Source organism: Ktedonobacter robiniae, assembly GCF_016587375.1.
Classification (GTDB): domain Bacteria; phylum Chloroflexota; class Ktedonobacteria; order Ktedonobacterales; family Ktedonobacteraceae; genus Ktedonobacter; species Ktedonobacter robiniae.
Window position 1 is genome coordinate 1,268,774 of sequence record NZ_BNJG01000001.1, and the last position, 115,343, is coordinate 1,384,116.

General features: G+C 53.9%; 100 protein-coding genes, 1 pseudogene, 2 riboswitches and 1 other annotated feature (2 of these 104 running past the window's edge). Of the genes and pseudogenes, 54 read left to right on the forward strand and 47 right to left on the reverse strand.

Annotated elements, in window-relative coordinates; genetic code table 11:
- Both leuS and JMJ04_RS05195 read left to right on the forward strand, forming a co-directional pair.
- A protein-coding gene (gene leuS / locus JMJ04_RS05190) for a leucine--tRNA ligase (protein WP_201369478.1) crosses the window boundary here: on the forward strand, positions 1 to 1,440 show its 3' portion. The gene continues 1,047 nt to the left of window position 1, outside the view; the window shows 1,440 of its 2,487 coding nt (coding positions 1,048-2,487); its start codon lies beyond the left edge, outside the window; its stop codon occupies positions 1,438 to 1,440.
- A gap of 667 nt (positions 1,441 to 2,107) precedes the next feature.
- Positions 2,108 to 2,320 carry a hypothetical protein gene (locus tag JMJ04_RS05195; protein ID WP_007911607.1) on the forward strand — a complete coding sequence of 71 codons (213 nt, stop codon included), beginning with the start codon at positions 2,108 to 2,110 and terminating at the stop codon, positions 2,318 to 2,320.
- Between the two features lie 71 nt (positions 2,321 to 2,391).
- Here JMJ04_RS05195 and JMJ04_RS05200 read toward each other — a convergent pair whose 3' ends face one another.
- A complete protein-coding gene (locus JMJ04_RS05200; RefSeq protein WP_201369479.1) occupies positions 2,392 to 3,318 on the reverse strand; it encodes a phytoene/squalene synthase family protein in 927 nt (308 codons plus the stop codon).
- A 401-nt stretch (positions 3,319 to 3,719) separates the two neighbouring features.
- Between JMJ04_RS05200 and JMJ04_RS05205 the strand changes: the two genes are divergently transcribed.
- A complete protein-coding gene (locus JMJ04_RS05205; RefSeq protein WP_201369480.1) occupies positions 3,720 to 4,901 on the forward strand; it encodes an ArsA family ATPase in 1,182 nt (393 codons plus the stop codon).
- Positions 4,902 to 4,978: 77 nt separating this feature from the next.
- Here the strand turns inward: JMJ04_RS05205 and JMJ04_RS05210 are convergent, their stop codons facing one another.
- A complete protein-coding gene (locus JMJ04_RS05210; protein WP_201369481.1) occupies positions 4,979 to 6,253 on the reverse strand; it encodes an MFS transporter in 1,275 nt (424 codons plus the stop codon).
- Positions 6,254 to 6,536: 283 nt separating this feature from the next.
- Here JMJ04_RS05210 and JMJ04_RS05215 point away from each other — a divergent pair, with 283 nt between their 5' ends.
- Complete coding sequence (locus JMJ04_RS05215; protein WP_201369482.1) at positions 6,537 to 7,475, forward strand: NAD-dependent epimerase/dehydratase family protein; 939 nt, start codon at positions 6,537 to 6,539, stop codon at positions 7,473 to 7,475.
- Positions 7,476 to 7,771: 296 nt separating this feature from the next.
- Positions 7,772 to 10,513 (forward strand): ATP-dependent DNA helicase RecG, encoded by a 2,742-nt coding sequence (gene recG / locus JMJ04_RS05220; protein WP_201369483.1) that lies wholly within the window; start codon positions 7,772 to 7,774, stop codon positions 10,511 to 10,513.
- 78 nt (positions 10,514 to 10,591) lie between these two features.
- On the opposite strand, the gene JMJ04_RS05225 is transcribed toward recG, so the two are convergent.
- Both JMJ04_RS05225 and JMJ04_RS05230 read right to left on the reverse strand, forming a co-directional pair.
- Entirely contained in the window at positions 10,592 to 10,798 is a 207-nt protein-coding gene (locus JMJ04_RS05225) for a hypothetical protein (RefSeq protein WP_201369484.1), read from the reverse strand.
- A gap of 268 nt (positions 10,799 to 11,066) precedes the next feature.
- On the reverse strand, positions 11,067 to 11,957 hold the full coding sequence (locus JMJ04_RS05230; RefSeq protein WP_201369485.1) for a GAF domain-containing protein: 891 nt from the start codon (positions 11,955 to 11,957) through the stop codon (positions 11,067 to 11,069).
- Between the two features lie 182 nt (positions 11,958 to 12,139).
- Here JMJ04_RS05230 and JMJ04_RS05235 point away from each other — a divergent pair, with 182 nt between their 5' ends.
- From JMJ04_RS05235 to tatC, 15 genes are all read left to right on the forward strand, one after another.
- A complete protein-coding gene (locus JMJ04_RS05235) occupies positions 12,140 to 12,730 on the forward strand; it encodes a PadR family transcriptional regulator (protein ID WP_201369486.1) in 591 nt (196 codons plus the stop codon).
- A gap of 247 nt (positions 12,731 to 12,977) precedes the next feature.
- On the forward strand, positions 12,978 to 14,231 hold the full coding sequence (locus JMJ04_RS05240; RefSeq protein ID WP_201369487.1) for an MFS transporter: 1,254 nt from the start codon (positions 12,978 to 12,980) through the stop codon (positions 14,229 to 14,231).
- A gap of 65 nt (positions 14,232 to 14,296) precedes the next feature.
- Entirely contained in the window at positions 14,297 to 14,656 is a 360-nt protein-coding gene (locus JMJ04_RS05245) for a hypothetical protein (protein WP_201369488.1), read from the forward strand.
- Positions 14,657 to 14,896: 240 nt separating this feature from the next.
- Positions 14,897 to 15,403 carry a pantetheine-phosphate adenylyltransferase gene (gene coaD / locus JMJ04_RS05250; RefSeq protein ID WP_201369489.1) on the forward strand — a complete coding sequence of 169 codons (507 nt, stop codon included), beginning with the start codon at positions 14,897 to 14,899 and terminating at the stop codon, positions 15,401 to 15,403.
- An 89-nt stretch (positions 15,404 to 15,492) separates the two neighbouring features.
- Entirely contained in the window at positions 15,493 to 16,164 is a 672-nt protein-coding gene (locus JMJ04_RS05255; protein WP_201369490.1) for an SPFH domain-containing protein, read from the forward strand.
- A gap of 326 nt (positions 16,165 to 16,490) precedes the next feature.
- Positions 16,491 to 17,006, forward strand: a complete 516-nt coding sequence (locus JMJ04_RS05260) for a YceD family protein (RefSeq protein ID WP_201369491.1) — start codon at positions 16,491 to 16,493, stop codon at positions 17,004 to 17,006.
- 48 nt (positions 17,007 to 17,054) lie between these two features.
- Complete coding sequence (rpmF, locus tag JMJ04_RS05265) at positions 17,055 to 17,243, forward strand: 50S ribosomal protein L32 (protein ID WP_007911634.1); 189 nt, start codon at positions 17,055 to 17,057, stop codon at positions 17,241 to 17,243.
- Between the two features lie 77 nt (positions 17,244 to 17,320).
- Positions 17,321 to 18,349: an ACP S-malonyltransferase gene (gene fabD / locus JMJ04_RS05270; RefSeq protein WP_201369492.1), complete on the forward strand. Its 1,029-nt coding sequence runs from the start codon at positions 17,321 to 17,323 to the stop codon at positions 18,347 to 18,349.
- 307 nt (positions 18,350 to 18,656) lie between these two features.
- Complete coding sequence (locus tag JMJ04_RS05275) at positions 18,657 to 19,013, forward strand: Asp23/Gls24 family envelope stress response protein (protein ID WP_007911636.1); 357 nt, start codon at positions 18,657 to 18,659, stop codon at positions 19,011 to 19,013.
- A 32-nt stretch (positions 19,014 to 19,045) separates the two neighbouring features.
- A complete protein-coding gene (gene nusB / locus JMJ04_RS05280; protein WP_007911637.1) occupies positions 19,046 to 19,489 on the forward strand; it encodes a transcription antitermination factor NusB in 444 nt (147 codons plus the stop codon).
- Positions 19,489 to 19,725, forward strand: a complete 237-nt coding sequence (gene acpP, locus JMJ04_RS05285) for an acyl carrier protein (protein WP_201369493.1) — start codon at positions 19,489 to 19,491, stop codon at positions 19,723 to 19,725. The genes nusB and acpP overlap by 1 nt, the downstream gene beginning before the upstream one ends.
- Before the next feature lie 309 nt (positions 19,726 to 20,034).
- Complete coding sequence (locus JMJ04_RS05290; protein ID WP_201369494.1) at positions 20,035 to 20,778, forward strand: RNA polymerase sigma factor; 744 nt, start codon at positions 20,035 to 20,037, stop codon at positions 20,776 to 20,778.
- Positions 20,771 to 21,064, forward strand: a complete 294-nt coding sequence (locus tag JMJ04_RS05295; protein WP_201369495.1) for a hypothetical protein — start codon at positions 20,771 to 20,773, stop codon at positions 21,062 to 21,064. The genes JMJ04_RS05290 and JMJ04_RS05295 overlap by 8 nt, the downstream gene beginning before the upstream one ends.
- 163 nt (positions 21,065 to 21,227) lie before the next feature.
- Positions 21,228 to 21,524, forward strand: coding sequence for a twin-arginine translocase TatA/TatE family subunit (locus tag JMJ04_RS48600; RefSeq protein ID WP_201369496.1), 297 nt, complete (start codon positions 21,228 to 21,230; stop codon positions 21,522 to 21,524).
- A 43-nt stretch (positions 21,525 to 21,567) separates the two neighbouring features.
- A complete protein-coding gene (tatC, locus tag JMJ04_RS05305) occupies positions 21,568 to 22,371 on the forward strand; it encodes a twin-arginine translocase subunit TatC (RefSeq protein ID WP_201369497.1) in 804 nt (267 codons plus the stop codon).
- Between the two features lie 41 nt (positions 22,372 to 22,412).
- On the opposite strand, the gene JMJ04_RS05310 is transcribed toward tatC, so the two are convergent.
- From JMJ04_RS05310 to JMJ04_RS05320, 3 genes are read right to left on the reverse strand one after another with little or no spacing between them, the layout of a single operon-like run.
- Positions 22,413 to 23,813 (reverse strand): MFS transporter, encoded by a 1,401-nt coding sequence (locus tag JMJ04_RS05310; protein ID WP_201369498.1) that lies wholly within the window; start codon positions 23,811 to 23,813, stop codon positions 22,413 to 22,415.
- Complete coding sequence (locus tag JMJ04_RS05315; RefSeq protein WP_201369499.1) at positions 23,797 to 24,387, reverse strand: hypothetical protein; 591 nt, start codon at positions 24,385 to 24,387, stop codon at positions 23,797 to 23,799. The genes JMJ04_RS05310 and JMJ04_RS05315 overlap by 17 nt, the downstream gene beginning before the upstream one ends.
- A complete protein-coding gene (locus JMJ04_RS05320) occupies positions 24,387 to 24,869 on the reverse strand; it encodes a hypothetical protein (RefSeq protein WP_201369500.1) in 483 nt (160 codons plus the stop codon). The genes JMJ04_RS05315 and JMJ04_RS05320 overlap by 1 nt, the downstream gene beginning before the upstream one ends.
- A 383-nt stretch (positions 24,870 to 25,252) precedes the next feature.
- Here JMJ04_RS05320 and JMJ04_RS05325 point away from each other — a divergent pair, with 383 nt between their 5' ends.
- The 4 genes from JMJ04_RS05325 (at position 25,253) to JMJ04_RS05340 (ending at position 28,822) form a co-directional block, all read left to right on the forward strand.
- The gene (locus JMJ04_RS05325) at positions 25,253 to 25,627 is read left to right on the forward strand and encodes a GlsB/YeaQ/YmgE family stress response membrane protein (RefSeq protein ID WP_201369501.1); all 375 of its coding nucleotides are present in this window, start codon (positions 25,253 to 25,255) and stop codon (positions 25,625 to 25,627) included.
- A 259-nt stretch (positions 25,628 to 25,886) separates the two neighbouring features.
- The gene (locus JMJ04_RS05330; protein WP_201369502.1) at positions 25,887 to 26,534 is read left to right on the forward strand and encodes a MarC family protein; all 648 of its coding nucleotides are present in this window, start codon (positions 25,887 to 25,889) and stop codon (positions 26,532 to 26,534) included.
- A gap of 140 nt (positions 26,535 to 26,674) precedes the next feature.
- Positions 26,675 to 27,562 (forward strand): rhomboid family intramembrane serine protease, encoded by an 888-nt coding sequence (locus JMJ04_RS05335; RefSeq protein WP_201369503.1) that lies wholly within the window; start codon positions 26,675 to 26,677, stop codon positions 27,560 to 27,562.
- A 132-nt stretch (positions 27,563 to 27,694) separates the two neighbouring features.
- The gene (locus JMJ04_RS05340; protein ID WP_236037921.1) at positions 27,695 to 28,822 is read left to right on the forward strand and encodes a rhomboid family intramembrane serine protease; all 1,128 of its coding nucleotides are present in this window, start codon (positions 27,695 to 27,697) and stop codon (positions 28,820 to 28,822) included.
- Positions 28,823 to 29,074: 252 nt separating this feature from the next.
- Here JMJ04_RS05340 and JMJ04_RS05345 read toward each other — a convergent pair whose 3' ends face one another.
- The 3 genes from JMJ04_RS05345 to JMJ04_RS05355 form a co-directional block, all read right to left on the reverse strand.
- Positions 29,075 to 30,664, reverse strand: coding sequence for a phytoene desaturase family protein (locus tag JMJ04_RS05345; protein ID WP_201369505.1), 1,590 nt, complete (start codon positions 30,662 to 30,664; stop codon positions 29,075 to 29,077).
- Between the two features lie 123 nt (positions 30,665 to 30,787).
- On the reverse strand, positions 30,788 to 33,052 hold the full coding sequence (locus tag JMJ04_RS05350; RefSeq protein WP_201369506.1) for a carotenoid biosynthesis protein: 2,265 nt from the start codon (positions 33,050 to 33,052) through the stop codon (positions 30,788 to 30,790).
- 183 nt (positions 33,053 to 33,235) lie between these two features.
- Complete coding sequence (locus JMJ04_RS05355) at positions 33,236 to 34,051, reverse strand: alpha/beta hydrolase (RefSeq protein WP_201369507.1); 816 nt, start codon at positions 34,049 to 34,051, stop codon at positions 33,236 to 33,238.
- A gap of 396 nt (positions 34,052 to 34,447) precedes the next feature.
- Here JMJ04_RS05355 and JMJ04_RS05360 point away from each other — a divergent pair, with 396 nt between their 5' ends.
- The 11 genes from JMJ04_RS05360 (at position 34,448) to JMJ04_RS05410 (ending at position 46,532) form a co-directional block, all read left to right on the forward strand.
- Complete coding sequence (locus JMJ04_RS05360; RefSeq protein WP_201369508.1) at positions 34,448 to 35,584, forward strand: cystathionine gamma-synthase; 1,137 nt, start codon at positions 34,448 to 34,450, stop codon at positions 35,582 to 35,584.
- Positions 35,559 to 35,789, forward strand: a complete 231-nt coding sequence (locus tag JMJ04_RS05365; RefSeq protein WP_201369509.1) for a hypothetical protein — start codon at positions 35,559 to 35,561, stop codon at positions 35,787 to 35,789. The genes JMJ04_RS05360 and JMJ04_RS05365 overlap by 26 nt, the downstream gene beginning before the upstream one ends.
- Before the next feature lie 272 nt (positions 35,790 to 36,061).
- Positions 36,062 to 36,343, forward strand: coding sequence for a 30S ribosomal protein S20 (gene rpsT, locus JMJ04_RS05370; protein WP_201369510.1), 282 nt, complete (start codon positions 36,062 to 36,064; stop codon positions 36,341 to 36,343).
- A gap of 72 nt (positions 36,344 to 36,415) precedes the next feature.
- Positions 36,416 to 36,868 carry a 50S ribosomal protein L19 gene (rplS, locus tag JMJ04_RS05375; protein ID WP_201369511.1) on the forward strand — a complete coding sequence of 151 codons (453 nt, stop codon included), beginning with the start codon at positions 36,416 to 36,418 and terminating at the stop codon, positions 36,866 to 36,868.
- Positions 36,855 to 37,526: a ribonuclease HII gene (locus JMJ04_RS05380; RefSeq protein WP_201369512.1), complete on the forward strand. Its 672-nt coding sequence runs from the start codon at positions 36,855 to 36,857 to the stop codon at positions 37,524 to 37,526. Before rplS ends, JMJ04_RS05380 begins: the two co-directional genes overlap by 14 nt.
- 226 nt (positions 37,527 to 37,752) lie before the next feature.
- Positions 37,753 to 39,030, forward strand: a complete 1,278-nt coding sequence (locus tag JMJ04_RS05385) for a C39 family peptidase (protein ID WP_201369513.1) — start codon at positions 37,753 to 37,755, stop codon at positions 39,028 to 39,030.
- A 216-nt stretch (positions 39,031 to 39,246) separates the two neighbouring features.
- The gene (locus tag JMJ04_RS05390; protein ID WP_201369514.1) at positions 39,247 to 40,617 is read left to right on the forward strand and encodes a C39 family peptidase; all 1,371 of its coding nucleotides are present in this window, start codon (positions 39,247 to 39,249) and stop codon (positions 40,615 to 40,617) included.
- Between the two features lie 454 nt (positions 40,618 to 41,071).
- Positions 41,072 to 42,832 (forward strand): ABC transporter ATP-binding protein, encoded by a 1,761-nt coding sequence (locus JMJ04_RS05395; protein WP_201369515.1) that lies wholly within the window; start codon positions 41,072 to 41,074, stop codon positions 42,830 to 42,832.
- Positions 42,829 to 44,637, forward strand: a complete 1,809-nt coding sequence (locus tag JMJ04_RS05400; RefSeq protein ID WP_201369516.1) for an ABC transporter ATP-binding protein — start codon at positions 42,829 to 42,831, stop codon at positions 44,635 to 44,637. Before JMJ04_RS05395 ends, JMJ04_RS05400 begins: the two co-directional genes overlap by 4 nt.
- Before the next feature lie 131 nt (positions 44,638 to 44,768).
- Positions 44,769 to 45,518: a 23S rRNA (guanosine(2251)-2'-O)-methyltransferase RlmB gene (rlmB, locus tag JMJ04_RS05405; protein ID WP_201369517.1), complete on the forward strand. Its 750-nt coding sequence runs from the start codon at positions 44,769 to 44,771 to the stop codon at positions 45,516 to 45,518.
- A gap of 96 nt (positions 45,519 to 45,614) precedes the next feature.
- A complete protein-coding gene (locus tag JMJ04_RS05410) occupies positions 45,615 to 46,532 on the forward strand; it encodes a COG1361 family protein (RefSeq protein ID WP_201369518.1) in 918 nt (305 codons plus the stop codon).
- Between the two features lie 100 nt (positions 46,533 to 46,632).
- Here JMJ04_RS05410 and JMJ04_RS05415 read toward each other — a convergent pair whose 3' ends face one another.
- On the reverse strand, positions 46,633 to 47,283 hold the full coding sequence (locus JMJ04_RS05415) for a thiamine diphosphokinase (RefSeq protein WP_201369519.1): 651 nt from the start codon (positions 47,281 to 47,283) through the stop codon (positions 46,633 to 46,635).
- Positions 47,284 to 47,399: 116 nt separating this feature from the next.
- Between JMJ04_RS05415 and JMJ04_RS05420 the strand changes: the two genes are divergently transcribed.
- From JMJ04_RS05420 to JMJ04_RS05430, 3 genes are all read left to right on the forward strand, one after another.
- The gene (locus JMJ04_RS05420; RefSeq protein WP_201369520.1) at positions 47,400 to 48,734 is read left to right on the forward strand and encodes an FAD-binding oxidoreductase; all 1,335 of its coding nucleotides are present in this window, start codon (positions 47,400 to 47,402) and stop codon (positions 48,732 to 48,734) included.
- Positions 48,735 to 48,777: 43 nt separating this feature from the next.
- Positions 48,778 to 49,518: an SDR family oxidoreductase gene (locus JMJ04_RS05425; RefSeq protein ID WP_201369521.1), complete on the forward strand. Its 741-nt coding sequence runs from the start codon at positions 48,778 to 48,780 to the stop codon at positions 49,516 to 49,518.
- A gap of 83 nt (positions 49,519 to 49,601) precedes the next feature.
- Positions 49,602 to 50,531, forward strand: coding sequence for an alpha/beta hydrolase (locus JMJ04_RS05430; RefSeq protein ID WP_201369522.1), 930 nt, complete (start codon positions 49,602 to 49,604; stop codon positions 50,529 to 50,531).
- 94 nt (positions 50,532 to 50,625) lie between these two features.
- On the opposite strand, the gene JMJ04_RS05435 is transcribed toward JMJ04_RS05430, so the two are convergent.
- From JMJ04_RS05435 to JMJ04_RS05470, 9 genes are all read right to left on the reverse strand, one after another.
- On the reverse strand, positions 50,626 to 51,675 hold the full coding sequence (locus tag JMJ04_RS05435; protein ID WP_201369523.1) for an ABC transporter substrate-binding protein: 1,050 nt from the start codon (positions 51,673 to 51,675) through the stop codon (positions 50,626 to 50,628).
- Positions 51,676 to 51,791: 116 nt separating this feature from the next.
- Complete coding sequence (locus JMJ04_RS05440) at positions 51,792 to 52,610, reverse strand: ABC transporter permease (protein ID WP_201369524.1); 819 nt, start codon at positions 52,608 to 52,610, stop codon at positions 51,792 to 51,794.
- Positions 52,607 to 53,401 (reverse strand): ABC transporter ATP-binding protein, encoded by a 795-nt coding sequence (locus JMJ04_RS05445; protein WP_201369525.1) that lies wholly within the window; start codon positions 53,399 to 53,401, stop codon positions 52,607 to 52,609. The genes JMJ04_RS05440 and JMJ04_RS05445 overlap by 4 nt, the downstream gene beginning before the upstream one ends.
- 365 nt (positions 53,402 to 53,766) lie before the next feature.
- Positions 53,767 to 53,875, reverse strand: a riboswitch (TPP riboswitch).
- Positions 53,876 to 53,914: 39 nt separating this feature from the next.
- Positions 53,915 to 54,046, reverse strand: coding sequence for a hypothetical protein (locus tag JMJ04_RS47955; RefSeq protein ID WP_268887325.1), 132 nt, complete (start codon positions 54,044 to 54,046; stop codon positions 53,915 to 53,917).
- A 35-nt stretch (positions 54,047 to 54,081) separates the two neighbouring features.
- On the reverse strand, positions 54,082 to 55,548 hold the full coding sequence (locus tag JMJ04_RS05450) for an NADH-quinone oxidoreductase subunit N (protein WP_201369526.1): 1,467 nt from the start codon (positions 55,546 to 55,548) through the stop codon (positions 54,082 to 54,084).
- 59 nt (positions 55,549 to 55,607) lie between these two features.
- Complete coding sequence (locus tag JMJ04_RS05455; protein ID WP_201369527.1) at positions 55,608 to 57,221, reverse strand: complex I subunit 4 family protein; 1,614 nt, start codon at positions 57,219 to 57,221, stop codon at positions 55,608 to 55,610.
- Positions 57,222 to 57,230: 9 nt separating this feature from the next.
- A complete protein-coding gene (nuoL, locus tag JMJ04_RS05460; RefSeq protein WP_201369528.1) occupies positions 57,231 to 59,357 on the reverse strand; it encodes an NADH-quinone oxidoreductase subunit L in 2,127 nt (708 codons plus the stop codon).
- An 86-nt stretch (positions 59,358 to 59,443) separates the two neighbouring features.
- On the reverse strand, positions 59,444 to 59,767 hold the full coding sequence (gene nuoK, locus JMJ04_RS05465; protein ID WP_236037923.1) for an NADH-quinone oxidoreductase subunit NuoK: 324 nt from the start codon (positions 59,765 to 59,767) through the stop codon (positions 59,444 to 59,446).
- A gap of 6 nt (positions 59,768 to 59,773) precedes the next feature.
- The gene (locus JMJ04_RS05470; protein ID WP_201369529.1) at positions 59,774 to 60,301 is read right to left on the reverse strand and encodes an NADH-quinone oxidoreductase subunit J; all 528 of its coding nucleotides are present in this window, start codon (positions 60,299 to 60,301) and stop codon (positions 59,774 to 59,776) included.
- 873 nt (positions 60,302 to 61,174) lie between these two features.
- Here JMJ04_RS05470 and JMJ04_RS05475 point away from each other — a divergent pair.
- On the forward strand, positions 61,175 to 63,421 hold the full coding sequence (locus JMJ04_RS05475; protein ID WP_201369530.1) for a protein kinase domain-containing protein: 2,247 nt from the start codon (positions 61,175 to 61,177) through the stop codon (positions 63,419 to 63,421).
- Between the two features lie 58 nt (positions 63,422 to 63,479).
- Here JMJ04_RS05475 and JMJ04_RS05480 read toward each other — a convergent pair whose 3' ends face one another.
- The gene (locus JMJ04_RS05480; RefSeq protein ID WP_201369531.1) at positions 63,480 to 64,823 is read right to left on the reverse strand and encodes a calcium:cation antiporter; all 1,344 of its coding nucleotides are present in this window, start codon (positions 64,821 to 64,823) and stop codon (positions 63,480 to 63,482) included.
- Positions 64,824 to 64,958: 135 nt separating this feature from the next.
- A complete protein-coding gene (locus tag JMJ04_RS05485) occupies positions 64,959 to 66,947 on the reverse strand; it encodes a glycoside hydrolase family 15 protein (protein WP_201369532.1) in 1,989 nt (662 codons plus the stop codon).
- Between the two features lie 100 nt (positions 66,948 to 67,047).
- Here JMJ04_RS05485 and JMJ04_RS05490 point away from each other — a divergent pair, with 100 nt between their 5' ends.
- The gene (locus tag JMJ04_RS05490) at positions 67,048 to 67,932 is read left to right on the forward strand and encodes a hypothetical protein (protein WP_201369533.1); all 885 of its coding nucleotides are present in this window, start codon (positions 67,048 to 67,050) and stop codon (positions 67,930 to 67,932) included.
- A 77-nt stretch (positions 67,933 to 68,009) separates the two neighbouring features.
- Here JMJ04_RS05490 and JMJ04_RS05495 read toward each other — a convergent pair whose 3' ends face one another.
- Entirely contained in the window at positions 68,010 to 69,128 is a 1,119-nt protein-coding gene (locus tag JMJ04_RS05495) for a tetratricopeptide repeat protein (protein ID WP_201369534.1), read from the reverse strand.
- A 458-nt stretch (positions 69,129 to 69,586) separates the two neighbouring features.
- Between JMJ04_RS05495 and JMJ04_RS05500 the strand changes: the two genes are divergently transcribed.
- A complete protein-coding gene (locus JMJ04_RS05500) occupies positions 69,587 to 70,624 on the forward strand; it encodes a gluconeogenesis factor YvcK family protein (RefSeq protein WP_201369535.1) in 1,038 nt (345 codons plus the stop codon).
- A 126-nt stretch (positions 70,625 to 70,750) separates the two neighbouring features.
- Here JMJ04_RS05500 and JMJ04_RS05505 read toward each other — a convergent pair whose 3' ends face one another.
- The 3 genes from JMJ04_RS05505 to JMJ04_RS05515 all read right to left on the reverse strand — a co-directional run bounded on the left by JMJ04_RS05505 (position 70,751) and on the right by JMJ04_RS05515 (position 73,765).
- Entirely contained in the window at positions 70,751 to 71,044 is a 294-nt protein-coding gene (locus JMJ04_RS05505; protein ID WP_201369536.1) for a GYD domain-containing protein, read from the reverse strand.
- A 181-nt stretch (positions 71,045 to 71,225) separates the two neighbouring features.
- Complete coding sequence (locus tag JMJ04_RS05510; protein WP_201369537.1) at positions 71,226 to 72,677, reverse strand: gamma-glutamylcyclotransferase family protein; 1,452 nt, start codon at positions 72,675 to 72,677, stop codon at positions 71,226 to 71,228.
- 167 nt (positions 72,678 to 72,844) lie between these two features.
- Positions 72,845 to 73,765 (reverse strand): eIF2B alpha/beta/delta subunit family protein, encoded by a 921-nt coding sequence (locus tag JMJ04_RS05515; protein WP_201369538.1) that lies wholly within the window; start codon positions 73,763 to 73,765, stop codon positions 72,845 to 72,847.
- Between the two features lie 269 nt (positions 73,766 to 74,034).
- On the opposite strand from JMJ04_RS05515, the gene JMJ04_RS05520 reads away from it, so the two are divergent.
- Together JMJ04_RS05520 and JMJ04_RS05525 are read left to right on the forward strand one after the other, a co-directional pair.
- Complete coding sequence (locus JMJ04_RS05520) at positions 74,035 to 75,213, forward strand: thiolase family protein (RefSeq protein ID WP_201369539.1); 1,179 nt, start codon at positions 74,035 to 74,037, stop codon at positions 75,211 to 75,213.
- Between the two features lie 256 nt (positions 75,214 to 75,469).
- Positions 75,470 to 75,799 (forward strand): DUF5522 domain-containing protein, encoded by a 330-nt coding sequence (locus JMJ04_RS05525; protein ID WP_201369540.1) that lies wholly within the window; start codon positions 75,470 to 75,472, stop codon positions 75,797 to 75,799.
- A gap of 118 nt (positions 75,800 to 75,917) precedes the next feature.
- On the opposite strand, the gene JMJ04_RS05530 is transcribed toward JMJ04_RS05525, so the two are convergent.
- Positions 75,918 to 76,934 carry a CHAP domain-containing protein gene (locus tag JMJ04_RS05530; RefSeq protein ID WP_201369541.1) on the reverse strand — a complete coding sequence of 339 codons (1,017 nt, stop codon included), beginning with the start codon at positions 76,932 to 76,934 and terminating at the stop codon, positions 75,918 to 75,920.
- Positions 76,935 to 77,289: 355 nt separating this feature from the next.
- Between JMJ04_RS05530 and JMJ04_RS05535 the strand changes: the two genes are divergently transcribed.
- The 3 genes from JMJ04_RS05535 (at position 77,290) to JMJ04_RS05545 (ending at position 81,166) form a co-directional block, all read left to right on the forward strand.
- Positions 77,290 to 78,618 carry a S53 family peptidase gene (locus tag JMJ04_RS05535; protein ID WP_201369542.1) on the forward strand — a complete coding sequence of 443 codons (1,329 nt, stop codon included), beginning with the start codon at positions 77,290 to 77,292 and terminating at the stop codon, positions 78,616 to 78,618.
- Between the two features lie 8 nt (positions 78,619 to 78,626).
- Positions 78,627 to 79,955, forward strand: a complete 1,329-nt coding sequence (locus JMJ04_RS05540) for a S53 family peptidase (protein ID WP_201369543.1) — start codon at positions 78,627 to 78,629, stop codon at positions 79,953 to 79,955.
- Between the two features lie 182 nt (positions 79,956 to 80,137).
- Positions 80,138 to 81,166 carry a DUF2207 family protein gene (locus JMJ04_RS05545; RefSeq protein ID WP_201369544.1) on the forward strand — a complete coding sequence of 343 codons (1,029 nt, stop codon included), beginning with the start codon at positions 80,138 to 80,140 and terminating at the stop codon, positions 81,164 to 81,166.
- 115 nt (positions 81,167 to 81,281) lie between these two features.
- On the opposite strand, the gene asd is transcribed toward JMJ04_RS05545, so the two are convergent.
- From asd to metX, 4 genes are all read right to left on the reverse strand, one after another.
- Positions 81,282 to 82,364, reverse strand: a complete 1,083-nt coding sequence (gene asd, locus JMJ04_RS05550; RefSeq protein WP_201369545.1) for an aspartate-semialdehyde dehydrogenase — start codon at positions 82,362 to 82,364, stop codon at positions 81,282 to 81,284.
- Positions 82,365 to 82,391: 27 nt separating this feature from the next.
- On the reverse strand, positions 82,392 to 83,909 hold the full coding sequence (locus tag JMJ04_RS05555) for an aspartate kinase (protein ID WP_236037926.1): 1,518 nt from the start codon (positions 83,907 to 83,909) through the stop codon (positions 82,392 to 82,394).
- 102 nt (positions 83,910 to 84,011) lie between these two features.
- Positions 84,012 to 85,337 (reverse strand): homocysteine synthase, encoded by a 1,326-nt coding sequence (locus JMJ04_RS05560; protein WP_201369546.1) that lies wholly within the window; start codon positions 85,335 to 85,337, stop codon positions 84,012 to 84,014.
- A 36-nt stretch (positions 85,338 to 85,373) separates the two neighbouring features.
- Entirely contained in the window at positions 85,374 to 86,519 is a 1,146-nt protein-coding gene (gene metX / locus JMJ04_RS05565) for a homoserine O-acetyltransferase MetX (RefSeq protein WP_201369547.1), read from the reverse strand.
- Positions 86,520 to 86,690: 171 nt separating this feature from the next.
- Positions 86,691 to 86,976, reverse strand: a binding site (T-box leader).
- 179 nt (positions 86,977 to 87,155) lie between these two features.
- Positions 87,156 to 87,264: riboswitch (SAM riboswitch) on the reverse strand.
- 472 nt (positions 87,265 to 87,736) lie between these two features.
- On the opposite strand from metX, the gene JMJ04_RS05570 reads away from it, so the two are divergent.
- Both JMJ04_RS05570 and JMJ04_RS05575 read left to right on the forward strand, forming a co-directional pair.
- On the forward strand, positions 87,737 to 88,939 hold the full coding sequence (locus JMJ04_RS05570; protein ID WP_201369548.1) for a phosphotransferase: 1,203 nt from the start codon (positions 87,737 to 87,739) through the stop codon (positions 88,937 to 88,939).
- Positions 88,940 to 89,400: 461 nt separating this feature from the next.
- Positions 89,401 to 90,645 (forward strand): aminoglycoside phosphotransferase family protein, encoded by a 1,245-nt coding sequence (locus JMJ04_RS05575; protein WP_201369549.1) that lies wholly within the window; start codon positions 89,401 to 89,403, stop codon positions 90,643 to 90,645.
- A gap of 8 nt (positions 90,646 to 90,653) precedes the next feature.
- Here JMJ04_RS05575 and JMJ04_RS05580 read toward each other — a convergent pair whose 3' ends face one another.
- Positions 90,654 to 92,240, reverse strand: a complete 1,587-nt coding sequence (locus JMJ04_RS05580) for a helix-turn-helix domain-containing protein (RefSeq protein ID WP_201369550.1) — start codon at positions 92,238 to 92,240, stop codon at positions 90,654 to 90,656.
- A gap of 22 nt (positions 92,241 to 92,262) precedes the next feature.
- Positions 92,263 to 95,772, reverse strand: coding sequence for a TGS domain-containing protein (locus tag JMJ04_RS05585; protein ID WP_201369551.1), 3,510 nt, complete (start codon positions 95,770 to 95,772; stop codon positions 92,263 to 92,265).
- 245 nt (positions 95,773 to 96,017) lie between these two features.
- On the opposite strand from JMJ04_RS05585, the gene JMJ04_RS05590 reads away from it, so the two are divergent.
- Entirely contained in the window at positions 96,018 to 96,680 is a 663-nt protein-coding gene (locus tag JMJ04_RS05590; RefSeq protein WP_201369552.1) for a sigma factor, read from the forward strand.
- Positions 96,681 to 96,696: 16 nt separating this feature from the next.
- Here JMJ04_RS05590 and pdxR read toward each other — a convergent pair whose 3' ends face one another.
- The gene (gene pdxR, locus JMJ04_RS05595; RefSeq protein ID WP_201369553.1) at positions 96,697 to 98,298 is read right to left on the reverse strand and encodes a MocR-like pyridoxine biosynthesis transcription factor PdxR; all 1,602 of its coding nucleotides are present in this window, start codon (positions 98,296 to 98,298) and stop codon (positions 96,697 to 96,699) included.
- Between the two features lie 674 nt (positions 98,299 to 98,972).
- Between pdxR and JMJ04_RS05600 the strand changes: the two genes are divergently transcribed.
- On the forward strand, positions 98,973 to 99,143 hold the full coding sequence (locus JMJ04_RS05600) for a PLDc N-terminal domain-containing protein (protein WP_201369554.1): 171 nt from the start codon (positions 98,973 to 98,975) through the stop codon (positions 99,141 to 99,143).
- Positions 99,144 to 99,573: 430 nt separating this feature from the next.
- On the opposite strand, the gene sigZ is transcribed toward JMJ04_RS05600, so the two are convergent.
- The gene (gene sigZ, locus JMJ04_RS05605; protein ID WP_201369555.1) at positions 99,574 to 100,254 is read right to left on the reverse strand and encodes an RNA polymerase sigma factor SigZ; all 681 of its coding nucleotides are present in this window, start codon (positions 100,252 to 100,254) and stop codon (positions 99,574 to 99,576) included.
- A gap of 640 nt (positions 100,255 to 100,894) precedes the next feature.
- Between sigZ and JMJ04_RS05610 the strand changes: the two genes are divergently transcribed.
- Together JMJ04_RS05610 and JMJ04_RS05615 are read left to right on the forward strand one after the other, a co-directional pair.
- Positions 100,895 to 101,104, forward strand: a complete 210-nt coding sequence (locus tag JMJ04_RS05610) for a hypothetical protein (RefSeq protein WP_201369556.1) — start codon at positions 100,895 to 100,897, stop codon at positions 101,102 to 101,104.
- 68 nt (positions 101,105 to 101,172) lie between these two features.
- Complete coding sequence (locus tag JMJ04_RS05615) at positions 101,173 to 102,420, forward strand: M28 family metallopeptidase (RefSeq protein ID WP_201369557.1); 1,248 nt, start codon at positions 101,173 to 101,175, stop codon at positions 102,418 to 102,420.
- Positions 102,421 to 102,487: 67 nt separating this feature from the next.
- On the opposite strand, the gene JMJ04_RS05620 is transcribed toward JMJ04_RS05615, so the two are convergent.
- The 11 genes and pseudogenes from JMJ04_RS05620 to JMJ04_RS05665 form a co-directional block, all read right to left on the reverse strand.
- Entirely contained in the window at positions 102,488 to 103,792 is a 1,305-nt protein-coding gene (locus JMJ04_RS05620) for an MFS transporter (RefSeq protein ID WP_201369558.1), read from the reverse strand.
- Positions 103,785 to 105,161, reverse strand: coding sequence for an NAD(P)-binding domain-containing protein (locus JMJ04_RS05625; RefSeq protein WP_201369559.1), 1,377 nt, complete (start codon positions 105,159 to 105,161; stop codon positions 103,785 to 103,787). The genes JMJ04_RS05620 and JMJ04_RS05625 overlap by 8 nt, the downstream gene beginning before the upstream one ends.
- 45 nt (positions 105,162 to 105,206) lie before the next feature.
- The gene (locus JMJ04_RS05630) at positions 105,207 to 105,734 is read right to left on the reverse strand and encodes an arsinothricin resistance N-acetyltransferase ArsN1 family A (RefSeq protein ID WP_201369560.1); all 528 of its coding nucleotides are present in this window, start codon (positions 105,732 to 105,734) and stop codon (positions 105,207 to 105,209) included.
- A complete protein-coding gene (locus JMJ04_RS05635; RefSeq protein ID WP_201369561.1) occupies positions 105,719 to 106,207 on the reverse strand; it encodes a MarR family winged helix-turn-helix transcriptional regulator in 489 nt (162 codons plus the stop codon). The genes JMJ04_RS05630 and JMJ04_RS05635 overlap by 16 nt, the downstream gene beginning before the upstream one ends.
- A 287-nt stretch (positions 106,208 to 106,494) precedes the next feature.
- Entirely contained in the window at positions 106,495 to 107,208 is a 714-nt protein-coding gene (locus JMJ04_RS05640; RefSeq protein ID WP_236037927.1) for an MIP family channel protein, read from the reverse strand.
- A gap of 84 nt (positions 107,209 to 107,292) precedes the next feature.
- Complete coding sequence (locus JMJ04_RS05645; RefSeq protein ID WP_201369563.1) at positions 107,293 to 107,709, reverse strand: arsenate reductase ArsC; 417 nt, start codon at positions 107,707 to 107,709, stop codon at positions 107,293 to 107,295.
- The gene (locus JMJ04_RS05650) at positions 107,706 to 108,515 is read right to left on the reverse strand and encodes a metalloregulator ArsR/SmtB family transcription factor (protein ID WP_201369564.1); all 810 of its coding nucleotides are present in this window, start codon (positions 108,513 to 108,515) and stop codon (positions 107,706 to 107,708) included. Before JMJ04_RS05650 ends, JMJ04_RS05645 begins: the two co-directional genes overlap by 4 nt.
- Positions 108,516 to 108,671: 156 nt before the next feature.
- Positions 108,672 to 110,885, reverse strand: coding sequence for a PAS domain-containing sensor histidine kinase (locus JMJ04_RS05655; RefSeq protein ID WP_201369565.1), 2,214 nt, complete (start codon positions 110,883 to 110,885; stop codon positions 108,672 to 108,674).
- 168 nt (positions 110,886 to 111,053) lie between these two features.
- A complete protein-coding gene (locus tag JMJ04_RS05660; protein ID WP_201369566.1) occupies positions 111,054 to 111,623 on the reverse strand; it encodes a hypothetical protein in 570 nt (189 codons plus the stop codon).
- Positions 111,624 to 111,664: 41 nt separating this feature from the next.
- Positions 111,665 to 111,784, reverse strand: coding sequence for a hypothetical protein (locus JMJ04_RS48605; RefSeq protein ID WP_420799458.1), 120 nt, complete (start codon positions 111,782 to 111,784; stop codon positions 111,665 to 111,667).
- A gap of 47 nt (positions 111,785 to 111,831) precedes the next feature.
- Positions 111,832 to 112,710, reverse strand: a pseudogene (locus JMJ04_RS05665) (lipid II:glycine glycyltransferase FemX); the annotation flags it as partial.
- 179 nt (positions 112,711 to 112,889) lie between these two features.
- Between JMJ04_RS05665 and JMJ04_RS05670 the strand changes: the two are divergent.
- Together JMJ04_RS05670 and JMJ04_RS05675 are read left to right on the forward strand one after the other, a co-directional pair.
- Positions 112,890 to 113,294: a potassium channel family protein gene (locus JMJ04_RS05670; RefSeq protein WP_201369568.1), complete on the forward strand. Its 405-nt coding sequence runs from the start codon at positions 112,890 to 112,892 to the stop codon at positions 113,292 to 113,294.
- Positions 113,295 to 113,376: 82 nt separating this feature from the next.
- Entirely contained in the window at positions 113,377 to 114,036 is a 660-nt protein-coding gene (locus JMJ04_RS05675; protein ID WP_201369569.1) for a potassium channel family protein, read from the forward strand.
- A gap of 156 nt (positions 114,037 to 114,192) precedes the next feature.
- On the opposite strand, the gene JMJ04_RS05680 is transcribed toward JMJ04_RS05675, so the two are convergent.
- Positions 114,193 to 115,343 carry the 3' portion of an AI-2E family transporter gene (locus tag JMJ04_RS05680; protein WP_201369570.1) on the reverse strand. Its footprint extends 163 nt past the window's final position, so only the last 1,151 of its 1,314 coding nucleotides appear in the window; its start codon lies beyond the right edge, outside the window — the gene reads right to left on this strand; its stop codon occupies positions 114,193 to 114,195.

Consider the following 115,343-nt stretch of genomic DNA (forward strand, 5'->3'; position numbering starts at 1 on the left):
CATGATCAGCGCGACTTCGAGTTTGCGCGTAAGTTCAATCTGCCCATTCGCCAGGTCATTCTGGCCGAAGATGAGGAGCCAACCGATCCCGCCACCTGGGAAAGCGCGAAAGAAGCCCTGGGACGCATGATCAATTCAGGCCCCTTTGATGGGACCTCCGGCGACGAGTCGAAGACCAAAGTGACACGCTCTATCGAGGAGCAGGGTGTCGGCAAGGCCACGGTGAACTACCGCCTGCGTGACTGGTTAATCAGCCGCCAGCGCTACTGGGGTTGCCCCATTCCCGTCGTGTATTGTGAGAAGGATGGCCTGGTCCCCGTGCCCGAGGATCAACTCCCGGTACGCCTACCTGAGAATGTCCAGTTTAAGTCTACAGGCGAGTCGCCGCTGCGCTATGAAGAGTCCTTCCTGAATACGACCTGCCCCACCTGTGGCGGTCCAGCCACCCGCGAGGCAGACACGATGGATACCTTCATCTGCTCCTCCTGGTACTACCTGCGCTACTCCGATCCCCATAACGATCAAGAGGCCTGGAGCCAGGAGCAGATGCGCAAGTGGTTGCCCGTCGACCAGTATGTGGGCGGCGTTGAGCACGCGATTCTGCACTTGCTGTACTCGCGTTTTTTCACCAAGGCCCTGCGCGATATGGGACACCTGAGCTTCGGCGAGCCATTCAAACGCCTCTATCACCAGGGCATGGTGCTTGGCCCCGATGGACAGAAGATGTCAAAGTCACGCGGCAACGTCGAGGCCCCCGATAAATACATTGAGACCTACGGCGCGGATACCGTACGCTGCTATATGATGTTCATCGGCCCCTTCGAGGCGGGTGGCTCCTTTAAGGCGGAGAATCTGGAAGGCGTCTGGCGCTTCCTGAACCGCTTCTGGAGCCTGGTCACCGAGTCCTGGACCGACAATCCCAGCACAGAGGAGACCACTGAGAGCAAGGCGATTGAGCGCCTGCGTCACAAGACCATCAAGCGGATCACCGAAGACCTGAGCAACTTCCGCTTCAACACCGCGCTGGCCGCGTTGATGGAGTGTAACAATGCCCTGATTAAACAGCAGCATGAGTCAGTCGCGCGCACGGCGGCCTTCCAGCGCGCGCTCGAGACCATGATGCAGCTGCTGGCACCCCTGGCTCCCCATATTACCGAGGAGCTCTGGCATCAGACAGGGCATGAGGGCTCGATACACCTGAGCACCTGGCCAGCCTTCGACGAGGCCATGACACACGACGAGAGCTTTACCCTGGTTGTGCAAGTCAATGGTAAAGTGCGCGAGCGCCTTGAGGCGCCCGCTGGTATTAGCGAGGATGATGTCCGCAGGCTGGTGCTTTCTAACGAGCGCGTTCTCTCCTTCATTGGAGACGCCACCGTTCAGAAAGTCATCTATATTCCTGGGCGACTGGCCAACATCGTTATTCGCAACGTTCGCTAATATCCCAGTTTGTTAGCAGCAATCAGGCAGGCACCTACCCAATAGGTACCTGCCTGAATTTATATGCCCTATTTTGTAACCCTGACACGTCTATAGTAGTAGAAGGTGATGAAAAAATTGAAGATTTGTCATCACCTGTCGATTACACACCGAGAAGGCTATATAATTTGATAGGATGGAAAATTTTCGCGTTCTCTGTGGAAAAAGACAACGAAGTCTTGACTTTAGGTCATAGAGATGGAACTTTTCTACCTCTTCAAACGTATATACCGCAGATAGCCTTTTAAGATCGCTCTCCATGCGTGCTCACACGGCACCTGGAGACGAGCAGCGGTGGTAGTGAGTTTGGGGGACACGTGAAGCGGATCACACTTTTTATGTCACCTGGAACACAGTAACTACGCCGGTTTCCTGCTATGCTTCGTACATACGGAAATAGGTAGTGAGGGTGGAGTAACCTGACGAGGATGGGATAGTGTGATGGGGTACATTCAAAATCTGGTATTTGAAAAACTGTAGGGTGGCGCGTCTATTCAATGAAGCACTCTTTTCTTCGAGCTTTTCTTCGAATAAGAAATGGGCCAGAATAGTCGTTCCATAACAGGTATGCACAGTAGAGAGCAGTGGCGGCTTGCCGGTCATCGGCGTAGGTGGAAGGATATAGAACATGAATACACAGCCTTTGGAATTAATTACTAGCGTTGACAACGCTCTTGACGAGACGGACTTTCTTCGCCAGCGCGGTTTTGCTCAAGATGAGATTATTTCTCTGCTCTGGCTTCGTCAATGGTATCAGAATGGCGGGAGTGATCGTGTGGAGGTGGTGCGACAGCTAGAATATTTGCACTACCTCTACACACAGGGGAAAGTGACCTCCTAGTAGTCTATCTTTATAAATAAGTGGCGTAGGGTGTACTGGCAGCCGGCGGCTGCCAGTACACCCTACGCCACTTATTTATAATACATGACCATATGTCTGCTCCCAATATGTTGCAGAATCCAGCAGGTCGAGGCCGCGACTAACTTTGTCTGCAAAGGAACGCTGGCTCGCTTGGTAAACACATTGTAGTCATTCGAGCGAATGCGCTCCAGAATACGCCGGTACAAAACCCCACTTAGTTTCACCGACAACTGACAATCGGGATGCAGCAGGTCAATGCCCTGCTGACCCCTGATGTAGTACTCTTCGGCACGCGCCATTTGAAAGTGGATCAACTCGCGGAAAGCGTCGTTGATCACGCCCTGCTGTAAATTCTCTTCGCTATAGCGAAAACGCTCCATCTCCTCCAGCGGTAGATAGATACGGTTGCGCCGCAGGTCCTCGCCCACATCACGCAAGATATTTGTCAATTGAAGCGCGATACCTAGCTCCACCGCGTATGTCAATGCGCGCTCATCGTTATAGCCAAAGATCGGGCTGGTTAACAGACCAACAGTACCAGCCACACGATAACAGTAAAGCTCAAGTTCCGCGAAACTCTGATAGCGCCTTTTGCTCAGGTCCATGGCCACGCCATCTAATAGCACCAAAGCGGGCCTTATGGGCACTGCATAGGTCTGTAGCATATCTTCCCAGGCCTGCATAATCGGGTTATCACCGCTCCCTTCTCCATCATAAACATGCTGGAGCGACTGGTGCCAGTAATCCAGTTCGCAATGGGGATCCTTCACTCCATAGAGATGACCAGTACGCGGCTCCCGCGTGCCCTCCGCTTCATCCACGATATCATCGATCATGCGACAGAAGGCATAGACAGCCCAGATGGCCTTGCGCTTGGGTTGAGGAAGAAAGTTAGAACCCCAGTAAAAGGTTTTTGATGCTCGTTGGGTAATCTTCCGACAATACTCGTAAGGATCCGTCACGCTACTTTGTCGCATCGCACATCTCCTATTCTACTTTTGATACAGACGGGCTTCTTGCTCACTTCAAAGGTCACATCTCTCGCTCTATAGCTACAGCTGTTCGCTCGTGTTTCTCCGCACATCATCTTTTATTAGTTTAGGAGACATCACTAACCACGCCTATTTATCAGATGATAATTTGCTCCTACGCCAGTATAGATGCCTGCTCGCACTAGAAATGGGTAATTTCCCTGGCGTAATATGCGAATTCGTCTTATTGTTCTCTTCGCGGGAACCTGTTTGAGGCGCTTCGCCACTTCGTGGCTATTGATCAAACCTAAAAGAGGAGCTATACGTACATATGGGTAAGGCGATGTTGTTCAGTTCAAAGAATATTCTATAGCTTGTTCAGCTCAAAATATATAATAAGGAAGCTTATGCGTATTATACTTTATCTTGGAAAAGGCGGGGTGGGCAAAACAACCATCTCCGCTGCGACCGCCGCGCGTTCCGCAGCACTTGGCAAGCGCACGCTGGTTGTCAGTACAGACCTGGCTCATAGCCTGGCCGACTGTTTAGGGGTTCCTTTGACTTCTGAGCCAGGCGAGATCGCGCCCAACCTGTGGGCGCAGGAGGTCAATGTCCTTGATGAGATGCGCCGTGGGTGGGGCAAACTCCAGGAGACTATGACACGCACGCTGCGCAAGCAAGGAGTCGACGATGTCATGGCAGAGGAACTGGCCCTGATTCCAGGCATGGACGAGATCGTAAGCCTCGTCAATATCTACCGCAATGCCGAGCGGGGAAACTTTGATGTGGTAGTGATTGATGCCGCGCCCACCGGTGAGACTGTGCGCCTCCTCAGCATGCCCGATACCTTTCAGTGGTATGTTGGACGCCTCTCTGGTATGCGTGGAACTCTTAACCTGGCCCGTCCTTTCCTGAAATCGCTCCTCCCAACGACCGAGTTGCTTGATGCCGTACAAAAATTGAGTGAGCGCGTCAAGACGTTGCGTGAAGTGCTTAGCGACCCCACAATCACCTCGTACCGCCCCGTGGTGAATCCCGAGCGCATGGTGATCAAAGAGGCTCTACGCGCCGAGACCTACCTCTCCCTCTTCGGCTACCCTATCGATAGCGTGGTCTGCAACCGCGTCATCCAGCCCGGCGACTACCAGGATGCCTTTCTACGCGAGATGTATAACACACAGGAGAAGCTCCGCCAGCAGATCCATACGACCTTCGCGCCACTTCCCGTCTGGGAGGCACCCTATTACGCCCAAGAGATTCTAGGCGTGGATGAGCTTGAGAAGCTAGCCCAGGTGGTCTTTGGCGAGCAGGACCCCACCACAGTCTACCACCAGGGAGCAGTACAGGAGATCGTGCGCAAAGAGCAAGGCTATATCCTGCGCCTCCCACTGCCTCATGTGGAAATGAGCAAGGTCATCATGACCAAGAAAGGCGATGAGATGATTATCGAGATCGGAAACTTCAAGCGCGATCTCACCCTCCCCGCCATCCTCACACACCACGAGGCGACCTCGGCCCGCTTCGCAAATAAGGCCTTAGAAATCCATTTTACCGCCCCCGCCGAGGCCGAGAGCGACAAAACGGCATAATCTACATTCAGGAAGAGAGTGGCGGGCTGTTGTCCTGGACGACAGCCCGCCACTCTCTTCCTGAATGTTCCTATTAGTCAGGAGACTACCTCTATCGCTGACTTGCTTGGGCTCGGCTCTTCCTGAGCATCATCCTTCAGGCGCGCATTGCGCAGCGTCAGGAGGGCGACAACGCCCGCCAGGAGTGTAAGAATGCCTGAGATGTCTAATAGAGTAACTGTACTCAAGCGGTCGCCCGCACCAGTGGCGAGAATCAGGCCTGCAAACATAGCGATGGAGAGAAGTGTCTCGAATGCGCCAAAGACACGACCGCGATAACTATCCTCAACCCTGATTTGCAGCAACGTCTGTGTCGTTACCATTAAGCCAACGATAAAGACACCCACTATACCAATCAGGAGCAGAGAGATCAGTAGATGAGGATAGTGGGTGATGATCAAGATGGCGCTTCCCGTGGCTACCAGCGCCAACACTGCCAGCACAACCGGGCGAACTATCTTACTCACCTGGCCCACCAGCAATGCGCCCAACAAAGAACCCACGCCCTGAGCGGTAATAATCCAGCCCAGCGTGACTGAGCCGCCATGCAGTACTTTTTCTGTCAGCGGCACCAGCATGACGTTCAGTACGCCCTGCCCTATCATAAGGACGCTTATCGTCAAGAAAACGCCCAGGATGACATCATCGCGTTTAACTATCCCCAGGCCACTCCTCCACTCGCGCAAGACGTTCTTTGTCGCCTCTCCAACCGAGACCACTGCATCAGACTGTGGTGCCGTAGCACGAGCAGGGACAGCAATCAAGGCTATCATCAGAGCTGAAAAGAGATAGGTCGCGCTATCCGCCACGACCACCCCTGTTGTACTCAGCCAGGCATACAGTATACCTCCCAAAGGCGGCCCAATCAGGCGCGTCAGGGCTTCACTAAAAGACGAAAGCGAGTTGGCCCCTATCAAGTCTTTCTCACCCACAAGCGTAGGAATGAGCGCCATCGAGGCGGGTGTAAAAAATTGGGAGATGATCGCCTGGCACGCGACCGCAACATAGATGACCCATATCAGGTTCTGTGTATGAACCAACAAGATCAGTAGAAGCACCGCTGCACGCGAAAGGTCAGCAATAATCATCGTCCAACGTCGATCCCAGCGATCAACAAAAACACCAGCCAATGATCCCAGGAGAATACGCGGCAACATCTCAATCATATACATTATGCCCGTCTGTAATACCGAGCCTGTTAACTGATAGATGTAGAATGGTAGCGCCAGGAGCAACAGCCAGTCACCCGATAACGAGACAATTTGTCCCAGCCATAATAACGCAAAATTACGCTTCCTTAGTGCGGTAAACATTCTCAAGCTCCTTCAATTTTTTAAGTCTCTGTATTCTGCCCCACAACATTCGCTCACCATTAGACAAAAAGCTTCAATCGTTTGCAATAAAACACCAATCTCACGGCAATATTAACACCTGCCATCAACAAAAGTCAATATTTATTTGCTTATTTTTGGCAATTTAAAGTGAATTTTTAACAAATTGATCTGTATTTCACCAGTCTCTATTGCTTCCCTCTATGGTACATTGAAAGTATTGGAGGTATGACGTCTCACTCATCCACATACGAAGGAGTTTTCCATGAAGATCTTCGTCGTCGGGACCACCGGGGTCCTTGGACGCGCGCTCCTCCCTCAATTGTTGCAGCGGGGACATACCGTGCGTACCCTGGCGCGCACGCTTGATAAGGCTCGTGCACTGGAAGCTGCTGGCGTCGAGGCCGTTATAGGCGACCTCCTGGCTCCCGCCACTATTGAACACCTGCCTTCGCATATCTCTGGCTGTCATGCGGTTGTACACACAGCAACCGCTATTCCACGAGATCCTAATCATCCTGATCCCGATGCCTGGAGAGCCACAACGCGCCTGCGAACAGAAGGGACACAATCCCTGTTAAGCGCTGCGCTCGCGGCTAAGGCCAGGCGTTATATCCAGTTGAGTACTGTGATGGCCTATCCCGATGGGGGCGACTTCTGGCTGCATGAGAACGTTCCCCTGGATAGCTCTCCCGCGCGTGCGACTATCTGCGCCCCTGTAATCAAAATGGAGGAAATGGTCAGTTCGTTCCATCCCAGCCAGCTCCACTGGTGCATTCTGCGTGCAGGACAATTCGTGGGCCCAGGGACCGATCAGGAGAACCAGCTTGAAGGGCTGCGAGCCAGTCGTCTGACGGTTCCCGGCAGGGGACAGAGTTACCTATCACTTGTGCATGTCAATGACATGGCCTCTGCGATCGTGACAGCCCTGGAATCAGCTCCGGCTGGCTCTACCTTCAATATCGTCGATGAACCCATTCAATATGGAGATTACCTCGACAGGCTGGCAAACCTGCTGCACGTGCCCCATCCGGTACGCCAGCCAGAACTGCCTGAACCGCACTCCTGCCGTTGCAGCAACGAGGCCGCACGCACCCGTCTCGGGTGGTCACCCCAGAGGGGCATCTGGCCCGATGAAGAGCAACTAGGGATCACCCCGGCAACCGTTTCGAGCACAACCCAGGCTCGACGTGCCGCCAGATAAAGTAGGAAAGATGGACATGGCGCAGGGGTATTTGCCCCTGCGCCATGTCCATCTTTTCTGCCTCCGGCGAGCTTGTGAGCAGGAAGAGAATGAATGGCGTTTGAGAAGCATTGTCGTGCTCTCATGAAAACTTGACATCTGTTCCATAAAACCTCTATCATGGGGGTGAGATCGACAACGACATGACACCGCCTATCAGTCTATCAATCTAGCTAAATAGCGCTTACCGCTAAAAAATCTATTGTCTGGTCGCCAGCATGGCGCGCCTACAGCACACTATCTTATACTTTTTCCTTATGTCACAAACACAAACAAATGCTCTCGCGCCCTACATTGAGCGTGCGCGTAAAATCTTACAACATGAACAACGCACTCAGTACCAGGATAAAGCCATCCTTGGCGGAGGGCTGGAAACCTTTGTTGCCCGCTGGGTAGACGAAACGCGCCCACTGCTACAGAATATCGGTCTTGATCCCGCTATCGTGCTACGCCTGCGAACGCACCTGGAAGGGTATCGCCAGCTTACACCAGAACAGCGTGCCAGTCGCCTGCGCCTGGTCCTGGCTGATCTAAACGAGCTTGATGGAGCACCCGCCCCTGCTACACCCCAAAGCACCGCACCAGTCATTCTCCAGGGAAAGCAGGCAACGACTCTCCCTCAGAATGCTAACACAACACAGGCCGCGCCAGCGCCACGCCAGCAGAAACAGTCTACTGCGCCATCATCCACACCTGGTACACACCGCTCCCCTGCTCTACCCGCGGCGGAGCCTGATGTGCCTCGCGTAAAGCGCCCGGTCGAGCCGCCACCACCGCCACCGCCAAACACCATCCGCCTCGAAGCTGGAATGAGCCAGGGGCATACCTCGCTGACGCTCCTCAGCGCGGATGTCAACGCAGTACCTGGTGTAGGTCCCACGACCTTGAAACACCTGCATCACCTGGGAATTCGCACCGTGCGCGACCTGCTCTTCTATTTTCCGCGCGAGCACCGCGATTATAGCAAGATCACACCCATCGTCGATGTCCCCTTCAATGAGGTCTCGACCACTATGGGCCTGATCTGGGAGGTTACAGTCAAGCGCACCAGGGGCAATCAGTCCCGCACCATCGCCACTATCTCGGACGACAGCGGCAAACTCTACGCCACCTGGTTTAACCAACCCTATCTACAGAAACAGTTGGAGCGCGCACAGGGCTGCTATATCGTGATAACGGGCAAGAAACAGCGCTTTGGTAACAAGGTCGAGTTTAATGTACAGAGCCATGAGCTACCCGAACAGAATGATCTGCTCAACACAGGCCGCCTCGTGCCGACTTACGCCTTGACCGCAGGCCTCTCAGCCAAGGTGCTGCGCCGCTTTACCAAGTGGGTAGTTGATCGCTATGCCCAGATGGTTCCCGATCACCTTCCCACACCGATCCGCGATATGGCCCAGCTTATACCCCTGCCCGAGGCCGTGGCAAAAATTCACTATCCCGATAACGAAGAAGAGCGCCAGCGCGCCTATCGCCGCCTCGCCTTTGACGAACTCTTTATGATCCAACTCGGCATGCAGGAGCGCCGCGAGCGCTGGCAGTTCGAGGCCCCCCAGGGCAACGCCTTAACCATCTATCCCAATAAAATCTTTATCGCCCCCCCGACTGACGAGGGCCAGGACACGTCTCCTGCCAGTGGTACCACTATAAGCAATATCGGCATTGGCTCGACGCTCTGGTCGGTGACGGCAACCGATGCACCCCTGGAGGCAACGCTTCCCTTTCACTACACTGACGCCCAGCGCCGCGTGATCAGCGAGATTTTCGTCGATATGGCGAAGAGCAAACCGATGTGCCGCCTGCTGCAAGGTGATGTCGGTGCCGGTAAGACCGCTGTCGCCGCCGCGGGCCTCTTTATGGCGGTCCTCAATGGCAGCCAGGGCGCGATCATGGCTCCGACCGAGCTGTTGGCGGAGCAGCATGCGCGCAGTATCAGCAAAATGCTTGAGCCTTTTGGTATTCGCACCGTCCTCCTCACTGGCAGCCAGCGGGCCAGCGAGCGCGCCCGTGGACGCGCCATGCTGGAGAGCGGCGAGGCCGCCGTGGCTATCGGCACCCACGCCCTGATCCAGGATGATGTCAAGTTTTATAAACTGGGACTAGTCATTGTGGACGAGCAACACCGCTTTGGCGTTGAGCAACGCGATGCTCTGCGCAAGAAGGGGTATCATCCGCACATGCTCGTCATGACAGCCACGCCCATTCCGCGAACTCTCTCCCTGACACTCTACGGAGACCTGGATGTCTCTGTTATCGATCAATTGCCTCCAGGGCGCCAGAAGATTATCTCACGTTGGCGCACAGGCGCACGCCGAGCTGAGTCTTATGATACTATTCGCCAGCAGGTGGAGGAGGGTCACCAGGCCTTTATCATCTGCCCCTTGATCGAGGAGTCCGAGTCGCTCCAGGTCAAGGCCGCGACAACTGAGTATGAGCGCCTGCAACGCGAGGTCTTTCCAACTCTGCGCCTCGGCCTCCTGCATGGCGCGATGAAGCCCGCTGAGAAAGACCAGGTCATGCACCGCTTCCGCGACCATGAGCTTGATATCCTGGTAGCGACCTCGGTCATTGAAGTGGGTATCGATGTTCCCAATGCCACAGTCATGGTCATTGAAGATGCCGACCGCTTTGGCCTCTCACAGCTCCACCAGTTCCGTGGCCGCGTTGGGCGCGGCAAACACCAGTCTTACTGCTATGTGCTGAGCGAAGACGCGGGCGCGCAATCACAGGAGCGCCTGGGAGTCTTTGAGGAGATTGATGATGGCTTCAAACTCGCCGAGGAGGATCTACGCCTGCGCGGTCCCGGCGACTTCATTGGTGTGCGCCAGAGCGGGATGCCAGAGATGCGCATCGCCGATCTCAGCGATACCCGCATGATCGAACTCACGCGCAAGATCGCCGCGAGCGTCTGGGCAGGAGACCCCTACCTGAGCAAGCCAGAGCACACGGCGCTCCGTGAGCGGATGCACCTCTTCTGGCAAGACTTCATGGCCCACTAGCATCCAAAAAACAAACGGGTCAGAGTGTCTCGTCGCTATGCTTTCGAGACACTCTGACCCTCTTACGTTAAGAGTAGGTTATGCAGACCTGGAGTCGCCCCAGAGTCCAAAAAGTCTGCGTTTTAAAGAGCCGCGCACACGCTGCCATGAGAGCGAGAGCATCGCCTCACGTAATTTTTCGGCTTGCATGTGCTCAACCGCTTCGAATTCATCTATATCTATGTCACCATTGATATAGCGTTGTGACGCTACCCAGAGCGCCTGTTCCCGTTCCTCAGCCGTCATAAACGCTTCGCCCCCTCAATGTTTTGTGCCCCTGCTGACTCTTCTTCTTCAGTAATTCTGTCAAGTAGATACTTCACGCGATATGCAGGGTCACCAGGTAAACAAACGATAACTTTGCCACAATCTCAAAAATATGCTTTCATAGTACGAATTTATCTAATTGTAACGTCAAAAAGCCCTATTTTCAAGCTCATATTAACAAAAGCATGTCTTATAATGCAGAGAAATACCCCCTGAGTCAGTGACCAAAAAGCATTTATCGACTCATCTATGGTATCAATTTCTCGCTGATTAAGATGACCGCAGCCACGCGGCTTGCCAGCATGAGCAACACCTCTTTTACGTCCTGTGAGTCAAAGGCATCCTCCTTATAGCTATCAAAACAGAGAACTCCCAGGCAACGGGTGCTATTAGGCTTCTCGGGATCGCTCCCCATTATGGGAACACTCACAAGAGAGCGATAGGGAGGAAATGGCCGCCGCCCTCGCGGCTTCTTATACGCCTCCAGGTCACAGACCCAGAAATTATCGATGCGCTTCATATGCCCGACCAGGAGCCGACCGCTGGTAAAGACCTCGCCCGCAACTCCGCCATCACGCTCGCGCTTAGATTCATTTTTGCCAATATAAAATTCCATGTCCTCCAGGCTCTCCTGCGGCATATCGAAGCCCACCCAGTAGCGCAGGAACTCGCCTTTTACATCAGGCACAAGGATCGCAGCCCTGCTCACTGTTCCATCAAACTCGTTTGTGGCATCCAGCAGGACATCTTTGAGCAGGCGCTCAATCTGGCGTGTTCCAGGCTGTGACGGCTGCCAGCTCGCGAGTAGGCGCAGCAGCGACCCATCAAGGGCAATCATCTTATTGGTCCGCTTCAATGTGACCTGTAAAACAGAGATCTGCAACCAGCAGAAACCAATACCCAGCACAGCCAGCACTACGACACCCACCACAATGGTCCATGGCAAAGCATCATGCTGGAAAGCTCCACTCAAGCCATTGAGCATGAGCTGAAAGATTTCATCCGCCCGGTTGCCAATAATTCCATTAATGGCCGCGGTAGCGATTAGAGCCACCACTGTACCTAAAGCAACCAGCACCCCCTTCTGCTTGAACCATTCGCGCATCTCCTGGGCCTCCTGTCCCTCTTCTTCTGCCATACAATCTCTATTATCTCATACTATCCTTCTTCCCTCCACAGTAGAGAAAGGTATGTTATGACAGGTGTCGGGTAGATGCCCGACACCTGTCATAACATACACCCCATCCTTGACAGAATTGTCGGAATTTATTTATAATAAGTCAGAACTGACTTAACGATATCTGATAAATGGGATTGGCTATGTATAAACAACTGATGCTGCTCGGACTCTTGCTGGAGCGGCCAATGTATGGGCAGCAGATTCGCGAGGTGATCGAGAACCATCACGATCTCCTCGCCGACCTGATCAAAAAGCCAACCATTTATTACCAGCTTGAACGCCTGGCACACGATGGGTACCTGGAGATACGCCGCGAAACGGTGGAGGCTCCTGGTCCAGGCGCCGCGCATGAAGATGTCGCTTTGCGTGAACGTGATGTCTACTATATTACTGAGGCTGGTCGCCGCTATTTTCATTCGCTTCTACGCCGGACGCTGAGTAACTATACCCCCGGTCTGAACAATGCCGATGTCGATGCCTGCCTCTTTTTCCTTCATCACCTGGCGCCAAGTGAAGCGCTTGAGCTGCTCACAGAGCGATATGCCCGCATGACCGCTGCTCGCCAGGCCAGTGTCGCGCAAATGCAAACGCTGAGCCATCCTGATGACGCGCACTTATTTGTGCAGGACCACAAATTGACATTGCTTGACGCTGAAATCAGCTGGCTTGAACGCACAATAGCCTATCTACGCACATCTCCCCAGGTAGCTTCCACGTCTGTCCCCTCATAGGCGAGAGAGATGGCTGGAAGCAACTGGGGCATATTTTTAGCCCATCAGGTCAATTTTGACTTAACGTAGGTTTCACGTCATAATTGACGGCCTTTGCTGGTAGAAAGTAGCTCACGACGCGAGGGTACAGCAACTATCGCTTCTGCTGCATCGTCTGAGGCAGGTCAGGTACTTCTACCTACTTAGACGCAGCCAGTGAGGTCTGCTAAAAATACGGAACAGGACACACACTTTGAGGAGCACAGTTATGGATAAACAGCAACGCACGGCACTCCTGCTGATGACGCTGACTGTCCTGATCGATATTACAGGGTTTGGCCTGGTAATTCCCCTCCTGCCCTTCTGGGCAGAGCATTTTGGGGCCGACGCCTTTATGGTTGGCATGCTCACCAGTCTCTATGCCCTGGCCCAGTTCCTCTTTACGCCCATTCTAGGCACCCTTTCAGATCGCTATGGGCGCAAGCCGATCATTGTTGTCTCCCTCGTCATTGAGGCACTCTCCCTGGTGCTCACGGCCCTGGCGGGTTCGCTACCTATGTTGCTGGTGGCACGCTTCGTTGGCGGCCTGGGGGCCTCAAATATCGGCTCGGCTCAGGCCTTCGTTGCCGATGTCACGCCGCCGGAGAAACGCGCGCAAGGCATGGGCATGATCGGTGCAGCGATTGGGCTGGGCTTTGTCATCGGTCCCGCCCTGGGTGGCCTGCTCGCTGGTGCATATCCTGGACTATCGTTCTGGATTGCCGCCATGGTCGCGCTCCTCAATGCCGTGCTCGTGATTGTGCTTCTGCCTGAGAGCCGCAAACGCCTGGCGGGCCAGGAGCAGGGGCAGAGCAAAAAGGCCAGTAAGAGCGGGATTGGCGCCTTCTTCTCCGGGTGGGGCAACCTGGCTCATAAACCGGCGGTGCTCTCGCTGATCCTGGTTAACCTGCTCTACACCGTCGCCTTTACGGGGATGGAGAATATCTTTCCGCTCTTCACCCAGCATTACTTCCACTGGGGAGCAACACAGAACGCCTATGTCTTTACCTACATCGGCGTCATCATCGTCATCATGCAGGGAGGGCTGGTTAGCCAGCTCGTCAAGCGCTGGCGGGAGCGAGGTGTTATGCTGGCCGGGCTGGTACTTATGGCGCTTGGGCTTATCGCCCTGGCCTTTAGCACTCATCTCTCCTGGCTCATGGTCACGCTGAGTGTTCTCAGCATCGGCGATGGCGCGGTGAGTCCCACCGTCTCGACGCTGCTCTCCTTCGCCAGTCCCGGCGAAACCCAGGGTGAACTGCTCGGAATGTCTCAGGGCTTCGCGGGCCTGGCTCGCATCATTGGCCCCTTGATCGCCGGTGCTATTTATAAGATAGGTAGCGCGGGCACGCCCTTTATCGTGGGTGGTATACTTGTGGTGCTGGCGACGCTTGTAGCCTTCCCCACGATTGCACGAGTTACACAGCCTGCACAGCCAGCTCGGGCCGATGCCGTCGAGGTTCCTTCCTCGTCCCACGACTAGGCTCATCCAGGCCTACATTTACCTTTTTCAATTACAACTACAACACTGTAAGGAGTTTTCGTAACATGGCAGCACGTATCTCTATCATGGTCCTGCGCCTCGCCGTTCTGGTCGCGCTTATTCTGGGCATCTTCTACTGGGCAGGCAACTATATCGTGCGCACCGATGTACACCAGGGCGTTGGTATTATCGCCGTCATCTGTCTCTGGATCATCGCCGGTACCCTGGCCACTACCAAACCTGGCAATGCAGGAATCGCGATCGGCGCGGCCATTTATGGCCTGATCGTCATCGCCTTAGGTCTTACTCAGGACAACATTCTCATTGGCTCCGCCCATGACATCATCCGCACCATACACCTGCTGCTGGGTCTGGGCGCCATCGGCTTTGGCGAGATGCTCTACGCTCGCTACAAACGCATCTAAAAATCTGGTATCTCAAGGACATGGGCAATGGGTGGTGTGGCCCGGACAAATGCCCGGGCCACACCACCCATTGCTCATGTCCTTGAGAGCGCCGCAGGCGCAAAGCTTAGCCTGGAAAATTGACCAGCATAAGCTCTATTGCTGAAATGCCTCCACTATGGTTTAATGGACAGAAGACCCTGCTTTCCAGAGGGTCGCATACTCTGAGTTTTCATATACTATTTAAGGGGGGCCTCAGACGTGAGCAATGAAGCACAACGTCCACGCATAGCAGTCTATCCGGGAAGTTTTGATCCAGTTACCAATGGACATCTCGATATCGCGCGCCGAGCGGCGCGCCTCTTCGATGAACTGGTCATCGCGATCTACGCCTTTCCCGACAAAAATGTGCTCTTCACCGTTGACGAACGCCTCTCACTCTGGCAGGAAGTCATTGCCGCCGAAGGCCTGACCAATGTGCGCGTCGAAACCTTCTCGATACTCGTAGTAGAATATGTACGCTCTCTTGGTGGCTGTGCGATCATTAAAGGCTTACGCTCTCCCAACGACTTTGGCACTGAGTTCGAACAAAGTCTGATGAACCGCAAGCTGGCACCTGAAATCGAGACCATCTGCCTGCTCACCAGCCTGGATCACCTGTTTATCAGTTCATCCCGGCTCAAGGAAGTTGCTCGCCTGGGAGGCAATGTCGATGATATGCTTCCCGCCGCGGTAGTACGCGCGCTACGCCATAGGTTCGGCCAATAGCGCTCGCTCAGAGACTACCCCCTGACATCTATACACGTACCACTTATGACTTCTCGGCGTACGCACCAGGAGAGGGAAGGAGGAAGTTCTTGGATATTCTGTACCTCGTTGATCGCCTGGATAATCTCATCGCATCATGCAAGCGTGTACCCCTGACTAACCAGGTCGTCATAAAAGAAACCGACATCTTCAATATTATTGAGCAGATGCGTACCTCGATCCCTGAAGAGGTCAAACAGGCGCGTCGCGTTATTCAGGATAAAGAACGTATCCTCGCTCAGGCCCAGGCCGACGCCAATGCTTTGCTCAACCGCGCGCGTGAGGAGACCGAGCGCGTCATTAACCGCGAGGGGCTGCTGAAGGTCGCGGAGCAGCGCTCGCAGGAGATGCTGAACCAGGCCGAACAAAAGGCCCAGCAGTTGAAGGGCGACGCCGACGCCTATGTCATCGAGACGCTACGTACCCTGCATGAACAGCTCGTGCAAGTGGAGACCAGGGTCAGCCGCACCGTCTTAAGCGTTGAGCGTGGCATCGAGAGCCTGGAGGAACATGGGCAAATCGCCACCGCAGGAGACAATAGCCTGGAAGAGCACGACGCCACAGCATACGTCAACGAGGAAGAAGCATTTCTCGAAGAGGAGGAGGCAGGAGAACTAGTGGAAGACTCCCCCGGTGGATCACTGCCAGCCAATATACCACCACAGCCACGTCCACGGCGCTCCTCTCTGGCGGCCGATACCATTGGCATTAACCAGCCTTAGCATGTCACCTGTCGCGCTGGAGGGCAGACGTCAAACGGGTCCTATTCGTACGCCAACCTCTTTTTCGCTCTACGGCACGCGTAAGGTAAACGCACTATCCATGCGGCATCCTCGCGGTGCCTCCCTTACCCGTGGCCGCTTACGGGTCTTGACACCCTTTCAAGGCTTGTCTATAATGAGCAAGCGCCAGCAAAGAGCAAGAACTTTTCACTTTGCGCCATATCGCTATTTTCAGTATGCATTTTTACTGAGAGGAGATATCCTGATGATGTCTCACACAAGGGTTCAACTTTCTAGTGGAAAGGGAACAAGGAATGATCTTTAATGTGGCGCAACTTTTGAAATCGCTCGTCGGTACCAGCCTTGAGTCCGACTTTAGCGAAGATGATATTCAGCTTGACGAAGATCTCAAGGTCATCGGTCCTATCGCAGGTCACGCTCGTATGCGTCACATCAACCAGGGAATTCTGGTGGACGGCTGGGTAGACCTTACCGTTGAACTAGAGTGCACACGCTGCCTCAAGCATTTCGAGCAGCCTCAGCATGTAGACTTTGAAGAGCGGTTTTATCCAACCGTCGATGTGGTAACTGGTATTCCTGTCGAGCCTGTAGACGCGGAAGATGCCTTCCCTATCGACGATCACCACCTGGTTGACCTTACCGAGGCAATTCGCCAGCAGGTCCTGCTCGCGATACCCATTGTGACACTCTGCCGCGAAGATTGCGCCGGGCTGTGTGCGCAATGCGGGAAGGATCTCAATGAGGGTCCTTGTGAATGCCAACCAGAGCCAGACGCACGTTTCAGCGTCCTCAAGACACTTTTGCAGCAGGACAATTCATAAGCACATGTCACCCAGATTTTCAACGGGTGGAAGAGGAGAACAATTACCATGGGAGCACTTCCAAAGCAGCGTACCTCACGCGCTCGTCAGGGTGAGCGCCGGGCACATCATCACCTGAAATTACCACAACTGGTGGCCTGCCCTCAGTGCAAAACACCACGTCTTTCGCACCATGCCTGCCCCAATTGTGGCACCTATCGTGGCCGCCAGGTGTTTCTTCCTAAGGCCAGCAAGTAATGACAAGCAAGCGGCAATGTAACGCTTCTTCGTGAAGTCTCTTACATACGCCGCTTCTTTTTTTGAGAGTGATAAGCATGACGACCAGAGTCGCCTTTCTTTTTCCAGGGCAGGGAAGTCAGGCTGTTGGCATGGGAGCCGATATCTTCGCGTCCTCTCCCGCGGCCCAGAGAGTCTTTGCCGCCGCCGATGACGCCCTCGGGTTCTCACTAAGCGATCTCTGCTTCAACGGCCCAGAAACCACCCTGCGTGATACCATTAACGCTCAGCCCGCTATTGTGACCGTCAGCCTCGCGTACCTTGCCGCACTCCAAGAAGCCCTCTCCCCTGGCGAGCCTTCTTCCTGGTCTACGCCCCTCACACCCGCCTTTGTCGCGGGCCATAGTGTGGGCGAATGGAGCGCGCTGCCTGTCGCGGGCGCACTCGATCTCAAAGAGACCATCCTGGCCGTGCGCGAACGGGGCCGCCTGATGGAGCATGAAGGCACGGTCTGCCCCGGGGGCATGTCCGCCGTCATCGCCATGGACGAAGAGCCACTGCGCCAGGTCTGCCAGGAAGCAACTGAGCAGGCACTCGCGGAGCTAGCGGGGGCTACGACCCATCCCGGTCAGGGACGCGTCATTATCGCCAATTATAACGCTCCCGGCCAGATCGTAATCTCTGGTGAGAAGCGGGCGCTTGAGCTGGCGGGAGAACTGGCGAAGGCGCGTGGCGCCAAGCGCGTGATTCCTCTCGCGGTCAGCGGTGCCTTCCACTCACCCGTGATGGAGCCAGCCGCACAAGGCCTGGCGAAAACACTGGCAGAGCTTGAGCTTCGTGAGGCTGTGCTTCCCATCATCGCCAATATCGATGGCGCGCCGCTCACCGACCCCTCGCGTTTGCGCCAGGAGCTTGCCCAACAGGTGGCATCCTCCGTACAGTGGGTCAAGACCATCCAGTACCTGGTAGAGGCTGGCGTCAACATCTTTATCGAGATTGGTCCTGGCCAGGCCCTTGCGGGCATGGTCAAGCGCATCGCGAAGGGCGTCACGATTATGAACGTTGGCAACGCCAGCGAGGTCGCAAAGGCCGCAGCCCAGCTACGCGAACAGGATGTTTTGGCGTAGCTGCTTGCTTGTGTGAGCATATAGACAGGCTCTCCGTCTGAAGAGTCGGAGACCTGTCCAAAACCAGTATTGAAGTCCTCCTACTATGGACGGGCACACCATTTGGGATATATACTTGACATAGCTCGCAAAAGGGCCTATCTTTGGATTTAGATAATTTGCAATAGCGCCTGAATGCTCAACTACGATAGCGACAGATATACCGTAGTCATTTGTCAAATAAGTCGCTCGCTCCTTAACACTGGAAGGTTGCGATCTTACTTACCCATTTCATCTGGTGTGGCACTCACAGAGAAGAGAGGTTAAGATGGCAAGCGCCTATCAAAGTATTGGCTCCGTTCGCGTGGCCAAACAGGTACTTTCGACTATCGTAACGCATAGCGCGTTGCAGATTCCAGGTGTAATCGGTATGGCCAATACATCACCCACAGTGGCGATGCGTAACCAGTGGTCTCGCCTCCTCAAACACGACATTCCTCCTCAGGGGGTCGGGTTAACAGTGAGGGAGAACACCGTCTCGGCCGATTTATACTTGATCGTTGATGCAGATGTCGATATCGTCTCAATCGGCTCTGCCGTACAGGATGAGGTTGCCTCTGCGCTCGAAGATATGGTCGGGATGCAGGTGCAAGAAGTCAACATCTACATTTATGACATTGCATAACACGTCATTAGTTTGACATTTTTGAGGATACTATGCCAGGGATACGCAGGCAAGCGCGCATGGTCGCACTGCAAACACTCTATGAATACGACATGGTCCATCATGATCCCCTTGAGATCTTGCAGCGGCACGCTGAAGAGCGTAATCTCCATGCCAAAGTGGTAGAATACGCGCAAGAGCTGGCCGAGGGTGTCTGCAAGCACCTGGCTGATATCGACGCGCATATCCAGAGTGCCGCTCGCGAATGGCCACTGCAACAGATGGCTCGTGTCGATAAAAATATCCTGAGACTTGCAATCTACGAGATTCTGTTTAATAATACTGTACCAGCCAAGGCTGCTATCAATGAGGCTGTGGAACTTGCCAAGCTCTTCGGCAGTGACACCTCGAGCCGCTTCATTAATGGCGTCCTGGGTACTATATTTAATCGGGCTCAACAACAGCCCACCCCAAAAGCGGAAAGCGAGGTGAAATAATGCCAACTATTCATGATAGGCTGAAAAAAATTATCGTCGACCAGCTTGGTGTCGACGAGAGCGAGGTCGTTTCTAGCGCGTCTTTCGTTGAAGATCTCAACGCCGATTCGCTGGACCTCGTCGAACTCATCATGTCCCTTGAGGAAGAGTTCAAAGTTCAGATCTCCGATGAGGACGCCGAGAAAATCACGACCGTGCAAGAGGCCGAGGATTATATCGAAGAGCACCTGCGGTAATTTTTTTCTTCCTACGGACTCATGACAGGGTGGCCTAGGCCACCCTGTAACTTCCCTCACTCCCCTTCAGACAAACTGTATACTTTCCACACACTCCCCCTTTGCGAGATCCCATATATTTGCTACTATTTCTTTGTAAGACTAAGACATAATAATATTTTTTTCAAAAAAGAAATTCGTTGTCACACTTTCACATGCTCGTGCATCTGAGTAATAGAGAGACGTGTAAACCTGGCAATAGTTCAGATACACGGCTCCCGGTAAGAAACGTTTCTTTGCTATCGTCCATTTGTTGAGAGAGTTATCTGTGTGGATACGACGCCTACCGCCAAGGCTATAGAAGCGCTTATTCATGAGTACAGCGCCCTGGTCTTTCATACCATCTATGGCATGACCAATGATTGGGAGGAGAGCCAGGACCTGACCCAGGACACCTTTCACCAGGCTCTGCGTGGGATAGATGCCGCTCGCCGCGCGAGTGGAGACCACTTCCAACCTAAAGCCTGGCTCCTGCGTATTGCGCTGAATACGGTTCGCATGCACTATCGCCGCCGCAAGATATTAAGCTTTGTCCCCTTTTCGCGTATGCTCGAAGGGCGCCAGGCAGAGACGGCAAGTAGCGAAACGATCAGCGAGCAGGCCGCGCCTCTTCAGCCTTCAGGACTGGGAACGCACGCATCTGATGATCCGGCTGACATCATCGCCGAGCGCGACGCCGTACAGCGCGTCCTGGCCCGCCTGGCAGAGCCTCTACGAGTCTGCCTGCTGCTCTCTATCGTTGGCGGCCTGACCACCGCCCAGATCGCCGATCTGCTTGAACTAAAAGAGCCAGCCGTACGCCAGCGCCTCGCCCGCGCACGCAAGCAGTTTCAACAGCTCTACACCTATGAAAGCGATGAGAAACTTGTGGAGGCGCCTGGTGCTTCAGAGCCAATCACAACCAGCGCCGTCTCCACTGACAGAGAGAACATAGGACCGTCTACGCAAGCACATAAGCCCTACCATCTCTCGCTCAACGCCCAACCTGCGACACATCGGAGTAGCTATGCATAACGATACCGCAGAAACACTGCTGCTACGCCACTATGGTCCAACAGCGCCCAGGCCCTCAGACCTTGAGCAACGCCTGGTACATGCACTGCACCAGGAGAAGGTACAAGAACCGGCGCTCTTACCAACACGCCAGGCGCGCCTGATGACGCGTCGCCAGATCCTGCGTGCCGTAACCTTTAGCTCCGCCAGCGCGGGCCTCATAGGCCTGGCACTGGAAGGCGTTCAGCAACTTGACACGAGGTTCTTCGGTCACGATGCGACGACGCAACCACGGACGGCCTACTAGCCTCCACAGGCTGGTCTCGCTCCTAGCGCGTCATTACAGATAAGACCTTACGCTTGTTACTGTACGCTCAAATCTTGTATGAGATTTGAGCCTGAGCATACAATCAGTTGCATTCAGTTGTATTTTTCGCGTTACCATCTTAGTCCAGAAAGGATCTACCATCATGCCATTTGGAGTACATCCACTTACACTAGTTATCGTCGTCGTCATCGCCCTCCTGGTCTTCGGCCCTAAGCGCCTTCCCGAGATGGGTTCCGCTATCGGTAAGAGCATTCAGGAGTTCAAGAAGGGCATGAGCGAAATTGGCGCTCCCAAAGAAGAGAAGGAAGAGGTCAAACCCGTCGAGTCGAAGGGCGTTGATGCCATGGACATCGAGGCGCTTGAGCGTGAGATTGCCGCACGTAAAGCTGCTTTGAACGCCCAGGAGGCCGCAAGCCACTCAGTCGATGCCGAGGTTTAAATCAACGAATGTCGTCCGCTAAAAAACCTGCCTGGGAGTGTACATGGCAACTAGCAATCTAGACCAGCAGGAACGTAAACTATCCACATACGTGAGCGAAGCCACGGAAGATGTGGAGGATGAGCTGGCGGAATCGGCCATGACCCTGATCGAGCACCTGGAGGAGCTGCGTAAGCGCATCTTCAAGTGCCTGATCTTCGTCGTGATCTTTACAATCGTCGCCTTCGTCTTCCGTGTGCAGATTATGAGCTTTCTCTCTGCGCCGCTGCCAAAGTCATCTGATGCGCTTACCAGTGGCAAGATCGTCGTGACTGGTATCGCCGAAGGCTTTACCATCACGCTGCTCATTTCGCTCGCAGTAGGAATCCTGCTCTCAATCCCGGTTATTCTCTACCAAACCTGGGCCTTTATCGCGCCTGGACTCTATAAGCATGAGAAGAAGCACGCGGTACCTTTCATCGTCATCGGAATTGTGCTCTTCGCCATTGGCATTACGTTGGGGTACATCACCATCCGTTATCCCCTGGAGTTCCTGGTTCAGTTCTCGTCGGGCATGTTTACCGAACTGGTTACAGCAAATAGTTACTTTACCTTTATCACGTACTTTATGCTGGCCTTTGGTATCGTTTTCGAGATCCCGCTCGTGCTGACCTTTATGGCCCTGGTAGGTATCGTAGACTCGAACATGTTGAAGAAGCGACGCTCTACCGCTCATGTAGGGATGTGGATCGCTGCCTGTTTTATTACACCCGGCGCCGATGTCTATAGCCCGATCATTCTAGGTGTGGCGATGTCCTTCCTCTATGAATTGTCTATCATCTTCATTCGCGTCTTCGCTAAAAAATAAGAGGGTAAACAACAAGGGCGCCTGATCAGCGCCCTTGTTGTTTACTTGACCAGAACTTCTTCTCGCCGATCCTGCTCGCTCACATCAATCAGCAGGCGCTCACCAACCCCGCGCCCAAAGCGTCCCCAGAGTATGAGAACAGAGACAGTATAGAGTACTATTGCTATAAGAAATACCGGGCGGTAGCCACTGCGTGCGATTAAGAAGCCTCCAACAGGCGTCGCCAGGGCATTCGCGATATAGAAGGCCGCCTGGTAGATGCTGTTGGCAACTCCACGCCGCCTATGGGGAACGGCCTCCATTGAGAAGGCCTGGAAGACACCATTGCCCATATCCATCAAACCCTGGCGCAACAAGTAGAGCGGGGCAATCAAGGGGAGAAAGATCACAAGGCTGATCACGAGTAAAACGGGGAGGCTAGCGAGGCGTGTAGCAACCACAGTATTGACACGGCCGATCCGCAGCACCAGGAGAGGCGCGACCAGGGTAAGCACGGCATTGAGTGCGTTCGCTCCACCATCGATGGTGCCAAAGAGCGCAGGCGAGGCACCTAGGAAATGGACAAAATAGAGATTGAAATAGGGGATAAAAAGGCCTGCTCCAAAACCAATCAGCGTCTGCACCAGCACCAGTACAATCAGAGGGCTATGTAACAAGCCTCGTATATCGCTCTCACGCCAGCGCTGGAGCGTTTGCTTCACCTGGCTGACCATCAATAGCTTATGCCTCTTTTCAGGGGGGTTCAGACGCGTTATAGCGTCTTTTCGCTCAGACACACGAGTTGGGCGATCATTGCTCAGCAGGAAAAGGGGGATAAAGCTTGGGACGGCAATGAGACCAGCAAAGAGGAGTGAGAGTTGATAGGCGCGTGCCTCTGGTTGGTGTGCCAGGATGGCCGCTAGCCACGCGGGCCAGGTTCCCATCAGCCAGGTACTGGTGCGCAGCCAGACCGGGAGTACGCCTCCCAGCAGCTCACCCAGCACGGTCATAATCAGGGTCACAACAATCGTAAAGCTGAAGAGCAGGGAGCGCTCGGAGCTTGAACTATTCTGTGTCAGGAAAGGCGCGTTGACAACCAGGATAAAGGCGCCCGCTACACCCGCGATAAAGCCACTACACAGCAAGAATGGCGGTTGGCGCAACAGAAACTGTCCCGTCCCCGCCACGCCCACCGCAACACTGGCCCAGATCAGGATGGCCTTACTTCCAAATCGATCAATACAGAGGCCGGCGGGGAAGATAGCCAGGCCTGCTCCCACCGTCGTCATAAACAATACCAGTCCCACAAAATCAGTTTTATAGCCGAGTGAGACCAGGTAGAGATTATAGAGAACCTGGATAATGCCGAGCGTCATACCACTCAAGGCGTTGCTAATCAGGTACAGGCGCGCGTTGCGCTGAAAGCGACCAAACTGCCGCAGGTACTCAACGAGTAGTGACATTACGCAGTTGTTGTGCCTCCATACGTTGACGCGCTCCCTCGCCATTGCTTGCCTCGATTGGAACTTCAGGTGCCTGCTCTTCCATCAATATACGATAGCCGGGACTCTTAAACTCCAGGCCAGCCGCATCGAGACGAGCCTCCTCCTTGGCAAGCGTCTCGCGTCGCATCAGGCCGGGAAGGAAGAAGGCCTTCAAGATGGTCTGTGCCTGCACGGTACGCGCACGTGCCTCGATGAGGCCCTTCGCTGCTTTATCGGCAAGCTGTACCGTCTTTGTGTCGATCTTCTGCACACCCACGGGAACCTTCGCTACCGTACGCGCAAGCGCGCTCTCGTTCTCGTCAGGCGGCAAGCCCTGCCTGGCGCGCATGGTCGCCTGGTTGACACTCTCTACTTCCGGGCGCACCTTCTGTACCACGTTCACCTTCTCGCGCAGCAAGCTTAGTCCCCAAGCCATAGCAAAGTTCAAAGCCACTGAGACGATAATGAATACAAAGGCAAACAGGCAGATGATGATGGCCGCGATGCGTCCCCCCATCTCCAGGATAGGATTGACTCCAAGGACTAGAAACATTAGTCACCTCCAGCGCTCGCCTGCATAGCCTCCCGCTGCTGGTTCAGGCGCTCTTCGTATTTACTTCGCTTGCTCCCTTTACCAAAGAACACTTTGACCATCTCACCCGCGGCAACTGCGCCCGCGGCCGCGCGCACACTAGGTGCGACAACCAGATCGCTGGCCAGATTCGAGACAGTCCCAACGACCGAGGCCGTATGTCCGGCAGTTTTGGCTGTGTCCTGTACAATGCTAACGGTCTCTTGTAGAGAAGAGACGAGCGGTTTAGCCTCGTCACGTATTGTTTTGATCGTTCCAATGAGTGAGAAGACCGAGTAGATCTGCATGAACGTCGCGAACACCAGGAACGCGGCCAGAATCATCAGGATAATGTAAAGCGCCTCTAACAGCCACCCAAAATAGGCCGCCGCAATAATAAACAAGATGATTGCCACAAGTATTACGACGCCCACGATGAGCACAGTCTTTATTGCACCCCGCATAGTGGCCTCCCATAAAAATCTTCAGTAGTTCTTTTTCATTATAACGCACGAACTGAACGTGTTTAAACGCGAGTTATCGATCACAATCGGGGCAATAGCTTTTACTACCTATCAGGATTGCCCCTGGACAAAAATACTCCTACCCTTATATACGCACAGGATGCCATTCGCGTCTACAATTTCGCCATCTTCTTCATGCACCCACCATTAATCTCTACCTTTTGGCGTATCTTTTTACCATACTCATCCGTACTAGAGACGAGAGGGTTTAACTCCTCAATTTCATCACATTCTCGGCGCGTCCGGCGCTAATATATCATTCTTGACAAACTCTTTAGGCGCAAGGCGCGCCCTTGCAAAACCTGGAGGAGGTTCTATAAAACATGGGAATTTTGCTGCTGCCCCTTGCGGATTCCGTCATTATGACGGGTGATGTGCTAGGATATCATATCGAGATCACGATTGGGACGTTGATTGTCTGGGGCGTGGCTCTGCTCATTGGCCTGATCGCGGAATTTATCGTTGGCTGGCGTCTCCCCTATGGCATTTTTGGCGCTTTCGTTGCGGGCCTGGTCGGGACATGGCTGGCAACTGAGGTGTTTCACTTTAGCCTGCCCATAGACTATGTCTTCCACGATATTCCCCTCTTAAAAGCCCTGCTGGGTGCGCTCTCGCTGATTGTGCTCTGGCACCTGGTCACCTATCCGCTCTGGCGTAAACGCAGCCACCGTTCCCGCCGCTATGCAGCAGCCAGGTAGTGTACCTGATGTGCAAGATTTTTGTATAGTGGATGTGGTGCATGCTCACAGCCCTAGGGCTGTGAGCATGCACCACATCCACTATCCGAGCGAGCGCCACAGGCGCAAGAGACCACGCTCCTCAGTGTAGTGTTTACATAATTTATATATATGATATAATTCAAGCGCAGAAATAAGCTCGACGAAGGTAGTCTTCCACTCTATTTTATGCACTCTTTTTCCAATCTTAACTCGCAATACGAAGGTCTAGAGGTTTTCTGTGCCCACGCTCATTACTTTTACGATTAGTGCTTTCGTGACTTTTTTGACTATTATCGATCCCGTTGGTCTGGCTCCCGTCTTTGTTGGTCTCACCTCCCACCTCTCACAGGCCCAGCGCAAGGTAGTTATCGCCCGTGCCACCTTAATCAGTGCCGCAATTATTGCCTTCTTTGCTATTGTTGGTCGCTTTCTGCTGGACCGCCTGGGAATCTCGCTCTATGCGTTTAATATCGCGGGTGGCGTCCTGCTCTTTATGGTCGCTATCGACATGCTCTTTGGTCGTCCCTCAGGGGCACGCGAGACCAAGGAAGAAGAGGAAGAGGCCATGACCCGCGAGGATATCAGCGTCTTTCCTCTTGCTATTCCCCTGATCGCTGGCCCTGGAACCATTGCCACGACGATTCTCTATGTAGGACAGGCCTCGACACAGCCAATGTTGCTCCTATCGGTCTTTCTGGCAATTGCCAGTGCCCTGGCCCTGGCCTGGGTTGCCATGCGCAGCAGTTCCTGGATCATTCAGCGCGTTGGGCGTACCGGCATTATGGTCTTCTCCCGCATTCTGGGTATCCTGCTAGCAGCCCTGGCCATCCAATTTGTGCTGAATGGTGTAACCACCTTTGCCCACACCAGCGGCTTTATCAAGTAAGAGGTCTGGGTAAAGAGGTCCTGCCATCTTTGCTCCCTTCAGCCAGGTTGCGACTATTGAGGCGCCCGTTCGTATCTAATAATAAGCCCAAACGTTACGATATATAGAAGTAGAGACGCAGCCATAGACACGAGGAATGCTTGAAGATCAGTCCGCAACAGCAGCAGCAGCCAGCCACCACGCCTACAGCGCGTGATCGCCTGAGCTACCAGGTAGCCCTTTCCAGCTACCAGTCTCGCCATGGCCTCGATAAGGTGGCCTGGGTGACCTGGCTGCTTGTTCTGGGCATGAGCCTCCTCTGGATGCTCACCGCGTACAAGGCGGCACTTGCTGCTGGCGCTCATAGCTGGCAGACGATCCTTACACATGTCTGGACCAACGCGATCTCGATTCAACCGGCAGATGATGCCTCGCTCACGCAAGTTCTGATCGATTATGGGGCCAAATATAATCCAGCCATCGTGCAGCAACATGAGTACTGGCGCTTCTTGACACCCATGTTTCTCCATGCGAACCTCCTGCACCTGGGGCTTAACATGTTGAACCTACTGATGTTAGGTATCTTCCTGGAACGTTTGCTTGGTCATACGCGCTACCTGTTTCTCTACATTATCACTGGTATCATTAGTGTTCTCGCGAGCTTCTATTTCGCGCCAGAGGAGGTTAGTCTGGGGGCCTCGGGAGCTATCTTTGGCCTGGTGGGCGTCTTTAGTATCTTTGTGATTACCCATCGACGCGCCTTTCCCTTTGGTGGTCTCTTCTCGATTCTTTATCTCATCGTTATCATTGGGATCAATCTCGGTGTGGGCTTTATGATCACAAATGTCGATAACTATGCTCACTTTGGCGGCTTAATAAGTGGCTGCCTTCTGGGATTGTGGTTTAGCCCGCTCTATCGCAGTTCATCACCCTATACCGTCGTCGACCGCCACAGCCTGGCAAAGCGCTGGCCCTTGGCCCTGTTGACAATCTTAGGTACACTGATACTTACAGTCATTTCCCTATATCTAATAGGGACAAAAGTGTAACGAGAAGTGCCTTTCGAAAACCTGAGCGCGCTAGCGCTAGCCGCGAAAGCGGCGTTGTTTTTCGTATAAGGAGGAAATGCCTTCTCGCCTACCCTTGCTGGTTCTTTTTGGAGGATTCTTGTGGAAGCACAAATGGATATACAGACATACCTGGAACAGGGTAAGCAAGCCCTGGCTCAAGGTCACCCACGTGAGGCCGCCATCGCCTATGCACATGGCGCTCAGCTCGAGTCTGATAACCCGATGATTCATCTGGGCCTGGCGGAAGCCAACCTGGGGCTGGGGAGTTATGGCGTGGTACAGATGGCCTGCCGCCGCGTGCAGGAGCTACAGCCCGCCGGTGGACAGGAATCCCGCCTGGCACAGGCCCTGCTCGACCTCCTTGATCGACGCTTCGAGCGCGCACTTCAGAGTGTCGATGCCGTCATCAGCGAGGACCCGGGCATCGCCTATGCGCATGCGCTACGCTCACACCTGCTACGCGCCATGGGACAGACCTATGACGCCAACCTGGCACGCGCACGCGCGGCACGCCTCTCCTATGGTGGACGCTTCGAACACTGCTTCCCCAATGTTGAGCCACTCACGCCGCCCGAGCCAGCTCAGCCAACTGTACTTCCTACAAATGCGGCCAATGGAGCCAGCAGGGAGTCCATACCCACATGGTCGCGTCCGAATGGGATGCAGCGCCGTATGATTCGCACACGCTTCTTGATAAACCAGATGCCCGGCCTGGTGACAAATATCATTGTCGCACTCAGCATCATTGCCTTTCTCCTTGTTGTTACAGGCGTTGTCACCCTTAGCGGGGCAAATCCTCTCACGTATGTGGCCGCCATTTTCCTCACGGTCAGTCCTATACAGCTCATCATCAACCTCATCTCGCTCTTCTTTGTCGGGCGGGCCGTCGAGGTGCTCTTTGGCAAGTGGCGCTACATTGTCATCTACCTGGCATCCGGCCTTATCGGTATCCTGGTAAACCAATACTTCCTGGGAGGCTTAACCGCAGGCATGACCTATGCCGTCTTCGGCATCTTTGGGGCCCTGGGTGGCTTCTACTTTATCAACCGCAAATCCCTTGGTGGCTTTGGTCAGGGCGCGTTCCAGCAATGGCTGCTCTTCGCGGGTCTCAACATAGTGCTGAACGTTGCCTTTGCCCAGGGAAACTTGACCCTGGTCTATGGGCTGATCGCCAGCATCGTTGGTGGTCTGATCATCGCGGTCCTGCTGGCCCCGCGCCAGCGCCGCAACCTCTTCTAGCAGCTACCACCCACAAGATACAAGGGGAAGCATCTCTCGAGATGCTTCCCCTCTTTTTTCACCCTTTGCTTGTTGCTACTCACGTTAAACTTAATAGTAGGAAGTCGAGCTTGCAATCTCGCTGTGACCCGGCTGAGTCACAAAAATCCTGCCCACGTTCCAGAGTTGTCGCCGTTGAGCGTGGCCGGGATGATCTATCCATGCCCTTTACCCCCCTGCTCGGCTTCCACATTCTTCTCCCTTCCGAAAATACTACCCATTCACACGTTCATCTACTAGTTCAGCGACGATGCGGCCGGAGAGCATGACCAGGGGTATGCTACCGCCAGGATGGGCGCTCCCGCCCACAAAGTAGAGGCGCTCAACCTCGGGAGAGCAGTTGCCAGGGCGCGTAAAGGGGGCCATACGGCCGTTGGAGGAGAGACCGTAGATTGAGCCAGCGTTTGAGCCGTATTTCTGCCAGAAGTCCTCGGGCGTGAGCATCTCTTCACAGACAATGTGTTCGCGCAGGTCGCTCAGGTCAACCTGTTCGTAGCTGGCAAGCAGGTCCAGAATACGCTCGCGATAGGCTGGTGCCTCGCGCTGCCAATCTATGGCCTCAGTCAGGTAGGGCGCGTTCACGAGAATAAACAGGTTCTCGCCTCCCGCGGGGGCCTGCGTTGGATCGGTGCGCGTAGTGGCGCAGATATAGATGGTGGGATTCTGAATGGGCACACGCTTCTCGAAGAGATCTGCGAACTCTGCCTGGTAGTCATCGGAGAAGAAAATGTTGTGGTGCTCCAGGTCAGGATAGGTCTTGTCTGTTCCCAGTAGCAAGACGAAACCGGAGCAGGATGGCTCAAGCTTTGTAAGCTTACGCAGAGTTGCCTGATTTCGCACAGCGGGCGAAAGCAGTTGAGAGTGTGTGGTCACGACATCGCTATTGGCGACTACGGCATCGCAGTGAAGCACCCGGCCATCAACCAGCACGACGCCCCGCGCCTCTGGACGCAAGCGCGTGAGTTTGCGGCGCTCTGAGACCTGGATACGCTCTACTTCACAATTGGTCTCAAGTGTGACACCCAGTTCGCGGGCCAGTTGTTCCAGTGCCCGCGAGATGCTGTACATTCCCCCACGCGGATACCAACCTCCATCCGCCAGCTCGACATAGGGAATCAGGCTGTAGACCGCAGCCACCTGGTAGGGCGAGGAACCATTATAGGTCGCATAGCGCGCAAAGAGCTGGCGCGCATGCTCGTCCTGGAAGAAGCGTCGCACCTCCTGGTCCAGCGTACGCGACGAGAGAGCCGCCATGACGGCCCGCCAGCGCCTGCTCAGCGGCTCATCAGCGCCCGCGCCCGATTTATGACCCTTTAAGACATAGTGCCAGAAGGTTCGTACGATATTCAGTGGACTCCCCAGGCTATGGTAGAGAAAGGGGTCAGCCGCGGCCTCGTAGATCGAGCGCGTATGCTCAAAGAAGCGGCGAAAGGCCTCCCCATCCTCGGGATTGAGCCGGGCAAACTCCTGGGCCAGGCACTCGCGGTCGCGCCAGGCATTGAAGACAACGCCATCGCGATAGAAATAGCGACAGGTAACCTCCAGAGGGATCAGTTCCAGGTAGTCTTCTAAACGTCTGCCAGCAACCACAAAGAGTTCGCGCAGGACGTGGGGCATGGTTACGAGCGAGGGGCCAGTATCAAAGGCAAAGCCCTCCTTCTCAATCAGGTTGAGTTTGCCGCCAACCTGGGCCTGGCGCTCCAACACATGGACGCAATGCCCCTTTATGGCCAGGTGGATGGCAGCAGAGAGACCGCCAATGCCTGCGCCGATGACAATAATTTCTCTTCCCTGTTCAGACATATCTATCTATTCTGGCAGGCATTTTCTCGCCCTGGCGATTGTTTAGGGCCTGCTCGCTCCTCATAATTATGGTAGTCCATCTACCAGGACGCCTACCAGGCGCCTAAATGGGTAATCGGGCCGTTAGCGCCGTCGCGCGTAGGCCAGGAGAATGAGTCCCGACAACAGGGCGCAGACACAGCCGCCATAGTAGCCATGTGTCAGGTCGACCAGGCCAAACATCAGGAGGCTTAAAGCAAAAAGGAGGCGTGGAAGGCGCAGAGCCAGGCGGGGAGGCCCAACCCGCAAGACCTGGACGGGCGCGAACTGGCGATCCGTGAGCCAGACCAGCAGGCAGGCAAGCACAAACCAGCTCATAAAGTTCACCAGGGGAATACCATAATAGATGCTGCCAACGGGCGCCCAGCGCCAGTAATCAACGATATGAGCAGCTACAGGCTCTATCGCGCCATCCAGCAGCACAGCAGCCATGCCCGCCGCCAGAATGTCGAAGAGGCTGAGGCGAAAGCCAGGGCGCAGTGGGCGTACCCATCCATAGACACCAAAGATCACCAGCCCCCAGGCAAATATGACGGGCAGAGGGACGCCTCCAGGCAGAGAGGGCAACAAGACGGCTGTATACACATAGTGGCCAAAGGGGAAACCGGTATTAACGCCCAGAGTCTCGGCCAGGTAGGAGAGAATAATCACAAGCAGTCCAGCCTGGATAGCCCTCCGCCTGCCATAGAGGAAGGCAGTCGCTAGTAGAAGGAGCACGCCTTCAAGATAGAGGAGGAAGCTCGCCGCCCAATCCATAGGGAAGGATGGGTTCACATCGAATGCCACCCCAATTACCGCCAGAACATAGAGCAGGCAAAACATAGCGAAGAGAATACGCAGCGCAAGCCGCCCCGGCGCGCTTCGTGTATGACGCCCAATCGCTAATATACGCATGTTACTTACGCTTCTTTTGCTGCTACTCGGGCCGCGTTGCACAATCGAGAGAATGCGCATATAGCCGCTCCCCTTGATCACAGTTTTCATAGCACCAGTCGTAACATCCATCGCGTAGATGGCATTATCAGCATAACTTGTCAGGATATGATTGTTCACCCAGGGCCCTAACTCGACAAAGCGTGCGGACGTAATCGCCAGAACGCCCGGCTTGGCGACCTGAACCTGCTTCCCATTGCCATTAATCTGCGTCATATACAAGGCGCTATGACGCGCAAAGGGAGCCTGCTCATCGCTAGAAAAGATAACGTAGACCAGCGTAAGCCCATCCGGAGAAACCTGTGGCGAGAGGACCCAGTGATAGTCGGCATTATTGTTTAAGCCATGTTGTTCAGGCAAGAATATCTGAGCATTTCCCAGCGTGGCTTTAGATGTGTTCAGGTTAGCAATCGCCAGGCTATTGGCATTGTTCTGACCAGCAATATCATCTGGCACGCTATTATCTGTCGGCGCAGTCACCACACCACTATAGGTTGAGTAGAGCAAGGCATTGCTTGCAGGCGTCAACAAAAGGGGCATCTGTGAGACATCGTCGGTCAGCAAGCTCTTTGGATCTTGGTCTTGCACCAGCGAGTCATCCTGCGTATTGGGTAGATCTAGCAGCCAGAGGCCATACTGCGTAGAGCGACGATCACCGCGATCATCAGTCAAGAGCAGTTGCTGGGGTATCTGGTTCTTTCCATTTGGCAGAAATGAGAACACGCGAAAACAGGGGCAATTCGTATTTGCCTGTTGATAGACCAGTTTGGTATGGTCTAACGCTCCCGTATAGAGGCTCACATTCCCATTACCGCTTTTAGGAGCCGTACTCCAGGCGATTGAGAGGCCATCGCTGCTGAGCACCAGCGATGTGACAACCTGATTGCTGTCCACAGCCGCGATTTGTCTGGAGGTTCCGCCAAAGATATCGCTGAGCCAGATACCATTCCCAACATAGATAACCTGCCCAAGGGAATTCACTCGTGGCGGAATCGAGCGGCTATAGGTATACCCCGGAGTATCAAGCTTCTGCGGCGTACCTCCACCCAGTTGCACGGCGTATAGGCCACTCTGGGCCTCATAGACAACGTACTGGCCCCCAGGCACTTGCAAGGTATCAGTCGGATTCTTGCCCGAGAACTGGAAGAGGCCGTTGTCATCGCTTTGAGGCGTAGGACTGGGTGTTAACAACTGGTTGGCCCTGGCCGTTGCCGTTGCCAAGGACTCCTGGACCGCCATTTGCGCGTGCTGGTTGAGCGCGATAAAAAGCTGGGCGGTTAGAATAATCAAGAGCAGGCTCACCAGTGCCAGTAGCGTTACGATGCTGATACGTGTCGAGCGTATCGCTTGTGGTGGGGTCGGCTGCGTCTTGTGGTCTTGTGGCTTTTCAGGCGGACTATCTATATGCTGCGTCAATGTTTTTTCTGCTCCACATCTCATCTCTTAGCGTCTATCAGTATACATGAAAGCGCCTTGTACTGGGAAGTCACTAGCACAGCTTACCTGTTAGCGCGTTCTGCAAAGCGCGGCGCTCCCCACACGGTCAACATACGCTCGCTACGACCGATATTCTCCTCTATGACAACTGCTAGCGACTATTCAGGCCCTATAAGCGCGTCTATCTTCTGTTTTAGTTTCTTTGTGAGTGTACTTTTGTATAAAGGCCAGCGAGCGCTCCTCTACCTCTTGCCGGTCATGGTCTTTCATCACGAGATGGTATGAGCGTTTGAGGACCACGAGTTGCTTCTCAGGTGAACCCAGAAGGCGATAAATTTCGTGTCCATCGCGGACTGGCACTACATGGTCACGTTGGGCCGCGATAACCAGGGCTGGCATGGTAATACACGACAGTTCTTCGCGCAACCGGGGCAGATAGAGCAGCATGCTCTCAACCGGGGCCATCGGGGTCCAGCGATAGACATTACGAGTATAGCGCTTACGGGCTTGTGCATCACGAAGATCCTCTCTCAACGTGGGTAAGAAAGGAGTCAACTGCCTGACCATGCGAATCGCGGGCAGCATCCAGGGACGCATATAGAGCGGAGCGCACATCGCGATCACGCCGGATACCTCTTCATGAACGGCGATATGCAGGCATAGCGCGCCACCCAGCGAGTGGCCAACCAGGAAGACCTGGTCGCAGTGGAGTTTAAAGGCTCGTACCGCCTGTTGCAAGGCTGAGGCCCAGTCATGCCAGCCAATCGTCAACATATCCTGTACCTGTGTGCCATGACCCGGCAAGAGAATATTCTCGACGCGCATCCCCTGAGCCAGAAAGAGCTGTTCAAGCTCTTCCATATCGCTGCGATTCCCATTCAGCCCATGGACCAGTACTACGCCGACGCGCGCACGCTCCGGCCCTTTGATCGTCACTTCACCCGCACCCTGCTGATCTCGAAACTCCGCATGCTCCATGACCTTGCCTCGCGTTTCCTCGCTAGTTCACCACACTCTCTTCTTAATACGTTCTACGATGCTCCCTGGACACTTTTCCTATCCTAAACTCCGTACTTTTAGCTGAACGGGAATAATTTGTGAGTTATGCACCTTCTCAATAATAGAGATACTACTTATCTGAAAACCCTGAGCGCGAAGCGCTAGACACGCCAGTGGCGTTGGGTTTCGGAATAAGATCTAGAGAAGAAAAAAGAGGGGCGATAGTGTACGCTTTACTCCTATTTTCTCCTGCTTTTAACGCTGTACCCATTTACGTGGATAGTACTCATTGTCTTCACAAGAGGATAGTGCTATAGTCTTGTCCATATTACCTATATCTTAATTCATGAAGAAAGAGTCGAAAGGGACTTGACGATGGAGTTCGCTACCAAGGCCATTCACGCCGGACAGGAGCCAGATCCAACTACCGGCGCGATCATGACGCCAATTTATCAGACTTCAACCTATGCCCAGAGTGGCATGGGTGAACATAAAGGTTATGAATACGCTCGTACCGGAAATCCAACGCGCACCGCGCTTGAGGCCTGCCTTGCCGCGCTCGAAAATGGGCGCTATGGCCTGGCCTTCGCCTCTGGACTCGCCGCCGAAAGCGCCGCCTTGAGCTTGCTGAGCGCGGGCGATCATATTGTCTCGTGCGACGATCTCTATGGCGGCACCTACCGTATATTTGATCGCATCATGAGCCGCTATAACGTTGAGACCTCGTATGTCACGGCCAATCGTGTCGAGGCGTATGAGCAGGCAATTCGCCCCAACACCAAAATCATCTGGCTAGAGACGCCTACCAATCCGCTGCTCAGCCTGGTTGACATCCGCGCAGTCGCCGAGGTCGCGCACCGCCATAATGTGTTGCTCGTCGTCGACAATACCTTCTCCAGCCCCTACTTCCAGCGCCCACTCGACCTGGGAGCCGATATCGTCCTGCACAGCACAACCAAGTATATCAATGGCCATAGCGACGTCATCGGCGGGGCCTTGATCATGAATGACCAGAGCGTCTACGAGGCCATTAAATTCCATCAGAACGCCGCTGGAGCGGTTCCTGGCCCCTTCGACGTCTGGCTGACCCTGCGCGGCATCAAGACACTCGCGGTACGTATGCGCCAGCATGAAGAGAACGCGCGCGTCGTCGCCAACTTCCTGTCTGAGCATAAGCGTGTTGAGAAGGTCTACTATCCCGGCCTCGCCTCGCATCCAGATCACGAACTGGCCCGGCGGCAGATGAGTGGCTTTGGCGGCATGGTCTCCTTCCAGTTCAAGGGAACCCTGAGCGATGTCGATACCGTTGTACGCCGCTTGCGCGTCTTTACCTTCGCCGAGAGTCTCGGGGGCATCGAGTCACTGGTCTGCCATCCCACTAGCATGACGCATGGCTCAATCCCTAGGGAGATCCGCGAGGCCCGCGGCCTGAACGATACCCTCCTGCGCCTCTCGGTAGGCATTGAGGACATCTCGGATATCCTGCGTGATCTCGAACAGGCGCTCGCCTAACCGCCTGACCCGCATCTTCAAGCTGGCATGGACTGAAGGCCTCCGCGTCATCGGTGGCTGGCAGCAGACTGATATTCCCGCGCGGAAAGGTCGCTGCGCTCGCAGTCCATGCCAGCATGGACCCTACACGTTGACTTCCATTGGCTGGAAAAGGCCGAGCTTGCTCGGCCTCTACACATTAGAATCGCTGCGGCTGACCTTTTAAGAATTTTTTCAGGGCGGGGAGAGCTTGTTTGACAGACCTTCGGCACTTCTGCTATAATCTACGCGCACTTACCCAATCCGACACAGGTGTCGGATCTTTTTTGTGCAAGTCTCTTTTTCGTACCCTTGGGGTACTCTTCTAAGTGCCTATGAGGAAAACTGAGCGCGTAAGCGCTAGCCACGAGAGTGGCGCTACGCCCCCAAATGGGGTTTGTTTTCCGCATATGAAGTAAGTTCGAAGAGGCAATCTTTCGGGGAGGAAGTTTACTTAACATGCCAAATAATGCATCTGCGGAAAAGCGCATGCGCCAGGAACAGAAGCGCCGCGCACACAACCGCAGCGTCAAATCCAAGGTGAGATCCACCATCACAAAGGCACGCACATCCATCGCCACCGATAGCGTCGCCTTTGATGCCAGCGAGGCTGCCGTTCGCGCCGCTATCAGCGAGCTAGACCGCGCCGCCAAGAAAGGCGTCATTCACAAAAACAATGCTTCTCGCCGCAAATCGCGCTTGATGAAGCAGCTCAACACAACTAAAGTCTCTGAGAAGTAATTTTTGCGCCCATTGCTCTGCCATCTTGCTGTTCACAATCGATGAGCACTGAGCGCACCAGGAGGTATTAGGATGGCCGACAATAAAGTCGTAACGAAGCCAGCAGGGCGGGCGCTACTGGCCGCTGTCGAAAGTGCTCAGTTACGCAAAGATGTTCCTGAAATAAAGTCTGGCGATACCGTCCGTCTGCAAGTCAAAGTTGTTGAAGGTAACCGCGAACGCCTTCAGCCGTTCGAAGGCGTCGTCATGCGCCTGCGCGGCAACAGCGTCAACCGTAACTTCACCGTCCGCCGTATTACCAATGGCGTCGGTGTTGAGCGCACCTTCCTTCTCCATTCTCCCCGTGTAGAGAAGATTGAGGTTCTGCGCCACGCTCGCGTTCGCCGCAAGCAGCTCTACTTCCTGCGTGGTCTAACCGGCAAGGCTGCTCGTCTGAAGGAGATCCGTCCTATGACCAGCAAGCAGGCCGCTGAGAAGGCCGCGAAGGCTGAGGCTCGCGCAGCAGCCGCTCATGCAGAAGACTAAAAAATCTTCGCCAACACTCACAGAAGAAATGGCCCTGTTTGAACAGGGCTATTGCTTTATTGCCGGGCTTGATGAGGCAGGACGGGGCTGCCTGGCAGGCCCAGTGGTGGCCGCAGCCGTCATTCTGCCTCTTGAGTCCGATCCAACGCCTGTCCTGGCTCGTTTCGCCGGTGTCAATGACTCCAAACAGCTAAATGAGGCTGCACGCGAGCGCCTCTATGATGTGATTATGGAGCACGCCCTAGCCGTTGGCGTTGGTATTGGCTCGGTTGAGCTGATCGATCAGCGCAATATCCTCCAGGCAACGCTCCAGTCTATGCGCATGGCACTCACACAACTGACGCCCTCTGCCCAGGCCCTGCTCCTGGATGCCGTCAAACTCCGTGACATCCCACTTCCACAACTCTCGCTCACCAAGGGCGATTCACGCTGCCTCTCCATTGCCGCCGCCTCGATCATCGCCAAGGTGACACGAGATCGCTTGATGCACCAACTCCACGAGGAATTTCCCCACTATGGCTTTAAACAACACAAAGGCTATGGCACGCCGGAACACCTCGACGCGCTCAAACAATTTGGCGTGACCCCCCACCACCGCCGCAGCTTCTCCCCTATTCGCGAGATGCTCTTTGGCCTCTTCCCAGATACAGCCTTCTAAACATGTTTATCATATGCTTATCCAATATATACAACTTTTTTGATAGCAAGCGCTTTTACTTGACTTTCAAGCGCCGTGCACTTTACACTTATTTATGAAAGGAAACGATCATTTCTATTGTTTCCCTCCCCCTTCTTGCTAGCAGGATCGAAAAGCAGACGTACCGATTTTCAATGCCCTGTCATCAGCCTACTGTTGTCTTCTACATTTAGAAGGAGAGGCGACGATGGAGACCTCGGCTCAGACAAACTACCAAGCAAGTACAGGTCAGTTTCATGAACTATGGCAACTGAGTGGCGCACATGACTTTTCCTCCTGGATCTTTAATAGCACCGCTCTGGCAAACGATGGAACAGTTCTACTAACGCCCGGAGGAGGGAACCAGCATTGTTACTCCGCCTATATCGATGGCGGCAGTGTGAGCTATGATAGCAATACGCAGCTCTGCGTTGGGCGCGATCCCTTTGGCCTGGGACAATATAACCAGCAGAACTACTACAATGGTGGGCAGTTCTACTATGGCGCGCTGGTCTCACCCATTCATCAGACCTCACGATCCATCAATAGCCTGGTCGCTTCCTGGAACGCAACCACGCCCGCGGGCACCTGGATACAGACGCATGTCCGTGTGCAGATTAACGGGGCCTGGACGCGCTGGTTTAAGCTTCCTATCTGGGCCAGCGATTTGAGCACGGTCCAGCGTCACAGCATTGATGGGCAGGATGATCCCTTTGGCACTGTCGATACCGACACCTTCAGGACGAAAGGACAGCTTGCCACCGCGTATCAGCTCGCGGTCACGCTTTTTAGTACCACACCCAACACTACCCCTATCCTGTACCGCGTAGCAGCCATCGCCTCGTATGAGACGGATCCACAGCATACACCTCAGATCTCACCCGATAAGAGTGTGTGGGGGCGCAACCTGGGCGTCCCACAGCGCTCACAGATGCTCGCAGAGTACCAGGGACAGGGCTATGGTGGCGGCGGCGAGGTCTGGTGTAGTCCTACCTCGACCAGCATGGTTATGGCCTACTGGTCCAGTATTCTCAACCGGCCAGAACTGACGCTTACCGTTCCTGCTACGGCACAGGCGACCTATGACTTTACCTACCAGGGCACGGGCAACTGGCCCTTTAATACAGCCCACGCAGGAGCTCATGGCCTGCACGCCTTTATCACACGCATGTACTCCATGAGCCAGGTCGAGCAGTGGATTAAAGTCGGCGTGCCCGTCATCATTAGCATAGGTTTTCAGAATGGGCAGCTCCCTAATGCGCCGATTCCCAGCACCGATGGACATATCATCGTCGTGCGTGGTTTCGCTGCCAATGGCGACGTGATCACCAACGATCCCGCGGGCGCGTCCAACGATAGAGTACAGATTACCTATAACCGGCAGGCCTTACAGAACGCCTGGCTCCGTTCCTCCCATGGCACAGCCTATATCGTCATGCCAGAGAACTGGCAGATGCCCACGGCCAATCGTCTAACCAACTGGTAAGAAAATAGTAGAGAGAGTGGTATGGTGTGCGGTCTTCACTTGCACATCATGCCACTCTCTTATCCATGCATAAATTCTTGCACTTGACTTTATCGACCTTTCTTCCTACACTTTAGGGTAAGTGAAGTTAATATGGCAACCTTCCCTTTCTTCTAGACATACATCTTTCACTTACCCCTTTACATATTGTTACTATTTTTTGAAGAAAGGTTCTCAATGAAGCTATTTCACACTCAGGGGAAGCGCGGCAGTATCTTGCGCTTCTCCCTTAGCGCGCTCCTGGCCCTACTCTGCCTCTCACTGCTCGCGGGACAATCGGTCCAGGCAGCCACGCGAGCTGATACGCCCGCGCAGTATGATGAGTTCTGGCAGCAGGATTCGCATCACGACTTTGCGGCCTGGTCTCTCAATGGTGTCCAGGTAACGCCGTTTGGACACCTCAAGCTTGATTCAGAGAAAAAGCTGACCTGCTCATCTGACGCTATTGATAGTGGGACAGCATCCTTCGCGGCCTCGGTTGGCCTATGCGCGGGACAAGACCCCTACGCGCCTGGGGTCTATAGCCCCGATTACAACTACTACAATGCCGGCTCCTTCTATTTCGGGACGATTCTCTCGCCCGTGCATACGACCAAACAACCCTTCACCACATCCGTCGCCTCCTGGAATGCTGAGACGCCCGCTGGCACCTGGATTGAGACCCATATTCGCGTGCTAGAGAATGGCACCTGGACACACTGGTATGATCTCCCGATCTGGGCCAATGATTTCAGCACCATCAAGCGCCACAGCATCGATGGGCAGTATGATGATGGTGGTAGTATCGCGACCGATACCTTCTTTACGGGAGACACGCCCGCGACCGCCTATCAACTCAGCCTGACCCTGTTTACAACCTCACCCACAGTGACACCTGATATTCGACGCGTCACGGCCTTCGCCTCCTACGATTCAGATCCAGCGCATACACCGCAGGTCGCGCCCGATCAGCATATTTGGGGCAGGAGCCTGAATGTGCCTCAGCGCTCGCAGATGCTGCCTGAGTACAACGGCCTCGGCTATGGTGGCGGCGGCGAGGTCTGGTGCAGCCCTACTTCGACCAGCATGGTCATGGCCTACTGGTCCAACCTGCTCCATTACCCAAAATTGACACAGACCGTTCCCGACGCGGCCCGCGATACCTATGACTTCACATACGAAGGCACGGGCAACTGGCCCTTTAATACGGGTTACTCTGGTAGCTATGGCCTGCGCTCCTTTGTTACTCGTATGTACTCGCTTAGTCAGATCGAGCAGTGGATTAAGTTTGGCGTACCCATCGTCGTCAGTCTCGCTTATAAGAAAGGCGAGCTACCTGGTACGCCTATCCCCTCCTCTGGTGGGCACCTGCTCGTCGTCAAGGGCTTTACGGCCAGTGGTGATGTCATTACCAATGATCCAGCCGCCGCCAGCGACGACGCCGTCCAGATTGTCTATCCACGCCAGGCCTTCCAGAATGTCTGGCTGAAGTACTCAAATGGTACAACCTATGTAATCTATCCAGAGCTCTGGCCCACTCCCCAGAAAGACCGCCTCTCAAGCTGGTAGAGAGAAGAATAAAAGAAGAAGCTGCTGGTGGCCGAGAGCCGCCAGCAGCTTCTTCTTTTATTCTTGCTATGAGCACGTAGTCTATGGTATGCTTATAGAAGAAATCCAATAGAAAGAGGCCAGCGCTGATGACAACAACAAAGCATGTTCAGCATGATACCCCCAAGGGGCATGGCTCTCCAAAGAGCGATCTTCCTGGCGCACCTCGGGCCTCGCATTACATCTTCTAGAAATCAAAGCGACGCTGCTCATTTCTCTTCTAAGTAAGTCACGAGGCCGCAAGAACGCGCCACCGGGCCACTCGCTCTCGTGAGAGGTCCTATCGCCACTTTGTGCCTCTGATGCCCTTCTATGTGCTGTCTTCCTCTGTCTTATGACGTTGCAGACATCTACCCCAGGGAATATGAGGCCAACCTACAACATCCAACGCGTCTATAGGAAAGGATGTAGCTTCGTGCCGGACTCACAACGCACCGCGACGCTCACGTATACTCAGCTCTTGCGTACCTATCTCGGACCACAATGGCGACGCATGAGTCTTATTACCTTGCTTCTGCTCTCTATTCTTGTATTCCAACTCGTTAATCCCTATATTCTACGCTACTTTATCGATACCACGCTGGGCGGCGGCGACCAGTCCACTCTCCTGCTGGCTGGCCTGCTCTTTGTCGGCCTGGCCCTGCTTAACCAGGGCGCAACGATCCTGGAGACATATGTCAGCGAGAATGTGGCCTGGACGGCAACCAACCGCCTACGCGGCGACCTGGTCGCGCACTGCCTGCGCCTGGATCTTGCTTTTCACAAGTCACATACCTCGGGTGAACTTATCGAACGCATCGATGGAGATGTAGATGCGCTCTCCACTTTCTTCTCGCGCTCGTTTGTACTGGTCACCAGCAACATCTTGCTGATCCTGGGCTTGATCCTGATCCTGTTCCAGCAACACTGGCTGGTCGGCTTAGTGATGGGCACATTCGCGCTCCTGGCAACCTATATCCTGCTGCGGATCCGCAATTTCGCGATTCGCTCTGAGACCGCGGATCGCCAGAAAAGCGCCGAGTTTTATGGCTTCATGGGCGAACAGCTCGTTGGCACCAGCGATATACGTGCCAATGGCGCGACTGGCTATGTCTTGTGGCGCTTCTATACCCTGCTACGCTCCTGGTACCCGGTCAACCGGCGCGCCGCCTTTATGGGGTTTTCAACCTTTGTGACAACCATCGCGATCTTCGGCATTGGCAATGCCATGGCCTTCGCGCTTGGCGCCTACCTCTGGAGCCAGAAGTTGATCTCGCCGGGCGCGGTTTACTTTATCTTCTACTGCACCAACCTGTTGAACCAACCCATCGACCAGATCCGGCGTGAGCTCCAAAATCTACAGAAGGCTGGCGCGGGTATCGAGCGCATCCGCCTGCTTCTGCGCACTCAGCCCACGATCACGGACGCGCCTGCGCCCCTCTCGCTCCCTTCAGGCCCGCTCGCCGTCTCCTTTACGCGCGTTAGCTTTAGCTACAACGAGCAGGATACGGTGCTACATGACCTCTCTTTTGACCTGGCTCCTGGTAAGGTGCTCGGCCTGCTGGGACGCACGGGAAGCGGAAAAACGACGACAGCTCGCCTGCTGCTACGCCTCTACGAGGCTCAGAGCGGCGAGATTCGTCTGGGAAATGTTCCGATACGCGCGACACGCCTCGCGGACCTGCGCCAGCGTGTCGGAATGGTGACGCAAGATGTGCAGCTCTTCCATACCAGCGTGCGCGATAACCTGACCTTCTTTAACGCCAGTATTCCCGATAGCCGTATCCTGGAGACGCTAGAGAGCCTGGGCCTGGGTCCATGGTTACGCTCGCTTCCAGAAGGTCTGAATACCGAGTTGGGTTCCGATGGCGAGGGTCTCTCCGCGGGCGAGGCCCAGCTCCTGGCCTTTACACGTATCTTTCTCGCCGATCCTGGCCTGGTGATCCTGGATGAGGCATCATCCCGTCTGGATCCGGCCACCGAGCAGTTGATTGAGCAGGCCACAAGCAAGCTGCTTGCAGGGCGTACGGCAATCATTATCGCGCATCGCCTGGGGACAATCCAGCGGGCCGACAAGATTATGGTGCTTGAGGATGGACACATCCTTGAGCAGGGAGCACGCATAGACCTGGCCAATGATCCCGACTCTCGTTTCTCCTATCTGCTCAAGACCGGGCTAGAAGAGGTGCTGGCATGAGATCTGATATAAAATATAACACGCCTGATATACCACCGTTGAAGACCTATCAGTATCTCTGGGGCCTGATGCGCTACCGCCCCTGGCTCTATCTGGGCAACGCGCTCATCTGGATTATCCTGCACATGGCACCCCTCCTCCCAGGGCTAATCGCGCAACAATTTTTCAATACATTGGCACGCTCGGGACACCTCAATCGCGAACTCTGGCTGCTGATCGCGACCCTGGTGGCTATCGCCCTTGGGCAGGCTGCGCTCTTTCTCTTTGGCGGACTCGTCGATAACTTGCATCGCTTCTCGATGTCCAATATTCTGCGACGCAACCTGCTAGCACGCATCTTAGAGCGGCCAGGAGCACGGGCGGTCCCCGGCTCTCCCGGCGAGGCCATCAGTCGCTTCCGTGATGATGCCAATCAGGCCGAGAACGCCATTAGCTGGACCCTGGACAGTATCGGCGAAATCCTCTTCGCGCTTGTGGCCGTGTTCATCCTGCTGCGCATCAACGCAACAATTACGCTGCTGGTCTTCTTCCCCCTGGCGGGCGTGCTGGCCATTACCCAACTTATGCGCAATCGCCTGAGTAAGTATCGCGTCGCCAGCCGCCAGGCAACTGGAAAAGTGACCAGCGCCATCGGTGAGATCTTCTCCTCGGTGCAGGCCATCCAGATCGCGGCAGCCGAGCCACACGTTCTGCGCAACTTCGACATGCTCAACGAGCGCAGGCGCGTTGCCATGCTCAAGGATAGCGTGCTGACGCAGATTCTTAGCTCGACCTTTAGTAACATCGTAGGCATTGGTACGGGCCTCATCTTGCTTCTGGCGGCCCAGTCCATGCATACGCGTGACCTGGGGGTGGGCGACCTGGCGCTCTTCATCTACTACCTCTCCTTTGTGACGGAGTTTGTGCAGTTCTTTGGCATCTTTCTAGCCTACTACACCCAGACCGGGGTCTCGTTCTCTCGCATGCATACACTCTTACAGGGGGCACCAGCCGAAAGCCTGGTAGCGCACCACCCCCTGTATCTCACCGGAACCATTCCCCAGCCTACAACGCTGTCTGCAAGCGAGCGTAATCTGGAGTTACTTGAAGTACACAACCTGAGCTACTGCTATCCCGAAACGGGGCGTGGGATAACTCACATTGACCTGAGCCTGCGCCGTGGCTCACTCACTGTCATCACCGGGCGCATCGGCTCGGGCAAGACAACGCTTGTACAGACATTGCTCGGTCTCCTGCCACCTCAGGGCGGGGAAATCTTCTGGAATGGGAAGCCGGTTAGCGACCCCGCGACCTTCTTTGTACCACCCAGAAGTGCCTACACACCCCAGGTTCCACGCCTCTTTAGCGCGACCCTACGCGAAAATATCCTGCTGGGACTCGAACCAGAGCCAGCGCGTCTCCAGCAAGCCATTGAGCAGGCCGTGATGGAGCGCGACCTGGACGCGCTTGAGCAGGGCATTGAAACCCTGGTGGGAACACGTGGCGTCAAGCTCTCGGGTGGACAGATCCAGCGCTCCTCGGCGGCACGTATGTTTATACGTGAACCCGCGCTACTAATCTTTGATGATCTCTCCAGCGCCCTGGATGTTGTAACGGAACAAACGATGTGGGCACGACTGACAGATCTGCTACAACAGGGTCAGACCACGTGCCTGGTCGTCTCGCACCGGCGGACCGTGCTCCAGCGCGCCGACCATATCATTGTGCTCAAAGAGGGCGAGATTGCGGCGCAAGGCCCACTCTCCACTCTGCTAGAGAACGCTGAAGAGATGCGCCAGCTCTGGTATGGTGGTCTCGTGGAATAGCAGCATCGGGCGACTCTCCACATACCACGGGCTGATTGCTGTACCAATTCAGCCCACCATACTCCTATAGTTCTTGCCCCACTCCATACAGACTGTTATAGTGGGAGGAAAACGGTGGAGAAGAGGGAGTTATGTCAGAGTATATCTGGGGTCGCAATCCTATTATGGAGACCTTGCACTCGGTGCGCAAAGTGAAGCGCATCCTGCTCGCAGAGGGAAGTAAACGCGAGGGAGGCACCCTGAACACGATTATTCAGGAGGCCCAAAAACGCCAGATTCCAGTCGAGATGGTGCCACGCACGCGCCTGGACCAGATGAGCAAGGGCGCGGTACACCAGGGCTGCGTGGCTATTGTCGCCGAGCGCGAATATGCCAGCACCGACGACATTCTGGCCCTCGCAGCCCAACGTAATGAGCCACCGTTTCTGCTCTTACTGGACTCGATTCAGGATGTCAACAACCTGGGCTCACTCTTACGTACCGCCGAAGCGGCGGGGGTGCACGGGGTCATTATTCCCGAGCATCGCGCCGCCGAGGTTAACGCGACCGTGGTTAAAACCTCTGCCGGAGCAACCGAGCATATTATGATTGCGCGTGAAACTAATCTCACACGCACCATTGACTATCTCAAGCAGCAAAATATCTGGGTCGTGGGCCTAGCGGGCGAAGGAGACACACTCTATACGCAGGCCAATCTTACGGGTCCGCTCGCTGTGGTTGTGGGAAACGAGGGCAAAGGCATGGGGCGCCTGGTGCGCGAACACTGCGATGTACTGATTAAACTACCGATGCATGGCTATATTAATTCGCTTAACGCAGCCGTAGCGGGCAGCATCACGCTCTACGAGGCGCTCCGCCAGCGCTCGCTTGCTTCTCGCTAAAGGGCCCATCCTATCTATGCTTGCATTTGTTACATGCCTTATATCCATTACGTTCTATCATGTATATCGATGCAATAATTTCAGGAGAGCTTCATCGTGTTTAAGATATTTCTGCAACGCCTCAGCCTGCTAGCGATCTGCGGCCTGTTCGCCCTTAGCCTGGCGGCCTCGCTCCAGCCCGCGCTGGCACATGCCGCAGGTCCTACAGTTACCATAGCGCAACCAGGAGCGACGAGTTCAATTCTTATTGGGCACCCCGGCACGAAGGTGACGCTCACGGGAACAGGCTTTAAACCCAATGGCACCGCCAAACTCTTCGCCACTCCGGTAGGCGATCCCAACCAGTGTAAGCCCAACCAGGTTACTGAAAACATGAAGGCCTTTGTCCCAGATAGCGCAACGATTGACGCCAGCGGCAATTTCAATGTTGTCACCACATGGCCAGATGCCGCCAATATTCCCTCGGCCCCCTACTTCCTCTGTGTGACCACTCAGGATGAGCAGGCCCTCTCTGGCAACAACTTTACTGTTGCGGAGCCGGTTGCGATCAAGGTCACCCCTAAGAATGCGGCCCCTGGCGACAAGATTACGGTCCAGGGCACTGGCTGGCTGCCAGTACAAAATATTAACGTCTCTATTGTTAGCAATGGCTCAGCTATCACCAGCCAGAGCGTGCAGTCCGCGGGTCCAGACGGCACCTTTACCACGACGCTGACCATTCCGGAGAGCGCTCAGGATGGAAGCTATCAGGTAAGCGTCACTGCACCGAATGAAGATTCAAGCTATATGAAGGCCAGCCAGGCCCTTACCATAGCCGCGGAGCCGACGGCAGCGCCTTCTACCCCCACGCCAACGCCCGGTACCACACCTACAGTCACCGCGACGGCAACCACCAATTCCAGCGGCTCTGGTGGCCCGAATGGTCTGATGATCTTTACCTTCCTGCTGGGAGGCGTAGGCATCGTCCTGGTCGTCGTCGGCGCCATCATGTACTTCTCCTATTCTCGCCAGTAGCAAAGCACAATTACAGCTGTGGAGCGACGCTGCTAAAGTACGCGTCTACATATCATGGATCATATGTAGACGCGTACTTTAGCAGCGTCGCTCCCCCTATTTACTCCTGAAGCTCGCTCCTACGCGTATGCACGAGGAGCAAGACCCCACTACCAACCTCCACCTCGGCCAGGTCATGCGTCAAGACATTGCTAATGCCCCTGGGCGAACCAAAGCGCAGGCAACCATCGCGCAGGGCGTACTGTAAGTTGGTCGTGGTCAGACCCGTCACATCGCCCACCAGGGGGAAGAGCGAGAGCAGGTCGTTACTCGTGCCATGCACCTGGGTCCGTGCTGGGCCGTGCACCACCCAGCACACAGAAGGGCCATCGACCAGGCGCACAGGTACGCTTGTAATACTGGCCAGGAGCATAATATTTCCGAGGGCGTGCTCCATCCGTTCGCCTCCCCAGCCGCCAAGCAGGGTAATACGCGTCGCGCCATGCTCGAGCGCGAGTTGCAAGGCCAGTTCTGTATCGGTCTCGTCCTTCTCTTCAGCAACGCGCACAAGCTCACACCCACGCGCGCGTAGTTCTGGCTCAGGAAGAGTGAGCGAGTCGAAATCTCCTATAATGACACACGGTGTCAGACCATAGTCGAGCGCGGTCTGTGCCCCTTTATCGGCGGCTATAACCAGGTCGGCACTTGCCAGGGCCTCCTGTACACCGCTTCCAGATCGCAAGCTTCCCGCAGCAAATACAATGATATGCATACTATTTGCTATACCTTTCGGCTAACTAGTAGCCACATTTTCGCACAATTCGTTATGATAGTTGAACAAGTTCTAGATCCAGATCTATATCTATCCATATAGAGGGTACTCATAACATGTCGATACAGCGCACACCTCAATCCTGGGGCCGCTTCCCACGTGTGAAGCCCAATGCCGTGCTGCCAGTCTACTGGCGTCACGAGGTTCCACAACTCGATACACTTGAGAAGTCTATTCTGCCTTATGCCTACGGGCGCAGCTATGGTGATAGCTGCCTTAACGAGGGCGGTATCTCGCTTGATGTCAGCAATCTGCGTCACTTCATCTCATTTGATGAGGAACAGGGCCTCTTACGTTGTGAGGCGGGCGTCTCCCTGGCCGAGGTACTGGAACTGGCAGTACCTCGTGGCTGGTTCTTGCCTGTGACCCCTGGCACCAAGTTCGTCTCAGTTGGTGGCGCAATCGCGAATGATGTGCATGGCAAAAATCACCACAAAGGTGGCACCTTCGGCTGCCATGTCACCCAGTTTGAGTTACTGCGCTCCGATGGCACGCGCCTCATTTGCTCACCCGACCAGAACAGTGAACTCTTCCAGGCCACTATCGGCGGTCTGGGCCTGACGGGCGTCATTCTCTGGGCCGAGTTCCGCCTGAAACCCATCCAGAACCCATACATTCAGATGGATAGTATTCTCTTCTCCTCTCTGGATGAATATCGCCAGGTAGCTGAGGAGTCCGATAAAGACTTTGAGTACACGGTCTCCTGGGTGGTCTGCCTGGGCAATGAGAAGGAGTTGGGGCGAGGGTTCTTCTCACGCGGCAATCATGATACGACGCAGCCCATGCCCAACAATACTCAGGGAAAACACCTACCCCTGGCCGTTCCTTTCGATTTCCCTTCTATTACGCTCAATCGCCTGACGATTCGTGCCTTCAACCTGGCAATCTATAATAAGCAGCGCAAGAAGTATGTCCATAAGCTCACGCATTATGATCCATTCTTCTATCCCCTCGACGCCATCCATGCCTGGAACCGCATGTATGGCAAGCGTGGCTTCTTCCAGTACCAGTTTGTCATTCCCTTCGAGGGCGGTTATGAGGCCATGAAGGAGATCATGCAAGAGATCAACCGCTCCGGCGAGGGATCCTTCCTGACCGTTCTCAAATCCTTTGGAGATATTCGCTCGCCTGGCATGCTCTCCTTCCCGCGCCCTGGCCTGACCCTGGCCCTGGACTTCGCCAATCACGGCACACAGACCCTGCGCCTCCTCGACCGCCTGGACGCCATGGTTAATGCCGCCGGGGGCCTGATTTATCCTGCTAAGGACGCGCGTATGCATCCCGAAGATTTCCAGCGCTACTTCCCACGCTGGAAAGAGTTCGAGCAGTATATGGACCCACAATTTTCTTCCAGCTTCTGGCGTCGCGTCACACAGCCCGCTGCGCAATAGATAAAGCATACACACTACCAATCTGGAGTTATAAAAAAAAGTTATGGCAAAAATCCTTATTGTAGGCGCGACCTCAGCAATTGCCCAGGAGACAGCAAAATGTTTCGCCAAAGATGGTGCGGAACTCTTCCTGGTCGCACGTAGCCCTGAGAAAATGGCTGTTATCGCGGATGACCTCAAAGTACGTGGCGCCAAAAGTGTCGAGGCCTTCGAGTTTGATGCCTCTGACCTTCATCGTCACCAGGAGATGTTCGATGCGGCACTCGCAACCATGGGCGAGCTAGATATGTTCCTCATCGCCCACGGGACGCTCGGCAGCCAGAAGGGCTGCGAAGAGAGCGTGGCAGAGACCCTCAAGGAGCTTAACACCAACTTTACCAGCGTCGTCTCACTGCTTACAATTAGCGCCAATTACTTCGAGCGGCGTCACCGGGGTGTGATCGCGGTTATCTCATCTGTCGCAGGGGACCGCGGACGCAAGAGCAACTACGTCTATGGCACCGCCAAGGGCGCGGTCAACCTCTTCTTACAGGGCCTGCGCAACCGCCTGGCCAAATCTGGTGTGACGGTGGTCACGATTAAACCTGGCTTTGTCGATACCCCTATGACCGCGCACCTGCGCAAAGGCTTGCTCTTTGCCAAGGCCAGCGCTGTGGGCGAGGGCGTCTACCAGGCTATGCAGCAGAAGAAGGATATTGTCTATCTCCCCTGGTTCTGGGGCAGCATCATGTTTATAATCAAGGCTATTCCAGAGCGTATCTATAAAAATCTCTCATTAGGTTAAGCACGACGCTACTAAAGTACGCGTCTACATATAACGGGTATATGTAGACGCGTACTTTAGTAGCGTCGGACAAGGATGAAAGTATGACGCTTGATCCCCAGGTGGCCGCCTATTTGGCGTCCCTGCCAGTTGCAGAACCTGTTACATCTCTTGATGAGATGCGCCGTCAGAACACGTTCTCGGGCATTGTGAGTGGAGGCGAAGCGATTCCCCTGGCCCAGGTACATAACCGCACCATTCCCGGGCCAGCGGGTGAGATACCGGTTCGCATCTATCGCCCCACGCCCGATAATGTTCTGCTGCCAGTCGTGCTCTATTTTCATGGTGGCGGCTGGGTGCTTGGCAATCTCGATACCCATGATAACATTTGCCGCTCACTGGCGAAGCATACCTCCTGCGTAGTGATCGCGGTCGACTATCGCCTGGCACCCGAGCACAAGTATCCCGCAGCGCTTGAGGATGCCGAGGCCGCTCTCTTATGGGTAACCGCAAACGCCCAGGAGCTAGCTATAGACGCCTCACGTATCGCGGTGGCAGGAGATAGCGCTGGAGGGAATATTGCAGCAGCACTCACGCTCCTGGCGCGCGACAAAGGCTATCCACCACTCGCGGCTCAGGCCCTGATCTATCCCGTGGCCGACTATTATACTGGCGATCACGACTCCTACACAACCATTAAAGAGGGATACGGTCTCACCGCGGAGGATATGCGCTGGTACTGGGACCAGTACCTGTCTACGCCTGATGAGGGCGAACACCCCTACGCGGCACCTTTGCGCGCTCAAGATCTAAGTCACCTGCCGCCCGCGCTGATTCTCGTCGCGGAATATGATCCCCTGCGCGACGAGGGACAGAAGTACGCGCAACGCCTGCAAGAGGCCGGAGTGCCAACCCAGTTTATCTACCTGAAGGGTTTGATCCATTCCTTCTTTCGTATGAATGGTGTCTTCCCTCACGCCCTCGAACACCAGCGAAACGTCGCAGCCTGGCTACACTCCCGCTTCGAGGAATAGTTTTTCACATAAGAATGATATGGTTGTGCTTGTGGGCCTACGGTCCACAAGCACAACCATATCATTCTTATGTGAGCGCCGAAGGCGCGAGAAGTCAACTCTTCCCAGGCAGGAACTCGTTGGTATAAAGCTGCTTAAAGTCCATGCTCTTAATGGGCTTACCAGAGGCATCCTGAATGGCGCCTGCATTGAGCATAAAGTTGGGGTAGCCCTGCCAGGCCGCGTCATCCTGTACACCCCACTGGCGCCCCGTATCGGCATAGTGAGCGCTATTAAACGTCTGACTATCCATGACAAACGAGGTATCGGGAAAATTCTCCTTGCCCGCGCCATCAATAAGCATCTGCGCCGTCTCTTTGGGATGCTGGCGCGCATATTCATAGCCTTTGGCGGTCGCGGTCATAAACTTACGCAGCAGGTCTGGCTCGCCCTTCATCTGCTTTGAACCCGTAATAAAATTTGGCGTGTAGTAGTCGGGAATGCCAAAGTCAGTAATGTAGAAGTAATTGAGCTTCAGTCCCTCGTGCTTCGCCTGGATGCCCTCAACCCCCTCAAAGATCCAGACAAAATCGATCTTATGCGATTTCAGCGCCTCCATGGCATCCACATCAAGTGTGACATTGCGGAACTTGCCCTGCCCACCATCCTTCTGGATCATGGCACTGACAACCGCGCTCTCATAGGGTGCACCAAAGCCTCCGTAGGTCTTGCCATCCAGGTCACGCGGACGCTTGATACCCGAATCTGCTAGAGTCACCAGCGCGGAGGTATTATGCTGCAAGATAGCTGCAATCGACACCACAGGCTGACCCGTGGCGGCATCGGCGACAATCGACTCAGTCGAGCTAATACCGACATCAGCCTTGCTCTGGCTCACCAGCGTATCGGGCGAGACGCTGGACGAGTAAGGCAATACCTTGAGGTCAATCCCCTGCTCTTTGTACCAGCCCTGCTGGAGTGCGGCATAGATGCCGCTGTGGTTCGTATTAGGGGTCCAATCCAGGGCCAGGGTCATCTTCTTGAGGGGCTGCGACCCCGCTGGCGCGCCACTGGCATGTTGCTGCCAGAGGAAGGCGCCCACCACCACCAGAATGACGAGCACAGGGATGCCAAGGCCCGCCACTAAACGCGTTCGTGTGTTCATTGCTCCACTCCTTGAGAACTTTTAGAAAATACAACTAACTCCATCTACCCAGGGCTACTGTGGGCCTGCTACTTGCGTACGTGGCTACTGCTTCGCCCTACCTATCGAGACATTTCCTACATATATTTTGGGCCTGTGGGCATGCCCACTGCACCGAAGGCACGTCTTTGGGTCGACTCCTGCCAGGGTAAGACGATACGCTCAACCAGGCCCACCAGAGCGAAGAGCGCCAGGCTTAGCACGGTTGTGATGACGATAGCCGCGAAGACCAGGACGATGGCGTGGGCATTGGCCGAGGTTTGCATAAAGATTCCCAGCCCCTGCTCGGCACCTACGTACTCGCCAATGATGGCCCCGGTCACGCTATAGGTCGCGGCGATGCGCAGGCCTGAGAAGAATGAAGGCATCGCTCCCGGCAAACGCACCAGCCAGAGGATTTGCCAGCGCGAGGCGCGCATGCTGCGCATCAGCCGAACCAGGTCAGGATCAACGCTCAACAGGCCATCGGCACAGGCCACCGTGATCGGGAAGAAGCAGTACAACACCACCAGGATCACCTTGGGCAAGATATCGAAGCCAAACCAGACCAGCAGCAGTGGGGCTAGCGCCACCATAGGAATGGTCTGTGAGGCCACCAGCAAGGGATACAAGGCGCGCCTGAGCCAGGAAGAGAGGTCGATAGCCACCGCGATAGCCACGCCCAGGACCGTAGCGAGTGCCAGGCCCAGCACCGTCTCTAGCATGGTCTGAATAGAATGAGTCAGCAGTACATCGCGCTTATTTCCCAGGACCTCAAGGATGGCGCTGGGCGCGGGGACAAGCGTCGCGTCTATCCGGCCCGCACGCACGCCTACTTCCCACAGGAGCAGGAGCGCCACCACCAGCACAAAGGCCGGGCCATAGGCCGCGAAGCGCCTCCAACGTCTCTCATTCATCCTTGTTGCTCCTTGAGTAATAATCCCACCAACTCACGCTCCAGTTGCAATGCCTCTGGCTCGGTCAATTGCTCCTGCCGACGTGGGTGTGACAGGTTGACGTCCACCACGCGCAAAATACCAGCCGGACGCGTGCTCAGCACATAGATACGATCAGAGAGGAGGATAGCCTCACGCACATCATGCGTGATAAACAGGACGCTCGCATGCACCTCCTGCCAGAGATCGAGCAGCCACATCTGCAAGGAGAGGCGTGTCAGGGCATCCAATGCGCCCAGCGGCTCATCCAGCAGAAGAAAATCGCGATTGAACAGGACTGTGCGTAACAGAGCTACGCGCTGCTTCATGCCTCCCGAGAGCGTTGCCGGATAGTGTTGGGCAAACTCGCTCAAACTAAAGTGAGCCAACAAGGCTCGCGCCTCCTCCTGAGCCTGCTTACGCGGCACGCGTCGCACGTCCAGCCCCAGCATGACGTTCTCCTCGACCGTGCGCCAGGGCAGGAGCAGCGGCTGCTGGAGCATATAGCCACATTTCCCCGCACGCTTACCCTCGACACCATCTATCATCACCAGGCCCTGGTCTGGCTCCTCCAACCCGGCAATAATATTGAAGAGGGTACTCTTACCGCAGCCACTCGGTCCTATCAGCGTCACAAACTCGCCCTTTTTGACCTGCAGGTCCAGAGGTCGCAACACCTCTAGCCGCTGCTTCCCCGCGCTATACCTCTTGCTCACACCTTTCACCAGGAGCTTCAGCGGCTCCTCCACTTGTGTACCTGCTTCATCTTCCATAGGCTATATCCACTCTCTTCTATCTTCAAAGCATCCAGTAACAGAAACGCACCAAACCTGGTAGGGACCCGCTTTAGCGCGTCCAAAGGCGATTAATCGCCTGTAGGCGCAGCCCAAAACGCTACCGTTTCGCCATCATGGGGTAGATGCATTCTCCAGGCACAACCAGGCTTGCGCCGCACTGCCATGAATGGCGTTCGGACGCGCTAAAGCGGGTCCCTACCAGCCTGGGAAGCATTCTTGCGTGTATGTATGCGCGCGTCAGAGCGTCACACACACAAAAAAACCGTGCTCCCTTGGAGGGAACACGGCTAGCGCCTTGCGATATGGCGGCCATATTGAAATGCTGAAATGCTCTGGCCTCGGCATACCGGTTGCTGCTTCCCTCCGCTGGTATTATCCAGATCAGGTTCTTGTAAGGGTCGACGGCGTCTCAGCCGTCTCTCAGCCACAAAGGCTCCCCTAGCAGTTTGCCAATTTCTCTTGTTATTTTTGCTGAATGTACAATTCTTCTTACTGCATAGTATAACACAAATGGCGGTTATGCTGTAGCTCTTCAGGGTGCTCAAGACGCTTCGCGCCTGCGTCGCTCAGGAAGAGAGAATATGGAAGGGCTGGTAGGCGGATGCCTACCAGCCCTTCCATATTCTCTCTTTAAAGGCAAGCTTACAGAATCGCGCTTAGCGAGCGAGCAGGATGCTCGCAGCCGGGCTGGCGACATTGAGGAAGACTTGCGCCACAAAGGTGATAACGATCAGCGCCACCGTGGTTAAGAGCAGGGCTGTGCTCAGGCCCATGGTTGGCACCAGGCGGTCTTCCTTGACTGGCTTGTCAAAGAACATGACCTTGATGATGCGGCCATAGTAGACCAGCGAGACAACGCTGTTGAGCAGCGCCACAATCACCAGCCAGGACTGACCCAGGCTCCAGGCGGCGGAGAAGAGGAAGACCTTACTCCAGAAACCAGCCATGGGCGGGATACCTGCCAGCGAGAGCAGACAGAGAGCCGTCCCCAGGCTCAACGCAGGCGAACGCTGCCAGAGGCCACGGAAGTCCTCGATGCGCTCACCACCCGTCAGGTTTGCCAGGGCAATGATGCCCGCGAAGGCGCCCAGGTTAGTGATCACATAGACCAGGATGAAGAAGAGGACCGAGCTATTGCCCTCGGGGCGATTGGTTGCGAAGCTACCGATAAAGCCCACCAGGATATAGCCCGCCTGCGCGATGCTCGAATAAGCCATCATGCGCTTGACGTTGCTCTGCACCGCCGCGACGAGGTTACCCAGCGTCATCGTCAGGACGGCAACGATAGAGAACGCGATGACCGTCGTTGAGACATCAACCGCATTGAGGCCACCAAACATGAAGACGCGAATCAGGGCCGCGAAGCCAGCCGCCTTCGAGCCAACCGAGAAGAAGGCCGTAGCGGGCGTTGGCGCACCCTCGTAGATATCTGGCGCCCACATGTGGAACGGCACCGCGGAGATCTTGAAACCAAAGCCAGCCAGAATCAGGATATTGGCGACGATGACGACCATATTGCCCTGAGCAATCTTGGAGAAGGAGGCCGCGATACCAGCCAGGTCGGTTGTACCCGTCAGGCCATACAGCAGCGCGAAACCATAGAGCAAGATAGCTGAAGACATCGCACCGAGCAGCACATATTTCACTGCCGCCTCGGCAGAGCGCTCGTCATGGCGCAGCATACCTGCCATGACATACAGCGGAATACTGGTCAACTCAAGCGCGATATAGATCGTAATCAGCTCAGTCGTGCTCGCCATGAACATCATGCCGACGGTAGAGAAAAGCAAGAGCGCGTAGAACTCGCCGGTCGCCTTTATATACTTGCCGACATATTCATAGGAGGTGAGCGCCATAACCGCGGCGATTACCAGGAAGATAAGCTTAAAAAAGAGCGCATACGTATCTACGATCAGCATATTGCTGAACGCCTTCTGCGTTCCCGTGTGCGTCAGGGCCAGAGAGATCGTGAACCCCGCTGAGATCAGCAAGCCCACCAGTGAGACCCCGGCGATGACTCTGCGGCTTTTGACAAAAAGGTCGACCGCCATCACCACCAGCGCCATCACCACCAAGCTAAGCTCAGGTGAGAGCAGGTAGAGATCAAAAGGTTGAATTTGCATAAGAACTCCTCGTTTGATCATGGCGGACCCCGCAGAGTCCAGCCACGATCAAGGCGACCTTACTTTATCGTTGCCACAGCCAGCTGCATGATATGGGACAGGCTGGGTGTAATCACATCAATGAGCAGCTTGGGATAGACACCAATGATCACAATCAAGCCAGCGAGCGCAAAGAGCGGAATCATCTCGCGGGGGCTTGCATCGGGCAGCCAATCCCATTTCTTGTTAAATGGACCAAAGAAGACGCGCTTCATCATCCACAGCAGGTAGCCCGCGGTGAAGATCATGGTAAAGACGCTGATAATCGTCACAACGGTCCAAATCTTGAAGCTACTGGTGAAGACCATGTATTCCGCGACAAAGCCAGCCAGGCCAGGCAGGCCCGCCGAAGCCATCGCAGCAAAGACAAAGATCGTGCCCAGAATCGGCATACGCTTCGCCACACCACCAAAGGCCGAGATCTCACGTGTATGCGCCACATCGTAGATGACGCCGACACAAAAGAAGAGCAGACCAGAGATGATACCATGGCTAAAGAGCTGAACAGTCGCGCCCGTCAGCGCCGCCTGGCGGAAGGCGATATCGCCCGTGCCAGCCGCTGCGGCCACGCCCAGCAGCACAATACCCATGTGGCTGACGCTTGAATACGCGATCAGCTTCTTCATATCTCTCTGCACCAGGCAGATCAGCGCGCCATAGATGATGTTGATGATCGCGATCACCGCCAGCCAGCCCGCGAAGTCATGCACTCCCTGGGGGAAGAGCGTGAGGCAGATACGAATCAGACCATAGGCACCCATCTTCAGCAGGATACCAGCCAGGATCACACTGACCTCGGTCGGCGCATCGGTGTGCGCGTCTGGAAGCCAGGTATGGAAGGGGAACATCGGGATCTTCACGGCGAAGGCTACGAAGATCAGCAGGAAGACCACCAGTTGCAGACTCGCGGTCACGCCCAGGAACGGCAGGGCAATCGTGCCCCTCACCATGTGCGTGGGGTCAGCGAAGTATGCCATATTGGCGGTCGCCGTCGCGCCAGGAAGGCCTACATTATTGAAGTAGAGTAGCAGGATACCCACCAGCATGAAGATACTGCCGAAGAAGGTATACAGCAGGAACTTCCAGGCCGAATAGACGCGACCAGGGACCCCGTGCTTCAGCTGCTCGTTGCCCCAGACACCGATCAAAAGGAACATCGGCGCCAGCTCAATCTCCCAGAAGAGGAAGAACAGGAAGAGGTCCAGGGCCATAAAGACGCCCATGACGCCACCTTCCAGGAAGAGGATCAGCGCCAGGTAATCTTTGACGCGTGTCTTCTTCCAGCCGCCGATAATCGCCAGCACGGTCAAGAAAGCATTTAAAATTACCAGGGGGAGGCTCAGGCCATCGATCCCCAAGAAGTAATCCACATTGAACTGAATCTTACCTGCCTGGAAACGAATCCAGGGCACATTGACTGAATCCCGCAGGTGGGTTAAATCGCCAAATCCCTGACCACTCGCTTGAATCCTATACCAAGTAGACAGTGTCAGAGCAAAAACAGCCACTGCAACCACCAGGGCAGCCCAGCGAGCAACCTTTGATGGCATAAGGTATACCACAATCGAACCAAGGATTGGTAGCAGGATAATCCAGGTAAGATCACTGCCGAAAATTTGTTGTAAAGCCGTCATGATCCTCTATTATCCTCTCGCAAACGTGATCAGGACAAAGGCGAGCACTGCGAGCACTGCCACGCCGCCGAAGAAGCCAACCATGTACGCCTGAACACGACCCGTCTCGACACGACGAGCGCCGCGACCGAAGAGCGTCACCACGCTAGCCGCTCCGTTCACAATGCCATCGATCACGTAGGTATCGAAGGCCTGCGCCAGGTAGGAGATACCCAGGACGGCATAGCGCACAAACCAGTTGTACAGGTCGTCAATGTAGTAGCGGTTAAAGAGCACGAGATGCACGGTACGCAGGAAGGCACTTCTCTGCACAAAGGCGTCTATCTTCGCCGGCTCGGTACGGCCATACATTACCAGGGCCGTCACCAGGCCAGCCAGGGAGACCACCACACCAACCCAGGTATCAACTGATGTCAGCATGTGTGAGATATCCAGGCTTGGGGCATCGGGATTCAGGTACTTGAAGAACCCAGTCCAGTAGCCAGCTGCGATAGAAGGAATCGCCAGCAGCATCAGCGGAATGGTCATCGTCAGCGGAGACTCGTGGACGTGGCCCTCGCCGCGATAGGTACCGCCCCACAAGCCAAAGAACTTGCCATCCGGGCCACCGAAGGCCAGGATGAAGGCGCGCAGCATGTAGAAGGCGGTCAGGCCAGCAGTCGCCAGCGTGAGGATATAGGAGAACCAGTCGTGTTGCTCAAAAGCCAGGCCAATGATGGTCTCTTTACTAAAGAAGCCTGAGAAGAAGGGGAAACCCGAAATGGCCAGGGTCGCGATCAACCACGTGGCCGCGGTAATCGGCATACGAGTCGCCAGGCCACCCATCAGGCGCGTATCCTGAACCTCGCGGTGCATCGCGTGGTGCAGACCATGCAGCACACTACCAGCACCCAGGAAGAGCAAGGCCTTGAAGAAGGCGTGCGTGAAGAGGTGGAACATACCAGGGCCGGCACCATACTCGGGACCAGCCACACCCAGGCCAACGAACATATAGCCCAGCTGGCTAATAGTCGAGAAGGCCAGCACGCGCTTGAAGTCCGACTGGACCAGGGCAATGGTCGCCGCGAAGAAGGCCGTGAAGGCACCAACCCATGCCACAACATGGAAGGCAATAGGATCAGCGGCCGCGAAGAGCGGGAAGGTACGCGCGACCATGTAGACACCAGCGGCGACCATGGTTGCCGCGTGGATCAGCGCGCTAACAGGGGTAGGACCTTCCATCGCCGAGGGGAGCCAGACATGCAGCGGGAACTGCGCCGACTTACCAATCGCACCACAGAAAACCAGGATCATCGCCACAGCCAGCAGGCCCTTATCCATGCTTGCGGTTGAAGCCTGGATCTGAGAGAACTCGAAGGAGCCGGCATGCGCGAAGAGAATCATGATACCGATGATGAAACCCACGTCGCCGACGCGGTTGGTAACAAAGGCTTGCAGCGAAGCACTCGCGGGCGAGGGACGCTGCTCCTCGGGCTTGGCACGTTTATTGATCCAGAAGCCGATGAGCAGATATGAGCTCAGACCTACCAGTTCCCACCCAGTAAAGATGACCAGGAAGTTGCGGGAGAAGACGATCACCAGCATTGAAAAGGCAAATAGTGACAGGTAGGAGTAGAAGCGAGCATAACCCGCCGAGTTCTCCATATAGCCCTGAGAATAGAACTGCACCAACAGGGTAACAGTCGTCACTACGACCAGCATCGTCACCGCCAGATTATCAATCTGGAAGGCCACCTGGTATTTCAAATTGCCGAAGGCCACCCAGTCATACTGGAAGACCGTCAGACTATTACGAAGCGCTTCAGGATGGATGGCCGTGTTAAACAGCAGCACCCAGGAATAAGCACAGGCCAGGGCCATAATCAGGATCGCGGCATAGGCGCTTGCCTTGGCCCAGACTGAAAGATGAGGAATTTTGGGGTCTTCATCGTCATCTTCGCCATGTGCATCATGGCCACCATGACTCTCCCCGCCGTGGGCTGCGTCTGCATGCCCATGTTCTCCATGCCCACCTGCGGGCACCTCAGCACGTGGTCGACCCAGGAGATCCAGGACGCGCGTACCGAAGATGATGACCACAAAGGCCAGGAGCGGAGCAAACAGGATCAGCCAGGAATAGGTATACAACGAATCCATACTAATTAACACCGTGCGCGAACAGTCACAACCCTACAGGACAGGGGAGGCGCACTACTCCTTTCTCTTTTGCGACCCGGACGGCACTAAAACTTCAGCATGTTGATTTCGCCAACATCCACTGTGTCACGTTTGCGGTAGATGGCAATGACCATCGCCAGCGCGACAGCGGCCTCAGCGGCGGCTACGGTAATAATGAAGATAGCGAAGATTTGACCGGTCAGATAATTCGCGTAGGGTTGCACCTGGTTGAAGTAGGAAAAACCAACCATTGTGACATTAACGGCGTTGAGCATCACCTCGATGCCCATCAATACTGCGATAGCATTGCGCTTGGCAATTGCGCCATACAGCCCAATACAAAAAAGGATGGCACCCAGTACCAGAAAATGGTTTAGCGTCAGATGCATAGCCTCTTAATCCTCCCTACCGATAACAATCGCACCCACAATCGCTACCAGCAGCACCACAGAGGCAATTTCGAAGGGCAGGACGTAGCTATAGGACGTGGGGCTGTAAAGCAGTTGCCCAATCGCAACAACATTATTAATGTGGGCAGGTAGTTGATGGCCTCCACCAGTGCTGGTATTTGAAATCGCAAGCGCACTATTGAATAAGCCGTACAAAATGCTCCCACCAACAAAGGCGCTGATGATGGCTGCAATCCACCAGAGCCTGTTCGCTGGATTTGTGCGCTGTAGCCCCCCAATGCGCGTCAACATCAGCGCAAAGAGGATCAAAATGGTTACCGCGCCCGCATAGATCAGAATTTGTACAATAGCGATGAATTCGGCGTTGAGCAGGATATAAATACCACCAGCCATCACAAACACAAAAAACAACGCAATCGCGCTGTGTACAATGTTACGAAGGCTGACTACCAGCAACGCCGCCACCACCAGGATCGTTGCCAGGATCCAGAACATAAGGGCGGCAAAGTCCATAAAAAAACCTCCGGGTAATATCGGATCGTAATTTCAGTTCTTGGACAAGAGGAGAAGATTACATTCCATTTGGTACTCTATAAGTTGTATTGTATCACCCATGACGAGCGGTAGAATACCAGTAGGTATTCTACTTAGCCAGGCAAGTGCAAACCCCTAAACGGCCTACACCTGGGGTCATCATTGTACGAGGTCACGTCCGCGTGAGCCTCTTACCTCTCATTACACGAAAGGCTCCTGGTAGATGGTGTCACCATTACCCGGATCTGCTACCCCTTTGAGACTATACCTGGTGCAAGGGTTTGCACTGACAGTGCTTGCGTCATTCCTGGTAACGGTTCTCGTCACATGGGAGGAAGAGTGCCTGTTATCCCATTTGGGATTCTAGCAAAACATAGGAGTCATGACAAGGGGAGAAACGGGTCACCAACCGCCTTCTCACTCAATTGCATGTCACTTCCACCAGAAGATCCACCTTTTTAGGGAGAAACATTTCGCTTCCCCATACGTCTATGCTTAATAATAGTGGGAGAAAGCTTAACCACTTTACGGCCTCATACGTATACTTACTATGGGGTCTGCCCTTCAGCTTGTGCAGCAAATTCGGGAGAGCGGGTACTTCCCTGTTTATCCTATATCACTCTGTGTAGTCCCCGTTCTATCCAGATTTGCTACACACTAGTTTGTAGACTCTCGTTGTGTCACAATAGTTATGCATATTTGCCAACTTCTGAGCCAAGCAGGCGATTATAGCGCGCCTTCTTCGCGAAATATCATCTGACATGCTGTTGATAACGCTTCTGGTACATACCTGGTATGCTATAATTTTCTTAGACACGATAACTCTAGAGTAAAAAGGCGTAGTAGAGGAACATGAGCGTAACACAAACTCCATCTGACCAGAAACAGCCCACGACTGTGCGCTGCAATAACTGCAACGCGGTCCTGCCCCCACACGCAACTTTTTGTGGCTCCTGCGGCCAGCGCATAGATAAAACCGTCAGAACCATGACTCCTATAGATCAGAGTGATATCGCTGAGCGCTATCGTATCACCTCCCTCATTCATCGCAATAGTCAGGTGCAACTCCTCTTCGCCCAGGATAATCAGTCGCATCACCAGGTTATCATCCGCGATATCGATCTCTCGGCACTTGATGAAGCCGCACAACAACAAGCTCTTGAAGCCGCTCAGCAAGAGTATGAGTTGTTACGCCAGAAACGCATCCCCGATTTAACCTCTGCTATAGATCTGCGCTACTTTCAGGAGCACCTCCACCTGGTAGCAGAATGGCCTTTCGCGGGCGCAGAGAAGAAACAGGAGGCCCGACATCGCCAGACGCTGCATGATCTCCTGGAAAGCGAAGCGGGGCTTCCAGATGAAGATACGGCCATTAGCTGGGGTTATCGCCTGAGCAAGGTGGTTGAACGCCTGCATAAACAAAATATTGTTCTCGGCGACCTCGATCCGCACGCGATCCTGGTGGATGGTAACGCCTATGATGGCCTGCCAGCCCTGATGGTCTCCTGGCTTCCGGCCGCCATTCGGAACTTACTGGATGACTCGACTCAGGTTACAACACGCAATCCCTTCAGCGCTCCCGAGACACAGCAGGGCATATATGATCGCAGCACAGACATCTATAGCCTGGGTGCGATCCTCTACCTCCTACTGACCGGGACAGCACCAGACGAGACCACACAGCGCAAAAAACGCGCCTCAACCTCGCCACGTGAGATCAATCCCCAGATTGGCAGTAAGATCGACGAGGTCGTGAGCAAGGCCCTAAGCACAGATCCAGCCAAACGCTTTCGCAGCGTCAAAGAATTGGCGGAGATCCTGCTCGACCTCTCTTCGAGCACCAAGCCCGTGCGCCCGGTGAAAAACGCCAACCGTATGACACGTAAGCGCGCCCAGATTGCTCAGGAGAATCAGGCGCTCTCGCAGACGACGCAGAGGCAAGCTATCACAACACCCGATACTAACTCTGAGGCAGCCCCTGCTGCCACTAGCGAGGGCGAGAAGACACTCATCATTCCGAGAGATGGCGAAGCTACCATCATTGTTCGGCCTCAAGCGAAAGCACAATCACAATCACCAGAGAAGACTGTGCCAGGGGCCGCTGTCCCGCCAAAGCCGGAGACCAACGCCAGCGAACACACGGCGACCTCAACGACCGAGGCGGCAACAGCCTCCGCAAGCGCCATTGAGGATATCAAGACCCAGCAGATCGCAACCATCAGTAGTGAGAAAACCATCAGTATGCCAGCGCTCTCGCGGCAACCCAAGGCGACCGCCGATATTGATACGCAGGCCATCGATGCCCAACCTACAATGGCATTGAGCCTGCCGCCCACACCCAAGGCTGCACCTGCGACACAACCACATCGAGAAGAAGCCTCGACCTCCCAGCCCGAGCCCGAGAAACCAGCCGGAGGGGAGAACGACAACGGCCTGGTCACCAACCTGCAATCATTCCTGCCAGCGCCCAACGCGCTGCCAGCGAAAATCAAGGAGCATCAGCTGGTACAGCGTGTGCGTGAGCGCGTCAATGATCGCTTCCTGCCCGCAATCTCGCACATCGTTCGTTCGCTGAGCACACAGGCCAGGGAGACCAGTGCTAAGCACCCGGTGCTCCAGCAATTGCAACACTTTATCCTGGGTGTTCAGCGTCGTGATATCGCAGCCGCGGCCCTCATCGAGACTCCGCTACGTGTCCAACCAGATCAGAGCTATACGTTGCGCATCAGCGTCATGGGACGCGATGAGCCACATATTCCTGACGAGGCGACCGCCGATACGCCCCTCAGTGGACTGAGTGCTCTTGCAGCGGGTGACCTGGTACATATCGAGATCCGCACCACCCTCATCCAGCGCCTGGCCTATGTCGTACAGAAGGCCGATATCCAGGTGCCACGCAAGGGCTACGCCGCTGAGGTCACGATTCCAATGCAGCCCTTTGAAAGCTCCGTCGCCGGACGCCGTGAACGCCTCTATGTTCATTTCACCGACGAATTTCGCAATCCACTGTATGAGCAGCCTTTCGCTGTCGAACTCTTCGTCTCACCACTCGTGCAAGCTGGCCGTGAGGGCCACGACGTCCTCACCATCCCTTTCTAGAACAGAGAAAAAGGGCAGGGGAGGGGTCGCGACCCCTCCCCTGCCCTTTTTTCATACTCTAAACACCGAAGACAAAGACGGTCCCCGCCATCATGCCAAAGAGCAAAATCAAGAGCAAGCCTTCAAGCCAGACAAGCTCACCATCCCTGGTAATCTCGCTGAACAAGAAGGTCGTCAGGCCCAGTACTGAGAGTTCAACCACGCTAAACACCAGGTCCAAGCGCTGTGGCATAAAGAGACTGATCAGCACCAGGATCGGAGCCACCAGCAGGGCGATCTGGATCGAAGAGCCAGCCGAGGCCGCCAGGACCATTCCAATGCGCTTATCCAGCGACATAGAAATGGTATTAAAGTACTCGGGCAAGGCACCAATCAGAGGCAAGAAGACCAGCCCCACAAAGGCATCATTCCAGCCCAGCGTCTTCGTTACAGGCTCAATTGAACCCACAAGAATTTCAGAAACGAGGGCCACCCCAATTGTGGCCGCAGCTAACAAGAGCAAGGAACGCCACAGGGGCGGCTTATGCTCCTGTGTCTCCACTTTTTTCGCCTCGGGATGAGCCAGGTTGGCGGCAACTGGATCAAGGGTGGTAGCAGGCTGCCCATTCTTCTGTCCAGCCTGTTCTGACTCCCCCTGCGCCTTAACTGTCACGGCGCTACGCGCCTTCTCGTGCTCCATAATAGCGTCAACGGCGCTATCGATCTTCTTAAGTGTCCCTGTCTTCCCCTGGATTCCACTCTGAATCACGTGGTGCCGATACGTGAGCAAGCGCGAGATGGCAGCCATGGAACGCGCGCCTACAGTCACGTTCAATTCCTCCTCGCCCTCCTCCGCTTTGTCACCTACGTGGAAGACACTGAAGAGCACCGACGCCAGGTAGCCCACGAGCAGCACCACGGCCACATAATCCGAGAGATTATGCTCCATCGCAGGGTCATAATGGATGGCTTTAGCCTGAAAACTGGCCAGGGTAGGCAGAATCAAGCCTCCCATACAGAGTGCGAAAAGTGAGGCGTACTGACTCGCGGGGCGCGTCTCAAACTTCAGGCGCCCATGCTTAAAGCCTCCTACACAAACGGAAATCCCCAGGACCAGAAGCGCATTGCCCAGGATGGCCCCAATAATAGAGGCGCTGACAACGTTGACCAGGCCCTGGCGCAAGGCCAGAATACTAATAATGAGCTCAGTGGCGTTGCCAAAGGTCGCGAATAGCAGTCCGCCAATGCGCTCACCCGTGTGCTCAGCGACCTCCTCAACGGCCTGTCCAATAAGCGCAGCCAGAGGCACAATACCCAGGGCAGCAATCAGAAACAGCAGGAGTGGTGGAAGTTCAATATGCAAAAGATCAAGCCCTATCGCGATCACAGCGAAGAGCAATAGGAAATATAGCCAGCGCGGCATCTGGTTTCCCTCCCTAAACACGATAAACATTGTCTCCACATATGTCTCATCAATGAAGTGGCGCGGCTTGCCACCTCATTCTTACACGCATATGTGGGCAGAACCGTTGTAGCACGGTCTGCTCATCAGTATATCTTATTTCCCCTGTAAACGCGCATATTTTCCCAGGTACCAGCGAATGGTCATGACAAATTCGGCCTGGCTCCAGGTCAATGGGGAGACGCTCAACGGCTCACCCTGAAATGGGTGAACCTGCTCGGCCATGATGCCGCTGGCTAATGCATGCTTATGCACCCAATCCAGGAGTGGAAGCGCCTGGTGCAAGGCATCGAGCGATTGCGCGCAGGCAATGCGATACTGCGCCAACCAGAGGGTGCAGATAAACCACGGGTTTCCTTGCGCTTGAGCCATATCGTGTGTAACTTGATAATAGTAATCGTTCTCGTAGCGGGCCATACCACCCACCTCGGTCTTCACCCAGAGAACCTGCTCCAGGGCCTGCATCGTCGCACGCAACTGGGGATCATCCAACGACAGCATCCCAAAGAGGAAGAGGCCACACAGGCTGCTGTCCAGCGTGGCATCCTTGCGGATGATACCATCCTGCTCAACAACAAGCATACGCACAAAATGCCCTCGCTGCTCATCCCAGAAATGCTGGATGGTCGCTGCTTTGATCTCTTCGGCTGCCGCCTGGTACTTTGCCGCCAGGTCCTTCTCGCCAAAGAAGCTGGAGAAATTAGCCGCCGCCTGCAAGCCAGCATAGACCGCGGCATTGGTAAAGGCTAAGATGCCGCGCCGCTCCTCCCATAGGTCAAAGGAGGCACCAGGTAGGCCCGTCGTCTGCTCGCGGTAGGAGACGAGAAAATCGGCTGCGGGAACGATCAGGGAACGAAAGTGCGGAGCTACAAACTCGACATCGCGAAAACAAAGGTAGTGCTGCCAGAGGCTATAGATCACCAGGGCCGTTTCATCCTCCTGAATGGGGAGTTGGGGCTTTCCCTCGTCATCGACCCAGGCCTGCCAACTACTGCCCCAGGAACGATCTGGATTATATTTGTGCAACAGGTAACCGTCCTCCGTCAGCACGCCGGCACAGAAGTCAAAGAAGCTACGTGTAATCTCGCCATAGCCCGCATGACTCAGGGCATTGGCGACGAGGGCACCATCTCGTGGCCACATGTAGGAGTAGCTATCGTTATTGTAATGCTGGACATCCGCGTCATTGGCTGCCATGATCGCGCCACCAGCGTCAATCTGCGTGCGCAGCACCAGCAAACTACGTTTATAGAGGTCAACCAGTTCCGGTGACAGGTCCGCGAAGGCCTGCTCCTCCTTGTTCACCCAGCACAACCAGTAATTACGTGTACGCTCAAGCAGGCCTTCAGCACCCCGCTCACGCACGAGTTGATCGAGCCGTACAACTGCAGGTAAATCTGAGCCGACCGCGAGCCAGTGATAGGCAAGCTCACTCTTTCCTGCCTGGATGGTTGGCAGGTAGAGGGCAATGGTGCCATCCACAGAACCTTGTGCGATAGCGTGACGCCCAAGCTCTCCATCTTCGGCATCGCGCCAGGTCCCCTCCGCGCCATTCACCTCTTTGACACCCGTAGCCCAGCTACTCACGCCCGTCACGCATTGCTCCCCCTGGCCCACCTGCCCGCTCTGCAAAAAATAGCCCTGCTGCTTGTAGGCAATCAACGCCTGCTGTTGAGGGTAGTAAAAGACCGTATTGGCATCCCGGTCGTTCCAGATATGCCAATCGTAGTGGAAGAAGAGACGGACGTTCCGCGCCTGCTCGGCCAGGTTTGTAACCTCAATCCGTCGAATCAAAATGGGGCGATCAAAATCTACCACGTCCGTGCATACCAGGCGCACTTGCAATCGTGGATGCTCCAGCGTGACGTGGGTTACCAGCGTCTCTTTCTCATAGAGAAGCTCTCGCTGCCACTCTGGCGCGTCAAGCCAGGCAAACTGCCCATCCACCCAGATACCTGTATGCGAAATATCGCCCGCTGTATGCAACTCCTGACCGACATGTGGCCAGTAGATATCACGCAGGTTATAGCTTTTATCAAAGTTGACAAGCAAGTGGCCATTACCCAATGGAAGATCACGCGGCATAAAAGACTCCTTGTTTCGGATCAGAAGTAACTCTTGTGAAGATTGCTTTTTTCTGCGATACTCTATGATGCGACATAAGAAAAAAGAAGGTTAGGCACTCATGAGAAAGCGCAGCTTATTAGCACGACTACGCACTAATGGATTCTACTACCTGGTGAGTTCGCTCCTCCTGCTGGTAGCCATTCCGCTCTACCAGGTGCTGGTGCTGAACCCTACTGGCTTTAGCGATACCCGTACCACAGGCCATCTCAACGATTATCTCTTCTGGTTAGGCAACCACACCTCTCTCTTTGTTATTTATCGCGGCTTGCTCGCTATTGCCTTCGCCATTCTCTTCACCATGCCTTATACGCTCTATCGCATTATTGTAGCGCAAGAAATCCTGGGCCGCTCGCCCGATGAGGAGAGTATTGCCGAAGCCGAGATAGAGCTAGAAGAAAATGAAGAGCTAGAGGAGCTCGCTGAAGAAGAGGCCGAAGCCAACGAAATTGAGCCTGAAGAAGAGGCAACAGAAGAGAACACGATGCCTGAATTTGCCTGGCGAGGCAAGGGCTTCGCGATCATTGCGGTCTGGACGGGAACAGCTGGAATCGCTTTATTTGTGCTTGGAACCTTCCTGGGAACCATTTATCTCCTGAACGCCAGCCATGGTTTTATGCAAACGGGAGAAGCTCCCGCCAACATAGGGACGCTTGATGCCATCTTTACCATCACGACCAATACCGTTAGCATTGGCCTGATTGCCATCAGTTCTATGTTCTTTGGTGCTATGATTGCCCGCGCAGGTAAGCGCCTCTGGCCTGGCAACTGGCTCTGGTTTAGCTATATGGCCCTGGCGGTCGCAGCACTGCTGAGCGGAAGCGCGGTTGGCGTCGCCAGCGCGCCTTCGACGGGGCAGGCCACGCTGACCACCTTCGCCATTTTGCTCTTTGGCATATGGAACCTCTGGCATAGCATCATGCTGCTACGCCTGAAGGCAGAATAGGCAACCGATGCTGCTAAAGCACGCGTCTACAATATCACAGCCATATGTAGACGCGTGCTTTAGCAGCGTCAGCCATGCTACTCCTGCAAGACCTTAAAGCCCGAGCGCCAGCACAATAACGCCTCTTCTTCACGCCCCAACATCTCTAACGTTTGCGCCAGTAAGCTGTAGAGATTTGCCATCTCCTGATGCGCCTGGATGCGCTTCAACCCCTCAAGTGCCTGCTTAAAATAAGTGACTGTGGTCTCCAGCAGGCTCTTCTGTGCCTCACTCTCCATATACATCGCTTCCTCGCAGCTCACCCTTCCCATTGCCACGTAGACCTTACTCTGCATGGCAGGATTGCTCAGTTGCTCGACATGCGCCATAGCGAGCTGGCTATAGTGCCTGGCCTCCTCTAATCTGCGCTCAGCCAGGCATAATTCAGCCAGCAAGGCATGATTAGTGGTTAGCAATAGGAGATCTTGCATCTCCTGCGCCACCTGTAACGCCTGAGTATAGTGCTCGCGCGCTTCACAATACTTTTCGAGATGGAAGCAGATCTGTCCAAGTGCTTGATGCAATGAGGCGCTCTGCTGATGATCGGAGTGTTGCTGATAGAGGAGTAGGGAGGCTTGCCCGGCTTCATAGGCTTGCTCATACGCGCTAATAGCCTGGTAGGCTTCACAAAGACCATGATATACACGAGCGGGCATTTCCGTTTCCTGGTAATGCTGGCAGAGCTTGAGCGTCTCAGTAAAGCTCTGGAGAGCGGCCTGGGGTTGCCCCTTTAAAAGATTGGCCACTCCCAGCGAATAACGCGCTTGCATCCGCACCTTGGGCAGGTGGATCCTCCGGACATGCAGTACTTTTAAACACGTGGAGAAGTGCAGCGAGGCATCCTCATAGAACGCCAAGTAATTGGCTACCAGTCCCAGAACAAGCAAGAAAAACGCGATACGTTCTCGCTCTAACTGAATAGTACGACCGAACTCTTGCGTTTGTACATCTAGCATTGGCGAGAGCATACGCTCAGCCTCGCCCCATTGCTTGCCCAACACATAGGCCCAACCTGAGAGATAGATAACTTCCTGTTGCTGTTTGTCATCCTGGGAAACACAGTTCTGCAAGATCTCAAACACACTCTTGTGTTGCCCTTGTTCTAATTGTAGATGAGCGCGATACAATATTAACTGCATATCCAGGTTATTCGTCATGAGCGCCTCTCCTCTACACAAAAATATGTGGAATTATAACACACTTCTATGCGAAGGAGTAAGTATTTTCTAACAAAAGACTACAATAAAAGGGGGTAATAAAATACAAACGGGAGATCTTACATCTCTAACACCGCGCCCACAAAGTGATAGAGAGATTCCCGTTACACACAGTATAACCTAATATTTACTTTTACACAAGAACGTAGGACTTACAGTATCTACGTCGATTCTGCATTTAGTTGGCTGCTGCTTCCTTGCAGGACGTCAGGGGTCGTGATAGACTGAGGAGCAAGTATACAGACTGACATATGGAGACCCACATAGACAGAAGCACGCAACTCACTTCCTCCGCAAGCGAGGAATCAGTATAGAAACCGGATATTATAACCATGTATACAGACGATACACAGCAACCAGAAGAGAATGCTGCAAGAACCAGCCCCAGGAGACGAGCGATGCAAGGCTATTATCAATTGGGAGATCGTTTTGAAGGGCGGCGGGTTGTAACGATTGGAGGAGGATCAGGCACCTTCTCCATGTTATCCCACCTAAAAAAATACCCCTTCAATATCACCGCGATTGTGACCATGTCCGACAGTGGTGGTAGTTCGCGTATGCTTATGGACGAGTTTCACCGGCAACTTCCTCTGGGAGATCTCCGCCAGTCCCTGGTAGCGCTGGCGCGTCATGGTGCCCTCTGGCGTGAAGTCTTCATGCATCGTTTTGAGCGAGATGACGAGGGAACGCAGGAACAGGCCAAGGGAGGGGTCAGTGGTCATAGCCTGGGAAACCTGATTATCAAAGGCTTGCAAGATATCAACGGTGGCAACCTGTTACTCGCAATTGAAGACACCCAAGAGTTATTGGGGACAGCGGGCAATGTCGTACCAGTTACCCTCGAACCGACCACGCTCTGCGCCGACCTGGAAGATGGAAGCACTATCTGTAGTGAGACGGTCATCGACACACGAGGCAAGAAGAATCTCACCGACCTCTCTCCTATTCATCGCTTGCGCCTCATGCCTGAGAACGTAGCGGGCTGCCCCCAGGCCATTCGCGCCATTCGCCGGGCAGACACCATCATTATTGGCCCAGGCGACCTCTATACCAGCCTCCTCCCCAATTTACTGGTGCCTGATATTGCCAAAGCCATTCGTGAGTCGGAAGCCGAGAAGGTCTATGTTTGCAACCTGATGACCAAGCATGGCGAAACAGATGGCTATAAGGCCTCAGATTTTGTCAATGAAATTCATCGCTACCTGGGAGCGCGCGTCGACCGGGTTATCGTCAATACCGGAACCTTTTCTCCAGACCTGCGCGCCAAATATTTGGAGGAGCGAAGCGAGCCAGTGAGCGTCGATCACAATCGCCTTAGCAAACTGGTGCCCAATATAACCACTGAGCAGCTCAACTTCGAGGGTGACACCCTGGCACGCCATGATCCTGAACGCCTGGTACGCGCCATATTCCAGGGTCCAGACCTTCACGAGTAGAGCAAGTGCATAAGATTTATAGGGTCCATGCTGGCATAGACTCCCTCGCCCCGCAGGCCAGTAACCATCTGCTGGGAGACGCAGTCCATGCCAGCATGGACCCTACAAGCCTGGTGAAAAGTCTAACTAATAGAGGCCACGCACAATCTGTTCAAACTCCTCACGAGGGAAAGCCCGCATGGTTTGGGTGTGCATACTGCCCTGGGCAATGGTACCTAAGATAAGGCGCGTAGCGGTCTGATCATCTGGGACCTCGGTGATGACGATATAATCATACTGTCCCATCACGAGATAAAAACCAACAAGCCTCCCTCCGACCTCCCGCACAGCTGTCTCGAAGGCTTGGAGGCGCTCAGGGGCACTTCTGGCCTCCTGAAAACCTTGCTCAGTCAAATTCACCAGGCTAATATACGTGGGCATGCCGCTCCCTCCATGTGCATTGTTTACATACTAAAGCCCAAATAGAGTGAGAGCCATATTCGCCAAAACTATCTTCTACATGTTTCATTGTACTCCCCAATAGGCCATACAAACACAGGTACAACAAGACCAGTATTCCACGACCCAGCGGGAGCTATACGCGAACTCACCTTGGATCGCGCTACCGCAGACGCCTGGTGTGGAATAGCTTATACTCACACAAACCGGCCAGGGCCGCGCACAAAAACGCGATATCGGGATGCGTCGTCAACACTCCCTCAAACTGGAAGAGACCGCTATCCAGAAACAGATATACAAGGAGGCCCAACACAGCCCCAATAAATGGACGCGCAAACCAGGTAATAATTACGACCATAGAATCCTGGCGCATAGTGAGCAATGCCATCGAGCGCTGAGACAATCGGCCAAGCGAAATAAGGCAGCTTATACAGCCCCCCAACAGGCCATATACAAACACCAGCCAGGGAACCCCTAACAGGGTCGCATTATCGACAAGAAACGCGCTTCCCGGGCTAAAACCACGACAGAAGGCACAGAAAAGCACACCCAGAAAGAGCGCCGAGAGATACCAGGCAAAACCCACAAACCAGGATGCCATCTGCGGAGGCCGGGGCATTCTGACTTGCGAGGAGGGGGGTACCGAGGAATAGAGACTCGGCGATGTCACAGGGGAGGGGACGGTCTGTGAGTTGAGTTTTGTCACTGGGAGAGGCACACCCAGAAACGAGCGCTCAGATGGACGCTCTGGCATGCTCACTGGCGCCGCGAGTGGTAAGAGATAGGTATTGAGATAGGCTTCGGGTAGCTTCTGACGCTGTGCAATGGCGGCGACGCGCTGCACAAACGCCGCACCGACTGGGTGTGACGAGGGCGAAAATACACGCAGTTGCTGGCGCACCCGCTCGGTTGCAATATAGACAATGCAGGATACATCACGGCCACGATACGTCTCATGGACTGTCGCTTTGACTGGATGAAAGAGTTGATGAGGCGGAACGGCTCCATGGACCGCGTCCAAGAGCGAAGGCGCGCTGCTGCTACGCAGGGTCAGGCTCCGTGGAACACGATAGAGGACGCCCCAGACCTCGCTTTCTCTGCCAGAACCCGGAACGACTGTCGCGATGGTCCGGCTATTGCCTTCCCCATTATTCCCATCGCCAGGAGTCATACCAAAGAGAATATGATAGCCCTTGAGCACCGCGGGTCCATAGAGCAAGGCCTGCCCATTCAGTCCCTCTGGACTATTGAGCATCGTTGCATCCATTTCCAACGCATACTCAAAGAGCCAGACAAACTCCTGATTATCTTCCATAACCGATGCTGTTTGCTCATGTGCTCCAGGCACGGGTTGTGGGCTAAGAGGAGTTTGCTCATCCAGAGGAGCCATCTCTTCGGGAAGCGGAGGCGCTCCTGGCGCACTGGCGGGAAATAGTGACGAGAGAGGAAGCCCTGCAGGCAGTCTCTGCTCTGAAATAATAAAGCCAGGTCCGACCTTGAGCGGTCGTGGTGTATTACTACGAATAATCGAGATTGTCTCCGCATTCACTGGTTTGAGTTGATGTTCTTCCTGGGTAGCCTCGGCTTTCTCCGGCTGCTTTTGTGGGTTCTCCACAGCACTCTCCTTCATCCACATCCCCATCTCTACAAAGTGCATACTATAATTGCGCGATAAATACTTGCCAAAATAAGTGGCGCTCTGTATATCAGAATACAGCTATCTCCTTATTTTACCAAATAAATAGGACTACAGGAGTATCTGGAAAAGGTGCGTCATAAGCTCTATCTCTGCTCAAGCATATGGATGGCGTGCTGCGTCTCGTGAGCAATGCTGGCGATCTCTGGCACAGTTAAGCTACCACGCTCCGTCAGCCAGGCACGAACCAGCTTTGCAGGCGTCGCATCGAAGTAATAATTACGCACCGTCACCCCGATTGGAGGCTGATCCCAAACCTCGCTGGCCTCTTTCTCCTCCAACAAATGCGCGCTCTCCGCAAATTGCGCCAGGTCATCGCTCCAACGCCGGGACGAAATCTTCAGGGTTTCACATAACACATACAAAGGCACCTGGTACCCCTGAGCAGCCCAGGCCAGCAAAGCGGTTCCAGCCTTATTCAACACGGTGCCATCCGCCAGGAGGCTATCCGCACCAACCACCACACACTGGCATTGGGGGAGAAAAATCGCGGCCTGGGCGTCTGTTAGCAAGGTCACCTGAATGTTCGCCAGGGCCAGTTGCTGCGCCATCGTTCGGCCTTCATAGCGTGGACGCCCCTCCAGCACATAGACCTGCTCGACGCGCTCACGACATGCCTCCAACGCCTCAACCAGCGTATGCGAGAGGCTACACGTCAGGACATTTCCATGGAGAACTGGTCGTGCATGCTCTACAATCTGCTTGATAGCCGCGTCATATGCTTCCAGAAAGTCTGTCGCCTTCTGCGCGATAACCGCAACATCAGTCTCTGGCCCATGGGTAGAGCATAGGACACGGCTGACCGCGCTGGGCAAGGCCGACATCGCGGGCCGCGCACATGCCAGCCTGCGCCCCACCGCAAAGAGCGTCTCCACCTGTTGTTGCGGGTTTGCAGACTGCTCCATAGCCAGACTGCGCAGCAGGAGCACCGCTTCACGCACCAACCAGCGTGAGCCATGGTCCCGGTCTCTTACAATCTGTTCGGCTCGCTCAAAAAACTGTTGCATTGCTTCCTCCCGCTATGCTCACGGCAAATACACATAAATCCCTGTCTATCGGTCACCTCAGTATAGCAAACCAAACCTCATCTCCAGCAAAGTAGATCGCATTTGTGTTATTGTATATTTGAAGTCCAAGAAGCATTGCTCTCTCTTCTATGCATCTTATTTTTGCCCGTAGAGCGTACCATCATCCAGTCTCGCCCTTGCCATACACAAAAGCGTCGAAGGCTGGTTCGTTTTGTTCTGTGCAATGTAGCACACAGGAGGATGCGTTCATGACCATTCAGGCGTCGCGAGATGCAGTTATTGTTGAAGCCATCCGCACTCCCATTGGAAGACGCAATGGACAGCTCAAGGATTGGCACCCCGTTGATTTGCTGGGACATGTGCTTGCCTCACTCATCGAGCGCACCCGGCTCGATAGTTCACTTATTGAGGATGTCATTGTTGGCTGCGTTAGCCAGGTCGGAGAGCAAAGCTTGAATGTCGCACGTAACGCGGCGCTAGCGGCAGGCTTTCCCGAGAGTGTTCCTGGTACTACGGTCGATAGACAATGTGGCTCCAGCCAGCAGGCCATTCACTTCGCGGCCCAGGGCGTCATAAGCGGTGCCTATGATATCGTCATCGCGGGTGGTGTCGAATCCATGACCAGGGTACCTATGGGGTCCTCCAGCCAGGGACCAGGAGCGCCCTTTGGGCCCCAGATGAAAGCGCGCTATGATAATAAGCTCGTTCACCAGGGCATTAGCGCCGACCTGATTGCGCAAAAATGGGAGCTTTCGCGCGCAGAGCTAGATGCGTATAGTCTTGAAAGCCATCGGAGAGCGGCACGAGCCACAGCCGAAGGCTACTTCACTTCACAGATCGTCCCGGTACCCATGCACCAGGCCGATGACACAGCCGCTCTTTTTAGCAAGGATGAAGGCATTCGCGCCGATACCAGCCTGGAGAAACTGGCGAGCTTACAGCCAGCCTTCCAGACCGATGGACGTATCACCGCGGGAAACTCCTCCCAGATTAGCGATGGCGCCTCCGCCGTCCTCATCATGGAACGTAGTGTGGCCGAGCGCCTGGGTTATACGCCACGCGCGCGCTTCGTTGCCTTCTCCCTCGCGGGCGACAACCCCATCTACATGCTTACCGCGCCCATTCCCGCCACGCGTAAAGTGCTGGCGAAAGCCAACCTGACCCTGGATGAGATGGACCTGGTAGAAATTAATGAGGCCTTTGCCAGCGTTGTCCTGGCATGGCAACGCGAGACCGGGGCTAGCCTGGATCAGGTCAATGTCAATGGAGGTGCGATTGCCGTAGGCCATCCCCTGGGAGCCTCAGGTGCGCGCCTGACCACCGTCTTGCTGCACGAGTTAGAGCGCCGCCAGGGTCGTTATGGTCTCCAGACGATCTGCGAGGGTGGCGGGATGGCCAACGCCATGATCATTGAACGCCTCTCCTGATCCCCTTCCCAATAAGGAAATAAGATGTGTGGTGGTCTGCTGGCCGGATCCAGCAGACCACCACACATCTTATTTCCTGCGTGTTGCAGGCGCGAAGACGCGCCAAAAAAAGAGGCATTCATACCTCCTAGAATTAATAGACTCTGGCGCATCCTGGTTGTAGATCGGTGTTACAATACGAAGCAACGACGCATGGTGCCACGCATATGAAGCGATTGACACTTGAGCAGACTGATAGACAAGGATAGACGCGCCCATGGCCACATATAATACCGATGACTGGATCGTTACAGAGGAAGGTTTATATATTGCGACACGCGATTTTTTGATCCGTCGCGGCTATTGCTGCGCGAGTCGTTGTCGCAACTGCCCGTATATCAACTGGCGCGAAGATCCTACCTGGAAACCCATCCCAGCAGAACACGTTCGCCGTATGCGCGTCGCCCCACGATCCCTGGCCGCTGCTCGCTTCCTTCTCAAACAACATGAGGCTGCCCTGGCACGAGACCCGGAAACCAACATCAAATACCATCAACGCATGGTCGCCCACTATCGCGGCCTACTAGAGCACTGGCAGGAACGATGAGAATTGGGGAGAAGGTGTGCAGTGTGCTGGCAGCCACAGGCTGCCAGCACACTGCACACCTTCTCCCCAGGCGAGCACCACAGGTGCGAGAGGTCAGGGCAAAAACATATATATGAGATTACTTTAAGGTGATGAAAGAGACACCTGAGCCAGGATAGGAGAAATCCCAGTAGGAGAGAATGCCAAAGCCACCACCGTTAGCGTACCAGTTATAGTTACTGGTATGCACCGTTCCATTGGCATTTATCGACTCAACGATTGCGACGTGGCCATAACCGCCCGCCCCTTGTACGTTGGGTTGTAGGACGATAATGGCGCCAACAGTTGGCATAGAAGAGACCTTCCAACCATAGGCGCTAGCCTGGCCAGCCCACTCCCAGGCATTACCATACCAGGGCACCCAGACATTATGCAACTGGTGAAAGCGGTAGGCTGCCCAATAGGTACACTGACCCTGGAAGAAGTGATTACTTGTGCTATCTCCAAGCGTTGGACCCGTGTTGGTCACGCCAGCATATGTTGTGTTTCCCGGATCAAAGCCATCCTGAGTTACCGCTGTAGCTGTAGCCGCCTGCGCAGGCAACGAGGCACTATTGTCGCCTTTATTATCAAAGAGATTACTCAAGGATTTGGCAATGCCATTCGGACCTATCTGTGCGGGAGCCTGAGTCGCACTGACCGCCAATAGGGTACCTGCCATAATACAAATTAACAGCGCGGTGACTGCGATATGCACCACCATGCGCCTCCCCTTAGGGGGTCGCATACCAGTTGAAGGCTTGCCAGAACCCGCGATGACGACCGGGACGCGCAGGGCCGTAGTATTGCTCTTGGTGACCGGAAACTGGCCAGTCCTGCTCTGCACATCAAGAGAGAGCTGACGCGTCGCGCGAGGATTGGCACCTGTATCAAATAAGGCACCGCTAGCTTGTGGAGTAGGCATAGACCCAGTCTGAAAATAGGGAGCCTCACCGGGTGCAAAGAAGTCTCTGGAATACGCATCTGTTGAAGCGGGACGCTCGGGGAAAGCGGCTTGCTCTACATACGGTTCATTCCTTGCGCTGTTTGACAAGAATGAGCTGTTATCGTTGCGCTGCTGCGTAAACTTCTCTGATTTCTGATCCGTAGACGACATACAATATTTCCTTCACTCTTCAAAACGCGCTGTTTTTCCATTACCCAACATCCCAGCACTTCAGCATCTTTTTTGACTTTACCCGAGTATCTCCATAAGGGTCAAGTTGACTTCGTATATGTAGGCATATAGTCCTAATATTTGTTAGCTCCTCAACCATAAGCCAAAACTCAGCAAATACATGAAAATCCTCTAAAAAAACGCTTATAGAAATACAGATAGAGCCACAAGAGAGGGAAGCGCGCTGAGGGCGGGTCAAGCTAAAGATTGTAGGATATAATAAGAGGGGTGGTCAATTTTTTTATACGTGGCAAGGTTTTCAGGAAGTGAGTACTCAAAAACAATGATTTCCCGCGTGCGTCGCTACATACTGTTCTTGTTTCTCGTCTTCTTATTAGCAGCATGTACAACTGCTGGTTTCTCAAAAAGTATGGATGGAGGGACCGCGACAGCCAGTTCTCAGCCATCAGCGGTACCAGGCTTTGTAGACCAGGTCATCACTACCTGTCCGGCAGAGCTTGCAAACTATCAGGGATGCCATACCCCCTATACCCTTCGCCAGGCATATGATATAGAATCTCTTACCAAACAGGGATTCACCGGAAAAGGTCAGACAGTTGTGGTTATTGTCTCCTTTGGCAGTCCCACGCTACAAAAAGACCTGGATGCGTTCAGCCGGCAATTTGGGCTCCCCCAATCCCGTGTGCAAATCCTCTCACCACTAGGAACCGTGCCGTTCAACACACAGGACTCTGATATGGTGGGTTGGGCAACTGAAACAACCCTGGATGTGCAGCTCATCCATGCTATGGCCCCCGAGGCCAATATCGTCGTGATGACAAGTCCGGTGAGTGAGACGCAGGGCGTGCAAGGACTGCCCGAGTTTAAGCAGCTCGAAGAGTACGCGGTCAATCATCACCTGGGGCAGATATTTTCTCAGAGCTGGGCCGCATCTGAGGCTACTCTTGCCGACCAGGCTGGGCAGCAGCTCATCAAAAGCTACGCAGACTTTTATAAACAAACAACCCTGCAAGATCACTGGACGATCTTTGTGGGGACGGGCGATCAGGGCGCGACCGATTTCGCGGACCTGAACTCAACAAAGCTCGTTAATGCACGCAATGTGACCTTTCCCGCCGACGTTCCCTGGGTAACGGCTGTGGGGGGAACAACCCTTGCCAGCAGTCAAGGGGCAACTATAGAGCACGCCTGGTCTGGAAGCGGGGGCGGCTTTAGCAAGTTTTTCGCGCAACCAGACTATCAGAAAGCCCTGCCTTCATCCGTACAGGCGCAATCCGGTGGACAGCGCGGGCTGCCTGATGTCTCTGCGAATGCCGATCCCTCCACAGGCATGAGCTTCTATTATAACGGGAACTGGTCGCTAACGGGTGGAACCAGCGCGAGCACACCAACGTGGGCAGGACTGATGGCCATCGCTAATCAGCTCGCGGGCCATCCCCTCGGCTTCATCAACCCAACGCTTTATAGCCTGGCTCAGGGGGCGGGAGAGCAACAAAACTTTCATGATGTGACAATTGGATACAATAACAACCAGAGTACCAAAGGTGGAGAGACGGTAAACGTCAAGGGCTTTCAAGCGGTCCCCGGCTGGGACGCGGTCACAGGACTGGGTACTCCAAAGGGTTCTTCTCTGCTTCGCAATCTGGCCGCGGCCACAAAATAGGAGGAGTCATGCGACTATCTAAACTACGAGGCGCCTGCATATTACTGCTTTTAAGCTTCATGCTACTCTCCTGTGAGTATCCCGTAAGCACCACAGGTACATCGAATTCAGGGCAGGGCGATACCTCCGCCACGGGGAAAAATCGCTTCACCGACGTGAGTACAACCTGTCCCAAACCACTTGAGCGCATCTCAAGCTGCCTGACGCCCTATAGCATGCGCCAGGTCTACGGCATCCAATCCCTGATCGATCAGGGCTTCACGGGAAAAGGGCAGACGGTTATTGATATCGTCTCCTTCGGCAGCCCTACTTTGAAGGCAGACATGGATGTTTTCGACAAAACGTTTGGCCTCCCACCCGTCAATCTCGAGGTCATTGCGCCTCTTAATGTACCCGAGAAGGATCCCCACGGTGATAAAGATGGCTGGGGCGATGAGACCACCCTGGATGTACAGATTATCCATGCCATGGCTCCCGAAGCCAAAATCGTCGTTTTGGTGAGTCCGGTAGCCGAGACCGAGGGCACCTTTGGCCTACCCGAGTTCCGGGCACTTGAGCAATATGTGATGGACCATAACCTTGGTTCTATTGTCTCCCAGAGCTGGGGCGCCTCCGAATTAACGCTCAAGGACAGTGCAAGCCAGCAAGAACTTCAACAATGGGATACCCTCTTACAAAAGGGAACCACTAAGATGGGCATCACTTACTTTAACTCCTCTGGCGACCAGGGCGCGACCGACTACGCGGACGATAACAAGAAGATGGGCAACGTGCCCGCGACCAGTTTTGCTGCCTCCTCTCCCTGGGTAACCGCCGTGGGAGGAACAACCGTCAACCGCAAAGCTGGCAATACATCCGGAGCAAACGAGCAAGCCTGGAGTGGGAGTGGAGGCGGCTTCAGCCTCTTCTTTAAAACCCCCGATTTTCAGCAGGGCTTGTCAGCCAGTATTCAGCAGCAGCTACAAGGACGTCGTGGTGTTCCCGATGTCTCAGGCGATGCTGATCCCTATAGTGGCCTGGCCTTCTACCGCAAGGGCAACTGGAATATGGCTGGAGGCACCAGCGCCAGTGCGCCTCTCTGGGCCGCAATCATGGCGCTCGCCAACCAGGCTGCGGGTCACCCGCTGGGCTTTATCAACCCGACGCTGTATAAGCTGGCGGCAACCGATCAGTATGACCACCTCTTCAATGATGTCATCCTGGGCGACAATACCAATCAGGGCGCCCGTGTCCGAGGCTATCCTGCCATCAAGGGCTGGGATCCCGTCACCGGCCTGGGCACACCCAAAGCCGATAAACTGGTTCCCGCACTCGTTAAGGCCATGAAAACTTCATAGTGACAAACCATTCACATCCTTGCCGATGTCAGTAAAGAAGAGTGTGCTGAGGTGGCTGGGCAGATGCCCAGCCACCTCAGCACACTCTTCTTTCGCACCTTAAAGCACGCTTGCACTTTAGAACTATGCACGCTATGCTACTCAAAAAAGCACGTATTCACTACCACTATTAGGGAAAAAGAATGACAACAAACGCTCTCTGGACACCCATGCTTCTACTGGGCGGCCTGGTCGCCCTGCTTGGCTCGGTGCTGGTTGGTTTCCTGGGCTGGAAATATCGCCGTCGCACCTCGTTGAGTAGCTCTACTCTTACCGAGCCACCCAGGGACCTCTCGCCCGCGCTCAGTGGGATGCTGCTGGCAGTCAATCCCAATCCAGGCTGGAAGCAGGTGCTTGCCACGCTTTTTGACCTGGCGCAGAAAGGGGCGCTCCGTTTTGCCGAAGTTCCTCCACCCAAATCTACACAGTATAAAATGTTTGCGCTCAGGAAACAGCCCTACGCAGGCGCACTCTCCGCCTCGGAACGGGGACTCCTTAACGTGCTCTTCGGCATAGAACAAACCGAGCTACCACTCAGCGAACTCTCGAAAGTGTATAAACGCCAGGCTGACGCATTCACCACGCCGCTACGAGCTGAGCTACAGGCGCACGGCTTCCTCGACCCCGTACGCCAGCAGATACGCCAGCGCTTCGGGCGCGGGAGCCTGGTGCTCTTCTTGCTCTCCCTGGTAGGTATTATCGCCAGTTTGCTTGTAGGTTCAACTTCTGTCATCTGGCCAATTGTTTTTCCCGCCCTGAGCCTGCTTGCCGTCAGCACGCTATCATTCTTCATTATGTTGTATTATTCTCCCCTGAGCGATCGAGGGGCCGAGGCCGCGCAGGCCAGCCGCAGTTTTAGCGATTACTTGCTTGCCATAAGCACGAAGGCACATATGAACGTAGAGCCTGGCCTCTTTGACCGCTACCTGCCCTATGCTACCAGCTATGGCTTACTGCGCCAGTGGGTACGCTGCTCCCAACGGCAGGAGCCAGCATCCATCCCAGCCTGGTTTATGCACTTTGAAACAGAGCGGGCAGAGAGCTTCAACGCCTTTACCACCGTTATGGTCGCGGCACACACAACAGGGAGCACCGGGGGCGGGACGAGCGGCTATACTGGGGCAACAACCAATAGAAGAATAACAGATAGAGGTACCAGTAAAGCCAGCTAGGTTGCTAGCTGGCTTTATAAACGGCACGATAAGTAAATTGTAGGGTCCAAGCTGGCTTGGACTTTCTCGTGGCGGATAGCAAAGACCATGCAAGCATGGCCCCTACAGCTGAGCGTTAGAGATCGGCCAGAAGTCCCTGTGCATAGCAGAGTTCCGCGTTTAACACGGAGCCTCCAGCCGCGCCACGAATGGTGTTGTGTCCCAGCACCACGAATTTATAGCTAAAAATCGGGCAGGGACGGAGTCGACCCAGAACCGCGCTCATCCCCTTACCAGCGTCGCGATCACGCACTGTCTGGGGACGGTCAACCTCGCGCCGATAGATCAGCGCCTGCTCAGGAGCACTTGGGAGACCCAGCTGCTGTGGCAGGGGGCGATAGCCTTCCCAGACCGCGATAATCTCTTCAGGGCTTGCCTCGCGCTCCAGTTCGACGCTCGCGCACTCCAGGTGGCCCTCGCGTGTAGAGACACGCGTACAATGCGCACTCACGGCCAGAGGAGCATCGACAAAGCCCTGGCCTTCCTGCCAGGAGCCAAGCATCTTCCGAGTCTCGCTCTCCAATTTCTCCTCCTCGCCACCAATATAGGGGATGACGTTATCGAGGATGTCATAGGAGGGCAGGCCAGGATAGCCTGCACCTGAGATGGCCTGCAAGGTTGTCAGGAGCACCTTACGCACACCAAAGGCCTCCTGCAATGGCTTTAGAGCCATGACCAAGGGGGTCGCTGAGCAGTTGGCATTGGTAATAATAAAGCCAGGCCAACCACGCTCCTTGCGCTGGAAGGCGATAGCCGCGATATGATCCGCATTTACCTCAGGGATGAGCAGAGGTACATCGGGAGCCATGCGATGGTTCTTAGCATTACTAAAGACCGCCACGCCTGCGCGGGCAAAGGCCTCCTCAATATCACCTGCGACCTCGCCGGGCAGGGCTGAGAACACAACCTTGACGCCTGGTAACGCCTCAGGACGACAGGCCACCACTGGTAGGGACGCGACCTCAACTGGCATCTCGCTATTGGGCAGACGCCAGCGCGTGGCTTCACTATAGGCACGTCCACCATGCTGCTCAGAGGCCGCCAGGGCCACCAGTTCAAACCAGGGATGCCCCTGAAGCAGATCAATAAAACGCTGTCCAACCATTCCAGTCGCTCCCAAAACCGCGACCGGGATACGCTTGTAAGTCTGTGTAACCATAATTGATTTCCTAAACCAGAGCGCGCTTTAAGCGCGAGACGCCGAGGTAGTAAGCGATGACGCTTTCGTGGTAGGCTGCTCATGGCGCACCAGGGGAATAACGGGCGCAATCAGCTCGCGATGCAAGCTGCGCAACGCGCGCACACTGGCACTGTTCTCCACAATAAGCGTGATCCCCTGCTCAGAAGAACCTTGAGCAATGACCAGGATGCGCTCATGTGCAAGCGCGGCAACGGCATGAGCGGGACTCATTGGATCCGAGACAAAGCCTGACCCGATACAGGCACAGGCAGCCAGGGCACGCCGACAACGCACCAGCCAATCACCCATATCATGCTGTAGAGCCGCGATAATAGAATCCGCTGCCTGCTCCTCCACGACAAACGAGAGGTGGTGACCCGAGGATGAACAAATAGCGATAGGCGCTGCCCCCACGCGTGCGGCAAGCTCAAAGACCTGGCCTGCATTCTCTGGCGCGCCAAACAGATTCGTGCTCTCCATCGTAATTAATGCCAGGTTGCGGCGGACGGTAATCGCTCGCGCCCCACTTAAGCCATTGACGCCATTCACCACTGGCCCAACCACCGTACCACGCAGATGCGGGCGAAACGTGTTGCGTACCCGCACCGGAATGTTACGCGGGGCCACCGGAATCAAGGTGCGAGGGTGTAGCACCTTGGCACCAAACCAGGAGAGGCGAGCCGCCTCAGCATAGCTCAAGTGCGGCAGTAAACGCGCGTTCGCGATCAAACGGGGATCCGTTGTCAGTACACCATCCACATCGGTATAGATCGTGACCTCCTGGCAATCAAGGGCCGCCCCGATAACCGTCGCCGAGTAATCCGAGCCATTGCGCCCAAGCGTTGTAACATAGCCTGTGAGGGTCCGGCCAAGGAAACCGCAGGCAATGGGGGTCACCCCCTCCGCAAGCAAGGGATCAATCAGGGCATGCGCATTTTCAGCGGTCTCTCTCGGCAAGGGTTCGGCACCCACAACGACTCCAAAGGGCTGAGTGCCATCATTAAGTTGAGGAGGGGTGGTAATAATAATCTCTTTCTGGATAGCCTGCACAGCTGTTCCCAGGTCGCGCACAGCCGCGGCAACCAGCAAAACGGAGAGACGTTCGCCATAGGACGCAACAGCCGCGGTACGTAGCGTGACATCTTGCCCCTGCTGGGCAACGAGTTGGAGCGCCTTCACATCTCGCTCCAGAGCTTCAAGAGTCGAAAGCAGGTTACCCAGGAGTTGAGCCTGGTGCTCGCGCTGCTCCACCACTTCGGCGGCAGCGTCAAAATGCTTCTGCTTTAACTGCTTTAGCTCACGCGCGCACTCCTCATTCGTGCCAGTACAGGCATAGCGGGCCAGGCGGAGCAACTGATCGGTCACACCTGACATCGCCGAGACCACCACAACAGGCGTGGGGCTATCCTTGCCACTGCGCGCTTCGACGACATGATCCGCCACAATCTTCGCTACCTGCCGAATACGCTCACCATTGCCAACAGAGGTTCCACCAAACTTGAGAACACAAACCGCGTGTTGCATTTTCTTTACCGTCCCTCAAACAAGGCATCCTGCCGCCCTTCATGAGCGGGAGGCTAACCCCTTAACCGTGGAGTAGTCTTCCCGCTCACGAAGCCTCATCTGCTATACATTTGACAATTCTTCAACGCCGCTCACAGCCGCTTTTAGCGCCTGGTCCAGATCGCCAATCAGATCCTCAACCGTCTCAATACCAATCGAGAGGCGAATGAAATCTGGCGTGACACCCGCTGAAATCTGCTCATCAGGCGTCAACTGTGCATGCGTGGTGCTGGCGGGATGAATAATCAGTGACTTGGAATCGCCCACATTCGCCAGGTGCGAGAAGAGTTCGATATGCTGAATCAGGCGCTTGCCTGCTTCAACACCGCCTTTAATGCCAAAGCCAAGGATCGCTCCATACCCATGAGTGAAGTATTTCTTCGCCAGTTCATGCTGTGGATGATCTGGCAAGCCCGGATAGCTCACCCAGCTTACAGCAGGATGCGACTGCAGGAACTCCGCGATGCGCAGCGCGTTCTGGCTATGGCGCTCCATGCGCAGGGCCAGCGTCTCCAGGCCTTGCAGGAAGAGCCAGGAGTTAAACGGCGTTGTTGCCGCACCCAGGTCACGAAGTAGCTGTACACGTGCCTTGAGGATATAAGCCAGGGGTCCAAACGCCTCCGCATAGCGCAGGCCATGATAAGAGGGATCAGGCTCAACCAGTCCAGGGAAGCGTCCGCTCCCCGCCCAGTCAAATTTACCGCTATCGACAATAATGCCGCCGATGGAGGTACCATGTCCATTGATAAACTTGGTCGCTGAATGGATCACAATATCCGCCCCATGCTTGATCGGCTGGACCAGGTAGGGCGTTGCCAGCGTATTGTCGACAATCAGCGGCAGGCCATGCTCATGGGCAATCGCGGCCACGGCGCTAATATCCAATGTATCCAGGCGGGGATTTCCCACGGTCTCCGCGAAAATAGCCTTAGTACGCGCGTTAATGGCCGCGCGGAAGTTCTCAGGATTACGACTATCGACAAAATGCGTAGTAATACCCAGCTTGGGTAGGGTGTAGTGCAGCAGGTTGTATGTCCCACCATACAGACTTGCGGACGATACAATTTCATCACCAGCGCCCGCGATATTGAGAATCGCCAATGTTTCGGCCGCCTGGCCCGAAGAGGTTGCAAGCGCGCCCACGCCGCCTTCCAGCGCCGCCACACGGCGCTCAAAGGCATCCTGAGTGGGGTTCATAATACGGGTATAGATATTGCCAAACTGTTTGAGGGCAAAGAGATTGGCGGCATGTTCAGGGCTGTCAAAGACATACGAGCTTGTCTGATAGATTGGGACCGCGCGGGCATTCGTTGCTTTGTCCGCGGTCTCCTGACCTGCATGAAGCGACAGTGTCTCAAAACCATACTCACGATCACTGTTCAAAGCCATGATAGTCGTACTCCTTAGAAGCTGTTAGCCAAACGTTTAAAGCTGCTGTAATGCCACAGTCATTTGTGCCCACTCTTTCAAGAAGGCATCGTGTCCATGAGGTGAATTTAATTCAATATATGTTGCATTCCCACCAAGCTGGCGCACTCTCTCAGCAAGCGTCCGCACATGCCTGGCCGGGAAGAGAAAATCAGAATTAATACCAATAAATAACGCCTTGCTACGAATGCGCGCCAGGGCTGCATCCAGTGAGGAGAAGCCCTCACTGATATCAAAGAGATCCATCGCCCGGCTCAGGTAGAGATAGCTATTAGCATCAAAGCGCTGCACCAGGGACTCACCCTGATGGTAGAGGTAGTTCTCGACATCGAAGCGTCCACCCAGGTCGGGATGGGCTGTCGGTGATGTTACCTCTTCTCTGCGAGCTGCATGCCGCCCAAAGCGCTGCTCCATCGATTCCTCGCTCTGGTAGGTAATCATCGCCAGCATACGGGCGATGCTCAAGCCGGTAGCGGGACCGCGACCAGGAGCATAGTCGCCGCAGTTCCATTGTGGGTCCGCCATAATGGCCTGGCGCGCCACCTCGTTAAAGGCGATTCCCTGGGCAGTAAGGCTGCCAGAGGCCGCAATGACGGCCACACGCTGCACCATTTCTGGATACAACACAGCCCAGGCCAGGGCTTGCTGCCCACCAATCGAACCGCCATACACGGCAGCCAGTTGACGCACCCCCAGGTGCTCCACCAGGGCATGCTGCGCGCGCACCATGTCATGAATAGTAATAATCGGGAAACGCATACCATAAGGATGTTCAGTACGAGGATCAACCGAGGCTGGTCCAGTACTTCCACTACAACCGCCCAGTACGTTGGAACAGATCACAAAATAGCGATTGGTATCAATGGGGCGTCCCGGACCGATCAAGGGGTTCCACCATGCGGTCTTGGTATCATCAGGATGCTCGCTATCATGGGCATGAGTGTCCCCTGTCAGGGCGTGGGTCACGAGAATAGCGTTGGTTCCCAGAGCGTTTAACGTCCCCCAGGTCTCATATGCCACGGTGATTGGTCCCAGGAGTCCCCCACGCTGCAAGGACAAACGATCCAGGGTATAGGTGCCGGTGCTCTGTTCTTCACGAATTGGAGTCAAAACCCTTTTGGTATAGTTTATCTGTGCTACCATTCATGCGCTCCTTCTTCTGGTTGCCAGCTGTCACTTGCGTCCTTGCTTGCTATCACTTAAGCGAGAACGCCCATGCCACAACACTACACTTATTCTGACTTTATGCAGCAGAAACACTGTATTCATATGCTATACCCGAAGGGTGAAGGATAAAAAAACACCCTCACCCACTCCAGGGGCGAGGGTAAACGTCTTCGCGGTACCACCCTGATTTGTCAACGCTTCACAGCGTCAACCTCGACGAGTGCCATAGAATCCACGATAACATTTGTGGGGCACTCTGGCTGATAACGTAGCCACACGGCTCGATCTACTCGGTACTGCGCAGTTTGTGCGCAACCTTTTCAATCTGCGACTCCGAGGTCATATTCAATGCTGGAATGGCGCTGACCTTCTCATCATCGTCAACTCGCTGTAGCCACCCATAACATTTACTCGTCCTCTTCTTCGTCTTTCCTACCAGTTTTCACACGGTGTTGAGAGAGCTTCATAAGCTGCTTTTTCTATGTTCTTATTCCGAAACCCAACGTCGCTCTCGCGACTAGCGCTTCCGCGCTCAGGGTTTCGGAGAAGCAGTACGCCCTATTTTTGGGTAACAAAAAACCCCTCTTCAGGGGCTTCGCTACCTCGCTACTCCCCTCATCTTGCAAAGCAAAGCTTTGCCGGAATTGGCACCCTTCGTGCGACATTGCAGCGGGTTGCCGGGCTTCACAGGGCCGTATCCCTCCACCTCTCTGGATGAGTGCAGTTCTTCATATAACTGCGTGTATAGATTGTACAAATGTGCGATTGTGTTTCTAAACTTGTTACCCATAAGTATAGACAACCTGGAAATCATTTGTCAAGGCCAAAACACAGCGATTTTCCCTTTCGTCAAACAATATTGTTGAGTAAACAATCCAGCCTCTCCTTAAAAGCAACTGAATAGGCGTATATAGCGCAATAAAGTCTCTTCTCTATCCGCTTATTTGTTTATCTTTACAAGTTTTTTGCAGAAACATTATCAGCTTTATTATCTCTTATACGTTAAAAACATAAAAAACTATCCTGACATTTCAGGCATCTATTGCATTAACAATAAATATCTGGTACATTAGATACTGAAAAGCTATCTGCTAAGCGCTCGTTGTAGTTGCTGATACGCCAGCGATCAACAAAGTGTTCCTTAGCCAGGTTTAAAAGCCTATATTTGTTGGACACGAAAGGGCTCAGTATCTATGCGTTCAACCTCCATAAGCGAAGAGTTCGCTATCCCTCCAAACGCAGAATCTTTCTTTGGATCAGCCAATATCCACCCTCACATTACAGCCAATCACCTGTTGCCTCAAGATATTCAGGGGCATGTCCGGGGACGACATACCATTACGCACACCTTGCGTTCACAAGCCACCCTCATTCTCTTTGTCGAGTCGCAAGACATGACAGTTCCCCTCTGCCTTAAACTCTGGCACGCCTTCGAAAACGATATCTATGTAACCAGTGATATCGACACTTGCAACGCTTATACGCTTAATGGATTCGCCTTCAACCGGCGCCATGCCCCTGGCGTCTACCTCGGGATTGCCCCCATCTACCATTTTCAGGATCAGCAGTCAATTGAACTAGGGGAACTACTTACGCATCCTCAGCCAGAGCAGTTGGAGAAAGGGATACTCTATGCCCTGGTCATGAAGCGTCTCCCCCAGAACTGGCGCCTCGACAATCAGATTCACAGGGGCAACTTTGGTAGCAGGGAGGATATGCACTTTCTGGCCACCACCATCGCCCACATGCACCAGCATCTTGAGCCCACCCCTCCTCATTTAAGCAAGTTTGATATTCTGCAAGAGAAGTGGGAATTAAATAAAAGTTTCTTTAATGAAGCCATTGCCCACCTCCACCATCTCTTTCCTGCACACGACTTTACAACGCCTCAACGCATGATCCTCGATACGATGGAGACCTATCTCCACAAACATAGTGCACATTTTCAGCAACGCCTGATCTTTACCAGGCGCTGTCATGGAGATCTTAAAGTCAATAATCTCTGGCTTACCCATACCCCGCCACGCCAGGCACAGCACCTCTTAGCCCTCGATTGCATCGACTTCAAAGACGAATTTGCCCACATCGACCCAATGAGCGATGTCGCCATGCTCGCCATGGATCTTGAAGCCCATCTTACAGCCCGCTGGCAGCATGGACAGACGCTCAAGGATACGCCAGAACAACTAGTTGACCTGTTCTTAACATGTTATCTCAACCGCATCACAAGCAATTATAGTTATCATCACTGGCAATGGTACATTATAGAAAAAGCAATTATATGCACATATGTAAATATTTTTGCTGACAAACGTATACAGGAGGGGCTTGGTTATTTAGCAATTGCTGCTATATATGCAGATAGGCTTCAAAAAATTTTTGCTGAAACACGATAAGCGCTTTTTAAGCATCACAGATAGCAAGAATAAGTTTAGCCTTACATTTACACAACAAAGCGCATAAAGAACGAGCAAATTACTAGAACACACGATCTTTTTAGATCTTGCTATCAAAAGAGCAGATTTGAAATATGCGGTGCAACCACACATATGTACCAGTTGGCTTATTTATATTCTTTACATTCGCTATACTATACTCAGGAATTGCGGAAACAATCTTATGTCTTTGTATTACAATGTCAAATTTCAGCTGTACGTCAGTTTGAAATATCTTCTCACTCACGGCCAAGGTGTTAAGTAAGATCAACACTGTCTTAACACTCATGTCGTGGGTTCAACTCTTTAGCCAAACAAATGACGCTAGATTGATCCGTGAGTCCTATCAACATAAATTGGAAGGGAATGCACATTCATCACCTCAAATTAATCATTGAGTTTTAATGTGCCATAATATACAGATGGCTGGCCCACATACTATTACTAAACATAATCTAGCAAGGAAAAATACTTCAGTACGTCTGCAACGTAGGCGTAATCCCCAAGTTGAAATACAGAATAAAGAGCCTTATGTAGAGGGAAAATACTTCATTTACAAAAGATATGAATCTTCAGCCACGTCAGTCTTATTTCTTCAATCAGAGCAGGGAAAGAAATGCTTTTTCTGCGCAAAAACCTGGCTCCCTTGCACCAATGAGGTATATCTCACAAACACCCTAGACAAACGCCGTCAATATACTATCGAGGGCTTGGCATATAATCGCCAGTTTGCCCACAACATTTATTTGGGAATTGCACCAATTACCCAACAAGATAATAAGACAATTACGCTAGGTAAACTCATAAAACATCCAGATTCTACAAACATTGATTTATCAGCAGAATATGTCACTATAATGAAAGAACTAAAGCAATCCAGTCGCTTAGATTTACAACTTCAACGAAGGAACTCTGAAACAAACATAGGACTCCAGCGCCTTGCCATCCAGATAGCTCGAATGCATAAAGGCTTAACTACGCCATTACAAAATCAAAATATCTTAGAAACAACTAAAAAAAAATGGCATTTAAATCAACAATGCTTGCATAGAGCTATAAAAAAATCATTCCCTCCTTTCCTGGCCATTCTTCTTTATTACATTTTTTATATACTAATGTCTTTTATGCATAAAACATGCAGCAAGGATATTCAACAACGCCAAGGCAAAGTAAAACGCTGTCATGGTGACCTGAAGACCAATAATATTTGGATTGTGGGGAAGCAGTTTAATGCTCTTGACTGTGTTGACTTTCAACCTGATTTTTGCAATATTGATACGCTGAGCGATGTTGCAATGCTAACTATGGATTTAGAAGTTCAGCTGTCTCAGCAATCCAACTTATCAAAAAGAGAGGTTCGGTCTCTCCTTAACACTTTTATAGAAGTATATCTCAACGCAATGGGAGAAAATAATGCACCTTCTCGCCTTTTATTAGAGTATTACCTTACAGAAAAGGCCATAGTCTGCGCATATATGTGCATCCTCTTTGATAGCGAATACGATGCCAACTTACTGGAACAAGGAAAAAAATATCTTAAGACAGCCCTATCCCATGCAGGTTTGCTTTTCATATGCATAGCCAAAAAACCGTTAAAGCAGCTTGCATCTATAACATGGTTCAACATTTTGAACAAATCATTGGCACATTCTGCTCATATGTCATAAGCCCTATATCATTCTAAGTGCAACCAATCTGCATGGTTCAGTGAATACAGTCCTCCATAGTGATTGCTGATGAGCTCAACGTTATCGCTGTGATCCTTGAGCTTCTTGCGCAAATGATGCATGCGCTGGGTAAAGGTTGAGCGCTCGATGAGTTTCCCCCAGGCCCCCTGCATCAACTCTTCCTCGCTACAGCGCACAGGGTGCTGCCTGAGCGTTTTAATCAGGTGATACTCTAGTTCGGAGAGCGAGAGGCGCTCGGGAGCCTTAGAGGGGCGCGTAATAGTAAGCCAGAAGCCGCGACTGCTGGGAGGAGTCTGCATCCGTGCTTTCTCCAACAGATACTGGCACAAGATCGCTCCTGGATAATACACAGGCTGAAAAGGTTCATAGCGAATTACCCCCTCGTTGGAAAGAATATAGCGGAGTTCCGCCCCCAGGTTGTTCCAGAGTTCAGGTGCTATCTCTTCATCCGCGTTATGCGCCTCAAACACGCGCACAAATTCAAAGAAATGAGCCTTCGTCTCACTATTTCCCTTTTCAATAGCCTCTAGCAAACGCTTCCAATGCAGGGTGAGGAAGGTTGTCACCGCGCTATTTACCTGCTCGCTCAGTTGCTGCCGACCTTCAATGGGCAACTCCAGCCACTGTTGAGACTGCGTGGCATACAATTGCTTGAAATGAAAGGTATGGTAACAGTATTGCAACAGTATATAGGGATGACTTCCCGCCTGCTCATATAACCATTGCTGCTCACCAGGTGTAAATATTTCCTGTCCCCCCAGCCGGTAAAAGGCCTGCGCCCACGCCTCGCCAAAATCTTCCGGGCTCTGCCCCAAAAAGGCCTGGGCGTCGGTATGCGTCAGGCACTGAAGGACAATTGTCGTAAAGCGTGCCAGATCGGCAGATACATGCACAAACTGGTCCACAAGCTTCGGGCGAGCCAGGCTCTGGATAGAGAAGATCACGCCAAAATTCGTAAACTCATCAATTAAATCGACCAGGACACGAATAGCCCCACAATGGTTGAGCAAGGCAATTCCGCGCTCCTGCGGGGTCTGAGCCAGGCTCCCCTCTAACTCAGGGATAGCCATATCAAGGCGTGCCAGACGCTCCACTGCATCAAGCATCACAAAGTAACGCGCCTCTGGAAACTCGCGTGTGTAGTAGCGCAACAAAGACCTTAAGCCCTTGATATCATGGGAGAGAGATGGCAATTTCGCTGCAGCATAGGGAGTATCAAGACTTCTCTTACATTCAGTCACGAAGGCAGAGAGGAGTTCTTGAGCAGTTTGCGCATTCTCCAGGGTCGTCAGATCTATCTGAGTAAAATATAACTGGTCAAGTGCAAACTGCTCACGCAAATCGTGCAGGCTTACTTCATCACGCCAGGACCAGGCCACAGAAGACACGCCCTTAAGATAACGTACGAAGGCCGTTTTGCCCACGCGAGGAGATCCAGACAAGATAATGGCGCTTTGTTGATTGGCAATCAAATTTCTAATATCGGTGCTACGGCCAGAAACGCGACCGGTTCCGGGCATATCGCCCGAACTGAAGGGATTAAACAATGTGCGCCAGGAGTGTACATCCGACATAAGCATACTCCTTCCTCCTTGCTTAAGACTGTAGCAACCAGCGATTACGCATGAGCCAGAGCTTGACCAGTTCAATCTTAAAAGTATATTCGGGATTACTCGCGTTGCGTCTCCCTGCGTATTCATCTAGTATCAGACCATTACGCAACCGCTCTAAGGCTGGGCGAATCTCTCTTTCAGCCATCCCCAAGTTTTTTGTCAGTTGCCGCAACGAAATCATGGCGTGTTTCGAATTCGCCATAATTTCAAGCATCTCATCTAAAATACGCGGCTCCAGTTCACCATGTAGCTCTTGGCGATAATACGAAAAGCTTTGCTCACCACCAGCCTCGATAATATGATCTATCGCCAGTTGCAGATCTTCATCCGTTACCTGCTGCTTCTGCGCGTGTGCATTCAATAGGCGCACAAACTGCATTCCAATTAGGGCCATATAGTAGGGATTTCCCCCTGTTAATTGCACCGCTTGATGTACTGTACGAGAGGAGATAAGTACCCGCAATTCGCGTAGTGGCTCCGTCAGTAATCGTTCCGCACTTGCCTGGTCCAGAAAAGGCATGGGCAAATTTTGCGCAAAACTGAAGGCATTGACAAACTCTTCAGAAGCCAGCAAGGCGTGGGAACTGGTAGGAAGGGCAAGAAGCAAACTCACCTGCGAGATAATACTCAATAATTCTCGCCAGTAGGTAAAGAAGCGCAACTCCAATATACCATCCGCGTATGCTTGTAAAGCTCCTCCAAACTCATCTAACACCAGCACCAGGCGTGAACCAGGCGCGCTCTCTAAGCAGCGTTGAATAAAACGGCGAAAGCAAATCTGCACATCGCCTTGGTCCAGAGCGTCCCACTCTGGAGCAGAGCGATTAAAATGCTCTTGAAAACTGGCGCCAATCTCATCCGCCATATTGCGTAAGATACGCTCCTCGTTAAAGCGGGTTACCCCCTGTAGGGAGTAGAAGACGCCCCAGGCGGGAGGAGTAATATGGCGGGCGAGAAAATTTTTGCACAATGACGATTTGCCGGAACGACGAGGGGCATATAATACAACCGCTTTCCCCTCGCTCCCATCACAAAGCTCCCGCGCCAGATAACGCAGTTCGCTCTCGCGACCAAAGAACATCTTCGAGGAGGCTGGACGCGAGATATCATAGGCATTTTTCAGGATTGCGGACCGGGGTCCAAGCGAGAAGAGTCTATCGTGCCAGTGCTCTTTCTGGGGTTGCATAGGCTTCTCTTGCTGGTGCTCACGTATACGTTGGTAGATATAGGGAACGGTGCGAGCTGCGTCTACCTCAACTGAAGTCACGCCGCTAATTGATTTCAGATCACTGATAATCTCAGCCACCTCGCGATACTCGTAGAGTTCCGTCACGAAATGCACTTCCGCCTTTTTGAACTTCAAGATGGCTTCTGCGTGAATAGAAAGCAAGGAGCAGTGGCGTCTGCGCAACTTTTTCGTGATATCCAATACCAGGCCACGTCGGTCTCCCGTCAACATGAAGAATGCGACTTTAAAGGCTGCTGGACGATATTGCCACTGTACAGGAATCAGCCGTGCTCGTTGCGCCTCATTAAGGCGTGTGATATGCAAACAATTCAGTGTATGCGCGACCAGTTCGCGGCTATTTTTCCCCTTGTAAGCAACGGTTGTTTGCTTCGAGGGCATAGGCTGGCAAGAGCCACATAAACGTGGCGGATGCGAGTAAGAATCGCCAAGGAGAACCTGCGGAACGAGATCGGTTGTCTCTTTTGCAATCTCCAGCGTATGAGTTTCGTTGTGTTCAGCGCGACGCTGGATAATCTGCTGCGCTGCCCACTCAGGTGTGTATGGATCTTTACCATCACTGTTAAGCTGCTCCAGGTAAGATTGGCGTGTGCCGAGTTTCTGACGTGTTACCAGCAAGCGCAACTCTTCATCTAATTCCTCAAGCGTCAGTGGGTAGTGATAAAACTCAAGTGCTTCACGGATGAGTTCATAACTACGAAAGTTATGTGACTCTTGTTTGAGAACCGATTGGATGTGGGCCTGCGCCTGGTCAGAGGTAGCATACTTATCATCCTGCCAGTAGGCCTTTACTTGCGTTTCTTTCGCGGTCCTGATCTCTACAATGTCGCCAGCATTCAACTCATGGAATAATGTGGCTTTTCTGCTATTTATGAAGCCTTCCACCGCACGTGATCCTATCTCAGGGTCGAGCTTATATGCGAAATCTAAAACCGTTGCTCCTTTGGGAAGATGTATGGGACGATGACTATGGCTTTTATCATAGACGATAATAGGATTGGATTCTATATCATCTTCATCTAGCTTATCAGCCTTTTCCATGCCATCTTTAATGGCGGCATACATCTTGCCTTCTTCACCAAACCAGGTAGAACGAGAATCTATGTCATGCATATTTGGCACATTACTACGGGCAGTTTGTGATTCATCGTATAGGGCATAGATTTTCTCATTCAGGCAACCATAATAGATGCCAGCTTGAGTTACTTTCGTACCTATCTGAAAAAAGCAATTATAAGTAAACTCTCCATCTGGTGCCAACCATGGCAACTTCCGTAAAGGGTGAGCGAAGGGATCAAGTGTCAAACCAAAGGCAAGGTGACAATAACCATTAGGTTTAGGATGAGCAATCTGGTCACTCACACGATCTTGCACCGTACCTAGTTGAAAGAGAGCGCCCATTGCTAAGTAACAATCATAAATTACGGGCACAATGACATCAAAGTTGACAAGATCAAAACCGTAGAGTCGCTCTTTCTGAGAAGTCGCGGTCGTATGCGTATCCTGGCTGCGCCGCTTCAAACCGTCAATACCGCATGGTATGCACACCACATGCACCGGCCTATCAGTAACTACCTGACAATATTGTTCAAAGATTGACCTTAAACTCTCTATTTTGTCAGAGTCGCGGGCGAGTATTTTTTCGTAGCGCTGCTTATCCTCTAAAAATGTCTTTGGATGAATTAGCTCCTCAGCAATGTCTTCAATTTGGCGCTTAAAATCCCACAGGCCCAGGCGCTTGGTAATATGAATGAGCGTTCGCTTAGCATTCTGGACATCATCCAGCAATTTACCAGCCAAAGTTTGATGTGTTGTATGCTCTTTTAATTCACAGAACGCCTGGTAATGCACAGCCAGGGCAATTAATAATGCGCCCAGATCAGGATAGGGTGGAATCAGCAGATTGGCAAGCTGCTCTTCCTCGATGTAGCGAGTGTAGAGGAGGGAGGACTTAAAATGAGCGCGTACCTTCTCCGCGCCAGGAAGCGTCACGTGGCTCAGCAAGGTCTCGTCAGAGGAACGCAGATAGCCAGCGATGACTACGGGCTCGGGCAGACCCCAATCACGCAACTGATCGCCAACACTCCATGCATCATAGCGCACGTTAAATACATAGGCATAGGGTGGCTTTGGCTGCCCCTCTGCTTCGCGAACTACCATCGTGATGAAATCTCGCCACTCAGGCGAGATAGTGGTAGGCGTAGGACGCCAGGGGGAGAGATCCAGGCTTGCGTATGTCTCGGTCATGTGCAGTACTCTCTTCCTTGCCGTATGCACGTAACACTTCTTTTCTACGAAGCCTTCCTAAAAATATTACAATATGTACTATACCATAAATACTCTGCCTAAGGAAGCTTATAGTTCCCTTCATTTCACCTGGCCACAAAAATATTATAGCATATTACATTGATTTTTACGAATATATTGATCATAATATTAATAGCGATGATAAAAAGACAGTAAGCGTTTCCCAACTTCTTATGAGGTGATGCATGCAAAACGAGCAACCTCTCTTCTTATGTGATTCAAACGCTCCTGTAGATGTCATCCTCGTACAATTAGAACCGCGTATTCGTAGGCTGGTACATCGCCTCGCCAATCCTGGCATGGCCGAATGTGAGTGTGATGAGATAGTCCAGGGCGTTCTCATTAAACTGGCTCGCCTGCTTCCACGTACGACTATTGAGCATCCCCAGGCATACCTCCAACGCGCGGTAAAGAGCGAAATTATCGATCACTGTCGGCGACGCCAGCAGACATATCCTCTGCTGACGAACGACGAGGGAGAACCTCAAGGAGTACCACTGCTAGCCCTTAGCCAGGGCATGGGTGATCCATTGTATGAGATACTCCAACGCATCGCCTTCGAAGAACTCCTTGATAAGCTCGTTGCGGCAATTCTTACGCTCCCTCCTGTACAGAAGAAGGCCGCCATCTGCCACTTTCGTGAACAAGTCGACGATTTGTCAGCTTTTGTCGAAGCCTTTAAGCGTCATAATGTCGATATCACCTATATTCACCCACCTGATACTCATATCGATCAGCAGCGCTTACGCGCCTCATACTATGTAGCACGCCTGGTTCTGGTAGAGAAACTTAAGGAAACCGCTATGTACGGAAAGACTGATCGCTACGCTATCGTTTCCGCTTCGTAGATCCTATTCTTCTGGACTACACCATGGGCATGCGCTCAATGTGCAGTTCTTCCTGTTCATCGCGTGGTGAACGTCGACTCTGAATACGGCGCATGGCCAGCCCTATACGCCGTATTCCCTCCCTGATCTGCACTTCATCGCTTACGGCGTAGCTCAGGCGGATATACTGTCGTCCACCACCATCAATATGAAAAGGCTCTCCCAGGACAAACGCAACTCCCTCCTGGGCAGCCTCTCGTAAAAGCGTTCGTGCACGCATATCTCCCGGGAGGCGACACCAGAGATGGAAGCCGCCTCGCGGCAGCGTCACACGTGTTCCCGTCGGCCAATGCTCTTGAATCGCCTGAAACATGACATCGCGCTGCCGTTGATACTGCTGGCGCACCCTGGCCAGGTGAGGGTCCAGCATCTGGCGCTGGAGTATCTCTGATACCAGCCATTGTCCCAAGGCCGTCGTGTTCAGGTCAAAAATCTGTTTGTGGAGTGAGAGGCGTTCGATGAGGGGTTCTGGCGCCGCCAACCAGGCCACGCGCAAACCAGGAGCCAGGAGCTTTGAGTAGGTACTGAGGTAGAGCACATCTCCCCGTGTGTCCAGGGCCTTTAAGGGTTGGGGCGCTTCACCCTCAAAATAAATCTCGCCATAGGGATCATCTTCGAGAATAGGAACCTGGTAACGTCGTGCCAGGGTCAACAGGCGTCGTCTGCGCGCAGGTGACATAATTACACCCGTAGGATTTTGAAAGGTTGGTAGCGTATAGATAAGACGCGGACTGCGACGAGCTAAGATGGCTTCCAGGAGATCCAGGCGCATCCCCTCATTATCAATTGGGACGCCAATGACCCTGGCACCAAGCGCGCGAAAGGTCTGGATCGCGCCCAGGTAGGTAGGTACCTCCACTACCACCTCGTCGCCCGGATGCAGCAAGAAACGCCCCACAAGGCCAATCCCCTGCGTTGAGCCTGAGAGCACCAGGATATGTTGAAAATCAACGGGCACACCATGCTTACGCATCCGTTCAGCAATGCCACGCCTCAGGCTCTGTAAACCTTCGACCGGGCAATACCCGAGCGCGTTCTGCCGCGCGGTGAGTAAATCATCCTGCACTATTTCGCGTAACAATTCAGCCGGAAGCAAACCCTCAGCAGGCGTGGCTGCCGCCAGGGAGATGACCTCTTGCTGATCTCCCAATGAGGTAATCTCGCTCATCAGGCGTGCATCATGTCCCAGGGCCAGTTCCTCTTCGGCGGAAAGGCTAAACAACCAGGAGGGCATATGCTGTTCAAATGGCTCATCATCCAATTCTCGTGCCAAATAGGTGCGCTTCACCAGCGTTCCCCGACCAACATGCCCCTCGATCAAGCCCTCGCTCGCCAGCTCATTGTAAGCATTCATGACCGTTGTGCGATTGACATGCAGTTCTCGTGCCAGGGCGCGCTCGGTAGGGAGGCGCGTGCCCTCGGGAAGCTCACCACCCAGGATCGCATTGCGCAGGCGCTCGTAAATCTGGCGATAGAGTGGGACACCATTCGAGCGCTCAAGCTGAATCATTACCGATACCGAAGCGGTAAACAGGGGCAACGGTGAATGCTCCTGTGGTTGCTCAAATTTATGGACCATGCGTCTTTTCCCTTCATTGGTTGACACCAATCTCCCCTGTCAACAGACTATGCACACCTGCTTTCTTTTAACTATACCAGCCAATCGGGAACAATGCATAGGCCAATACCATCAAAAATAGAAGAGCCAATCTTTGGTGTAAGCAATACACAAAGGGAGCAGCAGTACTGCCGCTTCCTTTGTGTATCATAGTCATCTGGCTAAGGCGATAGGAACCTTGTCTAGCCTTTAGAGATAACACTACCTAATAGCTGGGCTGAGACACCACTATTGTCAAACCTGTTCTCGACACCTATGAGGAACAGGAACGCCAAACGGGGAATGCTGAGGCACAAGCATGACGTTTCCGAGGAGCAAAGACATGCGAGCAGATACAAGTCCGGCCTGTATCCACTTTTTCTTGGCGCTACATCGACCGCGAAAGACTATCTGCAACGCCCTGCTTTCTCTATCCGTATTCTCTATAGGCAAGAAAAAATCGCACATCGAAGCATACACAATGCTTAGAATACAAAATTGTCAGTAGCTGTATCAGCAACCTGCTATACGCCTAAAACGCCTTATAGTATGAAGGAGATATAAAAATGTCAGGCAACCGCGGATGTTTATTCAATAGCTTATTGTTCCTCATTATAGTTTTTATACCTCTCGTCGGCCATGTAATAGAAACAGTCATGGTACTGCAAGACGACCATTCGGCCCTTGGTATGCTAGGCTGGCTGCTCCTCATTTGGCTGATTCCTTTCATTGGCCCACTACTCTACCTGCTGTTTGGTCAACGGCGTTCACGCGTCTACTTTGGCCAACCGAGCTACGTGCAGAACCCCTACCAACAGCAAAGATAGACCTACTAACACATACAACAAGAGGAGATACAGGTTCAACCTGTATCTCCTCTTGTTGTATGTATTAGCCCTTGATTTACGCGAACTCTCGCCAAAACAGGAACAAATAGGCGTTCTGGTCCTCGATACCAAGAACCATGGTCTTAAATCATGCAACGTATTTGTACTCGCCAATCTACCCCGCGTAGCGCCTTACGTAGCGCTAGGCTAATATTTATGGGTGGCCTGATGCCAATCATCTGCGCCAGATTGTGCCTATACTTCTTCTTCCTCTGCTTTTGATAGGTGTTGGTGGTTGTCCTTTCCGCTCTGCCAGGTGCAGACGTAAACATGCTGTAAGGACACAATCCCTCGTGGCGAGACTTGCTCATGATACTGATCAAAAGGTTGGTAGGGGCCGTATGATACATATTTGTAATAGTGACCGCTTCTAGATCGCGACAAGTTCATCCTCTGCATTGATGATTGACGAGGTAATCATCAATGCAGAGGATGAACTTGTCGCTTGAGATGTACACGCACACTGCTGAGTTGAGCACGCGCTCTTCTCCTGTTTTTGTGTTTGGCAACAGCCACAATGGGAGTAGTAATCAATGACGCGTCCCAAACGATCAAACTCGATATGACAGCAATCAAGTACCATCTGTTTCAGCTTTTCACGCGCTCGCTGCACCCGTGATTTGGCTCCTGAAAAGGAGAGGCCCAAACGCATTGCCAGTTCTTTCTGTGAGACGCCTTGCATCTCGGTCAACAAAAGCGCCTCTTGATAGTCATGGGGCAAGCACGCAATCATGGCTGCGACCGACGCAGCCAACTGTGCCTGAAGATCTTCCTCTGGGATTTCATCGAGTGGCAGCATCTCCTCAGCATCCTCTAAGGGAATATCTTGCCGCCCTTTGCGATAGTGATCGATAATCAGGTTGCGCGCAATCTGATACATCCAGCGTTCCAGTTTGTCGTGTTCGCGCAACGAGCCGATCTGCGTGTGCATCTTGAGGAAGACCTCCTGGAGCAGGTCTTCGGCCTGCTCCTCGGTTGCCACGCGTCGGCGGATAAAGCGATAAAGGGGGTCGTGCAGTGTCTGCCAGGCAGACTCAATCGTGTGAAACATCAATTCGTACCTTCTCTTCTGATGGAGATCGTCTGCCTGTATTATGCACAGCACGTCAAGGGCTGGGAAGGGCAACATATCTGCGCTTTATGGTTCCTCGTTCCATCTGTGTCAAGGAGCAGCGAAACCCCATGCCTGAGCGTAGCCGAAACAAGGTCCATCCATGGGCTTTTTCTCCTGTCTGATCCCCTGGCCTCACGTGCGATATGGAGCTGATGTAGGTGGAGGCGAGCCTGTTCATAGTCCTGCTGACGCCAGTGCGCCAGTGATTCTTCTCGAAACATCCTCAATGCCCTTTCTGTTGTTGCAATCATTTCTACACGGGTAGACGGAGCACCATCAAAAAGGACGCATCTAAACGCGAAGCATTCTGGTCTAGCTTCAATCATATCCTCATTGTTTGCTGGCTTTATTGTCTGTACACCGAAATTGTGTGTGATTGCTGCGTCTTTTGGCGAAGCGTCACGTCTACCCAAATGAACATGCCAAAGGGCAGACACAGTTAAACATACGAAAAGAAAAACAAAGGAGCACGCCTTTATGACCCAGGTCTCCAATTCGTCAAAACCAGCAACCAGAGGTGGTTTTCAGCACGGCCTTCCCACCGTTTCCACCTTGCCAGTACAGCAGAGTGGGTGTTGTGGCACGACCAGTCAGTCCGCAGGAACAGGATGTTGTGGGGAACCCCTATCCAGCCAGGCTGTCGTCGCCTCAGATGCCCAGGCAACCGGCGGGTGTTGCGGCACAACCAGTCAGTCCGCAGAAGCAGGGTGTTGCGGAGAACCTACGACGAACCAGTCCCTCGCCGCCGATTCACAGGCGGCAGGTGGGTGTTGTGGGGAACCCGTGAAAGGGTCTTCCCCTTCAGGGCAACAGCGATGCTGCTAATAACACGAGGTAGGTAGAAGGAGAGACAGCATGGTGATTGAGCAAGCCGCCCCGTCTGACCTTCTCGCGGCCCTCACCCTTCTCGATCCAACGCGCATAATGGAGCACACACAGCAGTTGTGTGCTCCCGCTTTTGCAGGTCGACGGGTGGGCACGCAGGGGCATGCGGAGGCAACGGATTTTCTCGTGGAGCAGTGGAAGGCCCTGGAGTGGGAGACGACGACACAGGCCTTTCCGCTTTCGGCTCCAGTATTTGAACAGGCCGCCCCACTCCTGCTGGAACAGGTGACGTCTGAGGGTGAGGTGCTCCACACTTTTGTACAGCGTACAGAGTACTGTGAGCATCCACGATCCGCCTTTCAGCCGGAAATCGTAGCAGGGAGAGTTGTTGCGTTTTCGGAAGAGGGAGCTAGTAGCCGCTACCGGGGAGCGTGGGTAGCGCTCGATGCCGTGCCACAAGGGGCGGCATTCACGACGCTGGCCGACGAGCTTGCGCTCCAAGGAGCGATTGGTCTGCTTACGCCTCTCTACATAACCGCTGATGGCTATCTGGTAAAACGTATCATTGCCCATGCACCCATTGCCCTTCCAGTACTCTCAGTTCGAGTGGACCTCCATGCGCAACTAGTGGGAACAAGGATACGCGCACGTGTTCCGGTCTTTGCGCACCAGACCCAGGGATACAATGTTCTGGCACACCGTCCGGGAACCGATACGCTCCTAGCCAATGCACCACTGATCCTGGGGGCTCATTATGATGGCGTTGGCGATGATGTGGGAGGACCCCGCCTTCCAGGGGCCACAGATAACGCGGCTGCTGTCGCGGTCTTACTCGAACTCGCTCGGATCATCACGCAGGCTCGGCTCCAGTTCAGGCGCCCTCTCCTCTTTGTCGCCTTCGATGCGGAAGAAGTCGGGACGCAAGGGTCCTCTGTCCTGGCCGCTCAACTCAAAACACAGGGGAGCGCGCCGCTCATGCTCAACCTGGATGGGGCAGCCTGTCTCAATGACGCCGTCTGGGTTGAGCCAGGCTCGCAGACCGAACCTTTGCTCCAGGCCCTTGATCACGCCGGACGTTGGCTCGATATCCCGCTCATCGTCGGCAACATTGCTTCGGACCAGCGGCAATTTACCCAGGCAGGCTTTCCTGCGGTGGGATTGAGTGTGGGAGCGGCACAGTTGCATACCCCTGGGGATACGATTGAGCGCGTCCAGCCAGAGGCTCTTCGCATCGCAGCGACCCTTCTCCTCGCCACCCTCTGGCAACTGGCGGCGTAAGCGCTGAAAAGCGTGACCGTGTTAGCAGGTAGGCCCGCCTGCTAACACGGTCACGCTTTTCCTTTTCTTACAAAGAAGGGTGCATCCATAGTCTGGCTGGGGGTGTGAGGGCGATGCCAATGCCCGCCAGGAGAAATCCCCCGGCACACAACCAGAACGCGAGGTCATAGCGCCCGAGCAGATCATAGAGCCAGCCTGCAAGGACAGGACCTGCCGCCGTACACAGGGCAATGGGCAATCCTTGCAGGGCCGTGATGGCTCCATACGCTTTCTTGCCAAAATAGTCCGCAACGACAGAGGCTTTGAGCGGAGAGATCGCTCCAAAGGCCGCTCCATAGAGAAGTACATACACCAGCAGCCAGGGAACCGATGGGGCCAGGATGAGGAAAACGACGCCCAGCGCCTGCACGACATGACACAGACCGAGCAGAAGCCGTGGGGAGATTCGTTCGCTCAAGAGATTGAGCCCAACGCGTCCCGGTAAACTTGCCAGACCTAATCCTCCCGCGAGGGTCGCGGCCAGCACGGGATCATACCCTCGCTGGATCAGATGCGCGACCTGGTGGGTAAAAAGGACCGTATTACCAAGCATGGCGATGGCAAACGAGACCGTCAGCGTCCAAAAAGGACGTTGGTGCAAGGCCTGCCGAGCCGTCATCCCTTCCTCTCGTAGCAAGGCGTGCTCTTGTTGCTTCTGTGATCGCGCTCTTCTGGGGGCTCGCCGCAGCAGCAGTCCATGCAGCGGCACGGCAATGACGAGATGCATTCCCCCAAAGAGGAGCAGCATGCTTCGCCAGCCCATCATGGGAAGCAAGGCCCCTGCCAGGGGAAAGAAGATGGGTGATGCCAGTCCTCCCAGAAAGGTCAGGACCGCAAACGCCTTGCCTCGTCCTTGCTCAAACCAGGTCGTAATGACCGTAAAGGTGACCGGGTAGAGGAAGAGCGCCATCGCCAGGCCCATGCCTCCCGCCCACAAGAGCGCGAATTGCCAGGCGGCATGGGCAGAGGCGAGTCCAAAGAAGGTCAGTCCACCCAGCAGAGACCCCAGCGTCATGAGCAGGCGAGCCCCATAGCGATCAACCAGGTACCCAACAGGAACACCCAGCAGTCCTGCGAGGAGCAAGCTCACTGCATAGACACTGGAGATACTGGCCCGATTCCAATGAAAGGTGTCGCTCACGGGAACAACAAGCGTGCCAAAGAGATATTGGGTTGTGCCATAGGAAAGAATCGTGGTCAGGCCAAGGGCTCCAACCAGAATCCAGCCATAAGAAGAGCGCCTGGAAGAGAATGGCTCCTTCGCCATGAAGGAAGCGTTTGCACGATGCTGCTGGAGAGAGGCAAGCTTCTCTCCAGCCTCATTGCTAGCCACAGCAGTTCCCTGGCGTCACCACCTCGAGGCCCTTCCCGGCGAATTGCCTGACCCCAAGGGTCAGTGGAACCTGAGCGGGTGGCGTCGCACAGCAGGACCCACCGCTATCCACCGAGCAGACACCAGTCTCTGGCAATTCCAGTTCGACTCGGCGCGCGCTCTCCCAGTCCCCCGTGAGGGCAGCCACAATCGAGCGGACCTGTTCGTATCCCGTGAGCATTAAGAAGGTTGGAGCACGACCATAGCTCTTCATTCCCACGATATAGAAATTGGCTTCTGGATGGGTCAACTCATCTACCCCATGAGGCGGGACCGTCCCACAGCTATGCACATTCGGATCAATCAACGGCGCCAGGGCAACCGGGCTTTCCACCGCAGGATCAAGCGCGAGGCGGAGCTCGTTGATAAGAGAGAGGTCGGGGCGGAAGCCAGTGGTGGCAATGATCTCATCAACTGGGGGAAGCTCCTCTTCATAGCCTGCAAGGGAAATTCCTTGCTCCGTCTGAGAAAGCTTCTGAATCTGGACATTGCTTACCAGGCGGATTTGACCGCTTTCCACCAGGTGACGCATCCGTGCGCCGAGCTGGCCGCGTTCAGCGAGCGCATCACTTTCGCCGCCACCATAGATCTGGCCTGCCTCCTTACGACGAATTGCCCAGAACACCTGGGTCGCAGGTTCCTCTCGCACAAGATCTTCGAGTTCGAGCAGTGCATTGAAGGCCGAGTGTCCGCTGCCAACGACCAGGATACGACGGCCAGCATAGCGCGCTCGGTTTTTGCCCAGCACATCAGGGATGCCGTAGAAAATGTGCTGTTGTAAGGCTCGCTCGCCCAATGCAGGCATGCCATGCGCGCCTAGCGTATTGGGACGTCGATAGGTGCCAGAGGCATCAATGACAGCTTTCGCCAGAATATCTTCCTCCTCGCCACTCGCGTGCTCGACGCGAAGCACAAAGGGCGCCTCTTCGCGACCTGGCGTTTTCATCTTATCGTATCCCAGGCGTGTCACAGCGAGCACTCTGGTCCTGAGATGGAGGTGGGATTTCAGTGCTGGCACCTGAGACAGAGGTTCGAGGTACTGCTCAACCAGTTCGCGTCCCATTGGATAGCTTTCAGGATCAGGAGCTTGCCAACCGGTTTCTGCCAGGAGTGAGACGGCCTGGCTATCGAGCATATAGCGCCAGGGCGAGAACAAGCGGACATGTCCCCAGTCAAGGACAGAGGCCCCTACCGTGTCGCCTGCCTCAAACAGAAGAGGGGTTTCCCCACTGCGCAGAAGATGAGCGGCGGCAGCCAGTCCAACCGGTCCAGCGCCAATAATGGCAATTGGGAGCGAAGAGTGCGTTTCAGATGCCATAGTATGATACATGGAGTGTCTCCTTCCAAAGAAATAAACATGCGAGAAATTTCTCTGCTAAATAGTATGACGAGATGACAGGTCAAAGGACGCACTGGTTAGATTGCTGGCAAAAAGATACTCGACAATCACCACATCGCGCCAGATGCCATCAAGTTGCCCGTGTTTTTCATAGATGCCCACTTCACGAAATCCCAGTGAGCGTAACAGGCCACGGCTGGCCTCGTTCTCCACGAACACGCGTGAAAGCAGTTTCCAGAACCCCGCAGAAGCGCTCTCCTGAAGCAGATGCGTCATGGCCAGGCGCCCCACACCTTTGCCTCGCCAATCGCGGCGAACATACACCGAAAATTCCGCGATGCCAGCATAGCAGGGACGTGAGCGATACGAGGAAGTGGAGGCATAGGCGATAATGTCCTGCTCCTGCTCCACCACGACAATGGGATGGATGCCATCAAACCAGGATGCCACCATAGCCTCAGTACGCAACTGCGTCTCAAACGTTCCGACCCGGTCCTCCATCCCCTGATTGTAAATGGTTGCCATTGCCAAGGAGTCTGCCACCGTGGCTACTCGCACCCGCATGCCGCCCCTCCTTGGTCTGCATTGTCGATTGTCTCTGCTTCCGTCGTCAGGGTGTGTAAAGCCTGCTGGAGGAGTTCCAGGGAGGAACGGACCATCTCATGCTGCGCTGCGGGAATGTGTTCAAAGGTTTGCTCCGCCAGATCATTAAGCGTCCCATTCAGTTCGGCGAGACGTTCCTTGCCTGCGGGAGAGAGCGACAGTTGCACCGTTCGCCGATCCCGCGTGCTGGCAACTTTCTCCACCAGTCCCTCCTGCACCAACTGCTCAACGGCGCGGCTGGTCCAGCCCTTATCCAGGCCAACCCGGCGACTCAGTTCTGCCAGTGTCACCGGCTCACTCCGTCCCAGTTCGGTAAGCACCGTACACTGGGTGGAGGTTGTTCCTCTACAATAGGCCACGCAATTGCGCTGTAACTGCACATGTAAGCGGGCGACTTCTCGCAACAAAGCTCCTGTCGAGACATGAGATCCCATGGTGTTCCTCCTATCTTTTTTCGTTGCGTCAAGCAACGAGTGATGAGCTCAGTATACCTCCTCCCCATATCGTTGTCAATCACAACGTTGATAGAGACAACAAAAAAACAAAGAGAACCCATGATAGCATGGTGTGAGCGATATAAGAACTGGTAGATATAAGAGCAAATGAGCGGGAACTGGAGCCAACCGCAGAAGTGGTTAGCTCCTTCGAGGGGTCATTGGCAGAGGTTCGTGAGAGTAAAGCACAGATCACTATGAGCATACATTGCTCGTTGTTTTTATGCTCACTCTTCTACGAAGATCGTCTCTGGCTCTGCTTGAGGTGTAGAGAGAGAGGTTGCCATAGGCAGGCGTAACCACTGGTAGAGGAGAGCTCCCAAGCAGGTTCCAAGCAGAGGTCCGATCCAATAGGCCCAGTGTCCGTTCCATGCGCCAGAGAGGAGCGCGGGGCCAAAGGAACGCGCGGGATTCATCGACGCGCCGCTGACAGGCCCTCCCCACATGGCATCAAGGGCTACGGTGGCGCCAATGGCAAGCGCGGCCAACTGGCCCACCGCTCGAGTATCGGTAGCCACAGAAATAATGACAAACATCAGCACGGCTGAGAGCACGACCTCCAGACCAAAGGACTGCCACACACTTCCATGGGGAAGCGTTGCGCCGAGATCGGCCACAGGGCCAAAAAGCAGACGGAGGGTTCCAGCTCCCAGGATCGCTCCCAGGAGTTGTCCACCAATATAGACGGGAACGTCTTTCCAGGCAAAGTGACGGGTCAGGGCAAAGGCGACGGTCACGGCAGGATTAAAGTGGGCGCCGGAAAGGTGGCCTGTCGCCGCGATCATCACGGTAATAATGAGTCCAAAGGTCAGCGCAACCCCCACATGCGTCAGTGCGCCTGTCATGCTATCAACCACAATCGCGCCACAGCCAGCGGTGACCAGGGCATAGGTCCCAATGAGTTCTGCGCTGGCGCGACGCAATAACGACGTTGTTTTCATACACAATACATCCTTTCGCAAAACAAGAAGAGAGAAGAGAGTGTGGCTCCTCATACCATCTCTCGCCTCCATACGTTACGAAGCTCAACGTGCTGCAAGCAATTCTTCTTCAATGTGCTTTTGGAGGGCATGGCGTACCTGGCGATAGACAGCAAGTTGCTCCTCGTGGCTGCCAGTGGCTTGCGAAGGATCTCGTAAGGACCAGTGGCGTTGATGCCTGGCATGGGGAAAGAATGGGCAGGTTTCAGCGGCGGCATCACAGACCGTGATCACCTCGTCAAATGCTTCTTGCACATAGCAATCGAGCGTTTTGGAAAATTGGCCAGAAATATCGATGCCCAGTTCCGCCATGGCATCAATGGCCAGCGGGCGCACAACCGCTGCCTCGGTTCCCGCGCTATAGGCTTCGAACTGCCCCTGGCCCAATGCCCGGAGCAGTCCTTCGGCCATTTGGGAGCGGGCCGAGTTGTGGGTACACAGAAATAAGACACGTTGTGTCATGGAAGGATCAGTCCTTTCTCTCGTTGAAGAAGGGGGAGCAGGAAACGCAGACGAGTCGTCAGGTGCAACGCGGTCTGCTCGAAGGCAGCGCGTACCTCTTCCTCAGTCCCTTGTCTCTCGGCTGGATCAGCAACGCTCCAATGGATACGCTCTGGATCTCCGGGAAACGTCGGACACACTTCATGAACATGGTCACACACGGTAATGATGGCATCGAAGCGCTGTCCCTGGAAGAGGTCAAGGTGCTTCGGAACCGCCTGGCTCATATCAATGCCCATCCTCTCCATGCACCCTCGAGCCTGGGGATGAACCTGCTCAACAGGGGTGCTTCCAGCGCTGAAGGTCTCCATATTAGCGTCACTGAGATGACGCAGGAGCGCCTCAGCCATCTGAGAGCGTGCGCTATTTTCCGTGCAGAGAAACAGGACACGCAATGGCTGTGGCTGCTGTGTCATCTCCTGTTGCGGAGAAGGGACCAACGGTGTCCCGTGTGACACTGGGAACAAAGGAGCCGTCACACATGGGTGCAAGGCAGTACCTGCCTCCAGGTAAAGGAGCTGGATCTTCTCCACATTCAAGCGATAAAACACCGCACGCTCGTCAGCACTACTTCTGCGTTCTGTGACCAGATCACCCTGGCGAAGTTGCCTGAGATGGTAGGACACGAGATTTTGCGGTAACGTGAGCTTCTCAACGAGATCATGGACACGATAATCGCTGCGAGCCAGGCATTGTAAGAGGCTCCATCGGACCTCATGAGCAAGGAGTTTGAGGATCGAAGGTGGCGATAGCACAAGGTCGGACATCTCTCTCCTTTCACATTCCATCAATACAATTTGCATCAATACTCATTGATGCAATGCTACCCCAAAAAAGACCAACTCGCAAGAGACATGAGAGAGACGCAATGCCTTTCTCGTGGCACGAAATGGAAAGGAACAGACATGTGAAGACGGTTCCCCTTACGTTGAAGCGGTTCGCAATGTGCAATGGAAGATCGACCCTCTGCCTTGCGCGCTCTCCACCCAGACCTTGCCGCCATGGAGCAGGATAATCTCGCGCACAATAGAAAGCCCCAGACCACGCCCCTCAACGATTGCCGAACCAGAGGGAAGACGCTTGTAGCGCTCAAAAACATACTCAAGTTCTTCGGGAGGAATGCCAACGCCTTGATCACTCACGCTGATATGCACAAAGAGATCCTCCAGCTCGCTCACGACCGTAATGGCGCCTCCATCAGGCGAGTATTTGATCGCGTTATCCAATAAATTGATCAGGACGATCATAAGCTTCTCGCGATCTCCCCAGAGAATCGGGAGCGCCCTGGCAAGCTGGAGCCGGAAGGTATGGTTTTGCGTATGGCGACGCATTCGCGCAACCGCCTCATTAATAAGCGCGTTAAGATCAAGCCAGTTAAGGTGGAGCTGTATATGATCCATCTCGAGACGATCCAGGTCGAGCATATCATTGATGAGGCTTACCAGGCGTTGCGCGTCCTTGCGAATATCGGTCGCGTATTCTCTGACCTCAGAGAGATTTAGCTCATTACGCTGCAAGGTCTCACTAAAGCCTTGAATGTCTGTTAAAGAGGTACGAAATTCGTGGCTCACAATAGAGACAAGATTGCTCTTCATGCGATTGGTCAACTCTAACCTGGCGTTGCTCTTTTGTAATTCGGCGACCGCGTGATCACGCTCATACTGCGCCTGCTCACGTTCAACAAGGAGCGCCGCCAGGCGCGCGACACCCAGAATCAGCGCGTCATCTTCACCAGAGAGGAGTGGCTCTTGAGCGCCATAATCAATAAGTAGCACGCCCTTCAGCTTCTGATAGCGGGAGATGGGCGCAACCAGTTTATAGGATGGCTGATCATAAAAGAGCGTTGTAGCTGGCTCAAGAGGTATGCCCTGGTAAAAACGCCGTATTTGCTCGTCACCTCCCAGGAGGGCATGCAGCGAAGCTCCCTCAAGCCGATTACGCCAGAGCAGCTCCAGGTCAGAGGCAGGACTCAAGACGATGGCGGGGGATAACAGTTGCGTCTCCTCGTTTAAGAGCAAGATAGCAACGCAGGAGCAATCGAGCAAGCCAAGCGGGAGTTGCGCCAGGCCACGCTCAACCTCGGTAAAACGTTCCAGAGGCTGCGCCACGTTTGTGCTCTGTGCGATGAGCGTCCCCGTGTCTTGAGGCTCCGTCACCATCGCCTCGGCCATGGTGAGCAAGGCATGTAAGGCGCGTTGTGAGCAGCGTTCAGCCCCCCGCTGATCCGTCACATCAATACAAATCATGATCCCGCCCACAATGGCTCCCTGGATGTCGTGGATGGGTAGGCCAGACATGGTCACATGCATAGGATGCTGTTCGGGTTGATCCTTAGGGCGGATGCTGACCACGCGACTCTTTTGTATCTCGCCTCGCAACATACACATCATGGGCCATTGCTCCAGCGCAAGAACATGCCCCTCCTCATCCTCAAACTGAAAGTGCTCACTCAGGGCTTGCAGCGTCTGCTGGCCCGCTTCCTCAGCCGAGAGCTGGAAGGCACGTTGGAGCGGAAAACTCAAGCGCTTAATATGTCCCTGCGGATCGTAAATGGAGATACAGCGGAAAACGGTTTCAAAAATAACCTCAAACTCTTGCAGGCGCTCTTTGCTATCACCTTCGGTCAGACCAACCTGCCGCAACAGAGTATCGAACACGTAAGCATAGGGAGTAAAATCACTAAACAGGGTAAAAATACGAGAGGGTTTCTGCGCACCGGGACGAATTTGTGGGATAGCACTCATCAAGAGCCAGCGATAGCTCTGCTCATACTCATTGAAGCAGCCAAGCATCATATCACGCACAGGCTTGCCCTGTTGAAGTGCCAGTGCCGCCGGTTGTGCCTCCGCCGGACAGGGGGTTCCATCCTCACGAAGCGCCTTACCCAATGGGTCAATCGTTGTCTGTCCTAACAATTGCTCACGCGTCATGCCTAACATGGTGAGGGCTGCCTCATTTACCATCAAGATACGTCCCTGCTCATCGGAGCAGAGCGCCCCTTGATCCATAGTCTCAACGAGGAAGCGAGAGGCCTCATCTGTAAATGTAGGATGCTCTACAGCGGTAGTCAAAGAAGGCGCGACAGCGCTTTTCTTCTGGCTGTGGGTTCCACGCTCCCATTTTCTGCTTTGTGCCATCTGTCTCCCTTTCTGCATGCCTGCCCAGGCATAGGCTCATCCTATTGAGTAGTATCTATATTTCTAGTGTAAGCCCAACACAAATAAGGGAGAACAATGACCAGTAATGAAGGGAAAGCGAATTTTTCATTAGCGGGGAGAGAGGCGACAGTGGTGCGTAGGTCACCACTACCGCCAGAAAGGGAAGGTATAGCCACGCCTCTGGAGCACATCGCGAAACCAGGTCACGGGATCCTGGTTCTTGGACTCGGTATGGCTATCGGCGAGAAAGAAGCGAGCATACAGGGGCAATGAGGAGCCAATTCGCTCCAATAGGAGATCGATCCGCTCCTCAGCGTGCTGCCACCGGCCTTTACGGGCGCCCAGGCGCCAGCTATTATACGCCTCATCGTGCAGTTCGATAATATCTAGCAAGACAGGATCATGGATATAGCGCTCAGAGAACTTGCGCGCGATATAGGCATGGTGATTGGTACCGATTTTAGGGCGTGATTCATCCACGCGATATTTAAAGGCATCATGGGTCAATGCAATCAGACGAAGTGCACACCGCTCCTGCGCGGTCGGTGGAGGTTGTTGTCGCTCGATATTCGCAAGCACATCGGTGATATGAAATTTAACGGGTCCCTCAAGATGACCGGTTCGCGGTATCCCCCATTCCACACCGGTCTGCCACTCGGGGTCTTCAGCAATTTGGCGCTCCAGGGCAGTTTCCAGGGCAAAAGGTAGTGAAATCATGGCCCTCCCAGACTCATTGATGGGTACAAAATACATCAGAATTATGAGATAAATTGGCTGGCAAGCTTCATGGCCAGAGGATGATAATTATATTGGTAGCCTCCCACAAATTGTACAACACGTCCACCCCAACCGCGCTTGAAACGGTATACACCCGCCATTGCCTCTTCTTCATTGTCTGTGTCAGGAATACCCAGAAATCATAGCTTACGGCTCCACAGCCCCTGGCCCAGCGAATCGCCTCCCACTGCAAGAGGTAATTGGGCATGAGCTGACGCTTTTCATTGCTTGAAGCACCATACATGTAAATCCCTTCGCGCGCATACAGCGAGACAAAGATGCCAGCCAGGAGTTGTCCCTCATGCTCGGCCAGGAAGAGGCGCAGGTGCTCATCTGGATGAAAGCATTGCCAGGCTCGCTGGTAGTACTGCAACGTATGAATCCCAAAGCTGTCACGCTCACTGGTCGTCTGCATTAAGGCATACCAGGCATCGACATCTTCCAGTGTTTGCGCGACACGCACCGTCACGCCACGCTTACGCGCCAGGCGTACATTATACCGCCACTTCTCCTTCATTTGCGCCAACAGCGTCTCTTCTGAGGGTGTCACGTCCAGGGTAATCGTGCGCAAAGGCTGCACTGCAGGAACAGACTCCATTCCGGTACGCGCAAAATAGCTCTGAGCCCAGGAACCTGCTGGCGAATCAGCCTCCAGGTTACACTCTACACGTAACGCCATGGCCCCCTGTTGGCGCAAGAAGGCATGCAAATGTGTAAAAAAGGTCTCGCATAGTTCTGGCTGCGACCAATCGAGCACTGGACCGCGAGGGATATATGCCAGGTGTCCCAGGCGTGCAGGCACACGCGAAACCGTACGTTGCAGGACCTGCGCGGCCGCGACGATCCGCTGTTGCTCATCAAAGAGCGCCAGGCGCAGAGGGCGCCAGTTCGGCGACGTTTTCAGCTCTCCCCAGTTCCAACTTTGCAGGAGATGACCATAGGTATGTTCGGCTACAAAGCGTTCCCATTGACAACCTTCAGCGGACGCAAGGGGGCGCAAGGTATACCTTTGAACAAGAGATGACATGGTAAGCGCTCCAACTTTCCCAACACAAAAACTCCAACTGTATTACCTATCATACCATGTTGAACGAGGGAGTAGGCTTATTATGGCAGGGCGCCCAGAGCTAAAGTTACACATGCTATAATACAAACTGGTTATCACCTACATCCCAAAAGCGGTCTCTGACCGACAGGAGGCATTCCGTGAAAATTGTCATCCTTGGCTGTGGACGCGTTGGCGCGACATTAGCCACGCAGCTTGACAAAGCAGGACACCATGTCGTAGTTATCGACAACAATAGCGACTCATTTCATCGTCTCAACAGCGACTTTCATGGCGAGACTATCATCGGAAGTGGGGTAGATGAAGATGTATTGCGCCGAGCTGGCCTGGCTGAGGCTGATGCCTTTGCAGCTGTTACCAACGGCGACAATCGCAACATCATGGCTAGCCAGATAGCCAAAGAGATTTTCCACGTACGTAAAGTGGTATGCCGTATTTATGATCCCATTCGCCAGAGCACATACAACGAACTGGGCATCGAGGCCATCTGCCCAACCATTGTTGGCGCAGATCTGATGTTCCACGCGCTCATGAATACCAAGTAAGCTCGTTTTCCAGGTATACCAACCGTCATAGGGCGAAATGCCTGTGGCATAAACAGAAGAAAAAGATAGAGGCAGAAGGACTATGTATATCATCGTTGGAGGTGGTGGCGACGTTGGCTACTACCTGACCCGCAACCTACTTAGCAGAGGGCACGAGGTGCTACTCCTTGAGAAATCGTCGAACCGTGTGCAAACCCTTAGCGAGGAGTTAGGGCAATCCGTCATAAAAGGTGACGCCTGCGAAGCACGCATAATGGAGGAGGCCGGGGCCCAACGCGCGGATGTTGTCATCGCCGTCACTGGTGAGGATGAAGACAACCTGGTCATCTGTCAGATGGCAAAGAAACGCTTCAATGTCACCCGCACCATCGCCCGCCTCAACAACCCCAAGCACGAGGAGCTATTCCAGAAGTTGGGCATCGATGTCACTATCAGCCCGACCAAGGCCATTCTCTCACTTATCGAGAGCGAGCTTCCGGGACCACACTTCATCCCGCTGATGACACTGAAGAAAGCAGGACTGGAGATCGTGGCGCTCAACGTTCCCCCGCTCTCGCCAGTTTCCGGAAAAAAGCTCAGCCAGGTACATCTGCCGCGCAAAAGCACGCTAGCCCTGATCATGCGCGGGAATGAGCCCCTCTTCCCCACCGCAGACACTGAGCTGCAAGAAAATGATGAAGTCTATGCCCTGCTCAGCAGCGAGGGCGAAGAAGAGCTACGCAAGATCTTTGGCAATTCGTAATCGCCCGACTCTGGTCCTCTTTGGTCCTCTAAAAGGGGCCTTTCTGGATAGAAGCGTGATGGACCCTGGCTGCCGCAGGCAGCCAGGGTCCATCACGCTTCTATCCAGGCGAGCGCCGCAAGCGCCAAGAGTCAAACCTGGAATATGTAAATGGGGTTAACGAGAGGAGGGCGGCGTCGTCTCTGGCCCTCTCTCAGGTGTCTTCTTCTTCTCCTCCTCCTGCTCAACCTCGTAGAGCAATTCCGAGTAGGAGATCTCACCTGAAGGCGACTCAGAGGTGACCTCTGGTCTTTCTCCACTACCACCGGGAGAACGCGTCTGCTGGGCAGGCCGTTTATGTAACAACTGCCCATTTGGGCGACGTATCGTCCAGGGGGCACGTTTGCGAGCCAGAATCTGGTCCGCGCTCTCGCCTCTGGCCGAGCGGTAAATGCTCGCCACTACCACCCAGAGCGCCGCAACGACAGGTGTTGCCAACAAGGCTCCAAAGACCCCAAAGAGCTGGGCACCAACCAGCAGCGAGAGAATAGCCGCCACTGGATGCAGGCCCACTGCGTGACCCACAATACGCGGCCCCAGGATATTACTCTCAATGACCTGGAGCGCAATAAAGCACCCGGCAACAATTAATGTACGCGGGAAAGGATCTGGCAGAAGCAACGAGAGCAGCAGTGGCGTAATCGACGCCAGAGCAGGCCCCACCATGGGAATGGTCTCAAAGAGAAAGGCCAGCACACCACAGATCAGGGCATACTTCCCCAGCGGAGGATTGACGGCACAAATGACACCAACCAGGATCCCAACGATAACGGCCAGCGTTAACTGTCCACGAATATAGTTGCCCACGACCCGCGAGAGTGCATCTTCAAAGAGCAACACATTAGGCAGAAAACGCTTAGGCGAGAGACTCACCAGGCTATCGCGAATGCGTTTCCCGTCAACCGTGAGATAGAAGCTCAAGACCACAATCAGAAAGATATTGATAAGTGCATTCACAAGCACAGTCACAAAACTCAGCGCGTTATTTGTCAGCGTAAACGCAAACTCGTTCGCCTTACTCTGTATGCTTGTGATGGTATCGTCAATATTTTTCTGCGGAATCTTGATATCATGGAGGTAATTAATGAAATTCTTATAATTCTCAGGTAGCGCGTTGGCATAATTCTTAATGGTATCTGAAAATGCCAACGATTGCACAATCAAATTAGCCGCGAGGAGATAGGTCAGGTAACCCAAAGCCCCAAGTACAACTACATAGACAAGCAGCGTCGCGACCGCTCGTGGAACATGATACTTCACCAGGAAAT

Bases quoted from the DNA above. Each gene is read 5' to 3' on its own strand.
- JMJ04_RS05630 (WP_201369560.1), bottom strand. From the start codon at position 105,734: ATGCGGGTGCGAGTAGCCACGGTGGCAGACTCCTTGGCAATGGCAACC.
- JMJ04_RS05500 (WP_201369535.1), top strand. From the start codon at position 69,587: ATGCAAGGCTATTATCAATTGGGAGATCGTTTTGAAGGGCGGCGGGTT.
- JMJ04_RS05485 (WP_201369532.1), bottom strand. From the start codon at position 66,947: ATGCCGCGTGATCTTCCATTGGGTAATGGCCACTTGCTTGTCAACTTT.
- JMJ04_RS05600 (WP_201369554.1), top strand. From the start codon at position 98,973: ATGGTACTGCAAGACGACCATTCGGCCCTTGGTATGCTAGGCTGGCTG.
- JMJ04_RS05245 (WP_201369488.1), top strand. From the start codon at position 14,297: ATGGCAGCACGTATCTCTATCATGGTCCTGCGCCTCGCCGTTCTGGTC.
- JMJ04_RS05635 (WP_201369561.1), bottom strand. From the start codon at position 106,207: ATGGGATCTCATGTCTCGACAGGAGCTTTGTTGCGAGAAGTCGCCCGC.
- pdxR (WP_201369553.1), bottom strand. From the start codon at position 98,298: ATGGTCCATAAATTTGAGCAACCACAGGAGCATTCACCGTTGCCCCTG.
- JMJ04_RS05645 (WP_201369563.1), bottom strand. From the start codon at position 107,709: ATGACACAACGTGTCTTATTTCTGTGTACCCACAACTCGGCCCGCTCC.
- JMJ04_RS05530 (WP_201369541.1), bottom strand. From the start codon at position 76,934: ATGTCGTCTACGGATCAGAAATCAGAGAAGTTTACGCAGCAGCGCAAC.
- fabD (WP_201369492.1), top strand. From the start codon at position 17,321: ATGACGACCAGAGTCGCCTTTCTTTTTCCAGGGCAGGGAAGTCAGGCT.
- JMJ04_RS05480 (WP_201369531.1), bottom strand. From the start codon at position 64,823: ATGCCGCGCTGGCTATATTTCCTATTGCTCTTCGCTGTGATCGCGATA.
- JMJ04_RS05320 (WP_201369500.1), bottom strand. From the start codon at position 24,869: ATGCGGGGTGCAATAAAGACTGTGCTCATCGTGGGCGTCGTAATACTT.
- JMJ04_RS05540 (WP_201369543.1), top strand. From the start codon at position 78,627: ATGCGACTATCTAAACTACGAGGCGCCTGCATATTACTGCTTTTAAGC.
- recG (WP_201369483.1), top strand. From the start codon at position 7,772: ATGTCACAAACACAAACAAATGCTCTCGCGCCCTACATTGAGCGTGCG.
- JMJ04_RS05385 (WP_201369513.1), top strand. From the start codon at position 37,753: ATGGAGACCTCGGCTCAGACAAACTACCAAGCAAGTACAGGTCAGTTT.
- JMJ04_RS05520 (WP_201369539.1), top strand. From the start codon at position 74,035: ATGACCATTCAGGCGTCGCGAGATGCAGTTATTGTTGAAGCCATCCGC.
- JMJ04_RS48605 (WP_420799458.1), bottom strand. From the start codon at position 111,784: ATGGCGGGTGTATACCGTTTCAAGCGCGGTTGGGGTGGACGTGTTGTA.
- JMJ04_RS05235 (WP_201369486.1), top strand. From the start codon at position 12,140: ATGTATAAACAACTGATGCTGCTCGGACTCTTGCTGGAGCGGCCAATG.
- JMJ04_RS05355 (WP_201369507.1), bottom strand. From the start codon at position 34,051: ATGGAGCATGCGGAGTTTCGAGATCAGCAGGGTGCGGGTGAAGTGACG.
- JMJ04_RS05505 (WP_201369536.1), bottom strand. From the start codon at position 71,044: ATGCCCACGTATATTAGCCTGGTGAATTTGACTGAGCAAGGTTTTCAG.
- JMJ04_RS05590 (WP_201369552.1), top strand. From the start codon at position 96,018: ATGCAAAACGAGCAACCTCTCTTCTTATGTGATTCAAACGCTCCTGTA.
- JMJ04_RS05625 (WP_201369559.1), bottom strand. From the start codon at position 105,161: ATGTATCATACTATGGCATCTGAAACGCACTCTTCGCTCCCAATTGCC.
- JMJ04_RS05430 (WP_201369522.1), top strand. From the start codon at position 49,602: ATGACGCTTGATCCCCAGGTGGCCGCCTATTTGGCGTCCCTGCCAGTT.
- JMJ04_RS05440 (WP_201369524.1), bottom strand. From the start codon at position 52,610: ATGAATGAGAGACGTTGGAGGCGCTTCGCGGCCTATGGCCCGGCCTTT.
- JMJ04_RS05515 (WP_201369538.1), bottom strand. From the start codon at position 73,765: ATGCAACAGTTTTTTGAGCGAGCCGAACAGATTGTAAGAGACCGGGAC.
- JMJ04_RS05435 (WP_201369523.1), bottom strand. From the start codon at position 51,675: ATGAACACACGAACGCGTTTAGTGGCGGGCCTTGGCATCCCTGTGCTC.
- JMJ04_RS05545 (WP_201369544.1), top strand. From the start codon at position 80,138: ATGACAACAAACGCTCTCTGGACACCCATGCTTCTACTGGGCGGCCTG.
- JMJ04_RS05345 (WP_201369505.1), bottom strand. From the start codon at position 30,664: ATGTCTGAACAGGGAAGAGAAATTATTGTCATCGGCGCAGGCATTGGC.
- JMJ04_RS05210 (WP_201369481.1), bottom strand. From the start codon at position 6,253: ATGTTTACCGCACTAAGGAAGCGTAATTTTGCGTTATTATGGCTGGGA.
- sigZ (WP_201369555.1), bottom strand. From the start codon at position 100,254: ATGTTTCACACGATTGAGTCTGCCTGGCAGACACTGCACGACCCCCTT.
- JMJ04_RS05660 (WP_201369566.1), bottom strand. From the start codon at position 111,623: ATGATTTCACTACCTTTTGCCCTGGAAACTGCCCTGGAGCGCCAAATT.
- rlmB (WP_201369517.1), top strand. From the start codon at position 44,769: ATGTCAGAGTATATCTGGGGTCGCAATCCTATTATGGAGACCTTGCAC.
- JMJ04_RS05240 (WP_201369487.1), top strand. From the start codon at position 12,978: ATGGATAAACAGCAACGCACGGCACTCCTGCTGATGACGCTGACTGTC.
- JMJ04_RS05325 (WP_201369501.1), top strand. From the start codon at position 25,253: ATGGGAATTTTGCTGCTGCCCCTTGCGGATTCCGTCATTATGACGGGT.
- JMJ04_RS05675 (WP_201369569.1), top strand. From the start codon at position 113,377: ATGTATATCATCGTTGGAGGTGGTGGCGACGTTGGCTACTACCTGACC.
- JMJ04_RS05400 (WP_201369516.1), top strand. From the start codon at position 42,829: ATGAGATCTGATATAAAATATAACACGCCTGATATACCACCGTTGAAG.
- JMJ04_RS05640 (WP_236037927.1), bottom strand. From the start codon at position 107,208: ATGAAAACAACGTCGTTATTGCGTCGCGCCAGCGCAGAACTCATTGGG.
- JMJ04_RS05420 (WP_201369520.1), top strand. From the start codon at position 47,400: ATGTCGATACAGCGCACACCTCAATCCTGGGGCCGCTTCCCACGTGTG.
- JMJ04_RS05415 (WP_201369519.1), bottom strand. From the start codon at position 47,283: ATGCATATCATTGTATTTGCTGCGGGAAGCTTGCGATCTGGAAGCGGT.
- JMJ04_RS05575 (WP_201369549.1), top strand. From the start codon at position 89,401: ATGGCTGGCCCACATACTATTACTAAACATAATCTAGCAAGGAAAAAT.
- JMJ04_RS48600 (WP_201369496.1), top strand. From the start codon at position 21,228: ATGCCATTTGGAGTACATCCACTTACACTAGTTATCGTCGTCGTCATC.
- JMJ04_RS05615 (WP_201369557.1), top strand. From the start codon at position 101,173: ATGGTGATTGAGCAAGCCGCCCCGTCTGACCTTCTCGCGGCCCTCACC.
- JMJ04_RS05580 (WP_201369550.1), bottom strand. From the start codon at position 92,240: ATGTCGGATGTACACTCCTGGCGCACATTGTTTAATCCCTTCAGTTCG.
- rpmF (WP_007911634.1), top strand. From the start codon at position 17,055: ATGGGAGCACTTCCAAAGCAGCGTACCTCACGCGCTCGTCAGGGTGAG.
- rplS (WP_201369511.1), top strand. From the start codon at position 36,416: ATGGCCGACAATAAAGTCGTAACGAAGCCAGCAGGGCGGGCGCTACTG.
- JMJ04_RS05560 (WP_201369546.1), bottom strand. From the start codon at position 85,337: ATGGCTTTGAACAGTGATCGTGAGTATGGTTTTGAGACACTGTCGCTT.
- JMJ04_RS05570 (WP_201369548.1), top strand. From the start codon at position 87,737: ATGCGTTCAACCTCCATAAGCGAAGAGTTCGCTATCCCTCCAAACGCA.
- JMJ04_RS05215 (WP_201369482.1), top strand. From the start codon at position 6,537: ATGAAGATCTTCGTCGTCGGGACCACCGGGGTCCTTGGACGCGCGCTC.
- JMJ04_RS05650 (WP_201369564.1), bottom strand. From the start codon at position 108,515: ATGTCCGACCTTGTGCTATCGCCACCTTCGATCCTCAAACTCCTTGCT.
- JMJ04_RS05380 (WP_201369512.1), top strand. From the start codon at position 36,855: ATGCAGAAGACTAAAAAATCTTCGCCAACACTCACAGAAGAAATGGCC.
- JMJ04_RS05275 (WP_007911636.1), top strand. From the start codon at position 18,657: ATGGCAAGCGCCTATCAAAGTATTGGCTCCGTTCGCGTGGCCAAACAG.
- JMJ04_RS47955 (WP_268887325.1), bottom strand. From the start codon at position 54,046: ATGGAAGGGCTGGTAGGCATCCGCCTACCAGCCCTTCCATATTCTCTC.
- JMJ04_RS05200 (WP_201369479.1), bottom strand. From the start codon at position 3,318: ATGCGACAAAGTAGCGTGACGGATCCTTACGAGTATTGTCGGAAGATT.
- JMJ04_RS05295 (WP_201369495.1), top strand. From the start codon at position 20,771: ATGCATAACGATACCGCAGAAACACTGCTGCTACGCCACTATGGTCCA.
- JMJ04_RS05230 (WP_201369485.1), bottom strand. From the start codon at position 11,957: ATGGCAGAAGAAGAGGGACAGGAGGCCCAGGAGATGCGCGAATGGTTC.
- acpP (WP_201369493.1), top strand. From the start codon at position 19,489: ATGCCAACTATTCATGATAGGCTGAAAAAAATTATCGTCGACCAGCTT.
- JMJ04_RS05445 (WP_201369525.1), bottom strand. From the start codon at position 53,401: ATGGAAGATGAAGCAGGTACACAAGTGGAGGAGCCGCTGAAGCTCCTG.
- tatC (WP_201369497.1), top strand. From the start codon at position 21,568: ATGGCAACTAGCAATCTAGACCAGCAGGAACGTAAACTATCCACATAC.
- JMJ04_RS05470 (WP_201369529.1), bottom strand. From the start codon at position 60,301: ATGGACTTTGCCGCCCTTATGTTCTGGATCCTGGCAACGATCCTGGTG.
- JMJ04_RS05315 (WP_201369499.1), bottom strand. From the start codon at position 24,387: ATGTTTCTAGTCCTTGGAGTCAATCCTATCCTGGAGATGGGGGGACGC.
- JMJ04_RS05195 (WP_007911607.1), top strand. From the start codon at position 2,108: ATGAATACACAGCCTTTGGAATTAATTACTAGCGTTGACAACGCTCTT.
- JMJ04_RS05585 (WP_201369551.1), bottom strand. From the start codon at position 95,772: ATGACCGAGACATACGCAAGCCTGGATCTCTCCCCCTGGCGTCCTACG.
- JMJ04_RS05340 (WP_236037921.1), top strand. From the start codon at position 27,695: ATGGATATACAGACATACCTGGAACAGGGTAAGCAAGCCCTGGCTCAA.
- JMJ04_RS05475 (WP_201369530.1), top strand. From the start codon at position 61,175: ATGAGCGTAACACAAACTCCATCTGACCAGAAACAGCCCACGACTGTG.
- JMJ04_RS05495 (WP_201369534.1), bottom strand. From the start codon at position 69,128: ATGACGAATAACCTGGATATGCAGTTAATATTGTATCGCGCTCATCTA.
- JMJ04_RS05360 (WP_201369508.1), top strand. From the start codon at position 34,448: ATGGAGTTCGCTACCAAGGCCATTCACGCCGGACAGGAGCCAGATCCA.
- rpsT (WP_201369510.1), top strand. From the start codon at position 36,062: ATGCCAAATAATGCATCTGCGGAAAAGCGCATGCGCCAGGAACAGAAG.
- nuoL (WP_201369528.1), bottom strand. From the start codon at position 59,357: ATGGATTCGTTGTATACCTATTCCTGGCTGATCCTGTTTGCTCCGCTC.
- JMJ04_RS05555 (WP_236037926.1), bottom strand. From the start codon at position 83,909: ATGCAACACGCGGTTTGTGTTCTCAAGTTTGGTGGAACCTCTGTTGGC.
- JMJ04_RS05490 (WP_201369533.1), top strand. From the start codon at position 67,048: ATGAGAAAGCGCAGCTTATTAGCACGACTACGCACTAATGGATTCTAC.
- JMJ04_RS05205 (WP_201369480.1), top strand. From the start codon at position 3,720: ATGCGTATTATACTTTATCTTGGAAAAGGCGGGGTGGGCAAAACAACC.
- asd (WP_201369545.1), bottom strand. From the start codon at position 82,364: ATGGTTACACAGACTTACAAGCGTATCCCGGTCGCGGTTTTGGGAGCG.
- nuoK (WP_236037923.1), bottom strand. From the start codon at position 59,767: ATGCATCTGACGCTAAACCATTTTCTGGTACTGGGTGCCATCCTTTTT.
- JMJ04_RS05450 (WP_201369526.1), bottom strand. From the start codon at position 55,548: ATGCAAATTCAACCTTTTGATCTCTACCTGCTCTCACCTGAGCTTAGC.
- metX (WP_201369547.1), bottom strand. From the start codon at position 86,519: ATGGTAGCACAGATAAACTATACCAAAAGGGTTTTGACTCCAATTCGT.
- JMJ04_RS05455 (WP_201369527.1), bottom strand. From the start codon at position 57,221: ATGACGGCTTTACAACAAATTTTCGGCAGTGATCTTACCTGGATTATC.
- JMJ04_RS05390 (WP_201369514.1), top strand. From the start codon at position 39,247: ATGAAGCTATTTCACACTCAGGGGAAGCGCGGCAGTATCTTGCGCTTC.
- nusB (WP_007911637.1), top strand. From the start codon at position 19,046: ATGCCAGGGATACGCAGGCAAGCGCGCATGGTCGCACTGCAAACACTC.
- JMJ04_RS05525 (WP_201369540.1), top strand. From the start codon at position 75,470: ATGGCCACATATAATACCGATGACTGGATCGTTACAGAGGAAGGTTTA.
- JMJ04_RS05310 (WP_201369498.1), bottom strand. From the start codon at position 23,813: ATGTCACTACTCGTTGAGTACCTGCGGCAGTTTGGTCGCTTTCAGCGC.
- JMJ04_RS05655 (WP_201369565.1), bottom strand. From the start codon at position 110,885: ATGGCACAAAGCAGAAAATGGGAGCGTGGAACCCACAGCCAGAAGAAA.
- JMJ04_RS05425 (WP_201369521.1), top strand. From the start codon at position 48,778: ATGGCAAAAATCCTTATTGTAGGCGCGACCTCAGCAATTGCCCAGGAG.
- JMJ04_RS05225 (WP_201369484.1), bottom strand. From the start codon at position 10,798: ATGACGGCTGAGGAACGGGAACAGGCGCTCTGGGTAGCGTCACAACGC.